We start from the raw sequence: 115343 nt of genomic DNA on the forward strand, positions 1-115343 counted from the left end.
TGTTGTAGAGCCGATGGTGGGGCCGATCGGCTTCAATCAGCAGTGCCACTGCCTCGGCCGCATCCGGCGCGTAGATCCAGTCCCTCATGCCCGCTTCGGGCATGATCGCCGCCTCCCCGCGGGCGAACGCAGCCAAGATCTGGAACTGGAGGCTTGGCGTGTCGCGCACCGAACTCGGTCGCTCCCACGGTCCGAACAGGGCGCTCAGCCGTACGCTCAGGAAATCGCCGCCGAAGAGTTCGGCATGGCGCGCGACAGATCGCTCCGACGTGAACTTGCTGATGGCATAGAACGAGACTGGATCGCAGGGCGTTTCCTCGTCGAGAATCTCGACCCGCGCGCCCGCGGCGCCGTAAGCCGATGCCGACGAGAGATTGACGACCCGGCGCACGCCGTGACGGATGGCGGAGAGCAGGATCGGGATCTGCGCCATCACGTTGATCTCGATAACGCGCGCGGTCGACACTCTCTCCAGTTCATCACCGGCGGTAATCGCCGCGCCGAGCACGATCGCATCAACGCCTTCGGCGATGAGGGCATCGATGGCATCTGCGTCGGTGATATCGCCCTGCACGGCTTTGAGCCGGGCGCCGTAGTCGGCAAGAGATCGCCGTGCCGAACCGGGCAACTCTGCACGGTCATACAGCGTCACGTCATGCCCGCGCGCGAGCAGCGCCTCCGCAATGTTGAGGCCGACAAACCCCGTGCCGCCGAAGATGACAATCTTCATCGCGCGCGATCCGCGGTCACAGTAGCTTCGCTCCGAAATTGCGTTCGGGGTCCAGGTCGGCGACGAGCCGGCCGGTGGGCTTGGCCGCCTCGCCGCCGCTGCGTGCCAGGAACTGGCCGCTGCCAGCGCTCGCGAGGCACTTGTTGCCGTCGATGATCACCCGACCACGCGACAGCACCGACACCGGCCAGCCCTTCAGTTTGCGTCCCGCAAACGGCGTATAGCCGGCGAGGTCGTGCATCATCTCGTCGGCGATCACGGTCTCGCGATTGGGATCCCAGATCGCGATATCGGCATCGGCGCCGATTGCGATCGAGCCCTTGCGCGGATGCAGATTGTAGATCTTGGCCGGCGCGGTCGAAGTCAGTTCGACGAACTTTTCCAGGCCCAACCGTCCCTTCGACACCATTGCGTCGAACAGTAGCGGCAGCCGCAACTCCAGCCCCGGAAGGCCATTGGCGACCTGCTTGAAATTGGGATTTGGACCGGCACGCAGCTTGCCGGTCTCGTCGTAACGATACGGCGCGTGATCCGACGAGATGGTCTGAAGATCGCCGAGCGACAGCGCCTGCCACAACGCCTCCTGATCCGAGTGCGTGCGGGGCGGTGGGCTGCACATCCACTTGGCGCCTTCCGCCCCCGGCTTGTCGAGATCGGCAGCGGTCAGGAACAGATACTGCGGACAGGTTTCGGCAAACACCTTCAAGCCCTGCCCACGCGCGTCGCGGATGACCTTGGCGCCTTCGGCAGTCGAGACATGGAAGATCATGATGGGCTGGTCAATCAACGCCGCCATGCCGATCAGCCGGGTAAAGGCTTCCGCCTCCGACACCCGGGCGTGGCTGACGGCGTGGTATTTCGGCATGGTGTAGCCGCGCGCGAGCAGGCGCTTCACCATCCAGGCGATGATACCGTGGTTTTCGGCATGGGCGCACAACATCGCGCCGGACTGGCGCGCGGCAAGAAGGATGTCCAGCAACGGCTCGTCGTCCACCTTGAGCCGGTCATAGGTCATGAAAATCTTGATCGAGGCATGGCCCTGCTTCACCAGCGCCGGAATATGCTCCTCGACCGTTTCCTTGGTCGCATCGGCGATGATCATGTGAAAGGCGTAATCGATCACGGCGCCCTTCTTGGCGAGGGCGTGATAATCCTCCACCACCTGCGGCAGCTTCGTGCCGACATGCTGGGCGGCAAAGGGGATCACCGTGGTCGTACCGCCGAAAGCGGCCGAGACGGTCGCGCTCTCAAAGGTGTCGGCGTTCATGATGCCGGCAGCGGACAATTGCTCGATATGGGCGTGGCTGTCGACGCCGCCGGGCAGAACGAGCTTGCCGCGCGCGTCGATCTCGCGCTTCGCAGGCGGAAGCCCGCGCCCCATAGCGGCGATGGTCTCGCCGGAGATGGCGACATCCGCTTCAAAGACGTCCGTTGTCGTCGCGACGCGCCCACCGCGAATGATCAGGTCGTAAGCGGGTTCAGTCATGAGGCACTCCATGATAGGCTCAAGCCAAGTGATCGAAATTTTGCAGGAAGACCAGCATGTCCCGACCGCGCATTCTCGTCATCAATCCAAATTCCAACCCTGCGGTGACGCAGGGGCTGGAGGACGCGCTGAAGCCGCTCGGCTTCGAGGGTGGCCCCGAACTGGTCTGCCAGACGCTGGCCGAGGGGCCGTTCGGCATTGAAAGCCAGGCCGATGTCGATGGCGTTGCCATGCCGCTGCGCCGGCTGGTCGAGGGCGACAACAGCTCGGCTGCCTTTGTCATCGCCTGTTACAGCGATCCCGGGCTTCAGGTCTGCCGCGAAGGCACCGACCGCCCCGTGTTCGGCATCGCCGAGTGCGGCGTGCTGACGGCGCTCGCCCGCGCGGAAACGTTTGGCGTCATCGCGATCGCCCAGCGCTCGATCCCGCGTCACATGCGCTATCTCAGGCAGATGGGACTGACCGACCGCCTTGCCGGCGAGCGGCCGCTCAACATGAGCGTCGCGGAAACCGCCTCGGGCGAAGGCACGCTGGCCACGATGATCGAAATCGGCCGCGCGCTGCGCGACGAGGACGGCGCCCGCGCCATCGTGATGGGCTGCGCCGGCATGGCGCGCCATCGCCGTCCCCTCGAAGACGCGCTCGGCATTGCCGTGATCGACCCGACACAGGCGGCCGTCACGATGGCGCTCGGTACGGTGCAGTTCTCGAATCACTAGGCGTCCTTCAGCTCTTTGGCGTCCTGCCGCGCGAGCCATTGCGCGTGGCTCTCGCGGACAAGCGCGAACGTGTCCCGCTGCGTCGTATAGAGATTGCCGAACATGCGACCGATCGGCCGGTAGGCGTCGAGGTCGACATACATGTTGGCCTCGTTGACGAGGCCCTCGCGGGCGTGAATCCGGAGCACCTCGCCGACCAGCAGTTCCCGATCGGGCGAGAAGGTCAGCGCGACATGGCGCCGGCATTCGAGCGCGAAGGGTGCTGCGGCGAGGCGCGGCACCTTCACGTCGATTGAGGGAAGGATCGCGAGCCCTGCCGCAGCGACCTCGCTGTCACCGGACGGAAAATCCACCGCGCAGTCGTTCATCGCCCCCGACAGCGCCTCGTCCACCATGTGAACGACGAATTCGCCGTCGCGATGGATGTTGCGGGTGGTGTCCTTCGGGCTGTGATCCGGCTTGTGCTGGAGACCGAGCACGATCAGCGCGGGGCTCTCCGAAAACACGTTGAAGAAACTGAAGGGCGCGGCGTTGACCGCCCCGTTCGCATCCAGCGTCGTCACCAGCGCAATCGGCCGCGGCACCACCACGCCGCAGAGCAGCTTGTAGCGGTCGCGCGGATCGAGCTCGCGCAGGGGAATACCTGATGTGCCCTTGTCCGCCATCGACATCACTTCTCCGGCGGCGGCACCGCGCCGGTCTGGCTCGTGATCAGACCGTAATGCTCGATGCGGCGATGCTGCGCGAAATTAAAGATCGTGGTCTTGCCGAATGTGGTGGCATCGAGATCGCAAGGATGGACCAGCAGCTCGTCCTCTTCAGTCCTGGCCTCTGCGACGATCTCGCCGTTGGGATCGACGATCAGGCTGCCGCCGAACAGCGGGTGTCCGTCCTCGTTACCGGCCTTGGCCACCGCGACCACCCAGGTCGCGTTCTGATAGGCGCCGGCCTGCGCCGAGAGGCGGTTGTGGAACAGGCGTTTCTCGACCCCCTCATCGCTCCTCTCCGCATTCACGGACGGCGTGTTGTAGCCGATCAGCACCATCTCGACGCCCTGCAAGCCCATTACGCGATAGGTCTCGGGCCAGCGGCGGTCATTGCAGATGGCCATGCCGATGATCCCGCCCAGCTCGCGCCAGACGTTGAAACCGAGATCGCCCGGTTCGAAATAGCGCTTCTCCAGATGCTGGTGCGAGCGCTTGGTGTCGTATTCCACATGGCCTGGCAGATGGATCTTGCGATATTTTCCGACGATCTTGCCGGATTTGTCGGTGAGAACAGCAGTGTTGAAATGATGACCATCAGGCGTCAGCTCCGCATAGCCGAAATTCATCGCCATCTGGTGCTGCGCCGCGCGCTCGAACAACGGCCGGGTCGCCGCATTGGGCATCTCGCGCTCGAACCAATTGTCGAACTCGGCCCGGTCCTCCACGTACCAGCGCGGGAAGAAGGTCGTGAGCGCCAGTTCCGGATAGACGATCAGGTCTGCGCCCTTGCTCTTGGCCTCATCCATCAGCGCAATCATGCGCTTGACCACGGCCTCGCGGCTGTCGGCTTTCTGGATTGGACCCATCTGGGCGGCGGCAACATTGACGATACGCATCAGCGATTTCCTGGTGATGTCTTGAGCTAAGCTACAGTTTCAACAATGTGCCGGCGCGCGGCAGCATAACGCAGCATCGCCCGGACTTGCCAGCCCGTGTCTGCCGATCGGCATGGTGTGCGTTGCACGCTCATTTCTGTTCCGCATCGGCAAGATCGAGGCCATGGTCGAGTGCATCAAGAAGCTGCCCGGCCTCATGCTCGGAGATCACGAGCGGCGGCGCCAGGAACAGCGAAGTCTGCTCGCCGCTGGTCCCGATCACGGCACCGGCCTCCAGCGCCCGCTCGGCGACGCGCGAGGCGATCGGCACCTCAGTGGTGTCGGCATGCCAGGAGCGCCAGTCCGGCCCGTGCAGCTCCACCGTCCAGTGCAGCCCCTGCCCCGCCACGCGCTGCACGCTTGGATGTTTCTGCGCGATGGCGAGCAGGCGCCGGGCGAACAGCTTTTCGAGGCTCTTCACGTGCTCCAAGATTTTCTCTTCGCTCACAACCTTCAGATAGGCGCTGACGGCGGCCATGCTGATCGGATGGCCGCGCAGCGTGCCGTAGTTCTGCCAGCTCGCGCCCTTGAGCCGTTCGACGATATCTTTCGACACGACGACCGCGGCTACCGCCGCCGCGCCGCCACCGAGCGATTTTCCCAGCGTCACGATGTCAGGACGGCTCTCGGCGCCCTGGAACGCGAACCAGCGCCCGGCGCGGCCCGCACCAGTCACCACTTCGTCGGCGATCCAGTAGGAGCCAGCCTGCCGCGCGCACCGCGCCACCTCGTCCTGATAGGCGCCGTCGTAATAGATGCCGCCCTGCGTGTAGTCGATGATCGTCGCCGCCGTGTCCGAAAGCAGGCGCGTGGCATCGGCCAGATATTCGCTGGGCGGGGTGTTGTTGGCCGGCGCGCCGTAGATCGCGCCATCCGGGGCCGGCAATATCCGCACCGGCGCCATCGGTGCCGGCAGCTTCGAGCCGCCCGAGTGCACCGCGAGGCCGCCATGCCATTGCGGCTGCACCGTCATGCTGCGCGACAGGCCGGTGATGCCGTGATAGGCGCGCTCGCGCGTTGCCAGCGCGGACCGCTGCGTCAGCGCCTGACAAAGCGACAGCGCCATATCGTTGGCCTCGCTGCCGCTGATGCAGAAGCGCACCGCACCGACCCAATCCTCCTCACCCTTGAACGCGATGGCCATTAAATCGTCCGCAGCCTGCTCGCGGCCGACCCAGGTCCACCCCTCGTTCACGACGGGCGTATCCGCGGCGCGGCGGATCGCCTCCACCATCGCGGGATGACGATGTCCGAGGCCGCCGCCGGTGTTGCTGCCGTCGATGAGCTTGCGACCATCCGACAGATGAAAATAGACGCCCTCGCCGCCGACCACGGCCATGGGCGCACTGTCGCCCGCGTTGAGCCCGGTTCGCAACAATCTGCTCATCGCAATCCCTTCATTGCGCAGCCTCTACGCCGTAGCCACCGCCGCCGCACGTCTCGATCGTGACGAGATCGCCTTGCTGAAGCACCAGGTTCGACTTGCCGTCGATCGCGACGTTGGCGCCCTGCCGGATCAGCGAGATGCGGCAGGCCTTGCCGGGCTCGCCGCCCTGCATGCCGAACGGCGCCATCACCATGCGCTCGATGCAGGTGGTCAGATGCATCGACGGCGCCAGGATGCGATAGGTGCGCACGACTCCGTCCCCACCGCGATGCGCGCCGGCGCCGCCGGACTGCCGGCGAATGGCCTGCTGCTCGATTTGGATCGCGTAATTCGCCTCGATCACCTCGACCGGCGTATTCGAAGTGTTGGACAGATGCACCCGCGTCGCCGAGATGCCGGCCCGATCGTGTCGCGCGCCCTCGCCACCACCGTGGACCTCGTAGAGCATCTTCCATGAACCGTTCTGTCGCGGCTCGGCGAAGAAGAGGACGCCCGCCGTGGTCGCCCCGCCGGCCGACAGACGTTCGGGGATGGTATCCTGCATGGCGCGGAAAATCGCATCGACGATGCGCATCGAGGTCTCGTGATTGCCGGCCGCAACCGAGGCACTCCACCCCGGCTCCAGGATGGAGCCTGGGCGCGTGATGATGGTCAGCGGCCGCAGCGCGCCCGCGTTCTGGTTCATGTCGCGCCCGCTCATGATGCGCGCGGCATAGGCCACCGCAGAGCGCGCCATGAATGGCGTCGTGTTGCAGAAATTCGAGACGCGGTCGCAGCTTCCCGAAAGGTCGAAGGTTGCTTCGTCGCCCGCAATGGTGATCTTGACATGAATGCGCGCGGGAGCGTCGTCGACGCCGCCGTCGTCCAGATAATCCTCGCCCTCGTAGACGCCATCAGGCAGATGCCGTAACGCCTCGCGCATCTCGATTTCGGAGAGATCGTGCAGGCGCGCCTGCGCCGCCGTGAAGACCGCCTTGCCGTGCTCGCGGCAGAGCTCGACGATGCGCTTCTCACCGGCTTTCGTTGCGGCGATCTGGGCGAGAAGATCGCCCTCGCAAGACTCGGAATCCCGAACATTGGCCTTGAGCAGCTGCACGATCGGCGTGTTGATGCCGGCTGCGGTGGCGATCAGCACCGGTGGAATGCGCATCGCCTCCTGGAAGGTATCGATCGCCTTGGCAAAATAGCTGCCGGGCCAGGTGCCGCCGATATCGGGCCAGTGCGCGAGGCTGACTGCGAACGCCACGATCTCGCCGTCGACGAAGACGGGGCGCACGACCTTGACGTCGTTGAGATGATTGCCGCCGAGCGGGCCGACATTGTAGATCAGTGCGTCGCCGTCGTTCAGGCTGTCGCGCGGCACCACCTTCAGCAATTCGAGAACCGTATAGGCCATCGCGCCGAGATGGATCGGGATGTCCCGACCCTGCCCGACCAGATCGCCGCGGCCGTCCGTGATCGCCGACGACAGGTCGCCGGCTTCACGCAGCAGCGGCGAGCGCGCCGAGCGCGTCATCACCAGGCTCATCTCCTCGGCCGCGGCCGAGAGCCCGTGCCTGATGACCTCGACGACGAACGGATCGAGCTTCATGCGGCCCCCCGAGTCAGGAACAAATTGCCTGAAACATCCGGCCGCGCCTGCCAGCCGGGCGGGACCACCACGGTCGACCATGCGTCTTCAATGATGGCCGGGCTGCTGACGATTTCGGTCAGCGAGGCGCGATCGATGATGCTTGTCGCGACGTCGTGAAAGCCGTCGAACGAGCAGCTGCGCTCGCCGGTGGATACCGTCCTGACCGCGGTGGCCGGCCGGCTCACGACGGTGCTCGAGGGACGGCGTGCCTGCACCCGCACGGATTCGATGACGCAGCTCTCGCTCGTCGCATAGCCGAACAGCTCATGGTGCCGGGCCAGAAAATCCTTCTTCAGCCTGATAACATCGAGCGGTCGCGCGAACGGCACCGGAATAGCGTCGTTCTGCGCCGCGTAGCGCATCAAGGCCACCAGCTCGATCTGAATCTCGGTCGCGGCAACGCCGGTGGCGATGAGCGGCGCCGACGCATCGTCGATCAGCACCCCGATCCGCTCGGACACGCGGGCGAGATCGATGCCGTCAAGCGCAGCGCGTAGGGTTTGCTGCTGGAGGAAGCTGAAGTCGGCAGTGAGACAACCCAGCGCCGAAAACGCACTCGATGCGCTGGGAACGACGACCTCGGCGATCCCGTAGAGATCGGCAAGACCCGCGGCGTGCATCGGGCCACCACCGCCGAAAGCGAGAAGCGTGCAGTCGCGTCCGTCGATGCCGCGCTCGACTGTGACGCGGCGGAGCGCACGCGCCATTGTCGCATTCGCGACCTTGATGATGCCGAGCGCGGTTTCGGTCAGGCTCAGCCCCAACGCGCGCGCGATCGGCGCGATGACGTCATTAGCTGCCCTGATGTCGATTCCGATCCGGTCGCCAAGCCTGGTTTCGGGATTGAGATAGCCGAGCACGGCGTTGGCGTCGGTGATGGTCGGCTCGGTACCTCCGCGGCCGTAGCAGGCCGGTCCCGGCTCGGAGCCGGCGCTTTCCGGCCCGACGGTCAGGCCACCGGGACCATTGCGCACGATCGAGCCGCCGCCCGCGCCGATCGAGTGAACCGCAAGCATCGGCTGGCGCAGCGGCTTGTCGCCGAGCATGCGGCCGTCTGTCATCTCGGCCTGGCCATCGACGATCAGGCAGACGTCGGTCGTTGTCCCGCCCATGTCGAACGTCAGCATACGCGACGTGCCGAGCTGACGCGCGATGCTGACCGATGCGGAGACGCCGGCCGCGGGGCCCGACATGGCCATCACCAGCGGCCGCCGCTTCACGGCCGAGATCGGGACCATGGCACCGGCCGAATGAAACACCTGCAGGCCGGGGCCGATCGGCAGCCGCTGCTCCAGCTCGCTCAGATATTCCACCGCGATCGGCATGGCGGCGGCGTTGAACACGGTCGCCGAAGTCCGCTCATATTCACGCGCCTCGGGATTGACCTCGTGCGACAGCGAAACGTGGGCAACGACGCCCTTGAGGCGCTCGCCGAGCATCTTCTCGTGGACGGGATTGGCATAGGCGTGAAGCAGTGCGACCGCGACGCTCTGAACGCCGGTTGCTTTCAGCCAGGCGACCAGGCGCTCGATCTCCGCTTCATCCAGCGCCTTCAGCACCGTTCCCTCGTGGTCGAGGCGCTCGGCAAGGCCAAAACATCGTTCCGGCGGCACCAGCGGCGGCGATTTCGGCGGGACATCGAGACGATAAAGATCGCGGCGGCGATAGCGCGCGATCTCCAGCACGTCGGCAAAGCCTTCGGTCGCCACCAGCGCCACTTTCGGCAGCCGTCCCTCGACGATGGCGTTGGTCACACGCGTGGTGCCGTGGACGAAGCGCTTGACCTCGCTCTTGCGCAGGCCGACCGCCTCAATGGCCTCCAGCATCGCCTGAACCGGAGCCTGAGGTCGCGACGGCACTTTCGCGATCCGCGCCTCCGCGGGGGAGTGCCGGATTGCGATGATGTCGGTGAAGGTGCCGCCGATATCGGTGCCGACCTCCCAGTGATTTTCGTCAGTGCTCATGTGTAGGTCAGCTGCGAACGACGTTCGAACCGGACGCCGGGTCCTTCCCGTCCATCGCCAGGTTCAATCGCAAACCGAGAGCGCTCATCATCATCCCCTGTCATGCCACCGCTTGCGAGCGTGCGACAGAGCGATGGGCTCGGGATAGGGCCAGAGTTGTCGCAACGCATTGGACCAGCCCGCGACGGGCAGGACGCGCGGAGGCACATTTTAGTGCAGCGCTGCCCGCAGGGAGTGCACGCCGGTGTGGATCGTTCCACGCGAGAAAAGTGCGGCGCACCACGCATTTTCGCGGACGAAACGCCACATCCGCTGCAGTGCAATCCACGCGCCGCGCACGGACTGTCTAATTTGCAGGCGATAGACCGGCGCTAAGGGCCCTGCGAGTGCTCATGAGCTATGCATGCCAGTCGGCTCAGCCTCTCTTTATTGGACGATCAGTAAGCGGTGGTTTTGCCCGCTCAACGCATCGCGACCTCACTCCAGGCCTCAGGCTGCAAACGAGGGACGCAGGCGGCGCCAGCCGATGACAATGCCCGTGATGGAGAACAGAAAGCCGAGGGCGCAGAGCCCGACGACCAAGCCGTCACGCAGCAACGGATGCGCGACCAGGACCGGAAAATCCAGCGTGTGCAGTGCGCCGTAGAACCAGCGATAGACCCGCCGCGACGAATCCAGCCTTTGCAGCAAATTGCCGTCCGCGCCGTCGATGTCGAACCAGAGGTCGCCGCAGCAGGAGCGGTAGACCGGGGCACCCGGGACGGTGGACTGCGCGGGATAGTTGTCGTTGTCGGCAAGCACGGACGGTACTGCGCAGCCGGCTGCGAGGCGCGTTGTCAGCCTCTCGACCTCGTGCACATCCAGAGATCCCGTTGGTCGATCGCGGGGCGCATCCCCTGCCTTGATCAAGGTCTGAGCGGCAAGGCCCGTCCGATCCCGCCGATAGAGAGTGCCGTTGAATGCAAACCATTCGGTCTCACGGGCCGACGGCGCTCCAGGCTGCCGATCGATCGATGGGGCAGCCGTCCAGTTCGGTGCGGCGTTCATCACGCTGGATTCGGCCGAGGTCAATTGCCCACGCGAGAATAGTCGCCCGTGATCCATGGAGAGCCAGCCGCTGAAAATCCAGGTCAGCACGAAGACCATCGCCGCGAGGCCGATGAGATGATGCAGCGCATGCCAGCCACGATAGGGCGAGCCGATCTGGCCACCTCGAGGTTTGATCCGCGCAAGCCCGAGCACGGCGCCCAGCAATGCTGCGATCAGGGCCAGCAGCGACAAGGTCCAGACCACGCGATCCCACAGTGGCCAGTTGCTTCGCAGCACCGTTGGATAGATCCAGTGCAGCACGCTCCCGACGAGATTCCAGGTCCGCTCGCTGCGCGTCGTATCCAGGACGATCTCGCCGGTGAGCGAGGAGACATAGACCTCCGTTCCGGCGGCGTCGCCGAGGGCAACCCGAAACAAGGGACGATGGCGGTCAAAGCCGTTCGGCACGCTCCATTGGTCATAGTCCGAGCGCGCAACGATCGTGGCCCGCGCAGCATCGAGCCCACGGCTGCGGGCGTGATCTCGCGCGATGGCCAGCACGACGTCGAATGATTTGACCGACGCGTCGGCCCCATCGGAGGCGCGGACTGCACCCGCGCGCGACGGCCCCGCGACGATATAGACCGGTCCGTCGCTGCGCTGGATCAGGCGAACGCGCGTCGCATCCGCGATGCCGCTTGCGGCCACGGCATCGGCGACCGCAATCCTCGTCTCAGCGCTAGCCAGCGGCACGAGCCCGGCAAAACGTTCCGTTTCCGTCAGAGATGGGAACGGAACGAAGTGCATCACGATTCCCGTCGCGAACCACATCGCGAACAGCAGGCAGAACGCGATCCCGAGCCATCGATGCAGCAGGACGAGCGCGCGCATCATTGATCAGCGTCCTACCATTTGAACGCAGCCGAGATCTCATAGGTGCGCGGCGTGCCCAGCAGGATCTGGTCAGGATAGAACGGATCGCCCCAGATCGCGTAGCGCTTGTCGGTGATGTTGCGCACCCGGAAGGTCAGGCGGGCCTGGTCGACCGCATTGAATACGGCCTTGGGGACGTCGACGAAAGCATAGACGTCCGCGACGGTGTAGGCCTTCAGCGTCACGGTGTTGGCATCGGTGTTGTAGCGGTCGCCGACATGGCGACCGGTGATGCCGAGCTCGACCGTCCAGGGCGTGAAGAACCGGTAGGACGCGCCGGCATTGGCGACGACGCGCGGCACGTTCGGCGGCGTGTTGCCGGAAAACGAGCCGCCGACAAAATCGTAGTCGGCGTAGCGCGCATCGACATAGGCGATGTTGCCCCAGAGGCGCAGAGGCTCGATCGGACGCACGGACGCGGCAAGCTCGACGCCCTTCGACTCCTGCCGTCCGGCAAGGTTGAGCTGCATGCCGCCGGCCGCGGCATAGACGTTCTTGCGCAGGATGTCATAGGCCGAGAACGACCACTCCGCCCGGTTGTCCCAGAACAGGTGCTTGACGCCGGTTTCGTAGGTGCGCGCGGTGGTCAGGTTGAGCGGATCGGTCGGATTGAGCAGGAAGATGTTGTTGGCTGCGATGTCGGCGCCGGTCGCATATTGGCTGAAGAAGGTCAGGCCCGGAACGGCTTCCCATGTGTAACCGATGCGCCCCGTTGTCGGGACCCAGGATTGCGAGAACGGGAAGTTCGCCTTCTCCAGACCGAACTTGTCGGTCGAATTGCGGTCGAGCCCGATATGCTCGACGCGCAGGCCGCCAACCAGCGCGAAGCTGCGCGTGAGCTTCAGCCGGTCCTCGAATGACAGCGCCTCGTTGTCGATCCGCGCGGTCTGCTGCTGAATGGTGAGCAGGCCGCAATAGCCGCGAGGCGGATCGACCAGCGGAACGGAATCGCCGGGAAAATTTGCGGCGCCCGGCCTCACGAAATCAAGGTAGCTCGAGGACAACGTCGTGACCAAGCGGTTGTCAAAGCCGGCGATATTCGTATCCCAGATCAGGTCGGTGATGTTGCCGACCAGGCGTTGGCCGTGCGCAACATAGAAGCGCTCACGGTCAACCATGTTGGTACCGGAATTGAACGCCTCGACCTCATTATTGAACCACGTGCGCTCTGCGCCATAACCATAGGCCTGGCTCTTCAGCGTCAGGTCGGGCGCGAGCTTCAGCTCGAAGCCGCCGCGCAGCCAGACCTCCTGTGCGACGTTGCGATTGTCGAGGACGTTGTAGTTGGTGTTGAAGGTGCGATCATCGATCGTGACCGGGCCGAGATTGGTTTTATTGTAGTTCGAGACGTAATTGCCGGACACGATCCCCGTCGTCGCATGCGAGCCGCTGAACGCGATCGGCACCAGCGGCGCACCCCAATAGGCTTTCGAGCGATCTTCCCGATACTCGATCGCACCCCAGACCTTGAGGCTGTCGGAGAAGCGGTAGTTGAGCTGGCCCGACACGTCGAGCGTCTTGGTGTTGGTGTCGTCGGCAAAGCCGTTGAGCGAGGAACGGCTGACGTCGAAGCGGTAGTCCAGCCCCTGCACATTGGTGCTGCCGCCCGAGCCGTAATGCGCCCGGAACGAGTTCAGCGAATCCCAGGAGAAATCCGCCTCGTTCCGGATCGGACCGGTGTGCGGCTGCTTGGTGACGAAGTTGATCGCACCGCCGGCGGCGCCCTCGCCCGAGATCAGCGACGCCGGGCCTTTCAGGAATTCGACGGCCTCCAGATTGGCCGTGTCGGTGATCCGCGAGGTCATGTTCTGCGGACCGATCTTGATGCCGTTGTAGAGCGTGTTGATCTGGCTGTTGGTGAAGCCGCGCATGGAGAACGCCGAGGGCTCGGCCGGATTGTCGCCGGATGTGACGCCCACCGCTCCCTGCGCGACGTCGGACACGGTGCGATAGCCCTGCTCACGCATGGTTGCGGCCGAGATCACCTCCACGGTCGCGGGCGTTTCGCGCACGGTCAGGCCGAGGCGCGAGGCGCTTTCGGCGACTACGTTGGTGTTGAGCGGCGTTTGCGCCGCTGCGATCGGCACGACAGGCTTGGGCACTGCGGATGCAGTCACCGGCCGGCGCGCTGCTGCGCGACGTGGGCCCTGCGCCTCCCGCGCGGCGGGCTTGGCCTGCTTGCGGGATTGGGCGGGCGTTACCTCGACCGGCGGCAGAGGTTCCGGGGCCTGCTGGGCCAGTGCGGCGGGAGCATCAAGGATGACAAAGGATGTGAGCGCCGCGGATGCGAGCAGGAATGCACGCGGTCGTACAATGCGAACAGGAGACACCGTCTTGGACCTCGGAGTGACGTCAGTGGCACGTCACAGCGAACCAAGGTCCCATCTTCCGGCTTCCAGCCTTCCGATGAAGCCGAATGTCTGTACTCCCCGACCGACATCTTCGCGTGTGACCACGGCTGACGGCAGGTCTCCTGGCTCGCGGGTCAGTACCTTGCATCGCCTTCCCGGGACCGAGATACCCAGTGGCACGTGACGCAAGATTCGCCGCTACAGTTGCGGGGGCAGCCACGGCATTGGGGACAACGTCCCCGCACCGCATTCCCTTTTCATCCCCTCTCGGGGAAACCGTCGCGAGCATCTAGGATTACGATCCAGACAGAGTCAATGTGCCAGTTGCGGCGTTATTGCCACAACGACCAGTTTCCTTGGAGATAAGCATGGAAGGCGAGACCTTCCTCTGGCTGATACGGCACGCGCCCGTCGATGGCGTCCCAGGGACGATCCACGCAGCCGACGCGCCGGCCGATCTCGGCGCTCGAGCGCAGCTCGAGGCTCTGCGACACCGCCTGCCGCGGGACGCCACGAGCTATGCGAGCCCGTCGCGGCGCACGGTTGAAACGGCCCGCGCGCTGGGGCTCGAGCCGCTGCAGCTGGACGGATTCCGCGAGCAAGATTTTGGTGACTGGACCGGCCGTCGGCATGACGAACTCGCCGCGACCGGTGGCGAGGCCTATGCACGGTTCTGGAGCGATGCGGCGCGCGGACGGCCGCCGGGCGGCGAAAGCTTCGAGGAACAGGTCGCGCGCGTCCGGTTAGGTCTGTCAAAGATCGGCGCCGGCGCCGCAACGCTCGTCGTGCATTCCGGCACGATCCGCGCGGCGCTTTGCATCGCGCTGGATCTGACGCCACAAGCGGCGCTCCGCTTTGTGATCGATCCGCTGTCGCTGACCCGGATCGACCGGCTCGCGACCGGCTGGCGCGTCGTCTCGGTCAATCAGCCGATGATTTAATCAGGCCGGACGATCCGGCACATTGGCCTGCGCAAAGGTCGCCATGCCGTTGTGGAGCGCGCAAGCCGACCGCACCAGCGGCAGCGCGATGGCCGCGCCCGATCCTTCGCCGAGCCTGAGATCGAGGCTGATCAGCGGTTGCACATTCAGCGCGCGCAGCACCAGCCGATGTCCCTGCTCGGCGGATTGATGCGAGGCCAGCAAGAAAGGCTGGCACGAGGGGTTGAGCCGCGCCGCCGCCAACGCCGCGACCGACACGATAAAGCCGTCGATCAACACGGGGATGCGGCGCTGTGCAGCGGCGATAAGGGCACCGCAGATGGCCGCGATCTCGAGACCGCCGACGGCGCACAGGATCTTTTCGGGCGAAGCGCCCGCAACGCCACGGCGTGCGATCGCAGTGTCGATCACCCGCGCCTTATGCGTACGGCCGGCCGCGTCGATCCCGGTGCCGCTGCCCGCGATCTCCCCGGCGCTCACGCCCAGCAAGCCGGCCGCGATCGCCGCCGATGTCGTGGTGTTGCCGATGCCCATCTCGCCGAAGATCAGAAGATCGGGCTGTCCGGCCTGCGCGCGCGCCACCGCACGTCGGCCGGCTTCGAGCGCAAATGCCAGCTCTGTGGAGGTGAGCGCAGCTTCGACGCTGAAATCGCGCGTGCCGCTGCGCGGCTTGTCGGTCACGATTCCGGCCATCTCCTGCTGCGCCAGCGTGCCGGCGTCGACAACCTCCAGGTTGGACCCCAGCTCACGCGCGAGCACCGAGATCGCGGCTCCGCCGGAGGCGAAGTTCGCCAGCATCGCGATGGTCACTTCTTGCGGATAGGCCGAGACGCCCTGCGCGACGATGCCGTGATCGCCGGCGAAGATGATGATCGGCACCCGCGCCGCGCGCGGTTGCTCGGTTGCTTGCAGGCCCGCAAGCTCGATCGCGAGCTGCTCAAGCCGGCCGAGCGCGCCGGTCGGTTTCGTCAGTTGCGCCTGCCGCGCCACCGCCGCCTCGCGGTGGACTGCGGAGATATCCGGGCATTGTTGGGTGACCCATTCGGGGAGCATGCTGCCTCGCTTGCCTCACGGCCTGCGCTTGAGGATGTAATTGTCCATGATCCAGCCGTGCCGTTCGCGCGCCTCTTGCCGCACCGCGACGATACGCGGGCCGATCTCGGCCAGCGCGCCGGACATGATAATCTGATCGGCCATGCCGAGATAGGCGCCCCACCAGATGTGCAGGCCCGCCGGATCGAGCGACTGGAATGCCGTGCCGCCGTCGAGCATCACCACCACGGTATCGACACCTGCCGGCCAGCCGCCATCGCGCAAGCGGCGTCCGGTTGTAACCAGAAACGGCTCGCCGATGTCGTTGAGCGGAATCGCATGCGCCGCGCACAGCGCCTGGATCGAGGTGATGCCGGGAACAACCTCGATTTTCGGCGAGGGATTGAGCCGCCGCGCGATGCGCAGCGAGGAATCATAAAGCGAGGGATCGCCCCAGATCAGCAGCGCGACCTTGCCCTCGCCTTTGAGATGATCTGCGATCGTCTGCGACCAAGCCGCAGCCACGGCATCGTGCCAATCGTCCACGCCCTTGCGGTAGTCCGCTTCAGCGGCGTCGCGCACGGGCAGATCGAACTCGGCAACGCGCGTCTTATCGTTGGTGAGCACATCCGCGCAGATCGTCCGCCTGAGATCGGCGAGGTCGGACTTGGCCGTCCCCTTGCGCGGGATCAGGACGAGATCGGCCGCGTTGATGGCAGTGATCGCGGCGCGCGTGAGCCGCTCGGGATCGCCGCAACCGATGCCTATCAGGGAGAGCGTGAGCATCGTGCCCGCGAAGGGCGGCCATGACGGCCGCCCTTTCGCTTGTCTCTAGGCCGCGTTGTGCAAACGCGGTGTGACGAGGCCGGACGCGGTGACGCCGCGCAACGACTTCGCCAGCGCCAGCACGCCGAGATCGGCGAGCGGCTCGATCACGATGACCAGCGCATAGGACGCCGCGAAGGTCGCGATGTTGGCGAGGTTGGTCGCGCCGAAGCCCGATCCATAAATCGCCCAGAACGCCACCCAGGCGATGACACCCGCCTGATAGGTCGTCGAAAGCGCCAGCGCCTGGCGGTACTTCAGATCGACATAGGCCGTGTTGCGCGAAATGATCCGCGTGGCGATCGCCTGGATCCCGAACAGCGGCACCAGCAGCGTGGTGACGTTCATGCCATATTGCGGCAGGTCGGGCGGCTCGAAGAAGATGCCCTGGAACAGCAGGCCGAACGCGAGGCCGAACGCCGCGGGCGCCGCTCCAAACAGCAGGAACAAGGTCGAGCCGAGGATGAAGTGCACTTCGGACACGCCGACCGGGAAGTGCGGCAGGATCTCGAAGAAGACAAATACAAGTCCCGTAGTGGCGAGCGTGCGCGCCGCGAACGACGTGATACCCTGCTCGCGCACGGTCTCGACCGCGAGCTTCAAGGCAACGCCGCCGACGGCGATGCCGGTTGCGTAACTCAGCACGAGCTTGGCGTCCGAGACTAGTCCGGGTTCGATATGCATGGCTCAGATCCTTCTTGCCGTCACACCCGACGGCCTTGGCCTCAAAACGTGCACGGCCGGTCTCCTGGCTCGCGGTTCACTGGGAGTCTCCGGCCTTCCCGAACCTTGCGGCCCAGTGGCTGATCGAAGTCCCTCACCGCTTACAGTCGCGGGGGCGGCTGGGGTTTTGGGCGCCGCAACTGGGTCCGCCCATCCCCATTCCCGATTATGCTCCGGCGCTTTGCGCCGCGTCGAGCACCATGCCTCTCCTGTGTGCCCCTTTCGCCAGCCGGGCGTCAAGGGGTGAAGGGCGGCCGAGAGCGTCATGACGGATAATCCCCCGCCAGCGCGCCGAACAGGATGACGGCCGCCGTGGAGGCCGCTCCGCCCCGCGCAAGCTGCTCGGCAAGTTCCGAAATGGTGGTGCGAACCAACCGCTCGTCGGGACGGCCGAGCGATTCGGCAAACAGCGCCGGCGTGGTTGGGGCGAGGCCGTGCTCGATCAATTTGGCGACCAACGCCGGAAACGTCCGCCGGCCCATATAGACCACGGTCGTCGCCTCGGGATCGGCCAGCGCTGCCCAATTGAGGTCTGGCGGCAGCTCGCCGGTGACGTCCGCGCCCGTGATGAACTGCACCCGCCGCGAGGTATGGCGCCGGGTCAGGGGAATGCCGGCCTGGGCCGCAGCGACACAGGCCGTGGTGACGCCCGGAATGATCTCGTAGCCGATGCCCGCTTCACGCAGCGTCTCGAGCTCCTCCTCGAGCCGGCCAAAGATGCCGGCATCGCCCGACTTCAATCGCACCACGCGCGCGCCTGTTACGGCATAGTCGACCAGCAGGCGGTTGACATGGTGCTGCTTGGTCGAGGCCCGTCCCGCCCGCTTTCCCACTGCAACAAGATTGGCGCCCGGCCGGGCCAGATCGAGGATCGCGCCCGAAGCAAGATCGTCATAGAGCACGACGTCGGCCTCGCGCAGCCGCGCGGCACCCTTGAGCGTGAGGAGCTCGGGATCGCCGGGGCCGGCGGAGACGAAGGACACAAAACCGCTCACCGGTCCTCCGCGATCAGATGGAAGAACGTGCCAGTGGCTTGTCCCCGCCGCGAGCCGGTCTCGGCGATGACCGCGCCTGTCGCGTCGTGCACGACCGCCAGCGGCGTGTCGGGCTGCGCGAGGATCGTCGAATAGTGGAATTCGTGGCCACGCAGGCGTGCACCGGCCTGATGACCCGGCATCGGCGTGGCGAGTTCGGCTAGACGATAGCCCAGATGCATGCGGCGCTTGGCAAAGCTCGTCTCCAGGCCGAGCAGACCCGTCATCTCGTGGCGGATGCCGTCGGCGTCGGTCAAAGCGGTGCCCAGCACCATATAGCCTCCGCATTCGCCGTGCACCGGGCGCGTTTCGGCGAAGCCGCGCAATCCGGTGTGGAAGCGCGCATTGGCCGCGATCTTGCCGGCCTGCAGCTCGGGATAGCCGCCGGGCAGCCAGCACACATCGGCACTCGGATCAGGGCCTTCATCGGCAAGCGGCGAGAATGTCGATATCTCCGCACCCGCCGCGCGCCACGCTTCCAGCATATGCGGATAGACGAAGGAGAACGCGGCGTCACGGGCCAACGCAATGCGCTGGCCGGGCGGCGTCACGTTGATGCCGCTCGCGACGGGTTGTGGCAACCAGGTGGCAGCCGAACGCAGCACTGCGTCGAGATCGACGTGCTCGGCGACGAAGCGCGCGGCCTCGTCGATCAGCTTGCCGATCTCCGCCTGCTCCTCGGCCTGCACCAGCCCGAGATGCCGTTTCGGCAGGCTGATCTCGGCATGGCGCGGCAGCGCGCCGAACACGGCGATGCCGGCATCCAGCAGCGCATGCCGCACGAGAGCTTCGTGGCGGGGGCTCGCAACGCGATTGAGCACGACGCCTGCGAGCCGCACGCCGGGACGATAGTCGCGAAGGCCCGCGGCGATCGCCGCCGCCGTTTGCGCCTGTCCCGAGGGATCGATCACCAGCAGCACCGGCCAGTCCAGCATCTCTGCAATGTCGGCGGTCGCCCCGGTGCCGCAGACGCCTCGCGCGGCCACGCCGTCGAACAAGCCCATCGAGCCTTCAGCCAGCACGACATCGGCGTCAATGCCGCGACTGACGAGATGCGAGATTGTCCCGCGATCCATCGCCCAGCTGTCGAGGTTGACCGAAGCGCGTCCTGTCGCGGCTGCATGAAACGCGGGATCGATGTAATCGGGGCCGCTCTTGAAGCACTGCACCCGCAATCCGCTGTTGCGCCAGGCGCGGGCAAGCGCCAGCGTCAGCGTCGTCTTGCCGACGCCGGAGGCCGGCGCGGAGATGACGAGCCCTGCCGCCATCAGGACACCTCCGGAAAGCGCGGCTCGGCGCCGACCGGCCGATAGCGGCGATCATAGTCGGCAGCATAGAGACGGCTCTCGGAAAAATCCGCCGCGCCCAGAGTCTTGCCGACCAGGATAAGCGCGGTACGCTCCATCTCGGCTCCGACAGCAGCGTCGAGTGTTGCGAGCGTGGCGCGGACGATGCGCTGGTCGGGCCAGCTCGCACGCCAAACGATCGCGACCGGGCAATCCGCGCCATAGTGCGGCGTCAGCTCGGCGACAACCTTGTCGAGCAGATGGATCGACAGATGGATCGCGAGCACCGCGCCGGTGGTGGCGAACGCGGCGAGCTTCTCGCCTTCCGGCATCGCGCTGGCGCGGCCAGGCGTGCGCGTCAGCACCACCGTCTGGGCAAGGCCGGGCAGCGTCAGCTCGGCCTCCAGCGCAGCCGCGGCGGCCGAGAAGGAGGGAACGCCGGGCGTGACCGTGTAGGGAATGTCGAGCGTGCGCAGGCGGCGGAGCTGCTCGCCCATCGCCGACCAGATCGAGAGGTCGCCCGAATGCAGCCGCGCTACGTCCTTGCCGTCCGCATGCGCGGCGGCGATCTCCGCGATGATGTCGTCGAGTGACAGCGGCGCGGTGTTGACGATCCGCGCACCGGGCGGGCAATGCGCCAGCACGCCTTCGGGCACCAGTGAGCCGGCATAGAGACAGACCGGACAGGCGGCGATGAGGTCGCGGCCGCGCAACGTCAGCAAGTCAGGGGCACCCGGCCCCGCACCGATGAAGTGCACCGTCATGCGCCGTCCCCTTCCGCAATTGCCGCGGTCGCGGTGCGATCCTGCGAGACCACCCGCGTCGCAATCAATCGCGCGCGCGGACCAGCTGCCGCGAGGGCCGCCGCTTCGGCGACCGATCCCGTCCCGAATTTTTCGGCGACGAGTTTTGACCGCGTTGGCGTGTCGATGCCAGCCAACATTTCGGCGGGGACCGCCTTGATCGGCACGCCGCATTCGCGCGCAAGCTGCTTCAGCACTTCCGCGTCCGCCTTGTCGCTGACCGTTGCCACCGCTGCGAGGCCTTCGGGACCGCCGGCCGCCAGAAGCGCCTCACGCAGCGAAGCCAGCGTGACGTCCCGCTTGAATCCGAGCCCGGCCACCTTCATCGGACCGCACTCCATTGCACCACCGGCCGCACCGCCTGCCAGGAGCGGTAGCGGCCGAGCGGAGCGGCATGCGCAATCTCAACCCGCATCAGTTCGCCGCCATCGCGCTGGTGCAGCTCACCCAACAGCGCTTCCGTCTCCAGCGTCACTGCATGCGCGACGAGTCGCGTTCCGGATGCGAGCCGCGACCAGACTGCGTCGAACGTCGCGATGTCGAGACCGCCGCCGATGAAGACGGCGTCAGGCCCGTCCAGGGCAGCAAGCGCCTCAGGCGCCTTTCCCGTGATGACTGTGATTCGATGCGCCAATCCGAACGCCGCCGCATTGTTGCGGATGTTCGCAACGCGATCCTCGCGCGCTTCGATGGCGATCGCCGTCCCGCCGCACAGCGCCCACTCAACCGAGATCGAACCGGAGCCGGCGCCGATGTCCCACAGCCGTTCGCCGGGACGCGGCGCCAGCGCCGAGAGCGCGAGCGCACGGACTGGACGCTTGGTGATCTGGCCGTCATGGACGAAGAGTTCGTCCGATAGTCCCGAGCTGCGGGGAAGACCCTGCGTTCCTCTCGCCTCCACGGCCACCGCGACCAGACTTCCGGCAAGATCGCCTGCGAAGCTGTCGGCGCGATGCTCGTCGATACTTTCGCGCGGCCCGGCAAGCGCGGTGAGCGTCCAGAATGCCGAGGCACCCCATCCGCGTTGCGTCAGCCATTTCGCAAGATCGCCTGCCGCCTTGCCATCGCGCACAAGGCAAATGATGCGTGCACCTCGCGCCAGATGCGGCACCAGACGCTCGAATGGCGCAGCGTGGAGGCCGAGACAGGCAATCGCTTCGAGGCGCCAGCCTAGTCGCGCGGCGGCGAGCGAGAAGGTCGACGGCGCGGAATGCGCAATCCACTCGCCGGCGTCCAGCTTCTCGGCGAGGCTCGCGCCGGCGCCAAACCAGAACGGATCTCCGGAGGCGAGCACCGCCGTTGGGCGGCCACGGCGGCTCAGCACGACCTCTGCATCGAACGGCACCGGCCATGGACGGCCGCGCCCGGTGACGCCGGCCAGTGCAAGATGCCGTTCACCGCCAAACACAGTTTCAGCATTATCGAGCGCCTTTCGGCTTGCCTCGGACAGCCCGGCAAGGCCATCTTCGCCGATACCAATGATGGTCAGCCAGGGATCAGCCATGACGCGCGCCCTCATTCTGGGCGGAACGGCCGACGCGAGCCTGCTTGCGGCGGAGATCGCGCGTGCCGGCATTGACGCAATCTATTCCTATGGCGGCCGCACCCGCGCGCCCGCCGGTCAGCCGTTGCCGACGCGGATCGGCGGTTTTGGCGGCGTCAGCGGCCTTGCCGATTACATCCGCCGCGAAGAGATCACCCATGTGATCGATGCGACGCATCCCTTTGCCGCCGAGATGAGCCGCAATGCGGTCGCGGCATGCGCGGAAACCGGCACGCCACTGATCGCTCTTGAGCGTGCGCCCTGGACTAAAGCGCCCGGCGATAACTGGATCGAAATACCAGACGTCAACGCCGCGGTCGCCGCACTGCCTGAGGCGGCGGCCAATGTGTTCCTCGCCATCGGCCGCCAGCACGTCGCACCGTTCGCGACCAAGCCGCAGCACGCCTACACGCTGAGATTCGTCGATCCGCCCGAAGCGACGCTGCCCTTCGCCGCGGACGTGATCGTGTCGCGCGGGCCGTTCACGCTTGAGAGCGAACTGGAGATGATGCGCGCGCGAGGCATCACCCGGATCGTCGCCCGCAATTCGGGCGGCGACGGCGCCCGCGCCAAGATAGACGCAGCCCGCAGGCTCGGCCTGCCTGTGGTCATGATCGCGCGACCGCAACTGCCGGAACGATTGCGGGTCGAGAGCGCGGCCGAGATCATGCAGTGGCTGGGTCATCGGGCCTGCCTCGGCGCATAGACCCAGCGGCCGACCCGGCGTGTCTGCGAGTTGCCGACGATCACCAGCGTGCGCATGTCGGCCATCTCGGGCGTCGCCTCGTTCAGCCTGACGGTTTCGATCTTTTCATCAGCGGCGCTGATCGCGCGCGCGAAGATCACGAGGCGCTCGCCGCAGCCGGCCTCGTTCAGCACTGCGAGCGCACGGCCAAATCCTTCCGGCCGGCTCGCCGAACGCGGATTATACATCGCAATGGCAAAATCGGCTTCCGCGGCGAGCCGCAGGCGCTTCTCGATCACCGCCCACGGCTTGAGATTGTCGGAGAGATTGATCGCACAGAAATCATGGCCGAGCGGCGCGCCGGCGCGCGCGGCAGCCGCCAGCATCGCAGTGACGCCAGGCAGCACACGGATCGGCAGCTCCTGCCATCGCGGCGCCCGTTCGAGCGCCTCGAACACGGCGGACGCCATCGCGAACACGCCGGGGTCGCCGGAGGACACGATGACGACTTGCCCGCCTTCGGCCGCGAGCCGCAGCGCCTCGCTGGCGCGCTGTAATTCTTCGCGATTGTCGGACGGATGCAAAGTGAGCCCTGCCCGCGCTGGCACGCGCGCGACATAGGGCGCGTAGCCCAGAATGTCGGTCGCGGCGGCAAGCGCGGCGGAGACTTCGGGCGTCACCAGCGCATCGCTGCCCGGTCCGAGGCCCGCAATGGTCAGCGTGCCCCTCATTCGGCGGCGTCCGGATGCCGGCCCTTGCCGTGCACGAGTACGATCGCGAAATAGGGGCAGTCGGCGGCATCGATCTCCGCGAGCCGCACCACGCGCTCGCCGGGCATGGTGCCGCGCTCGACCAGCCACGCGTCGTCCAGCCGTCCGGCGGACGCGAGCGCGCGGCGCACCTTGGCGAGATTGCGCCCGGTCTTCATGACCACGAGCGCATCGGAATCGCGCATGCGGCGTTCGAGCTCTGCTTCGGCGAGCGTGCCCATGAGCACCGTCGTCACGTCATCACCGAGCGCGATCGGCTGTCCGACGCCATTCCAGCAGCCGACCATGCCGGGAATCCCGGCGATCACCTCGATCTCGACACGGCCTTGCAGGCGCGTGTGCAGATGCATGAACGAGCCGTAGAAGTATGGATCGCCCTCGCAGAGCACGACGACATCGACCGCGCGCGCCAGCCGCGCCAGACGTTCCGCCCATTCGTCATGGAAGCCGGCCAGCAGCTGGATGTATTCGGGCGTGTCGAAGGCGATTTCCGTGGTGACCGGATATTCCATCGGATATTCGGTGACGTCGGCAGCCAACATGCCCTCGACGATACGGCGCGCCTGTCCGGGCCGGCCCTTTTTGCGGAAATAGGCGACATGCTTCGCCCCGCGCACCATGCGATCGGCGCGCACGCTCATCATATCAGGATCACCAGGGCCGAGACCGCAGCAGATGATGCGTCCCATCGCTATTCGCTCCGGCTCGCCAGTGCGTTCACGGCGGCGACCGTGATCGGGGAACCGCCGAGGCGGCCCTCGACCGTCAGCGCCGGCACCGGGGGATTGGCCATCAGCGCAGCCTTGGATTCGGCCGCGCCGACAAAGCCGACGGGACAGCCGATGATCGCCGCGGGCCGCGGACAGTCTCGGTCCTCCAGCATGTTGAGGAGATGAAACAACGCAGTCGGCGCATTGCCGATCGCCACGATCGCGCCGTCGAGATGCGGGCGCCATAGCTCCAAAGCCGCAGCCGAACGGGTGTTGCGCATGGACTGCGCGAGCGCGGGAACGGTCTCGTCGCCCAAGGTGCAGATGACGGCGTTGGCGACGGGAAGCCGCGCGCGCGTAATTCCTTCGGAGACCATGCGCGCGTCGCACAGGATCGGCGCGCCCTTCTGCAAGGCCGCGCGCGCAGCCACCGCCATGCCTGATGTGAAGCGGATATGCGCCTCCAGGCCGACCATGCCGGCGGCATGGATCATCCGCACCACCACCTGCTCCTCATCCCGCGTGAAGCGCGCAAGATCGGCTTCGGCCCGGATGGTCGCAAAGGACTGCCGGTAGATCGCCGCGCCGTCGGTCTCGTACGTGTGCGGCATCAGTGCCCTCCCATCAGGATGGAGGGATCCTTGACGATGTCTTCGCGGTTCAGTCCCCGCAGGATGGGCTCATCGCGTGTCGACCCACCGCGCACGAGATCGAAGCCTGCGCCGGTCGCGACCAGAGTGATGGCCGCGGGACCGGAATGGGCGCAACCCTTGGCACAGCCGGAGACGTGGAGCCGTGCGGCCGCGCCGATGTTCGGCGCCAGGGCTGCGGCAAGGCCGCGGGTATCGGCATGCGCCTCGCGACAGCGTGGCGCACCGCTACACGCGATCACGCGCAGCGCAGGGTCGTAGGCCTCGGTGATAAGACCGGGCGCGCTCGGCATCGCGCGCTTGCCTTCGCTCAAAACCATCCGCCATGGCGTCATGCGTAGCGCATGTCCGCAACCGGCGAACTGGTCGAGCGTCGCATGCGCCATCTGTCCGAAGGCGACCCCGACCATCGCACCTTGCGAATAGAGGCCGGGACGCGCCGCGGCCATGATCGGCGCCGGCTCGGCCTCGCCGCGCAAGGCCGCCGGCAAGATTGCACCGGCTGAAAGATGCGCCGCCATCCGCCCCCGCCCGCCCCTGGCGCCGCCTGAGATCACGAACCAATCGGCGAATGCGAGAGCGGTGGTCACGGCCTCGCCACGCGCGACGGCGCGGCCGAGTTTGTCGCCATCAGCCCGCACCAGCAGTCCGCCGGAACGATCGCGTTCGATCCGCACGTCGGCGGAATCGCCCGCAAGCACGCGTGAAGTGCCGTCATCGATGGCGAAGCCGAACTTGGTTGGAAGTTCGAGCGTGCTATCGGCGAGCGCCTCCTCGAGTTCGGCAGCGAGCGATTGTGTTGCGTCTCCGGCACGCCAGAACGGCGTCACAAGGATGTTGCGACGGGATTCGGTGTCGGCGTCGGGGTCGAGCAGCGCCAGTTGCGCAAGGCCGTCGAGCAGCAGCCTGTGGCTGGTCTCGTTGACGCCCCTGATCTGGAGATTGGCTCTGCTGGTCACGTCGATCAGGCCGTTGCCATGGCGTTCGGCGAGATGGGCCAATCCGGAGATTTGTGCCGCTTCGAGCCGTCCGCCGAAAGGACGCACGCGGACCACGAGCCCGTCACCCGATTGCATCGGGCGCAGCGCGCCGGGACACCAGCCCTTGACCACGGAAGCGCTCATGACGCCTCCCGCAGCGCAGCCGCGATCGAATTGCGGCGCGTTCGCCAGAGCGAAGCTTCATACAGGCGCTTGAAACACGTCTCCATCGCCGCCAGCGCCGCCGGATTTTCACGGGCCATGAAGGCGCGGACGTCGTCATGGCCGAGCGTGGCATCGTAGTAGAGGTCGAACAGATGCGGCGGCACGGCGCCGGCCAGATGCGCGAAGGCGGCCATGTGCTCGAGCGTCGCGGTGATCTCGGCCGCCCCGCGAAAACCGTGGCGCATCATGCCGGCGATCCAGGCCGGGTTGGCCGCGCGCGCGCGGACGACACGGGAGATTTCCTCGGTCAGCGTACGCGCATGCGGCTGCTCGGGACGCGTCGCATCGAGATGATAGAGCGATGGTCCTGCCGCGCCGAGATGGGCTGCAGCGGCCGCAATGCCGGCCTCATGCGCGGCATAGTCGGCCGCGAGCAGAAGATCGGTTTCCGGCAAATCCTGCACGTGCACGAAAGCATCGGCGGATGCGAGCCGCTTCTCGATACCGGCACGATCAAGCCTGATCTCGCCATCGGCCGAGAACGCCCATGACGATGCCGAGAGCCACGCTTCGCCGGCGGCGTCGCGCGTCTCGGGCGTGAAGGCGTCCGGGATTGCCGAGAGGCCGACGCCGTATTGTCCGGGACGCGGCGCGAACACGCGCGATGTGCGGTGGCGATATGGATTTTCGTCGCCCTCGTCCTCGCGGCCCGACAGCGCCTCGGCTGCCGCCTCGAACAATTGCGCGAGGCCTGAGAAGACGTCGCGAAACAGGCCCGAGACACGCAGCGTGACGTCGATGCGGGGCCGGCCAAGCTCGGCCGGCGCGATGATGTCGTAGCCGGTCACACGGCCGGATGCGTGATCCCAGCGCGGTGCGAGGCCGGCCAGATGTAGCGCCATGGCAAACTCTTCGCCCGCGGTCCGCATCGTCGCCGAGCCCCAGAGATCGACGACAAGGCCCTTTGGCCAGTCGCCGTGATCCTGCAGATGGCGGCGGAGCAATTCTTCCGCGAGCTTGATGCCTTGCGCATGCGCCGACGGCGTCGGCACCGCGCGCGGATCGACGGCGAACAGATTACGTCCCGTGGGCAGCACGTCCTGGCGGCCGCGATAGGGCGAGCCCGACGGCCCCGGCGCGACGCAGCGTCCCGCAAGCGCGGCACGTAGCGCGTCACGTTCAGCGTCGCCGCAGGCGCCGCGGCCGAACACGTGCAGGCCGTCACCGAACTGGCTTTCCTTGAGATCGCAGACGAAACGGTCGATCCGCGGGATCGCTTCGGCCGGCGCGGCCGCTGCATCGAGGCCGAGATCGTCTTCGAGGCCAGCCGCGCGCGCCTCGTCGCGGATCGCGGCGATCAGACGCTGGCGACGGGCGGGATCGAGGCCATCGGCCGTCGAGTACTCGTCGAGGAGCTGTTCAAGCCTGCGCAGCCCGTCCGGCACCGCTGATGCTGCGAGCTGCGGCGGCAGATGGCCGATCGTGACGGCACCCACGCGCCGCTTGGCCTGCGCGGCCTCGCCGGGATCGTTGACAATGAAGGGATAGATGACGGGCAATTCGTCGATCAGGGCTTCCGGCCAGCACGCCTGCGACAGCGCCACGGATTTTCCGGGCAGCCATTCCAGCGTGCCGTGCGCGCCCATGTGCACGACCGCATCACAGCCCTGCTCGCGGAGCCAGAGATAGAACGCGACATAGGCATGGCGCGGCGTGCGGGCGAGATCGTGATAGTCGGCATCGCGCGTGGTCGCATCGCCACGCTCCGGCTGAACCGCGATGATCGACCGGCCACATGGAATCGCTGCGAAATGGAACGCGCCGTCGCGACACCCCGGATCGGTTTCCGGCGTGCCCCAGGCTTGCGCGAGGTCATCCTGCAACACTTGCGGAAGGTGCGAGAGCGCAGCGCGGTAATCGGCAACGCTCCAGCTCAAGGTCCGCTTGAGCAGCGTCTCGCCAAGCGCATGGACCGGATCGACATCGAAGCCAGCTTTCGCGAGGTCGGACACCAGGGCCTCGACCGAGGCCAGTGCATCGAGACCCACCGCATGCGCGATCTGATGCGGGCGGCCCGGATAGTTGGAGAGCACGACTGCCATGCGCTTGTCGGCGGCCGGCTTCTCGGCGAGGCGACGCCAGGCCGCTACGCGCGCGGCGACGGCCTTCACGCGCTCCTCATCGGGCCTGTGTGCCAGATGCGAAAATTGCAAATCGGGATCGCGCATCGCCGCCGATTTGAAGCTCACCACGCCCGCAAACAGGCGGCCGTCGACCTCGGGCAGCACCACATGCATCGCAAGGTCGCCGGGCGACAGGCCGCGGAGCGAGCTCGCCCAATCCTCGCGCTGTGCCGTGGAGAGCGCGACCTGGAACACCGGGCAGGATGCGGCATCGAACGGCGTCGTGCCGTCGTCGCCCATCGCCGAGAACGCCGTCGCATTGACGATCGCGGCCGGAGGATTTTGCGCGAAATACCCGCGCAACCAATCCGCAACGCCCGGGGCCTTCAGCGAGGTGACGAACACACCATGCGCGTCAAAGCCGCGCTCGCGCAGCGTCGCGATCATCGCATCGATGGGGCCGGTATCCGCGGCGGTGAGGTAGGAGCGATAGAAGGTCACGAGCGCTCGCGGCCTGCCCTCACCCGACGCCGGCGCGGCAATGACGCCGCGCGCCGGATCATAAAAGCCCATCTCGGGGACGGTCATCTCGCCGATGACCGGGCCGGCATAAAGGCCAGAGGCCAGCGCAAGCTGCGCGATCGCGGCTTGCGCTGCGACGGGGCCGCCGGTGTCGCAGAGCACCTTGAGCCGCCGCAATGTCGAGACCGGCAGGGTCGAATACGCATCCAGCCGCGTGTCGTCGCGGCCGTCCGCCGGCAGCACGGCCAGCACGATGCCGCGCTCCTTCGCCAGTTGCTGCAGGGCCGCGAGCCCGTACGACCAATAGGATTCGCCGCCGATCAGACGCACGAGGATGCCGCGCGCCTGCGCCAGAGTGCGCTCGATATAGGTGTCGACCGAGAGCGGATGGCGGAGTTCTGCGAGATTGACGAGCCGTAGTGACGGCAGGCTGTCGCGACCACGGCGCCAGCCGGCCGCGAATGCGGCAAGATCGGAATCCGAATACGAGAGCACCACGAGATCGGCCGGATCCTGGCCGATGTCCCTTGGTATCGCGGTCTCCTCGAGACCGCGGCTCTCGCGGAAGACGACGTGCATCAGATTCCAGTTCCTGAAAGACCAAGTCCTGAAATACCAAGTCCTGCCCTGATCGCGGCCTCGTCGATATCGCCATGCTCGCCGATCACGACGAGCTTTGATTGCCTCGCACCTGCGCCCCAGGGCTTGTCGAACTGGTGGCGCACGCGCTCGCCGACCGCTTGCAGCAAGAGGCGCATCGGCTTGCCTTCCACCGCGATGTAACCCTTGACGCGCAGCACATTCTGCTCCCGCGCCAGACGCTGGACGGATGCAACCAGCGTGTCGATATCGGTGACCTCAGGAAGATCAATCACGACGGAGGCAAAATCGTCGTGCTCGTGATCCTCCTCGCCGTCATGATGCGATGGACGCGCGGCGAGATCGTTCTCGGCGGCAGCACCGAGGCCGAGGATGAGGCGCGCGTCGATCGCACCGTCGGTGATCGCCAGCATCGGCACGCGGCGCGACATCTCGGCGGTGATCGCCGCCTTGGCCGCTTCGAGGCCTGCCGCGCCCGCAAGATCCGCCTTCGTCAGCAGCACGATATCCGCGCAGGCAATCTGGTCCTCGAACACTTCCGATAGCGGGGTCTCGTGATCGAGATTTTCATCGGCCGCACGCTGCGCTTCGACGGCGTCAGGATCCGGCGCGAAACGGCCGGCAGCGACAGCTTCGGCGTCGGCCAGCGCGATCACGCCATCGACCGTGATGCGCGAACGGATCTCCGGCCAGTCGAACGCCTTCAGCAGCGGCTTGGGCAGCGCCAGGCCCGAGGTCTCGATCAGGATATGATCGGGCCGCACCGGCCGCGACAGCAGCTTCTCCATGGTCGGAATGAAATCGTCGGCGACGGTGCAGCAGATGCAGCCATTGGCGAGCTCGATGATGTTCTCTTCTGGGCAATTCGCATCGGCGCAGGATTTCAGAATCTCGCCATCGACGCCCTCGCTGCCGAACTCGTTGACGAGCACCGCGAGCTTCTTGCCGTTGGCATTGGCAAGCAGATGCTGGATCAGCGTGGTCTTGCCTGAGCCGAGAAAGCCGGTGACGACCGTGACCGGGACTTTTGCGAGCGAATTCATTCGGCGGCCTCCGGCACGACGGCCAAGGGGAGAATGGGGGGAATGCGGGCAAGCGACTGCTTGCGGAAGATCTCCGGGCGGCTGCGCCAGGGCACGAGGCCGTCGGACGCGGCCGCATAGGCCGCGGCGCCCGCGACCACGTCGCTCGCATTCGCATCCGACAGACGGCCATAGACATAGGACCAGCGGCCGGGCGCGCTGAGCGCGACCGAGCAACCCTGGTTGCATGCAGACAGGCATTCGACGGGAACCACGCTGACACCGTCGGGCACGCCGGCCTCGAGGATCGCACCATGCAGGCGCTTGCCGGGCGTCGTCTCGCCCTCGCCAAGCGTCTGGCCGGCGCGGCAGGTGATGCAGACATGAAGTGTGACGGTCATCGCTTCTTCCAGAATAAACAGCGGGAAGCGAAGAGGCCCACGAACCGTTCTTGCGAAGGCCCGTTTCCCCGTCGCGGAACACCCCGTCCGCCGGTCCAAAATCGTCCGCGTTGGCAGGTCTCCCGGCTTGCGGAGCAGGGTTTCCCCTTCGATCCCCGCCTTCCCGATCCCCAGGGGATCAGTGGCTTCGGGCATCTCTCCGGTCACGGTCGCGGGGGCGGCTGCATTTTGGAACCAAATCTTGCCGATTCGGACCCTATCGCATTCCCTCTTCGCCTGTCGTAGGACAGGAACCAACGCCGGGCCACCATTTGCCCCCGACCGCCTCTTGTCAAGCCGAAGGACCCCGTCCGATGACGTCAGAACCGGATACCCAGACGGCCGACGAAACCGACGCCCGCCACGCCTCCAAAATGGCGAAGAAGAAGGTCGCCCGCGACAAGATCATGGCGACCAAGAGCGGCGAAAAGGGCCTCATCATCGTCCACACCGGCGCCGGCAAGGGCAAGTCCTCCTCAGCCTTCGGCATGATCGTCCGCTGTGTCGCCCACGGCTTCCCCTGCGCCGTCGTGCAGTTCATCAAGGGTGCCTGGGATACCGGCGAGCGCCGCATGCTGACCGGCCATTTCGGCGACCTCTGCCAGTTCCACGCCATGGGCGAAGGCTTTACCTGGGAGACGCAGGACCGCGCCCGCGATATCGCCGCCGCGCGCGCCGGCTGGGAGAAGGCCAAGGAGCTGATCCTCGACCAGAATCTCCGCATGGTCGTGCTCGACGAGATCAACATCGCGCTGCGCTACGACTATCTAGACATCGCGGAGGTCGTCGAATTCCTGACGACCTCGAAGCCGCCGATGACGCATGTCGTGCTCACCGGACGCAACGCCAAGGACGAGCTGATCGAGGTCGCTGATCTCGTCACCGAGATGACGCTGGTCAAGCATCCCTTCCGCTCCGGCATCAAGGCGCAAGCCGGCGTCGAGTTCTAAGAAACTCGCGATGGCGCGCGCATTGATGATCCAGGGGGCCGGCTCGGACGTGGGCAAATCGCTCATCGTCGCCGGCCTCGCGCGCGCCTTTGTGCGTCGCGGCTTGCGCGTGCTCCCGTTCAAGCCGCAGAATATGTCGAACAACGCGGCCGTCACCGTCGACGGCGGCGAGATCGGCCGCGCCCAGGCGCTCCAGGCGCTCGCCGCGCGCGTCGAGCCGCATACCGACATGAACCCGGTGCTGCTGAAGCCGGAGACGGATGTTGGCGCGCAGGTGATCGTGCACGGAAAGCGCATTGCGACCGCGCGTGCGCGTGAATATGCGGCGATGAAGCCGTCATTGATGGCTGCGGTGCTGGAGAGCTTCGAACGGCTGAAGGCGCGTGCCGATCTCGTGCTGGTGGAAGGCGCCGGCAGCCCGGCCGAGGTGAACCTGCGCAAGGCCGACATCGCCAATATGGGGTTTGCGCGCAAAGCCGATGTGCCGGTCGTGCTGGTCGGCGACATCGACCGCGGCGGGGTCATCGCGCAACTCGTCGGCATCCAGACGGTGATCGACCCCGATGATGCCGCGATGATCCAGGGATTTGTCATCAACAAGTTCCGTGGCGATCCCACGCTGTTCGACGACGGCTACAGACTGATCGAAGAGAAGACCGCATGGCGCGGCTTTGGCGTGCTGCCCTGGTTCGGGCGCGCCGGCGAGTTGCCGGCTGAGGATGCGCTGGGCCTGAGCGATGCGCGCAAGCCCGGCCAATGCAAGATCGCCTGTCTCGCGCTGTCGCGGATCGCCAATTTCGACGATCTCGATCCACTCAAACTCGAGCCCGGCATCGATCTCGTGATGGTGCGGCCGGGCGAAGCCATTCCCGGCGACGTGCGCCTCGTCATCATCCCCGGCTCGAAATCCACCCGCGGCGATCTTGCCTTTCTGCGCGCGCAAGGCTGGGACATCGATCTCCTGGCGCATCACCGCAGAGGCGGCCATGTGCTCGGCCTCTGCGGCGGTTATCAGATGCTCGGACGCAGCGTCACGGATCCCGATGGGATCGAGGGCCTCGCGGGCGACACAGCGGGCCTCGGGCTTCTGGACGTCGAGACGGTGATGAGCCCGCAAAAGACGCTGACGCGCGTTGCGGCCGTGCATGCCGCAACAGAACAGCCGATTGAGGCCTATGAAATCCACATCGGCCGCACCGATGGGCCGGATCGCGCGCGGCCATTCGCAAGGCTGAACGGCGAACCGGAAGGCGCGATCTCGCGCGACGGGCGCGTGCAAGGCAGCTATCTGCACGGCCTCTTCACGTCGGATGATTTCCGCAAGGCGTTCTTGGCAAAGCTCGACATTCCCGCGGGCAACGAGCCCTATCACGCAAGGGTCGAGAGCGCTCTCGACGCGCTCGCCGATCACATCGAAACCCATCTCGACGTGGAAGGCCTGCTCGCGCTAGCGCGCTAGCGCCTCGGCCACGCGCGTCCATTCGGATTCGCCGCCCGGAAGCCCGAGGCGCAGCCATGTCGGCTCTCGCGCGAACACGCGCGACCAGATATGGTGACGCGCCAGCTTCTCCTGCGCGGCAAGCGCGTCAGGCGTCTCGTAGAGACGAAACAGCGGCGTCCCGCCAGTGACCGTCCAAGCTTGCGACTGCACCATGCCGTCGAGGCGACCGCAGTCTCGCGCGAGCCGCGCGGACGTGGCCTCGGCCCAGGCATCGTCATGCAGAGCGCGGCAACCGATCGCGATCGCCGCTCCCGAGACCGGCCAAGGCCCCGACATCGAGGCGATCCTGGCGATGTCGGACGAATTGCCGAGCGCGAAACCGAGCCGCAGGCCGGCAAGGCCGTAAAACTTTCCGAAGGAGCGCAGAATCAGCAGCCCCGGCCGGTCCTCGGATGCAAGCGATAGCTGCGGGGCCACATCGGCAAAACTCTCGTCGATGACGAGACGGCCGACGCGTGGCAGAAGCGCCAGCAAATCCCTTGGTGTGTGGCATCGGCCGTCAGGGTTGTTGGGATTGACGACAATCGCGAGGTCGGCGCCCGCCAGCGCGTCGAGCTCCCCGACCTCCTGGACCTCCCAGCCCGCGGCCGAGAGGACCCCGGCATATTCATTGTACGTCGGCGCGAGGATGCGCGCGCGGCCGGGCGGCGCAAGTTGCGGCAGCAGTTGGATCGCGGCTTGTGCGCCGCCGAGCGCGACAACCGCCGCGCTCGTGCGGTAAGCGTGCCGCGCCGCCTGATGCAGCGCCTCGATTTCGCCGCGCGACGGCAACGCGCTCCATGCGCGCGAGCTCACCTCGCCCACGGGATAAGGCAGGCGGTTGATCCCGGTCGACAGATCGATCCAGTCCTCCGCGCGACCGCCGAAGCGCTGCTGGGCCTGATCGAGATTTCCACCGTGCTCGCGCATGCGCTGTTCTTTCACGCGAAGGCCAGGATCGCAAGGACACCGGCGAGCAGCAGCATAGCGCGGCGGTAGACCGTCAATCCTCGATCGATGTCGGCGGCAAGCGGATCGCGCGCAGCTTCATTCAACCATGGCTCGTTGGTGGTGCTCCCGTGATAGAATCGCGGACCGCTGAGCCGCACACCAAGCGCACCCGCCATGGCGGCTTCCGGCCAGCCGGCATTGGGCGATCGATGTCGGCGTGCATCCCGCGTCATGCACGACAGCGCCTCCGATCGTCGTGGCGCCAGCAGTACGAACAGAAATCCGGTCAGCCGCGCCGGAATGAAATTGGCGACATCGTCGATGCGCGCCGCGGTCCAGCCGAAGGCTTCGTGCCGTTCGTTGCGGTGACCGATCATGGAGTCCAGCGTGTTGATCGCCTTGTAGCCCAAAATGCCGGGCAGACCGAACAGCGCGCCCCAGAACACCGGTGCGACGATGCCGTCGGATGCATTCTCGGCGAGGCTCTCGATCGCCGCGCGGGCGATGCCGGCCTCGTCGAGCGCGGCGGGATCGCGGCCGACGATGCGCGAGACCGCGTCGCGCGCGGCGGCGATGTCACCGGCCCGCATGGGATTTGCGACGGCAGCAACGTGGTCGTGCAGCGAACGCAAGGCGACCAGCGGCCAGCCCAGGACGCCGACCAGCACGATCTGGATCCAGCCTAAGGGAAGCAAGGATTGAACTGCCCAGCCGAGCGCGACGGAGAGCACGATCACGACGAGTGCTCCGGCGAGACCAGCGGCGCGGCGAAATGCCGGCGGATCGGACGGTCGATTCCAGGCGTTATCGATGGCAGAGATCAGCCGGCCCAGCCACGTGACGGGATGGCCGATCCGCGCGAACAACCACGACGGCCAGCCCAACAGGACATCCACCGCCATCGCCACCGCCATCGCACCCGCAAAACCCACACCCGCCTCCTGTCTTGCCCCTGTTGCGCAAAGCGAAGGCCGAACGCAAGCCCCCGACTGCCTGATTTCGGCTTTGTCTTTGGCCGCGTTTGGTGATTAGTCAGGCCCACAGGAGACCTTTATGGCCGTCATCTTGATCACGGGCGGAGCGCGATCGGGCAAGAGCGCCCATGCGGAAAAACGCGCACGCAGCTTTCCGGGCCGTCCCGTCTACATCGCGACGGCCGAGGCGCTCGACGCGGAAATGGAAGCACGCATCGAAAAGCATCGCAGACGACGCTCAACCGATTGGATCGAGCGGGAGGTACCGCTCGATCTTCTGCAGGCGCTGATGGAAACCGATGGCGGCGGGCCTAGACTGGTGGACTGCCTGACCCTGTGGCTCTCCAACATGATGCATGCGCAGCGCAACTGGGATCACGAAGTCATGAAGCTCGCCGTCTTCCTGCGCGCCCAGAAGAGCCCCGTCGTCTTCGTCACCAATGAAGTCGGCCTCGGCATCGTCCCCGACAATGCGCTGGCGCGGAGCTTCCGCGACGCGGCCGGATTCATGAACCAGGCCATCGCGGCCGTTGCCGACGAGGTCGAATTCGTCGTCGCCGGCCTGCCGATGAAGCTGAAATGATGCCGCGCGACGAACTCTTGCGAGACGTCATCGCCGATCTCAGGATCGCGACATCGTTCGTGACGATCCTTCCCGTCGCCTCGTCGAAGCCAGCCGGCGACGGGGCCATCGCGCGCGCGGCATGGGCGCTTCCCGTTGCAGGGCTGGCGGTCGGCCTTAGCGGCGCTTTGGTTTATGCGATCGCCAGCCGGTTCGGTCTGGCACCGAATCTTGCCGCCCTGCTCGCGCTGGCCGCGACCGCCCTCATGACCGGCGCGCTGCACGAGGACGGCCTTGCCGATACTGCCGACGGGCTCGGTGGCGGCCGCACGCGCGAGCGCAAGCTCGAGATCATGCGCGACAGCCGGATCGGCACTTATGGCGTCTGCGCGCTGATCCTGTCGTTCGGCCTGCGCTGGAGCGCGCTCGCGGCGATCGCCAATCCGTGGGCCGTCGCGCTCGCGCTGTGCGCTGCGCATACTGCTGCCCGCGCGGGCTTGCCGGCCTTCATGTCGCAGGTTCCACCTGCGCGACCTGACGGCTTGTCGGCGAGTGCGGGATCACCGCCGGGCCGCAGCATTGCGATCGCCTTCGCCGTTGGGATCCTCGCGCTCGTGCTCGCGCTTGGGCCGGGCAAGGCGCTGGTGAGCCTGATCCTGCTCTCGCTCGCCGGCCTGATACTGGCGCGACTTGCCATCCGCCAGATCGGCGGGCAGACCGGCGACATCCTCGGCGCGTTCGAGCAGACGGGCGAGATTCTGATCCTGCTGGTTGCCGCAGCTTTCCAGATCGGACACTGACGTCATGGTCGAGTTCGATGACACCTTCCGCCAGCACTTGCGCGAGCTGTTCGTGTGGCGCCGTGACGTGCGCCGCTTTCGCACCGACCCGTTGCCGGACGGCGCCATCGATCGCCTGATCGAGATAGCCTGTCTCTCACCCTCGGTCGGCCTCAGCCAGCCCTGGCGCTTCGTCATCGTCGATGACGCTGCACGGCGTCGCGCCGTGATCGACGACTTCAAAGCGTGCAACGCCGACGCACTGAATGCCTATGCCGGTGAGCGCGCGGCGCGCTATGCCACGCTGAAACTGTCGGGTCTCGAACTGGCCCCCGGCCACCTCGCCGTTTTCGCCGACAAGGCCAGCGATGTCGGTCACGGCCTCGGCCGCGCGACGATGCCGGAGACGACGGAATATTCCGTGGTCGCGGCGATCACCGCGATGTGGCTGGCCGCGCGCGCCGACGGCATCGGGCTTGGCTGGGTATCGATCCTCCATCCGGATCGCATTCACGCCATTCTCGACGTGCCGGACACCTGGAACTTCATCGCCTATCTCTGCATCGGTTATCCGGAAATCGAATGCGACCGGCCCGAGCTGGAACAGGCGAAGTGGGAGCAGCGCCGCGGCGCGGATGAGTTCACGCTGCGGCGGTAAGCGCGTGCCCCGTACGGCCTACGACCTGCTCCTGCCAGCAACCGCCGCGACAGGCGCAGGGGTTTCCTGCTTCTGGAACATCAACAACGGCCGGAGAATGATACGGCCATAGGCTTCGTAGTGGTGCTGGGTCGAGACCGCCATCTTCAGCGGCGTCGCGTAATTCGCCTCGAAGGTCATGAACGACGCGTAGGTCCAGGAGAAGCCGACGCCGACCGAGCCCAGCTCGGTGATCCCGGGGAACGTCGAATACACCGCGCCCCAGTCGGTGAAGATGTAGGTGTCGAAACCCCTGAGCCATTGCGACCAATTGTAGTGCAGCTCGGCATTGAAGTAGTAGCCGCTGTCACCGGACGCCGAGTTCGAGGGATAACCGCGCACGGTGGTGGGACCGCCGATCGAGAAGATCTGGTCGCCCGGCAGCAGCTTTTCCTGCGTGTACTGCCAGCTCGCCAGCACATTGGTGCTGAAATTCGCCGGGCCCGCGGCGCTGGTCGCGAACATCGAACCGGTATAGGTGTTGAACGTGCGATTATTGCCCAGCACGTGGTCTTGCCATGTGATGTAGTTCACCGCCGGCGAAACCGTGATCGAATAGGTGTTGCCGGAATTGGTCACCGAGAGGCCCGCCGTGGCCTTGTCGTAATGATCATGGGTCACGGCGACCGTGGCGAAGCGGCTGACCGTCTTGCCCTCGGTCTCCGCGGCGTTGAGCAGCACCAGCCAGTTCTGCGTGACCCAGATCGGCTGGCTGAAATTGACCGCGGCCTGGCTCGAGCGTCCGGTGACGTCGAGCGCGACGAACGGCCCCTGGATGATCTTGATCTTGCCTTCGGTATAGCTGACGCCGGCGCGGCCGCCCCAGGGATTGACCGGAATGCTGTAGGCGACGTTGCCGTTGAGATTACCGTCGGAGCGGACGCCGTAGAAGGTCAGGCGGTCGTCGACGCCGAACAGGCCGTGGCGCTTGTAGAAGGCCCCACCCTCCCAACGCCCGGTGTTTTCCGCGCCCTGGTTGTCGGTGAAGAGTTGCAAGGTATCGACCAGCGGCTCGATCACGGCGAACTGGAGATCGGTCAGGCCGAAGCTCGTGCCGGGCTGGAGCAGCGCCTTGATCTGCACGTCGTTGGTTCGGTTGAACCAGATCACGTCGCGATTGAGTTTTGGAACGTCGAGAACCTCGCCTTCAGGCTCCTTCACGCGCTGAAGGATGTATTCGGTGCGGGTCTGCTTGTTGCCCTCGATGGTCGTCTTCTGCAGCCGGCCTTCGGTCAGCTTGACGCGGACGATGCCGCCCTTGGCATCCTGCTCGGGCAGCGTCGCGATGCCCGTGACGATGCCGCGCTCGGTATAGATGGCGTTGATGTCGGCGACGAGCTGCAGCAGCGAGGCGATGTCGACGTTCTTGCCGACATACTTCTTGGCGATCTCGTCGAGCTCGGCCGGGGTGATGAACTTGGAAGCGTCGAATTCGACCTTGCGCAGGCGGAAATTTCGGCCCGCCCGGCTTCAGGAGCTGGGACTTCTCCCGCTCGCCACCAATCACCGCCGGCCCGTTGAGCTTCGGCGGCGCGCTCTGCTGTTCGAGCTGCCTTCGTTGCCGGTCGACGTCGTTCTGGATCACGCCGGGATTGATCGACGGAATCTGCGCCCGCGCGGAAGCGATGCACGACGCTGCGAGCCCAACTCCTAATGCCGCCCCCAGAATCCGCATCCCTGGTCCCGTTACCATGCCTGTGCGAGACGGCCGATAGCCGGCTTCACCGCCTCGATCGCCGCGTCCTTCCAGCCGGCGCGTCCCACGCGCTGGCCCTGCCGGCGCAGCTTGCGCATGTCGCTCAGCCCCTCGACGTTGACGGCGGGACCAGAACCGATGGTCTCGACCGGCCGCGGCATCAGCAGTGCATCGAGCCGCGCCTTGCCGGAGAGACCGAGCAGGTAGAAGGTCCCCCCGTCCTTCTTCGCGAGCCAGGTCTCTATGCTCTCGGTGCCCTCGCCATCGACAGAGATGTTGCGCACCATGCTCGCGCCGGTGAAGTCGTTGCAGCAGGTGTGGGTCGGCCCATAGTTGGTGACCGTCGCGGAGACGTTGCCGGTGTAGAACACCACATAGGCGTTGCTGACATTGGCATTCCCGACCTGGTTCATCGTGAACACGCCACCCGGCTGGTAGAGCTGGAGCGACGGCCAGTTGGACGGGGCCGGCGTACGGTTGTTGAGCAGCACCTGCTGGGTTGCCGTGGTCAGCATCAACTGGCCCGGCACATAGCCGTTCAGGATCGCAACTGCGTGCGCATCGCTCCAGAAGTTGGCGTCCACGACCCTGAACTGGTTGATGATGATGCTGTCCGGATCGATCGAGACGTTGGCCGAGGTTGCGGTGCCGCCGTTGTAGCCGGTGATGTTCATGATCAGCGGAACCGACGGGTTCGAGCGAACCTGCTCGCCCTTGACGTTGATGGTATCGGCGGCGAGGTCGAGCTCCTTGACCACGCTGACCCAATCGATGGTCAGGTCGCCCGATGAAGTCAGCTTGATCACATTGCCGCTGACCCGGTCCAGCGAGACCGATCCGGCCACATCGAAATGCGTATCGCCGCTGGCCGAGATCGATCCGCCGCGGAGCGAGCCGGTGTCGGACTTGACGTTGAGGTCGCCGGCATCGCCCGGGATGCCTGTCGTGGTGAGCTGGCTGAAGACGATGTCGTTGACGGCATGCAGGGTCTGTGTGCCGCCGCTGATCGCGGTGCCAACGGTGATCCCCCCGGCAGTCGCGGTGACGTCGAGCGTGCCGCGGGTCGTGAGATTATCCCAATGAACGACAGTGCCGCTCAAGGCCGCGGTGCCGGTCGTGGCCGTGAGGTTATGACCGGTGTTGCTGCCTGCCGCGATCAGCCTTGCCGAGCCGTTGGCGGAGACCGAGCCGAGCGTCGGCACGCCGCCCGACATCACCGTCTGCGCCAGGATGAAGCCGTTGTCGGCGGTGACGTTGATGTTGCCGACGTCGCCGCTGTAGCCGGTGGCCGCGAGGGACTTGAACGTCACGTTCTGGGTGGCGTGGACCGTCTGCGACCCGCTGCTGTCGGCGGTGCCGATGACGATGCTGCCATTGCTCGCAAGGGCGCTGAAGGTGCCGCTCGCACCCGCCGCCGTACCCGCCAGCACCTGATCGAGCGTCAGCCCACCGGTGCCGAGGATGTCCACGCTGCCCTTCACTGCCGAGAGCAGGCTCGCCTCGGTGTCGGTCAGAGACTTCAGATAGATGTCGCCGGCACTCGTGCTTGCCGACAGCCGCGCGGCGCTGAGGATGAACCGGCTCGTCGCGTTGCCGATGCCGTTGGATGCGCTCAGCGAAACTTCGGCACCCGAGCCGGACGCGACGAATTTGGTCTGGCCGTCGCCATTGTCGATGATGGCTCCGAGCGAGGCGACGCCGCCGGAGGTGACGATGATCGAAGGCGTGTTCGAGGCCGCGGTATAGGAGAGCGATGAATTCAGCTGGCCGATGCTCGCGTCGCCGGTGGTGGTCACGGAGATCGCGCCGGCCGCGTTGATGGCGGAGTAAGCTCCCATCGACAGTGTCGCGGCTACCAGCGTCACCCCGCCGACGCTGCTGGTCGCTGTCACGGGGGCCGTGCCGATGCCGGCCGCGAAGGTCATGCCACGGTTGGCGAGGAGCTGCATCAAGCCGCCGCTGGCGAGGTCGGCATTGATGGTGAGCGCGCCGCGCGCAACGTTCAGCGTCTGTGCGCCGCCGGATGTCAGCGTCCCATAGGCGCCGTTGGTGCCGACCACGAGATCGCCGGTGACCGCGAGGATGCTGAGATCGCCGACCGCCGAGCCGGTCACGGCGCCGGAGATATTCACCTGCACCGGCTGGAAGGTCGAGCCGTTGAAGCCGATGCTGCCGCCGGCGCGCAGATCGAGGTCGGTGCCGAGAATATGGATCGCGGTACGGTCCGTGAAGCCGGACTCGGCGTAGATGCTGCCGGTCGCCGCGAGCTGGATTGCATTGCCGGCGGCGATGTTGCCGAGAATGAGATCGCCGGTGGTCTGCTTCACATAGATGCCCTGCGCCGACGAAACCTGGTCGAGCTGGTCGTTGGCCGGGTCGGCGAAGGCGATCTGGATCGCGTTCGCGTTGGTCGCGGGATTGCTTCCGGCAGCCCCGGGAGCGCCGACATTGCCGTGCTCGGCGATCAGGGTGAGGTTGCCGATATCGCCGGAGATCACCGGCGTACCGGTCACGCCCGCGGCGGCGGTGATGCTGGTGACGGCGTCGAGCTTGACGTCGCCGCGGCCGGTCACCTCGATGCCGTTGGCCTGCGCGGCCGCGATCGGGCCGTAGTTCGCGGTGATGCCGCCGAGCGTGAGGCTGTTCTTGCTGCCGAGATAGACATTGGTCAGCGCCTTGGCCGAGATCGCAATCGGGTTGTCGACAACGACGAGGTTCTGCTGCGACAGGCTGACCGTATAGGTCACGACGTGGGTGGTCGGATCCGTGACCGCGCCGACGGTGAGCTGACCCGGACCGGCCGTCGCGAGCAATCCCCTTTGCGCCGGCGTCAGCGACGAGGAATCGACGCTGGTGAAGGTGAACGTCTGGGGCGCAGCCGAATTGCCGACCGAGCCGTGCGGCGCGTAGAGCATGATCTGGTTGGCGCTGACGTTGGCCACGACGTTCTCGTCGATCGGCGGCGGTGCCGCGCCGACGGCCGACGACGAGACGGTGTAGGCGAGCTGGCTCTGCGTCCACTGCGCGCCCGCGGTGATGATGCCGTAGACCCGCTCGGTCGACGCGAGCGTATAGGCGTAGTTCGCATTGTAGGTGTTCAGCGCCGTTTGCAGCGCCGTATTGCTCGGCAGGCGCTGATTGGCTGTCGTTACGCCGTCGAACAGCTTCGTGAACAGGGTCGACGACAACGAGCTGCCGAACACGGTTCCCAGCGGATCTGCCGGTGCGGTGCCGAGCAATGTCGTCAGTGAGGTCTTGAGCTCATCGGTCGTGATCTTGCCGAGCAGGAACTGGTCCCTCAGGAACCGCGTCGTGGCCTCGACCTTCATGTCCGTCGTCGAGACGTTCGCGGGATCGATGCCGAGCTTGGCCGCCACCTGCGCCCGCAGCACGGTCAATCCCACCGAAGTCGGGTTGTAGGTGCTGCCGTTCGCGAAGGCGATGTTCTTGAGCTGGAAGTAGTCGTTATAGGCCGACGTCACCATCGACTGGTAGCTGTTGACGGCGTTGGTCGCGGCGTTGCCGCTGAGCAGGTCGAGGCTGGTCCAGACGTCCTGGAGATGCTGGCTCTGCGCCTGGGTGAGACCAACCGCCGCCCTTCCGTTCAGGATGCTGGCCTGGTTGCCGTCCGAGCCGGCCGCCTCGAGGAACACCGGGCCGCCGCTCGACTGGACCGTGCCGAGGCGCAGATCGCCCTTGGACTGCACGATGTAGGTGCCGGTCGCCGAGGCGCTGTCAAGAAACCCGCCATCGACATTGCCGCCGGCCTGCGTGGTGCCCGTCGCCTGGATCACGAGCGGATTGATGTTGGTCAGCGTGCTCGCGCCATTGATGACGGCGCTCGTCGCACCGATCGCGCCGGCGGTGGAGTTGATCTCGACGTTCTTGCCGATCACGACGGCGTTGGCGACGTCGTAGGGCGAGGCCGAGTTGATGTCGCCGGTCGCCGAGATAAAGACGCTGCCCTGCGGCGTGCTGCCCGCCGAATTCACCTTCACCTGATTGATCGAAAGCGAGCCGACGGCCGCGATCGCGATGTCGTGGTCGATTGAACTGGCCGTCAGGCTGCCGCCATAGACCTGCACCTGGACGGGAACACCGTTCGCGCCGATCGTGCCGATGCCGCCATCCGCCGAGAGAATGACGCTCCGTCCCGATATCACCGGGTTGTTCGCGTTCGTGCCGCTGGTGATAGCCGAATTGGCCCCCGTGGCGCTGACCGTCGTCGTACCCGAGAGGTTGTTGATCGGACCGTTGACGACGATGCCGGAGTTGGACGTGACCAGAACCGTGCTGTTGCCGCCGCCGCTGAACGAGATGTTGATCGGGTTCGACGCCTTCACCGTATTGGTCAGCGTCAGGGTCAGGTGATCATAGATATTCTGGTACCAGTTGTATTGGTTGTCCGTGCCGCAGCACTTCTCGGGATGGGTGTTGCCGCCACCGGTGTGATAGGAACCGGTCGCGGTGACGACTTCCTGGAAGTTCGATGTCTGTGGGCCAGTGCTGCCGCCGCCGCCCTGGGCCTGTTGCACGTCCGAAACCAGGCTGATGGTGCGGGTCCAGTTCTGCCCGGTGGCCGAGTTGGGCGTATAGTGCCATCCGTAGTCGAACTGCGTCGAGCTCGTCGGACGATCCAGCGTAGCCGTATCGACCCACTGGTAGAACATGTTTGCCTTGGTCGCGTACTGGATACCTGCCGTGCCGCTGAGGCTCGTCAACATCGTGTCTGTGTACTGGCTCGCATTGACGCCGCTCGTCTGATACGTCGACACCTGCTGGCCGCCCGCAGCGGACGGATTGTAGACGTACCACGTCGTCTGCTGCTTGAGCTGATCGACGATCTCGATCACGCTCGGCGCGCTGACGCCGGTATTGATGGTGTTGGTGACGAGCTGCAGGCCGGTTGTGTTGTTGACCGTGATCGAGCCGGCGCCACCTTTGACCGCGATAGTGCCTTGGGAGACACCGTCCTGGGTCGAGGTCGAGATGATCCTGCCGTTCAGATAGACGTAGCCGCCCGAGCCCTGCACCACGCCGTTCACGAGTATCTGGTCGGTGAGAGCGTTGTACTTCACCCCGATCTTGATGTCGCCGGCGGCCTCCGTCGTCGCAGACGCCGTGATGTCGTAATAGCTGCCGTTCCGTGCGTTGACCTGGGCCTGGGCAAAGTCCGCGCCCGCATTGCGGCTCTTGAGGTCGTTGATGGCGGTCAACGTGGAGCCGCCGATGTCGACCGAGTAATCGCTGCTCGTGCCGCTCTGGATGGTGCCGTTGATGTTGATGACCCCCGCCGAGATGATGATCGCCTTGCCGAAGATGAAGGGCGCGTTAGCCGGCGGGTTGGTCCCCGTGCTCGAGTTCGCGGCTGAGTTCGAAGACGCAGTCTTCGGCGTGATCACGTCCGGCTGGATATTGACGACCTGGAAATAGGCAGAGCACCCCGCGCAATTGAATGGCGAGTAATACGTCGCCGTGTGGTTGGTGGTGGTGGTGTTGCCCTGTGCATCTGTCGAGGTCGTGGTGTAGTCGTAGGTCGAGTTGCTGTAGACGCCTTGGCCGGTATAGGTATTTCGCTCCCACGGCGCGGTGGAGATGGTCTGAGCCGTCGGCCCCTCCATGATCGCGAGCGTAGCAGCGTTCGGCACGCTGCCGACGTTCGGGTTACCGTTGCCGGGCGCACCCTGGCCCATCGGCAGGAAGATCGCCGAATAGAGCGACAGGCCGTCGTAATATAGATTCAGCATGCGCGCGGTGAAGATGGTGCTGTTGCTCGCCGTCTGCTGAACGCCGTTATTGCCGTCGACGCAGCAATAGTACGAATACGGGTGGCCCGCTCCCCCTGCAATATGCGGAGCAGTCGCGTAGTCGCCATAGGCGCCAAGATAGGTTGCCGCCGCCATCACCGCCGTCAGCGTGTCGTTGTCACCCGGCTTGAATTGGACACCCGCCCATTGCGAGAGAACATCGTGGTTGGAGGTATAGAAGCTGCCGATGCCGCCGAGGAAGACGAACGAGCCGTTGGGCGCCACCATCTGGACGGTCGCGGCGTTGAGCGACTGCGACGCGACGATGCTGCCGAGATTGTTTGTGATCTTGAGCAGGCCGTTCTCGTTGTTGACGACGCCGTCGAAATAGATGTCGGGCGTGCGGGCCAGCTGGTTGCCGTTCTGGTCGACGCCGAGCCCGCTGGAGGGATCCAGGCGGTTGTAGGTGGCCGAAATGTCGATGATCGGCGTCGCGCTCGGCGTGGCGGTGAAGGTCACATTGGAGTGCGAATCCGGATCGACATGGTCGATCTGGCGATAGGTGATGTTTCCTCCGGTGATATTGGTGACCGTGAGGTTGGCCAGGTCCATGAAGTCGAGACCCCTGTTCTCGATCTTGATCATCGGCGAGCTGCGCGCGATGACCGCCGGCGCAATCGGATTCGTGCCGCTGTTTCCGGTCAGCTTCTGCGCCAGGATCGAGACGTTGCCGGCGGACACCAGCATATCGCCGAATGCGAAGGCATTGCCGGCGGCGTCGGAGGTATACGGCGCCTGCTGGATCAGCGCGTTGATCTGGCGCTGGAAGTCGCCGGTCGGATCGGTGCCGGATGGCGACATCGTGGCGGGGGCCGCGGGCGTCGCCGCCGCGAGCTGTGTGCGGATCTGCGTCGCGGTCAGGCCGGTCAGCGCGGCGAGCTGGTTGACGACGCTCTGATAGGGATTGAAGCCGCCGACGATGGTGTACTGGACCACCTGGTGGTTCCAGCTCATCATCGGGTTGAAGTGATCGACGTCGGCGACATATTCGAGCGTGGGGGTCGACGAACCGCCGGACAGCAGTGACGAGTAAGGACTCGTCGTGCTCGCAGTCGGCGCGCTCGCACCTATGTCGATCGTAATGGTGATGTCGTTGTTAATGCCCGCGACCACCAGGCCATTGAGCGCGACATCGCCGGTTCCGCTGGTGTGGCTGTGGTTGTCGCTGTTCTTGGCGCTGAAGATGTCCAGATACGGATTGTAGTTGCTACCGTTGCCGGAAGCCGTGACCTGCCCCTGGGTCGCTCCCAGGGAAATGTTCTGGACGCCAAGCACGCTCGAGGTGTTGGCGAGCGTCAGGCTCGTGGTGTCATCGGCATTGGCCGTGCCGCGGTAGAGCGTGGAGATCGGAATGGCGGTGTTGTTGTAGACGACCGTCGTCGCGCTTGCCTGCACGCTGCTGAAGATGATGGTGTCGCCCGACATGCCGGCATAGATGTTGATCTGGCCCCAGGCCTCGACCTTGGCGTTGTTGCCGACGGTGACGGCCTGGTTGGCATGAACCCAGCTGTTGGTGCTGGCGCCGACGCCGGCGATCGCGCCGTAGAGACTGGCATTGGCGTTGTTGGCCGCCGCCATCTTCGCAGCCGTGCCGATATAGATCTTGCCGGCGCTGAAGAGTTCGCGGGCATTGATGTTGACCGCGAGCGTGGCGTTCGCCGTCATGTTGGATTCGGCGCCGCCGCCGGCGAAGAAGGCGGCTGTGGCCAGGCTCGCCGTGTCGTTGGTATTGAGCGTGTTGTAGGCCTCGATGTTGATCACCGCCGCCGATGTCCGCGGATCGCCGTTGAGGCTCAGCACCGCCCCGGCGCCGATGTTGGTGGTGACGGTCTGGGTGACATGCGTGTTGCTCAGTGCCGCTGCACCAGCGAACACGCCACCGGAGCCCGACCGCGCGCCGCCACCAGCCTGGTTGACGATGTCGTTGGCGATGACGACCATGTCGCCGCCGGCCGAGTTGATGATCAGATGAGGTCCAATGTCGACGGTCGTGGTGGCGTTGACGTCGTTCTGCGCGCTGCCACCGGAGACGCCGGCCGTGGACGCCTGGTAGGCGTCGCCGCTGGCGGCATAGTTCGTGGTGTGCTTGGCCTGGATGTTGAGGCCGCCAAAGAAGAGCGTGTCATCCGTCGTGCCGCCGTCGAACCGCGCATTGGTCACGGCGGTCGAGCTGGTCGTTGCGACCGCGGCGGCGCCGGCATAAGTGCCGCCCGCGCCGACCGTCGCGTTGGAGACGTTGATGTCCTTGCCGGTTGCGGTGATCTGGAGGATGCCGGTGTAGTCGGTGTGATTCAGATGGGTCGCGTCCATATCGTCGGGGGCACCCAGATAGGCGTAGGTGTGCGCGCTCGAGGACGTCTGGGCGACCGTCGCACCCACTGCCAGGAAGCCGGTCGAAAGTCCGGTGGCCTGGGCGTATTGGCTGCTGTCGTTCTGGGCCGTAATGACCACGTCGGCGTTGGGAAGCGTAATCCCGGTGCCTCCATACGCACTCACCGTCGCGTTCTCGGACGCCCTGGCGTAGCTGCCTTGTGCACCGATCAGCGAACCGCCGCCGCCGGCGAGCGACCAGGCGTAGGTCGTCGTGCCGCTCGTCGGAACCAGCGCCATCGCGGTTACGGCGAGCGCACCGCCCGAGAAGCTGGTGTTGTCGCCGACATCGGCGGTGACAGTGGCCGTCACCAAGGATTCCGCGACGGATACGCCGATGGCGCCGCCGCCGACCGCGACGCCGATCGCTTCGCTCGAAAGATTGGGGGTGAGCGATGCCGACACCAGCGTGCCGACGCCGGCCGCGGAGGTGGTGATCGAGGCGCTGGAACCGATCTCGGCCAGAACAGTCGAATTTTCCTTTGCGGTGGCGACTGCCCCGTCACCGGCGACGATGCCGCCGGCGACCGCGGTCGCGGAGGCCGACATTGCGCCGGCCTCGCCTGCGCCAACCGCAAGGGTCGAGCTGTTCACCGTCGCGTTCGACAGCACCTTTGCCGCGACCGAACTGGATCGTCCCGTAGTGGCGATCGATACCCCGATGGCCGCGAGGCCGCCGGTGCCGCCGCCCGCGGTCACGCTCTGGGTCGAGCTGTCCATCGCCATGACCGCGACGCCGGTGCCGCCCGAGCCGGTCACGGAGCCACCGAGCTGCGCCGTGACCGTGTTGGCGACGTTGCCGACCGCCACGGCGGCATCCGCGCCGAAGTAGAGCGCGGCACCGCCGGCGATCGCCTCGCTGTCGACGGTCTTGCCCGAATAAGGTCCGGTGTCGGCGTCCTTGACCCGCGCGGCGACCGTCACGGAAGGCGCCGCAACGATCGCGCTCAGATTGGCGAGCACGCTGCTGTTGACACTGGTGTAGCCGATGCCGGCACCGATCCCGATATTCTTGCCAAAGCCGGCGCCGAGCAGGAACATCTTGGTCGCGTTGGCGCTGGTGGCGCCGACGTTGACCTGCGTGCCGGTGACATTGCCACCCGCGATCTGAGCGGTGACACCGTCATTGCCGCCGGTCAGCACGGTGCTGACGTCGTAGGTCGAGGTTGCGTTGGCGTTGCTCGGATTGCCCGAGGTGCCGCTCGCGACCGCGTCGCTGCCGTGCGAGGAATTGGTGCCCGCGTTCACCGACGCGATGGTGCCGTTGTTGCCCTGGTTGAGCTGGCCGGTCTGCTCGCCCTGCGTATCCGGATCGGCGGTGTTGGTGCCGATGATGATGACGCCGACGGTCGCGCCGATGCCGATGCTGCCGCCGATGCCGGCGGTGACCGCGTAGGACAGCACTTCCTTGGTGCTGAGCGCGCCGACATTGATCGCACCGGACGAATTGAGGTTGCTGTTGCGGCTTTCCGCAATGGTCTGGCTCTTGAAGACGATGACGTTCGCCGCCGCGCCGACACCGACGCCGGACCCGCTGGCTGCAATCGAAAGTGCGCCGGCGATCTCCTTGATCGCCACGTCCTCGGTGGCGTTGATGGTGACGGCCCCGGCCGCGCCCCCCGTGGGGGACTGCAGCGTAGTGTCGTAAACGCCCGCGATGGTGGTGTTGTTGGCGATCTCGATGTTGGCCATGCCGGCGATCGCCGCCGTGCCGGTCGAAAGCGCCCCGCCGATCGAATAGGCCTGGAAGCGGTTTTTCGTCGTTGCCGTGACGTCGAGCGCGCCGCTCAGATTGACCGCGGTCGTGTGCGCCGCGCCGTTGCCCTGGTAGTGGAACTCGTCGCCGACGTAGGCCTCGGTCCGGTTCGCCGAGACCTGGACCAGGAAGGCCGCACCGATCGCGGCCTGGCTGCCATAGGCGCCCGAGCCGTTCGCCGACGCTATACCGGTGGCGTCGTAGGCATTGACCGTGAGCGAGGACGCCGTGAGGGAACCGCCGTCGACATAGGCTTCGGTGGTTGCGACGAAGACGTTCAACCCGACGGAGCCGGTGCCGAAACCGACCGCGATCGATGACGCGTCCTGCTCGGCATTGGCTTTCACGGTGACGGCGCCCACTGTTGCGCTCGCCGACTGCACACCGCCCACGGTCGCATTGGTGATGTAGGCCTCGGTGTCACGCGACATCGTCGTGCTGAGAATGGTCGCACCGCCGCCCCCGCTCCCGGTTGGCGGTACCACGCCGGCGCCGAACGCGCCGGAATAGGAGAAGCTGCTGGCGGCCACGTCGATCTGCGGGTCGAGCGTCGAACTTGCCAGCCGCGTGTCGATCGCCGCGCCGTCGATATAGGCCTTGGTGGATCCGCTCATCACATTGGTGATCGGATTGATCATGATGGAGATGCCCGAGCCCGCGGACAGCGTTGCGACGTTGGTGACGACAGCCTGGTGCGAACTGGCGACGACGGCGAGGCCGCGTACGCTCTCCTGGGTCTCGCTCAGATCGGGCGTGGTGTCGGTGGGCGCGCTGAAGCCGCCGAGATCGATCGCATGCGCGAGCGTGCCGCTGTTGACCGAAAGCACGTCGCTCGTGCTGGTTCCGAGCGCATCCACCTTCGTCGTCGTCCCGCTGATATAGGCCGCGGTGGTGCCGGTGATCTTGTTCGTGACCATCGAGCCTGCACCGCCGGCCGCGCCCTTGCTGATCGACACGGCGCCGGCGAAAACGCCCGCTTTGTCATTGTTGCCGGCAATCACGGCAACGTTGTTGTTCGCGGTAACGTCGGCCCCGCCGGTGATGCTGGCGGTGACGTTGGTTCCCATCAGGTTGGTGGCGACCGAACCCGCAAGGCCGATCTGCGAAGAAATCGCAATGCCGACGGCAACCGTCGATATGCCAGCGTTCGAGTTCGCGTTGACGGCCACGCTGCCCGAGGCGGTCAGCTTGGAGCCGGTGACGCCTGCACTGACATTGTTGGCGATGCTGCTGTAGACGAGTGCCAGGCCCGCGGCGCTGCCTTGCGTCGAGGCGCCAGCGACTGCGGCGGCTCCGGTGATGCTCGAATTGTCGCTCGCGGTGACGGAGATGTTGGAGGCCGTGACCGTTGATTGTGTCGTGTCGGACTGGCTATTGCCGATCGCCGCCGAAACGGTATTGGCGATCGAGCTGATCGTCATGCCGCCGACGCCGGCAAACTGGCCGCTCGCCAGGCCGAACCCGATCGTGACCGATTGGATCTTCGTGATGTCGACCGCATTCACACTGACACTGCCGAGGGCCGACATCCGGACGTTGGCGATATAGGCCGAATGCGTCGTTGCGATGGTATCGTACACCATCGAGGCGCCGACATTGTTCTTGCCGGCCTGGATGGTGCCCGCAACGGAGATGATGCTGGCACCCGGACCGTTACCCGTGCCACCGTTGAGCGCCGCCGCGCTGAAATCGATGCAGTTCTGCGTGCCATTGCCGGCGGCGGCAGTGCACGTGTCGGACGCGAGATGATTGTTGTTCGACTTCCTGACGAGATTGCCGAGCGCCGTATCGAGGTCCGACACGGCGCCGCTGTCAGCAAGCACTGTCACGCGCCCGACGTTGATGTTCACCGTCGCGCTGCTGCTGATATAGGCCGTGGTCGTGGGCGTAATCTCGTCGACGACGATCGCCCCGGCAAGTCCGTTGGCGTTGCTCCCTGCCCCGCCCGAGGCCGCACCGGCCGCAATCACGCTGGCGCTGTCGGCCAGCACCAGCAGGCTGTCATAGTTCGAGATCGACGTGTTGCGGATATGCGCGTCGGTGGCGTTGCCGCCCGAGGGATCGGCAATCGACGCATAGGTCAGCGCGATGCCGACACCGGCCTTGCCGCCCGACAGATAGAGCGAACCGCCGCCGATTGCGATGTTCGTGGTCTGATAGGCATCCACCTCGATCGCGCGATTGGTCCCCGTCGCGACGCCCGTGATCGTCGAGTTCTCGATATATGCATTGGCACTGTCGGTGACGATGCCGACAGATCCCGACAGAGCGAGCGCATTGGCCGACGTTCCGCCGGCCACGCCGAGTGCGACGACGGTCTCCGACCCGCCATTGAGCGCCTGCACCGTCACAGACATCTGGTTCTGCATCGTGGTGCCGGAGATATAGGCGAGCGTGGCATTGTTGGATATCGCCGCCGCGATGGCGGCGCCGATCGCTGCTCCCTGAGACGACCCGCCGGACATATTGGCCGCGGCGGAGCCGGAGCCGTTGCTGAGGATCGTGTCGTTGAGCGCCTGCACGATCGTATTCGTGTTCACCGCGGTCGCCGTGGTGAATTTGTTGACCGACGTATTCTTTATATAAGCACTGGTCCCGAGCGAGACGTCGCTCACGGACGAGCTGCCCGCAAGGTCCATGGTGAAGCCGCTCGTGCTCGATCCCGAGCCCGAGCTGATCTTGTTTGCAGCCAGCGCGATCCCGGCCGGCCCGCCGGTCGCGGCGGCACCGGCGGCGTTCGCCTTGTCGGCGAAGCTGGACAATGACGGCTCGCTAATCGAAGCCGCGACGGCCGCAGACGTGATCCGGCCAGAGGTGGTGGCGCTGATCGTGAGGTTGTCGGCGTTGACGAAGCCGCTTCCGCCGCCGTTGCCGGCAAACGGATCGTTGCTACTGAACGGCCCCGGCCGGATGTCGGAATGGTTGTCGCCGATATAGGCGGACGTATCCATATTCGCGCCCAGATAGGCAACGGACAATCCAACCGCCGAACCGCCGCCGACATTGACCGCGCCGGCGATCGTCACCACGGACAGATCCTGCTGCGCCAGGACGCCGAGCGTCGGAGAAAAGACGCTGGCCTGGCTGGAGATCGAGGCGTGCGTCGTGTTGTTGAGGAAGCCGAGCGAGGTGATGCCGTTCAGCGCCAGCGCGCCACCGGCCTTTCCGGATGACGGCGCGACCGCGACGAACTGGTCCGAGGTGATCGCATTGACGGCGATATCGTCCGCCGCCCGCAGCGATGCACTCTCCGAAACGCCGGCGATCGTGCTGGTGTTGAACTGGACGAAATTGAGCGAGCCGCCCACCGAGGAGCCGCCGGACGTGTTGCCGGGCAGGAAGCCGAGTGTACCGACATTGCCGGCGGCGTCGATCGACGCCGTCGTCGTCGTTGCCGCGATCTGGATGCTGGCGTCGTAAGTGTGGACGTCGCCGTTGTTCAGCGTCGCGGACCAGCTGCTGCCGCAAGCCGCCGTGCATGTCGCGGTCAGGCTGGCGCTGCTTGCCACCCACGCCGTCGTATCGTTGTTCACGACAAAATGGTTCACCGAGCCGGCCACGGCGGCGGTATCGCCCGCGTCGGCCGTGGCGTTGGCATAGCTGGTCAGGATGTTGCCGCCGACGCCGAGATTGCCGTTGAGGTGGCTGAGAACCTCGGTCAATCCGTCCCACTTCAGCCAGGTATTGGTGATCGGCATCCAGGTGCTGGAGTCGACGGCGATGTTGGCCGCATTGATCACGGTGCCGCCGCCGACATAGGCGTTCGAATTATGATTGAAATTGCCCCATGCGACCGCGGCGCTGATCGCGACTCCCTCGCCGCTCGTGGGGTCCGAGGCAATCGCAGACGCGGTGGCGTTGCTGCGCACACCTCGATCGACGAGGGTGCTGACGACGGCGACGTTGCCACTGACATAGAGGCTCGGTGCGCCGCCGTTCGGATTCTGGCCGATCGACGCGGTGGCGTTTTCGGTGCTGTTGGCCAGCGACAGCGCGGCGGCGGCCTTCAAATTGAAATTCACCGGCATCAGCGGGATCATATGCTGAGCGATGATCGAACCCGGGCTGGCCGTGGAGACCATGAAATCCTGGATCGCGCCGATCACGGCCGGCGTACCGACGATGGTTGAAGCCATGGTCGAGTTGCTCGTGGTGTTCGACGTCGCCTCGACCATCACGGAGCCGTTCATCCGTGACGACGTGCTGGTGCCCAGTGATGCGCCGAGCTTTGCGGTGGCCGACGTGGTGACGTCGCTGATGGCGAGCGCCCCGCCGATGCCGCCGCTCGCGTTCGGTGTGCTCAGCGCGACCGCGGTGGCACTGGTCGAGAACGAATTGTTGTTGATCGCACGCACCGTCAGCGAATTGCCGGATGCAATCACGTTGCCGACGGAGAGGTTCGCGCCGGTCGCGACATTGGCCGTGGTCGAGACCGAGCCGGTAGAATAGGCAACGGTCGCGACGAATTGCGCGCTGGACGTCGCCGCGACCGCAGTCACGTTCAACGTGGCGTCATTGGTGGCGTGGATGTTGAGGTTGCCGCCCGCGCTGATCGTGGCGCCGGAGGCCACGTTGGTGGTGACGTTGCCGTCGAGCTTGCCGACGACGGCGGCGGCGCCGATCGGCGAGCCACCGAGCAAGGTGCTCGCCAGCGCCGGATCCTGCGCCGTTTCCGAGCCGTGCGACTTGATGTCGACGTTGCCGACGCCGTTGATGTTGGCGTGGCCGTTGATGTTGACCGTCGCCGTGGCGCTCGCGGCCACATAGCCGCCGTTGAGGCCGAGCAGCGAGGCCGCAAGCGTGGTGCCGACCAGCGTGAAGAGGCCGGGAACCGAGCTGGTGAAGCTCGATGTCGCCGTCGAGGTCGCACCGATCGAGATGTCGCCGCCAGTGATCTGGCCATCGATCGTGATCCCTGTGGTGGCGGTGGCCTGGCCCGACAGCTTGGTGTCGCTCGCCGTCGCGGTCAGTGTGACACTGCCGCTGGCGTAGTTCGTTCCGCCAATATTGATCGCCTGGGCGAGAATCTTCGCCCCGTTGACCACGCTGATGGTCGGCGCGTCGATCTCGACGTTGATGGCGTTGCCGACGGAATGAGTCTTGGTGGCGTCAAGATTACGGGCATCGATCACCGCATGCGCGGCCAGCGTGATCGAATTGTCGGCCTGAACTACATAGGTGCCACCGGCGCTCAGCGCCGCGATGGCGTTGGCGACGGACGTGTTGCCGAGGGTTACGCCGACGTCGCCCTGGCTGGCGTCGCCGATCACCACATCGGTCGGGTCGATCAGCAGCGTGCCGGCCCGGCCGCTGGGTGCGGCAAGGTTGATCGTAACGCCGCTGCCCACGTCGATGACGCCGTTTCCGCTCAGCTCGACCAGCCCCGCATTGCCGGTTTTCGAGCTGGCATTGATCTTCGCGCCGGTCTTCACGGTCACGTCGTTGCCGGCCTTGACGAGGACGCCGCCGGCATCCGCAGTCCGGCTCGCCGTGCTCAACCGCGCATTCTTGCCGAGTTCGGCCTGGTTGCCGGCCACGACCGTGATGTTGCTCGGCGTCGTGGTCTTGCTTCGCACGCTCAGCCGTCCGTTGACACTGACGTTGTTGACGGCGCCAATGTGGATGGAGCCGTTGCGCACGGAGATCGCGGCGGCGCTGCGCAGCCCCTTGGAATTCACCGAGGCTGCGAACTTCGCGGCGTGATCGAGATTGGCGATGTCTCGCTGGCTGGCACCGCCGACAAGAACGTTCTGCCCGGTCAGGCGCACGCCGTCGATGGCATTGACCCGGCCGTAGATCCGGATGTTGCCGTCCGGCGAGACCGGGAACGAGCCCGCCATCAGATTGGCGACGGCGGAGCCGTTGATCTGCCCCTGCGCGCCGATCAGGCTGTCCGTGAACTCGCGCGTCGGCGTCGAAACGTTGAGGCTACCGACATTGACCGTGCCGCTGCGGCCGACCACGAAGCCCTTGGGATCGGCGAAATAGACGTTACCGCCGATCGCGCCATTCATGTAGGAGTTCAGCGTGCCGTTGACGTAGACCGGTGCGTCGCGAACGATGTTGACGAGATTTTGTGTGCCGGTCGGCAGTTGCAAATTGACGGTGTTGCCCTGCCCGACGCTGAACCGTGAGAACGAGTTGAAGGCACTGTTGCCGGAGACGGTCGACGTCGTGACGTTGGTTACGCTGCCGGACGTCTGAAGGCTGGTCCCGGTGCGGCCGTCCGGCGTAATCACGTTCGCCGTCTGCGCCTGCAGACGGACGCTGAACACCGGCAGGAAGACCATCTGCATCGCGCAGAGCAGTGACATCGAACGGAAACGCGCAAGCCCCCGTAGCGTCAGCTCGTCATTCTCACGCCTTGCAGATGGTCGGCGCATTTCAGATCCTCTTCATCGGCACTGGCGCCGATCCACAACCGGGTGGGAGAATGTCGTCGAAGCGCGGCATCAGAACTGGCCGGGCGGCAGCTTGAAGATGTCGGGGCTCTTGGCGTCGGCCACGTAGAACAACAGCAGGCTGGTCGGCGTCAGCACTCGCTGGTTGTTGTCCTTGTTCTCGAACGTGCCTTGGAGCAGCAGGATGACCGAGCGATCCTTGGCGTCGCTGCCGCGGAACATCACGATGCCGCCGTTGACGGGCATGTTGACCGCGATGGAGTCGGGCTTGAAGCCTTCGCTGAGGAAATGGGCGCGCAGGATGTTGGCGTTGGAGAACAGCTTCTCCGGCGTGATCGCCGTGTCGGTGCCCTTCGACCAGACCGCGCCGATCTGGATCAGCGACTTCGACTTGTAGCCGAACACGTAGGATAGCTCCGCGGTGCCGCCGTTCGGCAGCAGCTCGGGCGCCGAATAGAGCAGGCTGTGCGTCAGCTCGGACGCATTGTCCTGCGCCCTGATAGCGTCGGGCTTTGCGCTGAAATCCTTGGCTATCGCCGCGCGCACGTCGGCCTCGTTCATCCCGAATTTGGCGGAGCGGAAGCCGTCGATCGCCTTGGAGTCGACCGCTTTGGACTTGTCGTCCGGGGCCGCTGTCTCGGCGGCGGCTGCCGACGTCGCGCCAGCGGCGACCGGCGTACCGGCTGCTGCGGGGGCAGCACCGGCGGCTCTCGGTGCCGGCGCAGCTTTCTGCTTTGGTACGGCGCCCTGGGCCGCAAGGGGCCCCGCTGCAACGGTGGTGAGCAGGCCAACGAGGGCCGGAACGAGATAGATTTTGCGCATCGAAAACCTTCGAAAAAATTTGAAACAACGCTTCAAAAATCGGCAGCTACGAAATCGGCCTCCCCGAACCGTCATCACGACCGAGACGGAAAATGTTGCAACGCCGCAGTGCGTTACAAGGCGTCACGGAGGAGGCAAGGTTCGAAACAGCGACTCTTTGGCGGCGTAGGAATACGGTATCGGGCTGCCAAACGCTGCGAATGAGCAGTCACAAACGCATTTTTTCATCAATTGTGGACGCCGGCTGTTCGCGCTAAGCATCGGGTTGGGGCAAACCATCATGCAAAGACATTCATGACCGAACGGCCTTCCGCTCTCGCGGTCGATCGCCGCGGGTTCATTCGCCTTGCGGGCACCACCGCTGCGGGATGGCTGGCGCTCGGCGCAACATCTGATCGCATGCGCGTCGTCGCATCGCTGACCGCATTGCGGCTCGACGACGAATTGACCAGAAGAAGCATGATCGACAGCCCGACCTCTCGCCTGGGTGGTCTCATCGTGGGCTTGAGGCAGCGAGGTTGGGTCGAAGGCGTCAATTTCCGCTTTGAGCTCCGTTCGACCTTCGGCGCGCCGGATAGACTGAAGACCGCGGTTCAGGAATTGCTGGCGCTCAAGCCCGACGTGATCCTGACCGGCTCGACGGTCGAAACCGCGGCGGTCCTGGAAGCCACCAAGACCATCCCGATCGTGTTCGCGACCGCCAACGATCCCGTCGGCAACGGCTTCGTCGAAAGCCTTGCCCATCCCGGCGGCAATGTGACCGGCTTCACCAACAGCACCGCCGAGATGGGCGGCAAATGGCTTCAGCTCATCCGGAGGCCGTGCCGGATCTTGCGCGCGTCGGCATCCTGTTCAATCCGGCGACCACACCTCGCGGCGGCCGCTTCTTCCTCGATTCCATCGAGCAAGAGGCTGCACTGTCCGGCGTGTCCGTGGTCCCCGCCCCGGTCAGCGCGCCAACGGACATCGACGAAGCCGTCAGGCGCTTTACCGAACCGCCCAAGGCGGCGATGATCGCGCTCGTCGACAGCTTTCTGGTGGTCAACCGGCAGGCGATCATCGCGGCGACCGCCAAATATCGCGTGCCCACGATTTACCCCTTCCATTATTTCATGGATGCGGGCGGGCTGATGAGCTACGGGCCGACGCTCGAAGTGCGCTCGGCTGACTATGTCGATCTCATCCTGCGCGGCACCAAGGCCGGCGATCTGCCGGTGCAATCGCCGCGCAAATACGAACTCCTGATCAACCGCACGGTCGCCCGCACGCTGGATTTGACGATACCATTCACGCTGCTCGCGCGCGCCGACGAGATCCGCGAGTGAACGAGACGATCGACCAGGGAGATTTGCGGCCACCTCCCGGCCGGCTGTTCCGCAAATACCTCTACTCGATCGTCGCGCTCGCTTTTGCCGCGCTAGCCATCAACACCAGCTTCGACGTCTGGTTCTCCTATCGCGAGCAGAAACAGCTACTGGCGGCGACCCAGCGCGAGCAGGCAGCAAGCGCCGCCATCCAGATCGGCCAGTTCATTGGCCAGATCGAAAGCCAGATCAGATGGCTCTCGCGCCTGCCCCCGGAGCTGTCCACGAACGAGGACCAGCGTCTGAACGCCATCCGCCTCCTGCGCCTCTCGCCTGCGATCGCCGAAATCGCCGAGCTCGACGCGCAGGGTCGCGAGCAGGTGCGCGTGTCGCGCCGTGTCGCGGACAGGATCGGCAGCAAGGCCGACCTCTCCGCCTCGCAGGCGTTCCGCGGCGCGAATGAAAGCCGCGCCTATTACGGGCCGGTCTACTTCCTCGGCGACACCGAGCCGTTCATGACGCTCGCCACGCGCGGAACCGGCCTGACGCCCGATGTGATTGTCGCCGAGGTCAATCTTCGCTTCATCTGGGATCTCGTCGCCGGGATCAGGGTCGGCAACACCGGCAAGGCCTATGTGGTCGATCGGATGGGGTTGTTGATCGCGCATCCCGATTTGTGGCCGGCGTTGCGTCGCAGCGATCTCTCCGGCCATGCCGACGTCCGCGCCGCGCTCGATGGCGTCGGGCCGCCCTCCGGCGGCCTGGTCAAGGAGGATCTCTCCGGTCAACGCGTGCTGTCGACCTATGCGACGGTCCCCTCGCTGGGCTGGTTGGTGTTCGTCGAGCTGCCGCTCACCGAGGCCTATGCGCCGATCTATGCGTCGATCGGACGCTCGACTTTTCTCCTGGTCATCCTGCTCGCATGTGCGGTGCTGGTCTCTCTGTTTCTAAGCCGGCGCATGACCGTGCCGATCCAGATCCTGACGCAGGGCGCCCGGCGGATCGGCAGCGGCGACCTCGGCCTGCGGCTCGCAATCAAGACCGGTGACGAGCTGGAGGCGCTCGGCGACCAGTTCAACCGGATGGCCGCTCATTTGCGCGAATCCTATGCGACGCTCGAGCGCAAGGTAATCGAGCGCACCTCCGAGCTTGAAAGGACCCGCGACCAGGCCCTTGCCGAGCACGATGCCGCCGAGCGCGCGCGCAGCGCGGCGGTGGCGGCCAATGAGACCAAATCGCGCTTTCTCGCGGTCGTCAGCCACGAGCTGCGCACGCCGCTGAACGGCGTCATGGGCGTGCTGCAACTGCTCGACGACGGCAGCCTCGGCGAAGCGCAGCGGCGCCACCTCACGACCGCGGCCGCGTCCGGCGAAACGCTGATCGCGCTGGTCGACGGCATCCTCGAATATGCGCGCCTGGAGGCCAGCGCCGAGACTCTGGAGACCCGCGATTTCCGCCTCGACCAGCTCATCGAAACGGCCGCCGATCTGATGCGTCCGCAGGCCGTTGGCAAGGGCCTGACCTTCGATCTCGCCTGCGATGAGACGGTCAATATCTCCGTGCACGGCGATCCGGTGCGGCTCAATCGCATTCTGCTCAATCTGATCGGCAACGCGATCAAGTTCACCCCGCGCGGCGGCATCGGCTTGAGCGCGGCCGCCGAGGCACATGACGAACATGTCCTGCTGCGCATCACCGTTCGCGATACCGGCATCGGCATCGCGCCCGACATGCACGAGCGGATTTTCGAGGATTTCGTCCAGGCCGACGACAGCATCGCGCGGCGGTTTGGCGGCACGGGCCTCGGACTGGCGATCGCGCGGCGCCTCACCCGCCTGATGCGCGGCGAGTTGACGGTGGCGAGCACGCCGGGTACGGGCAGCTCGTTCATGCTTGAGATACCGCTTGGCCTCGCCGCGAACGGCATCGCGCAAGGCGCGGACCAGCCGCCATCGCGGCAGCTTCGCGTGCTGCTGGTCGACGACGACCCCGTCAATTGCGAGGTCGGCGAAGCGATGTTGAAGAGGCTCGGCCACCACGCCACCATCGCCACGAACGGCGCGGCGGCCATCGCACTCGCCCGCGATCAGGCCTTCGACATCATCCTGATGGATCTGCACATGCCCGATATGGACGGCGTCGAGGCGGCATCGCGGATTCGAACGCTCGGTGTGCCCACCATGCCGCGCATCATCGCGGTAACCGCCGACATGTCGCGCCGCGCCCGCGAGCGGCTCGCGGGGGCAGGCATTGCCAGGATCGTCAGCAAGCCGATCCTGATCAATGCGCTGCGTGAGGCGATCGAGGACGATGCGCAGAACCAGCCCGCCGCGGCGCAGCTCGCGGCAGGCGCTTTGATCGACCGGCATTTCCTCGATGACCAGAAGGAGCTGCTCGGCGCGGCGCAGATCGCAAAACTCCACCGCCTACTGGAAGAGACGAGCAAAAAGCTGGTCGAGGACATCGCCAAGGCAGCAGTGATTGGCGATCCCACGCAGCTCGCACGCTGCGCGCATCAACTCGGGAGCGCCGCGAGTGCACTCGGCCTCGTCCGCCTGTTCGAATTCTGCCATGAGGTCGAGCTGGCGGCAGTCACGATGTCCCCGCCCGAATCCCACAGCGCCGCCCGCGAGCTCGCCGCGCTTCGGAAGGCCTCGATGAGCGCGCTGGACGATCTGCTTCGGCCGGCCTAAGAGCCTTCGGTCACTGACTGAAATACAAGATGATCGGAGGCGCCGGTGCGCGCAAGATATCTCGCCATTGTTCTCATGCTGCTCGCCCCTGCCGCGCGCGCCGAGGTCGAACAGTTCCCGTCCGGCTTCAAGACCAGAACCATCGCGGCCAACGGCACGCAGATTCATGTTCGCGTCGGCGGTCAGGGGCCTGCCGTGATCCTGATCCACGGTTTCGGTGATACCGGCGACATGTGGGTCAAGCTCGCCGCTGACCTCGTGCGCGACCATACCGTTGTCGTGCCCGATCTGCGTGGTATGGGCCTCTCGAGCAAGCCCGACAATGGCTACGACAAATGGTCCCAGGCGGCCGACATGCGGGCCGTTCTCGCAGCGCTCGGCATCGAAAAGGCCGCCGTTGTCGGCCACGACATCGGAACCATGGTAGCCTATGCCTACGCGGCCCGATATCGCGACCTGACCGAGAAGCTGATCGTCATGGATGCCCCGGTGCCCGGGGTGCCGCCGTGGGACGAGGTCGTTCGCAGCCCGCAGCTCTGGCATTTTGATCTCGGAGGCCCCGACATGGAGCGGCTGGTCAAGGGCCGCGAGCGCATCTACCTCGACCGCTTCTGGAATGACTTCGCGGGCACGCCCTCCAGGATCGCGGAAGCGACACGCCGTCATTACGCAGCGCTCTATGCGCGGCCGGGCGCCATGCGTGCTGCGTTCGCCCAGTTCAGGTCGATCCGAACCGACGCCGAGGACAACAAGAAGGCGATCGCGACCAAGTTGACCATTCCCGTGCTGGCCGTCGGGGGTGAGAAATCCTTTGGTGCGACGGAGGCCGTCGTGATGCGAAACGCCGCGACTGACGTCACCGAATTGGTCATTCCGGACGCCGGTCATTGGCTGATGGAAGAGCAACCGGCGGCGACCGTGAAGGCGATACGCCAATTCCTCGATACCAAAAAATAGAGCAGCGCGCCGCGCGGAGCCGACATATCTCGGCTCGGGCCTTCCGCGCGGGTCATTTTAATCGGCCCGACGCTTCATCCTCCCGGCCGAACCACTCGACCAGAAAATCGATGAACAGCCGCACCTTCACCGACAGATGCCGGGTCGGCGGATAGACCGCATAGAGCGCGAGCGGCGGCGCCGAATACTCGTCCAGCACAGTCCGCAGCTCGCCTGTCCTCAAGGCGCCGGCGGCGATGAACTCCGGGAGCAGCGCGAGCCCCCTGCCCTTGATCGCGACATCACGCAGCACTTCCGCATTGTTGACACAGAGCGACCAAGCCGGCTGGATCCAGTGATCACCGTCGGTGCCGGTGAGCTTCCACTGATTGCCCGTCAGCAGGAAGCCGTAGGTCAGCGAGGTGTGCTCGCGGAGATCCTGCGGATGTTGTGGTGTGCCGTGACGTGCGAGATAATCGGGTGAAGCGCAGATCATGCGCGCCACCGGCATGATTTTTCGCGCGATCAAACTCGACGATTCCAATTCCGCGATCCGCAAGGTCACGTCAAAGCCGTCCTGGACGGGATCGAGCAGATCGTCGCTGAGCACGAGTTGGAGCTGCAGCTCCGGATATCGCGCCATGAAATCGGCAAGCACCGGCCCGAGCCGCAGGGTGCCGAACGACATCGGCGCGTTGACGCGTAACAGGCCGCGCGGCGCCGACTGGGCTTGCGCCACGGCCTGGTCGGCCGCCTCGATCTCCGACAGGATTACGACCGCGCGCTCGAAATAGCGCTGGCCGTTCTCGGTCGGGCTCGCATGGCGCGTGGTCCGGTTCAGGAGCTGCACGCCGAGGCTCTCCTCGAGGTCGGCGATGTATTTGCTGATCGCCGAGCGTGACAGCCGCAACTGACGGCCCGCCTCGGCAAAACTGCCGCTTTCGACCACCTTTACGAAGGCCCGGAGGCTGGCGACCTTATCCAAGCGTCGGCCCCGTGGATTGTTTCCAAATCGTAGACATAGACGTCATATTTGCATGGATTGTCTCCAATTCAAAGCGGAGCGATATTTCCGGCCAGAGCAAGACCGCTCCCCTAGCGTTGGAGGACGACAATGTCTGGACTGCACCATGTGACCGCGATCGCCGGCGACCCGATCAGGAATTTCGGCTTCTACACCCGAGATCTCGGCCTGCGCTTCGTCAAGAAGACGGTCAATTTCGACGATCCCGGCACCTATCACTTCTACTATGGCGACGAGACCGGCCGCCCCGGCACCATCCTGACCTTCTTTCCGTGGGCCGGCGTGCCGGCCGGGCGCCGCGGCGTCGGCGAGACCCACCAGACCGCCTTCCGCGTGCCGCAGCGCTCGCTCGGCTATTGGACGCAGCGCTTCGTCGAGAAGGGCATCGCTTACGAGGCGCTGGAGAAGCGCTTTGGCGAATCCGTTCTGCCGTTCACAGACCCTGATGGCATGGCGCTCGCGCTCGTCGGCATTCCCGGTGCCGAGAGCGAGCCCGCCTGGAGCAACGGCGACGTGCCGGCCGAGCATGCGATCCGCGGCTTCCACGGCGTGACCTTGCTGCTCGACAGCGCGGCAAAGACGGCTGCCGTCCTCACCGACGTGTTCGGCTTCAAAGAGATGGCGCGTGAAGGCTCGGTGATCCGCTTCAAGGCACCGGGCGATGTCGAAGGCAGCGTTGTCGACATCTACGAGGCGAAGGGCTTCCTGCGCGGGCACCAGGGTGGCGGCTCCGTGCATCACATCGCCTTCCGCGCAGCCGACGACGCCGAGCAAGGCAAGATGGCGCAGAGGCTCGTCAGCAATCACGGCCTGCACCCGACCGAACAAAGGGACCGCAACTACTTCCGCTCGATCTACTTCCGCGAGCCCGGCGGCGTGCTGTTCGAGATCGCGACCGATATCCCCGGCTTCGCCGTCGACGAGCCCGTGGCGACGCTGGGACGTGACCTGAAGCTACCTGGCTTCCTCGAAGCGCAGCGCAAGCAGATCGAGGCTGTGTTGCCGAATTTGGCAGAGAGCGTGTCATGACCGAGAGTTCATTCGTCCATCGTTTCGAGCCCGCGACCAGCGCGGGCTCTCCTCCGCTCCTGCTGCTGCACGGCACTGGTGGCGACGAGAACGATCTGCTCGGGCTTGGCAAGATGATCTCGCCTGGCTCGGCCCTGCTCTCGCCGCGCGGCCGCGTGCTCGAGCATGGCATGCCGCGTTTCTTCCGCCGCCTTGCCGAGGGCGTGTTCGACGAGGACGATGTGCGGCGGCGCGCGCGCGAGCTCGGCGACTTCGTCAGCGAGGCACGGCAGCGCTACGGCCTCGCCGCACCGGTCGCGGTCGGCTTCTCCAACGGCGCCAACATCGCGGCCGCGCTGTTGCTGCTGGAGCCGGACGTGTTGGCAGGCGCGATCCTGCTCCGCGCCATGGTGCCGCTGTCGGATCCGCCGAAGGTTGAGCTCGGCGGCAAGCCCGTCCTGCTTCTGTCAGGGCAGGCTGATCCGATCGTTCCGGCGAGCAATTCGGGGAAGCTTGCGTCGCTGTTGTCGGAAGCCGGAGCGCGGGTCGAACACAAGGTGTTGCCGGCGGGCCATCAATTGTCGCAAGCCGATTTGACGCTCGCCCGCGACTGGGTCGGCAAATTCGCCGCCGAAGTCGCCTGATCCCCAAAAGCGGCGCATCGTCTTCGAGCGGTGCGCCGCGGCTTTACTCGAACCAGCCGCGGCGCTTGAACCAGATCAGCGGCAGCACGCCGCTGGCAATGATGGCGAGCCACGCCAGCGGATAGCCGAACGTCCAGTCCAGCTCCGGCATGTGCTTGAAGTTCATGCCCCAGATGCCGACCATGATCGTGGGCGGTACGCCGACGACCGAAACGATTGTCAGGATCTTGAACAGCTCGTTCTGCTGGATGTTGATGAAGCCGAGCACGGCATCGAGCAAAAGCTGGATCTTGTCCGACAATCGCGTCTCGTAGTCGCCGAGCGAAGCGACATCCTTCGAGACGGCCTCGAGGCGCTTCTTCGACGCGGCCGTGATCCATTCACTCCCGACATCGCCGGCAAACGAGGCGACGCGGCCGACACCAAGCAGGACATCGCGCGCCTTGGCGAGCCGATCAGCCAACTCCCCGATGTTCTCCAGCGCCTCGCGCATCCGCCGGCTGGAGCGGACCGGCCGCTGGGTGCGGACGAGCCCGCCTTTGAAGACGCCCCGCGAGAGCCTGTCGACCTTCGCGCCGAGATGCTCAAGAACATCGGCCCCACGGTCGACCATCGCCTCGACCAGACTGGTGAACACGCACATGCCGTTCTCCAGGCTGTCATCGGAACCGATACGCTTGCCGATGTCGTCGAAGATCGGCAGCTGCGCGAAGCGTACCGTCACCAGCACGCGCGGGCCGATGACGAATCCCACCGGCGTGATCTCGGCCTCGTTGTCCTCGTTGAGCCGGACCGCAGGCGAGCTGAGATAGAGCGTGCCCTTGTCGAGGATCAGCCGGCTCGACGCTTCGATCTCGCTGAGCGAATCCTCGGACGGAACGCGGATCCCGAGCAATCGTTCGACGAACTGCTTTTCTTCTGCGGTCGCGTCCAAAAGATCCGCCCAGATGATCTCGGACGGCATCTCCCCGCCGATTTTCTGCCAGTCGTCGGATGGCCACCTGTACAGTTTGAGCAAGAATCGAACTCCGCATACCCTCGCGCCGGATCGCACGGCCTGCGGCCATCCTGCGCCGAGCTAACGCATGAGGGTTCCGAACGTTCACAGTCGGTGAGCATCGGGCCGGCGCAATCAAACCAAGCGGGCGCGCCTCCTTCGATGATGCCATCATGCCAGTGTTTTGCCCGACGGGTCAACGGCATCGCGCAACGCAAACCATTCAATTGCGTGACGCGCAAGTCATTGAAATGACTATCCCCGGCTACTGTGCATGGGGTTGTTTTTCAGGTTTTTGTTTGGACCGGTCTCGTGACGATCTCTCCGTTGGGAGCGATCGTCACCGACATCACGCAATCGACCTCCGCGACCCTACTCCCACGCCCACGTCGAGAAGTCGTTCTCGTACTGGGGCACGTCCTTCCAGACGCCCTTCAGCTTCTTGTTGGTGATGGTGATCAGCTGCGGCTGGTACAGATAGCCCGAGACCGCGTCGGTGGCCAGCATGCGCTGGGCGTCGCCGAGAAGCTTGGCACGGGCAGCTTCATCCGGCGTCGACACGATCTGCTTGTACAGCGCGTTGAACGCCTCGTTGTTGTAGCCGAGATAGTAGTCCTGTTCGGTGATCTTGACGAGATCGAACGGTTCGACATGGCTGACGATGGTGAGGTCGAAATTGTGTGGACCATTGCCGGCGAATACCTGCGACAGCCATTGCGCCCATTCGACGTTCTCGATATTGGCGATGATGCCGACCTTGGCGAGCTGGGCCGCGAGGATCTCGCCGCCCTGCCGCGCATAAGACGGCGGCGGCAGCTTCAGCGAGAGTTCGAGCGGCGTGGTGATGCCGGCCTCGGCGAGCAGCTTTTTTGCCTTCTCGGGATCGAACGGGTTGATGCCGGTCGTGTCGACATACCCGAACGCGCTCGGCACGTAGAAGCTGCCGATCGGCGTGCCGAAACCATCGACCGCGCCGTCGATCATCGCCTTGCGATCGATCGCAGCGAGGATCGCACGGCGCACGCGAACATCGTCGAGCGGCTTCTTGCGATGGTTGATGCCGACGATGGTCTTCGCCCTGGAGCCGCCGACCATAACGTTGAAGCGCGGATCGGCCTTGAACTGAGCGATGGTGCGCTGGGCAGACACGCGAGGAAACGCGTCGACATCGCCCGACAGCAGCGCCGCTGTCTGCGCGGACGGATCGGAGATGAAGCGGATCGTCACCTTCGAGAGCTTGATCGCGGCTGCGTTGCGGTAGTCGGCCCATTTGGTCAGGGTCATCGAGGAGCCCTTGGCCCAGGCGCCCAGCTGATAGGGCCCGGTCCCGACCGGCTGCGTGATATTGGTCGCAGCGCTCTTCGGCTCGACGATCGAGCCGCTCGCCTGCCCCAGCAGGAACGGCAGGTTAGGCTCGGAATTCTTCAAGCTGATCACGACCGTATCGGGATCGGGCGCGTCGACCTTCTCGAAGCTCTGGAACAGGCTCTTGTCCTTGTTGGTGCTGGTGGCGACAGCATTGCGCTCGAACGAGAACTTCACGGCAGCGGAGTCGAACGGCTCGCCGTTGTGGAACTTGACGCCCTTGCGCAGCTTGAACGTATAGGTCTTCAGATCGGGCGATGCAGTCCAGCTTTCGGCGAGCAGCGGCGAAGTGGTGCCGTCCTCGTTGATCTTGGTCAGGGTCTCATAGATGTTGTAGAGCGTGACCTCGGCGATCGCGGCGGCGGCGGCGTTGGTGGGATCGAGCCCCGGCGGCTCCAGCGCCATCGCCATGACGACGCTGTCCTTCTTGGACTGCGCCAGCACCGGCAACGGAGCCACGGCAAGCGCGGCGGCGAATGCGACGATCGATAGTTTCCTGAACATGCGTTACTCCCGGCCTTCTCTCATCCCAGCCTACGCCAATCCCGCTGCAGACGCTAACCTTCCACGGGCAATGGCGGCAACGCCATCACGGCTTCCGCCTTGTGGCAGGCGGCCAGATGCGTCTCGCCCACCTTGCGTAGCTCAGGCAGAACCTCGCGGCAATGCTGGTCGGCGAGAGCGCACCGCGAGACATAGGGACATCCGGTCGCGACCGCCGATTGCGAGGCAATCGCCTGAGCCCCGCGCCGCCGCCGGCCGCCGCCGGCGCGCACCCGCGGCACGGCATCCAGCAGCGCTCGCGTGTAGGGATGGGCGCAGCGCTCGAACAAATCCTCGGGACGGCCCTGCTCGACGATGCGGCCGAGATACATCACCGCGACCTCGTCGCAGAGATAGTCGACGACGGCGAGATCGTGACTGATCAGGACGTAACTGAGGCCGAACTGCTCCTGGAGGTCCTGCATCAGATTCAAGACTTGCGCCTGCACGGAGACGTCGAGCGCGGAGACCGGCTCGTCGGCGACGATCAGTTTCGGTTGGGTGATCAGCGCGCGTGCGATGGCGATGCGCTGGCGCTGGCCGCCGGAGAATTCGTGCGGATACTTCTCCATGTCGGCACTACGCAGGCCCACCTGCTGCAGCACCGCGGAGACGCGCTCGCGGAACGTATTGCGGTCGGCGCCATCAAGCACGGTGAGCGGCTCGGCCACGATGCGCGCGATGGTCTGGCGTGGGTCCAGCGATCCGTAGGGATCCTGGAACACCATCTGGAAATCTCGGCGGGCGCGGCGCAGCTCGTCCGCGGAGATGCGGTTGAGGTCGCGGCCGAGCAGCGCGACCTGGCCCGATGTCGGCCGCTCCAGCGCCATCACCACCCGCGCGAAAGTCGACTTGCCGGAGCCGGATTCGCCGACGATGCCGAGGCTCTTGCCGGCCTCGACCCGCACGCTGACACCATTGAGCGCGCGCACCTGCCCCGGCAGGCGAAATACGCTTTCACGCGGCAGCGTGTAGCGCTGCTCGAGATCCTTCACGTCGAGAAGAGGCGCCGTGCTCATACGGTCAGCGCTCCGACGCGTTCGGCCATGGAGACGTCGGTCCGGATGCAGCGCACGAAATGGCCGGGTCCAACGTCCACCATCGGTGGAAGCGCGGCCCGGCACTGCTCGATCACGAGCGGACACCGGTCGGCGAAGGTGCAACCGGAAGGCAGATCGGCGAGCTCCGGGACCGTGCCCGATATCGTCGTCAGCCGCGTCCCCTTGCGCGCGCCGAGCTTCGGCCGGGCGCGGAACAGGCCCTGCGTGTAGGGATGTCCCATCCGGCGGAACACCTCGTCGGTCGGTCCGCTCTCGATGATCGTGCCGCCGTACATCACCATCATGCGTTGCACGTTCTCGGCGATGACGCCGAGATCGTGCGAGATCAGGATCATCGACATGCCGCGCTCTTCGACGAGATCGGCGATGAGGTCTAGGATCTGGCCCTGAATGGTGACGTCGAGCGCCGTGGTCGGCTCGTCCGCGATCAGCAGGTCGGGCTCGCAGGCGAGCGCCATCGCGATCGTGACGCGCTGACGCTGGCCGCCGGAAAACTGGTGCGGATAGGCATCGACGCGCCGCGCCGGATCAGGCAGCCCGACGCGGTCGAGCAAGGCGATCGCTTCTCGCCGCGCCTGCGATGCCGAATATTTCCTGTGACGCCGCAGCGGCTCGGCGACCTGGTGGCCGATCGTGTGCATCGGGTTGAGCGCGGTCATCGGCTCCTGGAAGATCATGCTGATGCGATTGCCGCGCAGCCGACAATACTCCGCGTCCGACAAACCAGCGAGTTCGCCGCCATCCAGCTTGATGCTGCCGGTGACGACCGCGCTGTCCGGCAGCAGTCCCATCAGCGACAACGCCGTCACCGACTTGCCGCAGCCGGATTCGCCGACGAGCCCGAGCGTCTCGCCGCGCTTCAGGGCAAAGCTGACGCCGCGCACGGCCTGTGCAGGCCCGCGGCTGGTATTGAGGCGCACGCCGAGATTTTCGACCTCGATCAGCGGCATGGTCGAGCGCTCGCCCATCCTCATCGCTCCCGCGCCAGTCGGGGATCGAGCAGATCGCGCAGCCCGTCGCCGAGCAGATTGAGGCCGAGCACCGCGATTGCAATCGCAGCGCCCGGATAGACGGCGAGCATCGGCGACTGGAACAGCAGCGTCTGTGCGTCGTTCAGCATGCGGCCCCAGGACGGTTGCGGCGGCTGCGTGCCGAGCCCGAGATAGGACAAGGCGGCTTCGGCTAGAATCGCAAGCGCGAACTGGATGGTCGCCTGCACGATCAGGATCGAGAGGATGTTGGGCAGCACGTGCTCGATGGTGATGCGAAACTTGCCCTTCCCCGCCGCGCGCGCGGCCAGCACGAATTCACGCGCCCAGATCGCGTTGGCCGAGCCGCGCGTCAGCCGGATCAGCGTGGGAATCTGGAAGATGCCGATGGCGACGATCGAGGTCACCATGCCGGGCCCGACGACCGCAGCGAGCATGATGGCGGAGAGCACGGCCGGAAAGGCGAAGGTGAAATCGGAGAAGCGCATGATGATCTCTTCGGTCCAGCCGCGCTTGGCCGACGCGATCAGGCCGAGACAGACGCCGAAGGTGAGGCCGATGCTGACCGCGATGATGCCGACCATGATGGTGGAGCGGGCGCCGGCGAGCAGCAGCGAGACGATGTCGCGGCCGAAGACGTCGGTGCCGAGCCAGTGCGCGGCCGAGGGCGGCCGGAGCTTTGAGGCAATGTCGATCTCATAAGGCGACCAGGGCGTCCACAGCAGCGACAGCAGCGCCGAGGCGAGCACCAGCAGGCTCAGCGCGCCGCCGAGCACGAAGCTGCGATGACGCAGCGCGCGGCGCCAGAAGGTCCGGGCCGGCAGAGGGCGCGCTAAGGCCGGCGCATCGACGAGGGTGACGAGCGGATCACTCACAGATCGTGCACCTTGATGCGGGGATCGACGAAGGCATAGAGCACGTCGACCACGAAATTGACGATGACCACCATGGTCGCGAGCAGCATCACGCAGTTGCGCACCACGATGAGGTCGCGGTTGGCGATCGACTGGAAGATCAGGCGGCCGAGGCCCGGCAGATAGAACACGTTCTCGATCACGATGGTGCCGGCGAGCAGATTGGCGAATTGCAGCCCCATCACGGTCATCACGGGGATCATGGCGTTGCGCAGCACGTGGCTCCACAGCACCTCGCGCTTGCCGAGGCCTTTTGCGCGCGCCGTGCGGACGAAGTCTTCACGCAGCACTTCCAGCACCGCAGAACGCGTGACGCGCGCGAGGATCGCGGCCTGCACCACCGCGAGCGAGATCGCCGGCAGCAGCAGCGACTTGATGCCGGGCCAGATGCCGTCCTCCCAACCGGGAAAGCCGCCCGCGGACAGCCATTGCAGCCGCACCGAGAACAACAGCACCAGCAGGATCGCGAACCAGAAATTCGGCAGCGCGATGCCCACCTGCGTCAGCGACATCACCCCGACATCGCCGAGCTTGTTGTGGTTGGCGGCGGTGTAGATGCCGGCCGAGAGCGCCAGCGTCACCGTGATCAGCATGGACATCATCGCGAGCGGAATGGTCAGCACCAGCCGCTCCGCGATCAAGGCAGCAACCGGGGTGCCGTAGACATAGGAGTTGCCGAGATCGCCGACGAGCAGCCCCTTGATCCATCGCAAATAGCGAACCGCCAGCGGCTGATCGAGCCCGAGCTTGACGGTGAGCGCGCGGACCGCATCTGGCGAGGCATCGGCGCCCATCAGCATCTGCGCGGCGTTGCCCGGAAGAGCATCCAGCACCAGGAAAATGATCACGGAAGCGCCGACCAGCGTCGCCAGCAAGGTCAGCACACGTCGGAGGACAAATACACTCATGCGCTCACGAGCTCCGACGTCGTCCTGGCGAAGGCCAGGACCCATACCCCCAGGGAGCAGTTTGGCTAAGACTCGTCGTTCGGTACTGGCACTGCCCGTCACCGATCAATTCCGCGGTATGGGTCCTGGCTTTCGCCAGGACGACACCGAGGCGGATGCGGGCGTCATGCCGCACGGGGACAAATAGGCTCATGGGCGTTCGGATTCAGGGGGCATCCGCGGCACGATCAACATGTCCGAGGGCCGGAGGCAAGTGCTTTGCTGCATGCCCATCTGCTCAAGCCGGCCAGCGGGACAGGAGGTCATGCGAGGCCTCGAACAGCGCGCTTACGCGCAGCAAGTCCGCATCGGCGCGGAAGCGGCCCACGAGTTGCAATCCGATCGGCAGGCCATCGCGGCCGAAGCCGCAGGGCAGACTGATCGCGGGGTGTCCGGTCATGTTGAACGGCATGGTCCAGGGGAACCAGTGCGGCCGGACGCTGTCAAAGTGCTTGCCGTCGATCTCGATGGTGCCGAACAGGTCCTGATCGATGTGCAGCGCGGTGCGGGTGATGGTCGGCATCGCCAGCAGATGCCCGCGCGCAAGCAGGGATTGCACCCGGCGGAACAGCGCCGCGCGCGCGAACATCGCCTCTTGATAGGCGACGCCGCTGACGTCGGTGGCAAGCGCAAGCTGCTTGAGGAAGGCCTCGCTCAGCGCGTGCCCATACTCGGCTGCGAGTTTTGCAAAGCGCGTCCGCCAGACCGTGTGATTGATGGCGCGCCAGATCGGCTCGATGTCGAACCCCTCGCCCGAAAACTCCTCGAGCTCGGCACCCAGGCCCGCGAGCCGATCGAGGCTCGCCTTGAAGCCGGCCTCGACATCGGCAGAGACGGGGCGTCCGGGCGGCGAGAGGCAGTACAGGATTTTCTGCCCACGCAGATCGCCGCGCGGGGTGGCCGTGCCGACGAAGTCGGTCACGGGAATGCCGATCGACCAGGGATCGCAGGAATCCTCGCCGGCCATCGCCTGCATCATCAGTGCGGTGTCGGCGACGGTCCGAGTCATCGGCGTGACATAGGTCTGGTTGCCGAACGCGTCCAGCGCCTGGCTGTGTGGGATGACGCCGTTGCTCTGCTTCAGCCCGACCACGCCGTTGCAGGCGGCGGGAATCCGCGTCGAGCCGCCGCCATCGGTCGCGATCGCAAGTGGCGCGATGCCGCTCGCCACCGCCACCGCTGCGCCGCCGCTGGAGCCGCCGGAGGAGCGCTCGGCGCTCCACGCATTGAGGGTGCGGCCGAACAGCGGCGAATCGGTCAGGCACTTGCTGCCGAATTCGGGCGTCGTGGTCTTGCCGATCAGGATCGCGCCTTGCGCGCGGAGCCGCGCGACCGCGACGGCGTCCTCGGCCGGCACGTTGTCCTTGTAGGGAACGGCACCGAAGGTGGTCTTGACGCCCTTGGTGTTGACGATGTCCTTGACGGTGACGGGAATGCCGTGCAGCAGGCCGAGCGGCTCGCCGGCCATCACCTTGCGCTCGGCCTCGCGCGCAGCCGCAAGCGCCTCGTCGCCGCAGATCGTGATGAAGCAGTTCAGCTCGGGCTGGAGCGCCTCGGCACGGGCGAGCACCGCGCGGGTGAGCTCGACGGGCGATATCTGCTTTGTCGCGATGAGGCCGCGCAGCACGGTTGCGGATAGCTGGCAAGGATCGCCGTTCATCGTCACATCGCTCCGAAGCCGGCCGCCGGTGGCCGATAGCATTGACAGCCAGGATGACAGTTTTGTTAACTCGCCGCCAATACGATTTTGAACACCAACCCATACATTTTCGGTATGCCAATGGATCTTCGCCGGCTCCGCTATTTCGTCGCCGTCGCCGAGGCGCGCAGTGTCGGCAAGGCTGCCGAGCGGCTGCGGATGGCGCAGCCGCCGCTCTCGGTCCAGATCCGCAAGCTGGAGGCCGAGGTCGGTGCACCGCTGTTCCGCCGCGGCACGCGCGGCATGGATTTGACCGACGCGGGCCAGGCACTGCTGGCGCGCGCCGGCGAGGCGCTGGCGCTGGCGGCGGACGGCATCGAAGCCGCACGCGCGGTCGCGGCCGGCAGCCGTGGTCGGCTGTCCGTCGGTTACATGTTCGTGCTGGCGAACGCGATGCTGCCGCGCCTCATCCCCGAACTGCGGCGATCCATTCCCGGCGTCGATCTTGATTTCGCCGAGCTCAGTGCCTCGACGCGCGAGGCCCGGCTGCTCGATCGCAGCGTCACGGTCGCGTTGTGCATGCCGGTGATCCACCATCCCGAGATCCAGGTGACCCGGATCGGCGCGCAGCCGTTCATGCTGGCGGTGCCAAACCGTTCGCCGCTTGCGCGCCTGAGCGCGGTGCCAATGATACGACTCCAGGGCCGTCCGCTGATCGCGCTGCCGCCGCCGGAGCGGGACCCCTCCTCCTCCGCGGTCGCGGCCCTGCTGCGGCGGCACCAGATCGTAATGCCGATTGCGAGCCGGGTGGAGACGGTGCATTCGGCGATGAGCCTGGTTCTCGCCGGTGAAGGCCTCGCCATCCTGCCCGCCTGCGCGCAGCTCGGGGCGCCGCGCGGGGTCGTGTTCCGGCCGCTGCGGGACGCCACCGACTCCATCGATATCGCGGTCTGTTGGCGGCGGGACTCCCAGAGTCCGCTGATCCGCACCTTCCTGAAATGCGCCGAGAAGGCGGTCGCGCGGCTGTGAGGCGGCCTACGAGCTCCAACTGATCTCGTGACTCCAGGGCGGATCGGCGCCCGGACGGGTGCAGGTTAGCCCGGCGCAATTGGCGGCAAAGGACAGTGCACGGCGAAGCTCGTCCGCGCCGATATCCTTCAGTTGCTGTCGGGCGAGCCGTCCCTGCTTGTGCAGGGCGAACAACAACGCCGCCTGAAAACTGTCACCCGCGCCGATGGTGTCGGCGACCACGACCTTGGGGGCGGCGACCTCGATCTGCCCTGCCCCCGCATGCCACGCGATCGCACCGTTGTCACCACGGGTGATGACGACGAGGCTCGCGCCGCGTGCGAGCAGCGTGCTCGCACGCTGGTGATACGGCTCGTCGGCGAACAGATAGGTAAAATCGACGTCCGACATCTTGATGAGATCGGCGCTGGTCGCAAACTCGGCCATGCGCGCGAGATAAGCCGGCTTGTCCTTCACGAGGTTGGGCCGGCAGTTCGGATCAAAGGAGATTGTCGAGGACGCCCGTGCGTCCGCGATCAGGGCCTTGGTCTCGGTCGCGCCTTGGTCGTTAACGAGTGTGGTCGAGCCGACATGGAGGGCTTCAACCGTATAGAACGCAATGGAGCCGCGCCGGTAGGTCCAGTTCCGCGTGGCGGTCTCGGCATCGTAGAAAGCATAATGCGACTCGCCGGCGACGATGCGAACGAAGGCAAGCGTGGTCTGGTGATCGCTGTTTGTGGCGAGGGCGAGCTCGACATTGGATGCAGCGGCGTGGTCGGCGATCATGCGCCCGAACATGTCCGTCGAGATGCCGCCGACAAAGCCGGTCGGCGCGCCGAGCCGCGCCATGCCGATTGCGACGTTGAGGCAGGAGCCGCCGACCGCCGGCATCACCGCTTCGCGCCCGTCGGTGTTTCGCGTCGGGACGAAATCGATCAGCGCATCGCCGCAGGAAATCAACATCCGTTTCAACCCCCGGCCATTCCACGCATCGCGGCGCGGCTGCCGCGATCGACCTCGCGCAGCAACTTGTAGACCTCGCGCTTGCGGGCGTGAAAGGCGGCGATGTCGGGCGTGGTCGCCTCGCTCTTCCGTCCCAGCGCCGACATCTTTGCCATGGTCTCCCCGATCGAGCCATAGGCGCCGCCGGCAACCGCGCCGAGCATGGCAGCCCCGAGCAGCACCGGCTCCCTGGTCTGCGGCAGCGCCACGGTGAGGCCAGTCGTGTCGGCCATGATCTGCCGCACCAGCGGACTGCGGCTGGCGCCGCCGCCCATAATCATGATGCTGGAGTGGACGCCATGCGCGGCAAAAGCCTCGATCACCTCGGCAAGTCCATAGGCGAGCCCGCACAGACCGGCGACGAACAGCCGTTCCATCGAGGCGATGTCGGTGTCGAGATCGAGGCCCGCGATCACCGCGCGCGTGTCAGGATCGGCGTAGGGCGAGCGGTTGCCAATGAACTCGGGCAGCACATGGACGTCGCGGGCCAGCAGCGCGACACGGCTGGCGCCGCCTGTGCGTGCGATGATGCGGCGCTCGAGAAACTCGATAAGGTCGAGGCCCTCGCTGCGCGCCGCCGCGCTCGCCTCGGCGTGGCCGGGATGCGACTTGAGAAGATGGTCGATCGCAGCGCCCGCAGCCGACTGCCCGCCCTCGTTGAGCCAGAAATTCGGCACCATGCCGGAGTAATAAGGACCCCACACGCCCGGCACGAAGCACGGTTCTTTCGTCGTCGCCATGATGCAGGCCGACGTTCCCATGATGTAGGCGAGACGATCGCCAACATCGCTCATCCCGCCCGACCCGTCGCGCCCGCCGATCGCGCCGATGCCGCCGGCATGGGCATCGATCAGGGACGCTCCGACCGGCGTGCCCGGTGGCAAGCCAAGATCGGCAGCTGCCGTACCGGTTAGACCGGCGCCGAGCCGCGTGCCGGGCGCGACGATTTCGGTGCCGATGCGTGCGTATTTCTCGTTGACGAAGTCCGACAGGCCGATGCGCTTGAAGAATGGCGCGCTCCAGCCACCGCCGTCATGCGCGAGGTAGTTCCATTTGCAGGTGACGGTGCAGGTCGAGCGCTGCAACGAGCCGGTGGCGCGCCAGGTCAGGTAATCCGCCAGATCGAAGAAGTGCCCTGCAGCGTCGAAGCTCGCGCGCAGATGCCGCTTCAACCATAGCAGTTTCGGCATCTCCATCTCCGGCGAGATCGAGCCGCCGACATAACGCAGCACGGGGTCACCGGTCTCGTTGATCAGCCGCGCCTCGGCCGTGGCGCGGTGATCCATCCAGACGATGACGTTGCGCTGCCTGTCACCGGAAGCGCTGACGGTGAGCGGCTCGCCTTGCCGGTCGAGCACCACGAGAGAGCAAGTGGCGTCGAAACCGATACCGCCGACGCTATCGGGCGCGATTGCAGCTTCCGCCATCGCGGCCCGCACCGACGCCGTGCAAGCGTCCCAGATATCCTGGGACGACTGTTCGACGATGTCACCGGCCTCGTGCCATATCCTGATCGGATGCCGTGCGATCGCCAGCAAGGTGCCCGCCTCGTCGAACACCCCTGCTCGCGTGCTCGTGGTCCCTACATCGACGCCGATATACGCTCGCGGCATTGTCGCCCCCGGAAGCTCTCGTCAGTTTTGACGCAAGCCTACCAGCAAGTGTAGCCGCCATCCACCACCACGACACTGCCGGTCATCAGGCTCGCGGCCTCGGACGAGAGGAACAACACCACGGAGGCGATCTCCTCGACCTGCCCCATCCGCGCCATCGGGGTTCCACCGATCCAGGCGTCGTACATTCTCGGATTGCTCTTCACGAAGGCGTTGAGCGGCGTCTCGATATAGGTCGGCGCCACCGCGTTGACGCGGATGCCGCGCGCGCCCCATTCGGCGGCGAGCGATTTCGTGAGATGGTGCACGCCGGCCTTGGAGGCATTGTAGAAGCACTGCTCCTGCGGCTTGTTGACGATGAAGCCGGACATCGATCCGACATTGACGATGGCGCCGCTCTTCGCTTTCAGCATGTGCTTGCCGAATTCGCGGCAGCACCAGAAGGTGCCGTTGAGATTGACGTCGATGACGTTGAGCCAGTGCTCGTCGGTCACGGTCTCCGCCGGCGTCTCGCTGCGCGCAATGCCGGCGTTGTTGACGAGGATGTCGACCTTGCCGTGGCGCGCGACGAGGTCGTTCGCGACCTCCGCCACGCGCTTGGTGTCGGTGACGTCCATGATCGCCGTCTCGGCGTCGAAGCCCTTGCCCTTCAGGCTGGCTTTCGCACTGTCGGCGACCTTGCTGTCACGATCGCCGATGACGACCCTGGCGCCGGCTTCAGCAAGCGCTTCGGCGCAGGCGAGCCCGATGCCTTGCCCGCCGCCGGTGATGAACGCGGTCTTGCCGTTCAGTTTGAATTTTTCCAGGTACATGTTGCTGTTTCCGATTCTTGCCGTTTCTTGCCGTTTCTTGTCAGGCCCTGATGGCGTTGCCGCTTGCGTCGAAGCGATGGATGCGCGCGGGCTCCGGCACCAGCGACACATGGTCGCCGGCGTGCAGGCTCAATTCACCGATGTAGCGCGCCGTCAGCATGCCGAGCGGACCGGCATCGACATAGAGGAAGGTGTCGCTGCCGAGATGCTCGGCCACTGCGATCGTTCCCTGCCAACCGCCGGAGCCGTCGCGTTCGATCTTGAGATGCTCCGGCCGTACGCCGATCGTGGCCGCGCCCTTCTGCAAGGCGTGCTCACCGGTCACGAAGTTCATCTTGGGCGAACCGATGAAGCCGGCGACGAACAGGTTGGCCGGCTTCTCGTAGAGATCCAGCGGCGAGCCGTATTGCTCGATCTTGCCGCCGTTGAGCACGACGATCTTGTCGGCCATGGTCATGGCCTCGACCTGGTCGTGGGTGACATAGATCGCGGTGGTGCCGAGCTGCTTCTGGAGCCGCGTCACTTCGATCCGCATCTGCACACGCAGCGCCGCATCGAGGTTGGAGAGCGGCTCGTCGAACAAAAATGCCTTGGGCTCGCGGACGATGGCACGGCCGATCGCGACGCGCTGGCGCTGGCCGCCGGAGAGCTCGCGCGGCTTGCGATCGAGATAGGGCGTGAGGTTCAGCGTTGCGGCGGCGGCCTCGACCTTGCGGTTGATCTCGTCCTTGGCCAGCCCCGCCATCTTCAGGCCGAAGCCGATGTTGCCGCGCACGCTCATATGCGGATAGAGCGCGTAGGACTGGAACACCATCGAGAGCCCGCGCTTGGCCGGCGGCGTGTCGACCACGTTCTTGCCGTCGATCAGGATCTTGCCCCCGGAGACGTCCTCGAGCCCCGCGATCAGCCGCAAGAGCGTGGTCTTGCCGCAGCCCGATGGCCCCACGAACACCACGAACGACCCGTCGGAAATCTCCAGGTCCGCGCCCTTGATGATGTGCACGGGGCCGAAGGATTTCTGCACGTCCTGAAGTGTGATCTGTCCCATGATCCGGCAGCCCTTCCTACTTTACCGCGCCAAAGGTGAGCCCGCGCACGAGCTGCTTCTGGCTGAACCAACCAAGGACGAGAATGGGCGCGATCGCCAACGTGGAAGCCGCCGACAACTTTGCCCAGAACAGCCCTTCCGGGCTCGAATAGGACGCGATGAAGGTGGTGAGCGGCGCAGCGTTCGAGGTCGACAGATTGAGCGTCCAGAACGCCTCGTTCCAGGCCAGGATCAGGTTCAGCAGCATGGTCGATGCGAGCCCCGGGATCGCCATCGGCGTCAGCACATAGACCAGCTCGCGACCAATGGTGGCGCCGTCCATGCGCGCGGCTTCGAGGATGTCCCGCGGGATCTCCTTGAAATAGGTGAAGAGCATCCAGATCACGATCGGCAAGTTTCCCAGGCAAAGGATGAAGACGAGCCCGATGCGGGAATCGAGCAGGCCGAAGGACTTGTAGATCAGGTAGATCGGCACCAGCACGCCGACCGGTGGCATCATCTTGGTCGAGAGCATCCAGAGCAGGATGTCCTTGGTGCGTTTGGTCGGCGAGAACGCCATCGACCAGGCGGCGGGGATCGCGATCAGCAGCGCGATGAGCGTCGAACCGCCGGCGATGATGATCGAGTTCAGCGCGTGGTGGAAATAGTCGCTACGCTCCTGCACCGTTGCGTAGTTCTCGGTGGTCCAGTGGAAGAACAGGAAGGACGGAGGAATCGCGAAGGCCTCGAGTTCGGTCTTGAAGCTCGCCAATACCATCCAGAGGATCGGGAAGAAGATCAGGAAGCCGAAGATCCATGCCCCGATGGTCGAGACCACCACCCGCTGCCTCGTCGCCATACGCGCCATGTCTCATGCCTCCAGGTTGCGGCCGACGATACGGACGAGGAAAAACGCAACAATGTTGGCGATCACGACGGCGACGAGGCCGCCCGCCGAGGCGGTGCCGACGTCGTATTGGATCAGTGCCTGCGAATAGATCAGGAAGGCGATGTTGGTGGTCGACAGTCCCGGGCCGCCGCCCGTGGTAACGTAGATTTCGGCGAAGACGGTGAGCAGAAAGATCGTCTCGATCAGGATCACCACCGTGATGGGGCGCGCGAGGTGCGGGAGCGTAATGTAGATGAAGGTCGAGACCGCGCTGGCGCCGTCCATTTCGGCGGCTTCCTTCTGCTCCTCATCGAGCGACTGCATCGCAGTGAGCAAAATCAACGTCGCAAACGGCAGCCATTGCCAGGACACGATCAGGATCACGGCGAGCAGCGGCGCGTCGGTGAACCAGTCGATCGGCGTCAACCCGAACACCGACGCGATCCAGGCAAACAGCCCGGACACCGGATGCATCAACAGGTTCTTCCAGACCAGCGCGCTCACTGTCGGCATGACGAAGAACGGCGCGATCACCATCAGCCGCACGATGTTGAGGCCGATCACGGGCTGGTCGAGCAACAGCGCCAGCGGAATTCCGAGCAGGACGGTCAGCGCCAGCACCGAGCCGACCAGCACCAGCGTATTCTGGAGCGACGCGAGGAACGCGGGATCGGTGAGGAAGTAGCGGAAATTTTCCAGCCCAACGAACGCTTCCGAGCCGGGATCCAGCAGACTGTAATGCAGCGTCGAGAAATAGAGCGTCAGCGCGAGCGGGACGATCATCCAGATGAACAGCAGTCCGACGGCCGGCGTCAGGAGCGTCCGTGCGAGAAGCTGCGTCTGCCGGGTTGCCATTCTTGACTTGTCCGCTTGCGGGAAGAAGGCGGCCATCCATCTGGAGCGGTGGATGGCCGCAAGTCCGAACTCAGGAGGGGGAGCTCGCGTTCACTTGATGTAACCCGCGCGCTTCATCTCGCGCTCGGTTGAAGATTGCGCCGCGGTGAGCGCGGCATCGACCGTCATCGATCCCGCAAGCGCGGCCGAGAACTGCTGGCCCACCTGCGTGCCGATGCCCTGGAATTCGGGGATCGCCGCATATTGCACGCCGACGTAGGGCACCGGCTTCACCGTCGGCTTGTTCGGATCGGCGGCATCGATCGAGGCCAGCGTCAGCTTCGCAAACGGGGCGACCTTCAGATATTCAGGGTTCTGGTAGAGCGAGGTTCGGGTGCCCGGCGGCACGTTGGCCCAACCCTCCTTCGCGGCGACGGTCTTGGTGTAGTCCTTGCTCGTTGCCCATGCGATGAACTTCTCGGCCGCCTCCGTCTTCTTGGAGCCGGCGGGGATCGCGAGATTCCAGGCCCACAGCCAGTTGGCGTTTTTGCCGAGCCCGGTGTTGGGCGCCAGCGCGAAGCCGACCTTGTCGGCGACCTTGGAGTCCTTCGGATTGGTGACGAAGGACGCCGCGACGGTAGCATCGATCCACATCGCGCACTTGCCGGCATTGAACAGTGCGAGGTTTTCGTTGAAGCCGTTCGAGCTCGCACCGGGAGGTCCGGCCTGCTTCATCAGGTCGACATACGTCGTGAGCGTCGCCTTCCATTCCGGCGTGTTGAACTGCGGCTGCCACTTCTCGTCGAACCAGCGTGCGCCATAGGAGTTGGCCATGGCCGAGAGGAACGCCATGTTCTCGCCCCAGCCGGCCTTGCCGCGCAGGCAGATGCCGTAGACGCCGGCGCTCTTGTCGGTGAGCTTCTTGGCGGCGTCGACGACGAAATCCCAGGTCGGCTTTTCCGGCATCTTGAGGCCGGCCTTGTCGAACAGGTCGGTGCGGTACATCACCATGGAGCTCTCGCCGTAGAACGGCGCGGCGTAGAGCTTGCCGTCGACGGAGACCGCATCCTTGATCTTGGGCAGGAGGTCGGCGACGTCGTAGTCGGCGCCGAGATTGGCGAGCGGCACCAGCCAGCCCTTCTTGGCCCAGATCGGCACCTCGTAGGTGCCGATGGTGAGGACGTCAAACTGGCCGCCCTTGGTGGCGATGTCGGTGGTGACGCGCTGGCGCAGCACATTCTCCTCAAGCGTCACCCATTTGACCGATATATCGGGGTTCTTCTTTGTGAATTCGGCCGTCAGCCCCTGCATGCGGATCATGTCGCCGTTGTTCACGGTGGCGATCGTCAGGGTCGTTTCGGCCATCGCGGGGACGGCCAGCAACAGGCAAGACGCGCCGCAGACGGCGCCGAGGACGTGTTTCACGGTGACCTCCCTAGGATCGCGCTTTTGAGCATATGCCCACGCGTTGGGCGTATGTTCGACCGAGGGCGGGCCGTTGTCAAGCAGGCGCGCGGGCGTTTCGGCAACTTATGAGTGCTGCGATGCAGGGAGCTGGTGCGTCGCCCTCCCCGTCATGCCCCCGCGCAGGCGGGGCATCCAGTACTCCGTGCCGTCTGTTGGTTTGCCTCAAGCGGCGCCGCGGCGTACTGGATCATCCGCCTTCGTGGATGATGACAGCAGTGCGAGGGGCGAGATCGCCGCCCTACCGCTCCAGAATCGCCCTCGCGGTCGCCTCGTCCGTAATCAGCCCGTTGATCAACCGTCCATTCAACGCGGCCGCGATCGCCGGCACCTTGGCCGCACCGACCGCGGCGCCGATCGTGGTGGTCTTCGCCGGGACCTCCGGCGGGATGCTGGTCAGGCGCCTGTTGGTTCCGGCCTTCAGCAGCCGGCCCTTGGAATCATAGGCCCATCCGGTGATCTCGCCGATCGCCCCTTGCCGCATCATCTCGAACAATTCGTCGCGGGTGACGAAGCCGTCGACATGGACCTGCGCCTTCTGGTCCATCTGGCCGATGCCGACGAGACGTAAATCCGCCTTGGCCGCGACCGCCTTCACCTTCGCGATCGGCTCGATCCGGACCATCTTGTTGCGCTCGTCCTCGGACGACATCAGGAACGGCAGCGGCATCGGATAGTGCCGCGCGCCGGTGCGGTCGGCGAGCCGGCCGACGGTGTCGTAGAAGCTCGCGGAACCGTCGGCGGAGATATTGCCGACCAGCGACACGATCTGGTGGTTGGGCCGGTCGATCGGCGTGACGCGCTCGACCGCGGCGCGCACGGCGCGTCCCGTCCCCAGCGCGACAATGACGGGGGTCTCCGAACGCAGCGTGGAATCGAGCAGATTGGCGCAGCGTTCGGCTATGCCCGCTGTGGCCTGCGGCGCGGCGGAATCTGCCGGCACCACCTCGCAATGGGCAAGGTCGAAACGCTCCTTCAGACGCGCCGCCAATTCCATGCATGCGGCGATGGGATGTTCGAGCCGGAAGGTGATGAGCCGTTCCGCGAGACACAGCGACACCAGCCGCTGCGCCGAGGCGCGCGAGACCTGGAGCATCTTCGCTATCTCATCCTGGGTGTGACCGGCAATGAAATAGAGCCAGCCAGCACGCGCGGCGTCATCGAGCCTGGACTTTTCGTTTTCGGCGGCCATGGCAGGCGTCAGGCGTCCTTCCAGAAATCGATCATGCGCGCGAAGACCCGGTCGGCCCCTGCACCCGACAGTATAGCTTGCCCGTCGCGTCCGCGATAATGGCTGCCGCCGGCAAATCCCCAGACCGTCATGCCGGCCGCCTTGCCCGCCTGCACGCCGCTCGCACTGTCCTCGATCACCAGCGTGCGCGCGGGTTGCGCGCCCATCTGCTCGGCCGCATGGAGAAAGAGATCCGGCGCCGGCTTGCCGTGCCTGACCATCTGCGCGGTGTAGATCCGGTCCCCGAAATGTGGCGCGAGGCCGGTGACGTCAAGGGAGAGCGCGACACGGTCGATGTCGCTGGACGAAGCCACGCAAAACGGCACGCGTAATTCGGAGATCACATCGGCGACGCCGGAAATTGGCTGAAGCGTGCCTGCGAACGTGCTCAACACATGCGACTTCAAGCGCGGCAGAAAGCCGTCCGGCACGACCTGTCCGAGATCCCGATAATGCTGCTCGACCGCTTTGGTGCTGCGTCCGAGAAAGAGTTCGAGCGCCTGCTCCGGGCTCAGCGAGATGCCACATTCGGCCAGCGCGTCGGACAGGCACCGACAGCTCAACAGCTCACTGTCCACCAGCACGCCGTCGCAGTCGAAGATGATCAGATCGGGTTTCAGCCGGCCCTGGTCCATCCCGCCATTCGATCATATACCCACCCCATGGGCAATAGCTCACCCGAGAACGGGACGCCGCACCTTTTCCTGATTCAATGCGCCACCTGCCGGTAAATCGCCGGCAGCGCCGCAGGCAGTCGGCGGATATTGCCGACGATGGCGTAGCCGCCACGCCCGAACAGCGTCGGGAAATAGGATTGCGCGGTTGCGTCCACCGTCACGCCGAAGGCGGCAATGCCGAGCCGGCGCGCCTCCTGCACCGATTTGCGGGTGTCCTCGACCGCAAAGCGGCCTTCGTAATGATCGACATCGTTCGGCTTGCCGTCGGTGAGGACGAGAAGCAGCTTCTTGCGCTGCGGCTGACGGGCGAGTGCGGCCGAGGCGTGGCGCACCGCCGCGCCGATCCGCGTGTAATAGCCGGGCCTCAGCGCTCCGATACGACGCTCCACTGCCCCGCTCATCGGCTCGCCGAAGGCCTTGACGGTTTCGAGCCGCACCCAGGACCGCCGGCGCGAGGTGAAGGTCAGGATGCTGTGATGGTCGCCGCAGGCCGACAGGCCATGCGCGAGTACCAGCAGCGCCTCCTTCTCGACGTCGAGCACGCGATGGCCGTCGACCCAGGCGTCCGTCGAGAGCGAGACGTCGACAAGCAACGTGACGGCGAGATCGTGCCCCTGCGGGCGCATCGCGACATGGATGCGATCGAGACCGCCGCCGCTGCCGGCGCGAAGATCGCAGCGGGCGCGCACGAGCGCGTCGAGGTCGAGGTCGTGCCCGTCGGCCTGGGCGCGCATCAATTCGTGGCGCGGCCGCAAGATCTCGAAGCGCCGCCGCACCTGACGGATATGCCGGCGCATGGACTCGTCGGGCGACCAGGTCTCGCCGGTCTCGGATGCGGCGCCCGCGAGCACGCGGCAGTGATCGGGCAGGTAGGAGCTGCTGCGGTAGTCCCATTCGGGATAGGTGAGGTCTGCGTTCAGCGGCGACGCATCGAGGGCTTCCGGCGGCAGGTCGAGATCGAATTTGAGCCGGCTCGCCGGCTTGCCGCTGCGCCGGCTCAGCGTCATCTCCTCGAGATCGTCGGCGGCCTTCTGCGCATCCTCGTCCTCGCTGTCGTCAGCCGGACGGTCGACATTGACCATCTCGGCCATTGCGAGAATCTTTTCGAAGCGGTTGAGCACGAAGGGATCGCGGCGGTTGGCGTTGTCCTCGCGCTCGCGCACGGCAAAGCGCTTGCGACTGTCCTCGGCGGCGGCCCCCGCGCCCGGTGCGCACGCGTCGTCGCCCGCATGCACCGGCGAGAGTTCGCGCGTCCAGCAATCGCCCCAGAGCGGACACGGCAGGACCGAGCGATAGCCCGGCGGCGCCTTGTCCGGCAGCGGACCTGTCCCCATCATCGCCGGCCACAGCTGACCTGCGGGCGCCTTTCCGGTCCCGAGCAAGGCCAGCACGATCCGCTCGATCTCCTGCTCAAGACGCGGCAACGGACGTCGCGGCCGGGCTTCGGCAGTTGCGGCGGCGAGCCGCGCGTAATCAGCAGCGAGCCCGGGAAACTGCGTGAGCACGAAGACCGCCGTCTCGCTCGCCCGGCGCAAGACCAGAAGGTCCCGCCGCAGCGGATCATGCTCCGTGATCGTCTCGATCGGCGCGACCGCGAACCACGCCGCAAGCCAGCGATAGAGGCATGCGTTGAGATCGCGGTCGGAAAATATCGCAATGCGGTCGGGGAGGAAGATGGTCGTAGCGCCGCGGCCCGGCTGTTCGAGACGTTCGTCTCCAAGGCCGATGCGTTGCCGCCAGCCGAGCCGATGGCCCGCCCTGCGTGCGCCTGCGCTCGCGATCTGAACGCCCGTCTCACCGCCAAGCGCACGGAACATCACCGCGAGCCGGCCTCTCACCTCCGCAAGCGCGACCGCGTGATCATCGTGAACCGGATAGCTCGCGGTGCCGCCGACCATCCGGTGCCAGGCGCGGCCGACCGTCTCCTCCAGTTCGAGGAAGTCAAGCATGGGATCTGGCTCAGGCAATCACGGCGCGCGCGACGTCCAGCAGCGCCGCCTTGACCTCGGAATCGTCGGTCAGCGGCTCGATCATGCCGGCGAGCACCGCATCGGCGATCGAGACTCCCGCCGCAATCAAGGTCGCGCAATACACCACGAGCCGGGTCGAGACGCCCTCCTCCAGATCATGCCCCTTCAGCGCCCGCAGACGTCCGGCAAGCGCGACCAGCGGCCGTACGCGATCCGGCGGCAGCCCACTCTCGGCCGACACCACCGCAATCTCCTGCTCGGCCGGCAGGAAGCCGAACTCGATGGCGACGAAGCGCTGCCGCGTCGACGGCTTCAGCGCCTTGAGCAGGGTCTGGTAACCGGGATTGTAGGAGACAACGAGCATGAAGCTCGCGGGAGCAACGAGCTCCTCGCCGGTTCGCTCCAGCGGCAGGATACGGCGGTCGTCAGTGAGCGGATGCAGCACGACGGTGACGTCCTTGCGGGCTTCCACCACCTCGTCGAGATAGCAGATGCCGCCCTCGCGGACCGCGCGCGTCAACGGACCGTCGGTCCACACGGTGTCGCCGCCTCTCAGCAGATGGCGCCCCGTGAGATCGGCGGCGGTGAGATCGTCGTGGCAGGCGACGGTGTGGAGCGGCAAGCCCAGCCGTGCCGCCATATGCGCGACGAAACGCGTCTTGCCGCAACCGGTCGGTCCTTTCAGCAGGACCGGAAGCCGGTGCCGACAGGCATGCTCGAACAGCGCGCATTCGTTGCCGCTTGCGACATAGGCTGGTAGCGCGGGTGCCGGCGCGGCCAAGGCGTGAAGAGCTACTTTCATGATCTCTCTCCGAAAATGTCTGAAGCGGCGGCCGCGATGAAACGCGGCCGCCGTCACGCTTACTCGGCCGGCTGCAGCGCGGCGGGAATGGTCGCCTGCTTTTCGCGGCCGGGCACCAGCACCGCCCAGACGAACATCAGCGCCGAGATGGCGACGAACACGCCGGAGCCGAGCCGCACCCAGTAGAAGAAGGCGAGCTGGTCCTGCACGTCCATGTAGCTCTGGCCGAGCACGCGCTGGAGATGGACCTGGACCACGCCGGCAAAGGTTAGCGCGAACGTCATGGTCATCATGGCCGTGCACATGATCCAGAAGCTCGTCATACTGAGCCACTGGTTATAGGGCGCGCGTCCCTTGATCTGCGGGATGGCGTAAGCCATCACGGCAAGATTGAGCATCACATAGGCGCCGAAGAAGGCGAGATGGCCGTGCGCAGCGGTGACCTGGGTGCCGTGGGTGTAGTAGTTCACCGAGGAAAGCGTGTGCAGGAAACCCCAGACGCCGGCGCCCAGGAACGCCATCACCGAACAGCCGACCGACCACAGCAGCGCGGCGCGGTTCGGATGCTTGCGGCCGGCCTTCCAGGTCATCTGCACCGTGAAGATCACCATCGTGAAGAACGGCGCGACCTCGAGCGTCGAGAACAGCGAGCCGATCCACTGCCAGTAGCCGGGCGCGCCGATCCAGTAGAAATGATGGCCGGTGCCGAGAATTCCCGAGAATAGCGCAAGGCCGATGATGACGTAGAGCCACTTCTCGACCACCTCGCGATCGATCCCATTGAGCTTGATCATGAGATAGGCGAGCACGGAGGCCATAATCAGCTCCCAGACGCCCTCGACCCAGAGATGGACGACGTACCACCAGTACATCTTGTCGACGGCGAGGTTTGCCGGATTGTAGAAAGCGAACAGGAAGAAGATCGCAACGCCCCACAGGCCAAACAGCAGGATGTTGGTGACCGTGGTCTTGCGCCCTTTGAGCGCGGTCATGGTCACGTTGAACAGGAACATCAGGCAGACGACGACGATGCCGACCTTGATGATGAAGGGCTGCTCGAGGAACTCGCGACCCTCGTGGTAGTGGAAGAGATAGCCGACCACCGCTACGCCAGCTGCGCCGAAGAACATCCAGAACTGGATCTTTGCGAGCAGCGGGCTGTACAGCTCGGTCTCGGTTTCCTCAGGCAGCAGGAAGTAGGTCGCGCCCATGAAGCCGATCAACGACCACACGATCAGCGCATTGGTGTGGATCATCCTGACGATATTGAACGGCAGCAGCACCGACAGCGTGTTGGGCAGAACGTAGATTGTCCCGGCGAGGAGACCGAACAGGACCTGAGCCAGGAACAGGGTCAGCGCGCCGTAGAAATATAGCATCGCGACTTTCTGGGTTTGATATTTCATCTCGGATTCTCTCTGTCTGGAAAGAGGAAAGCGGCGGGCTCAGCCGGCCTTGTTTGGCGGCCAATCCTGGCGCTTGATCGTGCTCACCCATTGCAGGAAATCGGCGAGATCATTGAGCTCTTGGTCGGTGAGGTTGAACTGCGGCATCTGCCGCCGGCCCTCCGCGCCCGAGGGCTGCGACTGCATCCAGGCCTTCAGTGTCTCTCGCGCGCCGGCCGGATCATCCTTGCCGCCCCATCGATCCCAGACGTTGCCGACTTCGGGCGCGAAATAGGCGCCTTCGCCGAGCAACGTGTGGCAGTTGATGCAGGAGTTCTTCTCCCAGACATGCTTGCCGCGGGCGACCGACGACGTCAGCGTCGCCGCGTCCGTCGAGGTTGTGGCCATGTAGTAGTGGCTGTGCGCCGTCAGCCCGATGAAGATGGCGAAGAAAAAGGCCGAGCCGCCGTAGAAGATATTTCGAGCGGCCGACTTGGTCAGGCGTTCAGCCATTGCCAATCCTTTCAATTGAGTCCTGTCGCGTAAATCGGTGATGCGATTTATTGCCGATTGGCCCGGCCCGTTCTTTGTCAGGGCGCAAGGAACGAGTCAGATCAGGGCGATGACTGCGGATGTGAGCCAGGCAAACAGCACCACGACGAGGATCCAGGCGCTGACGAGGCCGCGCCAGAGCGCGGGCACTGCGCGAAGATCGAGGAAATCGAGCGCTATCCGGCGCCCCTTGACGGCGGCGAGGGCCAGCAGCAGGGCGTTGCCGAGCAGCGGCCGCGGCACCAGCGGCGGCACCAGGACGGTCGCGAGTGCGAGGCCGATCAGCGCGAGCCAGGTGAAGTCCAGGCGATCCGGCATCGTCACCGCACCAGATAAAGAATCGGGAACATGACGATCCAGACCAGATCGACCATGTGCCAGAAGGCCGTTCCCGTCTCGACACCGAACGCCTCGGCGCGGCGGCAGACCACGGCTAGGATGATGATACCAAGGCAGACATGCAGGAGATGGAAGCCGGTCAAGAGGAAGTAGAGTGTAAAGAACGGGCTGGTCTCAAGTCCAATGCCGCGTCCGATCTCTTCGGCATATTCGCCGAGCTTGATCGCCACGAACAGGCCGCCAAGCGCCATGGCTGTGAGGAGCCAGTATCGTGCCGCCCGCCTCTCGCTGGCCCGCGCGGCCTTCGTCGCCCGGGCCGCGGCCCAACCGCTCGTCACCAGCACGATAGTGTTCAGTCCTGCCAGACCCGGATCGAGCGCCGCCTGCCCCGCCGCAAACACGGCCGGGTGGATCGCGCGGGCGACCGTAAACGTACCGAGAAACAGACCGAAGGCGGCGAGCTCGCTGAAGATCAGCACCCAGATCATGGGATCGCCGGGAAGATCGTCCAGAATTCCCCAGCCGTTTCCCTGTGGTTCGCAATCGGCTGCCGACATCTGCTCTTCCGGATCAGGACACCGGCCAGACTTAGCTCAGCCGCGCCGATCCGAGTTTGTTGCCGGACAAACTTGGGGAATGCCGATCTATTTGTTTGCGCCGTCGCAACGTCCGATCGGCCGGGTCGCGGTACGAGCACTCCAAGGTTCCATGGAGCTGCGAGCGCTGACATGAGCGATGCACAAATCGGGCTGATGACCGCGACGCCCATCATCATTGTCTTCGCCGTCGCACTCCGGCGAATGGGCGTGCTATCGACCGTGGCAACCGTCTCGGCGGTGAGCCTCTCCGTCGCGATAGCGGCGGTGCTCTTCACGACGCAGTAACGGCTGCCGTAGCCGCATGGAGCGGAGCGGAATGCGGGTAAGTGGCCCCGGATTGCGCTTCGCTACGCAGCCTCATCTCCGCTGATTATACACGTCGATGCACACCGCCCCGAGCAGGACCAGGCCCTTGATGACCTGCTGATAGTCGATGCCGATGCCGAGGATGGACATGCCGTTGTTCATCACACCCATGATCATGGCGCCGACCACGGCGCCGCCGACGCGGCCGACACCGCCATAGGCTGAGGCGCCGCCGATGAAGCAGGCGGCGATGACGTCGAGCTCGAAGCCGAGACCCGCCTTCGGCGTTGCGGTGTTGAGGCGCGCAGCGAAGACGAGGCCGGCGAGCGCAGCGAGCACGCCCATATTCACGAAGGTGAGGAAGGTCAACCGTTCCGTCTTGATGCCCGACAGGCTTGCGGCTTTGGCGTTGCCGCCGACCGCATAGATTTGCCGGCCGATCACGGTGCGGCGGGTGACGAAGCCGTAGAGTGCGATCAACGCACCCATGATCACCAGCACGTTCGGCAGGCCGCGATGCGAGGCGATCAGATAGGTGAAATAGAGCACGGCGCAGGCGAGCAGGATGCACTTGCCGAGGAAGAACGCGTAGGGTTCGACCTCGATGCCGTGCAACTGCTCGCGCGACCTTCCCCTGGCGCTGGCGTATACGAGGCCAAGCGCGAGCACCGCACCGATCAGCATGGATGTCGGATGCAGGGTGCCGGCCTCCGGCAAGAGCTCGGGAATGAAGCCGGAGGACAGTTTCTGGAAGGTCACCGGGAACGGCCCGAGCGACTGGCCCTGCAATACCGCGAGTGCGAGGCCCTTGAACACCAGCATGCCGGCCAGCGTCACGATGAAGGACGGAATCTTGAAATAGGCCACCCAATAGCCCTGCGCGGCTCCGATCGCCGCGCCCAGCAGCAGACAGGCGATGAAGGCGAGCGTGTAGTCGACCTTGTATGTCACCATCAGCACGGCGGCCACCGCGCCGACGAAGCCCGCGACCGAGCCGACCGAGAGGTCGATATGGCCGGTGACGATGACAAGCAGCATGCCAAGCGCCATGATGACGATATAGCTGTTCTGGAGCACCAGATTGGTCAGGTTGAGCGGCTGCAGCAGTGTGCCACCGGTCATGACCTGGAAGAACAGCATGATCGCGATCAGCGACATTAGCATGCCGTAGTTGCGGAGATTGTTCTTGATGAAGCTGCCGTTCCGGCGCTCCTCGGGCAGCGAAACCGTCTTGTCGGTCATGGCTGCGATCCTCCCATCTCGGCACCCGCCAGGGCGCGGCTTCCATAATTTCTGTCGTTGCGCATGATGGCGCGCATGATCTTTTCCTGCGTCGCTTCGGTGCCGGGGAACTCGCCGACGAAGGCGCCGTCGTTCATGACACAGATGCGGTCGCAGATGCCGAGCAGCTCGGGCATCTCCGAGGAGATCACCACCACGCCGCGGCCGGCTTCCGCAAGCTCGTTGATGATACAGTAGATCTCGTATTTGGCACCGACGTCGATGCCCCGGGTCGGCTCGTCCAGGATCAAGACCTTGGGGTCGGTCATCAGCCATTTCGACAGCACGACCTTTTGCTGGTTGCCGCCGGAGAGCTGGCCGGTCTCCTGATAGACGTCGGAGCAGCGGATGCGCATCCGGTTGCGGTAGTCGCTGGCGACCTTCAGCTCGGCGATGTCGTCGATGACGCGGTTCGGCGCGACCTGGTCGAGGCTTGCGAGCGTGATGTTCTTGCGGACGTCGTCGGCGAGGATAAGTCCGAGCTGCTTGCGGTCCTCGGTGACATAGGCAAGGCCGGCGTCGATCGCGGCCGCGACGTTCGGCAGCACGACCTCATGGCCCTCGAGCCGGATACGGCCGCTGATCGTGGTGCCCCAGGAACGGCCGAACAGGCTCATGGCGAATTCGGTGCGGCCAGCGCCCATCAATCCGGCAATGCCGACGACCTCGCCGCGTTTCACGCTGAAATCAACGTTCTTGATCACCTGCCGCTCGGGATGGATGGGATGGTAGACCGACCAGTTCTCGACGGTGAGGACGGGCTCGCCGATCTTTGCGCTGCGCTCCGGAAAGCGATGGGCGAGATCGCGGTTGACCATGCTGCGGATGATGCGGTCTTCCTGGATCGGCTCGGCGTGGCAATCAATGCTGTCCACGGTGCGGCCGTCGCGCAGCACGGTGATGTGGTCGGCGACCTTGGCGACCTCGTTGAGCTTGTGCGAGATCAGGATCGAGCCGATGCCCTGCGCGCGGAAGGCCATGAGGCGCTCGAGCAGCGCGGCACTGTCGGCCTCGTTGAGGCTGGCGGTCGGCTCGTCCAGGATCAGCATCCGCACCCGCTTGGACAGCGCCTTGGCGATCTCGACCAGCTGTTGCTTGCCGACGCCGAGATCGGTGATCAGCGTATCCGGCGATTCCTTGAGGCCGACCTGCGCCAGGAGTTCCCGCGTGCGCCGATAAACCTCGTCGCGATCGATCACGCCGAGCCTGGACGGCGGATGCGACAGGAAGATGTTCTCGGCAATCGACATCAGCGGGATCAGCGCCAGCTCCTGATGGATGATGATGATACCGAGCGCCTCGGAATCGTTGATATCGCGGAAGCGGCGCTCCTCGCCATCGAAGATGATGGTGCCCTCATAGCTACCGGCGGGATAGACGCCGCTGAGCACCTTCATCAACGTGGACTTGCCGGCACCGTTCTCGCCGACGAGGGCGTGGATCTGCCCGGCTTCAACCGAGAAGTTGACGTCGCGCAGCGCCTGCACGCCGGAAAAGCTCTTGCTGACGTTGCGCATCTCCAGCATTGCGGTCATCGGATCATTCTCCCGGGTGCCTCCACAATCGTCATGGCCGGGCTTGTCCCGGCCATCCACGTGCAGCCGCTTGCGAAGAGGGACGTGGATGCCCGGGACAAGCCCGGGCATGACGAGTTCATAAACATGCGCTTCGCCCTAACCCTAAAGAACTCCCTCTCCGCAGGTTGGGAGAGGGAGTAGACCTCTTACTGGAACTGCGACTTCTTGTAGTAGCCGCTCTCGACCAGGACCTTCTCCCAATTGTCCTTGTAGACCACGACCGGCTTGAGCAGATAGGACGGCACGGTCTTGGCGCCGTTCTCGTAGGTCTTGGTGTCGTTGACGGTGACCTGCTTGCCGGCAAGCGCAGCGTCGACCATGTCGGCGGTCACCTTGGCGAGATCGCGGGTGTCCTTGAAGATGGTCGAATACTGATCGCCGCGCAGCATCGCCTTGATCGAGGGCACCTCGGCATCCTGGCCCGAGATGACAGGCATCGGCTGGCCGGCGCTGCCATAACCGACGCCTTTCAGCGAGGAGATGATGCCGATCGACAGGCCGTCATAGGGCGACAGGACTGCGTTGACCTTCTTGTTGCCGTAGTAGGCGCTGAGCAGATTGTCCATGCGGGCCTGCGCGGTGGCGCCGTCCCAGCGCAAGGTCGCGACCTTGTCCATGCCCATCTGGCCGGAGACGACGACGAGCTTGCCGCTGTCGATGTACGGCTTCAGCACGCTCATCGCGCCGTTGTAGAAGAAGTAGGCATTGTTGTCGTCGGGCGAGCCGCCGAACAGCTCGATGTTGAACGGACCCTTGCCATCCTTGAGGCCGAGGCCCTGCACGATCGACTCGGCCTGGAGCACGCCGACCTGGAAATTGTCGAAGGTCGCGTAATAGTCCACGTTGGGCGTGCCGCGGATCAGGCGGTCATAGGCGATCACGGTGATGCCCTTTGCTTTCGCCTGCTTGAGCACGTCGGAGAGCGTGGTGCCGTCGATCGCGGCGATCACCAGCGCTTTCGCGCCCTTGGTCACCATGTTCTCGACCTGCGAGAGCTGGTTCGGAATGTCGTCCTCGGCATATTGCAGGTCGGTATTGTAGCCGCGCTCCTTCAGCACCTTAACCATGTTGTTGCCGTCGTCGATCCAGCGCGCCGACGATTTGGTCGGCATGGCGATGCCGACTGTTGCTTTATCCTGGGCTGAGGCGGTGACGCCCGCGGCCATCGTCGCAGCGCCGGCCAGCGCCAGCGCGAGGAATGTCGTCTTCAGTTTCAACATGTTTCGCTCCCTTGGATGTCAGACTGTTTTTTCGTGTCGTCGAGAAATTTGGGGGTGTGTGGCTTCGAGCCTCCTATGCGAGCTTGACGTCAGGCTCCGCGCGACCGCGCGCGGAGGCCTCCAACAGGAAGGTGTGGCCTGCTTGCGGATCGGCGGCACGTGCCGCCGCATCCATGTCCTGCCAGGCCGAGGTGACGAGAAGACGCGACAGATCGGGGCCGACAAAAGCGGGGCAGCTCGCCTGCTTTGCCGGCACGCTCATCGAGCGCAGGCGCTCGCCTTGCGGAGAGTAGACGTCGATACGGCTCGCGCCCCAGCAGGCGTTCCAGATGTTTCCGTCGGCGTCGCACACCGAACCATCGAGGCCGCCGCTACCGGTGTGGCGCAGCAGCACTTCCGGCTCGCCGCGCGGCAGGCCGGTCGTGGGATTGAGCGGCACCGCGTAGAGCACCGCGCGCGCGGTGTCGGCGAAGTAGCCGGTGCCGCCATCGGGCGAGAAACAGATCGAATTGGGAATGCTGATGCGCGGAAACAGCATCGATATCTCGCCGCGATGGAACGCGTAGATCGCGCCTGCCCCTGCTTCGGCCTTCCGGCCCATGGTGCCGATCCAGAACGTGCCGGAGGGATGCACGCGGGCATCGTTGGAGCGGGTCGCGTAATTGTCGGCTTCGAGCGGACAGAACAGCGTCATCGCGCCGTCGGCGATTTTGCGGATATAGAGGCCGTCTTCCGCGACGATCAACTGCCGCTCGGCGTCGATCCGCCCAAGTGCGCTCGCCATCCGGCCGAGCGCATGAACGCGGATGCTGCCGCTGCCGAGCTGCGCCTCGAACAGTCGCCCCTCGCGGATATCGAACCACCAGGCGGTATCCGTGCTCACGTCATAAGTCGGCCCCTCGCCGAGATGGCAAGAATCGTCCGAAAGAACCGAGGTCGGCACCTGTTCCATCATCACCTCCTCACCGCAAAGCGATAGACCGTGTGATGGCGGTAGACCTCGCCGGGCGCTAGGCGCGGGCTCGGGAAATCCGGCCGGTTCGGTGCATCCGGCCAGATATGCGGCTCCAGGCACATGGCGTCCGACTGCCGGTAGAGCTTGCCGCCCTTGCCCGAAATCGTGCCGTCGAGATAATTACCCGAATAGACCTGCAGACCGGGCTGATCGGTGAACAGCTCCATGATGCGCCCCGAGCGCGGCGCCTCCAGCCGCGCCGCGAGCGCAAGCTTGCCGTCACGCGCGAGACAATAGGTGTGATCGTAGCCCCTGCCGTTGCGCAATTGCCGGTCGCTCTCTCGGATGCGCTCGCCGATCGCCCGCGGCTCGCGGAAGTCGAACGGCGTGCCGGCAACGCTGCGCGGCGGCTCGGGCAACGGAATGGCCGTGGGATCGATCGCGAGGAAATGTCCGGCGGCGACCGTCAGCTTGTGATCGAGAATGGGGGTCCCTGATGTCGCGCCTTCCAGATTGAAGAAGCTGTGGTTGGTCAGGTTGACGATGGTCGGCCGGTCGGTCCGTGCCTCCATGGTCAGGGATAGCTCGGCCGGGCCGGTAACGCGATAAGTCAGGCGCACATCGAGCCGGCCGGGATAGTTCTCCTCGCCATGCGGGCTCGTGTAGGTCAGCGTAACCGCGGGCTCGGCGCCATCGTCGATCTCCGCAATGTCCCAGAGCTTGCGGTCGAATCCGTCGAGGCCGCCATGCAGCGCATTCGGACCGTTGTTGACGGGAAGCTGCACTGTCTCGCCATCGAGCGAAAATTGTCCGTTGGCGATGCGATTGGCGTAGCGGCCGACGGTGGCACCGAAGAACTTTCGCTCGGCGAGATAGCCGGCGAATGTGTCATGGCCGAGCACGATGTCGTCGTAGCTCCCCTTGGCATCCGGCGCGATCAGCGCCTGGATCACCGCGCCATGGGTGATGATGCGCGCCTCGAACCCGCCCTCTCCGCGCAGCACTATGCGCTCCACCTTGCGGCCGTCCGGCAGCGTTCCGAAGATGTCTTTTTCTGTTTTCGTTCCAGCCATGATCAATCCACAAACGGTTCGACGATCGTGCGCCTGCCGAGCAGGAAGGCGTCCGCAACGAGACGAAGCGGCGCCAGATCGACGTCGCTCGCGCCTGTCGCGGCGAGCGTGACGAAGCGCCGGTAGAGCTCCCGATATTCCTCATCGGGCGCCTCGGCAACGGTCTTGCCGTCGATCGCCATGATCCGGCCGCCGCGGGATAGCGTCATCCGGCCCTGGTCGGTTTCGACGAGGATATCCCAGCTCTGCGGCCCGGTCTGGCGGAAATCGAACTCGGCGGTCACAGGCAGGCCGCCAAGGTCGGTCAGCGTCAGCTTCGCGGCGATCGGCGCCTGGCAATTGGCGGGGAAGGCGAGCTCGGCCGCGGTGACGAACACGGGCTTCGGCAGGATCCTGGTCAAAATCGACAGCGCATTGATACCGGGATCGAACACCCCGAGCCCGCCGGGCTCCCAGATCCACGCCTGCCCGGGATGCCAGACGCGCACGTCCTCTTTCCAATTGATGTGGACGGAGGTGATCCGCCGCGCCGCAAGCCACTCGCGCGCCGGCTCGACTGCCGGCGCATGGCGCGAATGCCAGGTCGCGAACAACGTTCGCTTGGCCTCACCCGCCATCGCGATCAACGGATCGAGCTCGGCAACGCCGGCGCCGGGCGGCTTCTCCAGCATCACATGCTTGCCGGCCCTAAGCGCTGCGACGGCCTGGGCGCGGCGCACTTGAGGCGGCGTGCAGAGCGACACCGCGTCGATCGGCGGACCTTTTTCCAGCAGCTCTTCGATGGTCGCGAAATGCGGCGGATCCGGCAGCGAGGCATTGCGGCTGGCGACGGCCGCCAGCGTCGCGCCGGGAACCGCTGCGATGGCGCCCACATGCTGGTCCCGTGCGATCTTGCCGAAGCCGACGATGGCGATGCGAAGTTCAGTCACGATCTTTCTCCAGCTTCCGCGGACGGTAGCGCTTCGGCCGGTACAGTCTCGATCACTGTCCCCTCGTGGCGGCGCATGCCGTTGTGAATGACGTAGACCATTGCCTCCGACGCGGTCGCGGCATCGCCGGCCGCGATGGCATCGACGATCTTCTGATGCCAGAGCAGCACGGTATCGCGGTCCTCCGGTTCGACCGGTGCGCTGAGCAGGAATGAGGCACGCAACGCAGCCTCGATGACGTGCCCGATCGAGCGCATGAACAGATTGCCGGACGCCCGCGCTACACCGACATGAAGCGCTAGGTCGGCATCGGCAAAGCCGACGGAGTCGGAAGCTTCAAGTCGCATCCGCTCCATGCAGCGGTGCAACTCGGCGACGTCCTGCTCCGACCGCTGCGCGGCCGCCAGCATCGCCGCGCGCGGTTCGACCGCAAGGCGGATCTCGGCGAGGTCGTTGAGGAAGCGCTTGTCGATACCGGCGTCCAGGTGCCAGGCCAGCACGTCGGCGTCGAACATGTTCCAGGCAGCGCGCTCGCGCACCACGGTGCCGACCCGCGCCTTGGTGGTGAGCAAGCCCTTGGCCACCAGTGTCTTCACGCTCTCGCGCAGCACCGGCCGCGACACGCCGAACATCGCGATCATCTCGGCATCGCCGGGCAGCCGCGTCCCCTCCGCGTAACGGCCGGCGATGATGTCGACGCCGATCGATCGGGCCACCTCCGCGTGATTGGAGTGCGCCCGGCGCGTCGGGATGACGAGGATGCGCGAGGTGGTCATGAGACTGCTCCCGCGCGCTTTGCCACGGGCCGGCGCGCGAGCGCGACCAACCCCTGTTGCAAGGCGATGAAGGCGAACAGCAGCACGCCGGTCGCGATCTTGGTCCACCAGCTCGACAGCGTCCCGTCGAAATTGATGTAGGTCTGAATCATGCCCTGGATCAGCACGCCGAGGAAGGTGCCGATCACCGAGCCCTGCCCGCCCGTGAGCAGCGTGCCGCCGATCACGACGGCCGCGATGGTGTCGAGCTCGACGCCGACGGCGGAGAGCGAGTAGCCGGCGCTGGTGTAGAAGGAGAAGACGATGCCGGCGATGCCAGCGAGCAGGCTCGACAGCATGTAGATTTTCACCGTCATCCTGCCGACGGCTACGCCCATCAGGCTCGCGGTCGCCCGGCTGCCGCCGAGCGCATAGACATTGGCGCCGAACCGGGTGAGCTGCAGCAGCAATGCACCGCCGATCACGATCGCAAGCATGATGATCGCGACCGCCGTCAGCCGTCCACCGCCGGGCAATCGCAGTGCGAAGTCCGATACGGTGGAATAGACCGGTGCCGTGATCGGCACCGATTCCGTCGAGAGCAGGAAGCTTGCACCCCGGGCCAGGAACATGCCGGCGAGCGTCACGATGAAAGGCGGCAGATCGAAGACATGGATCACCGCGCCCATCGCCGTGCCGAAGGCTGCCGAGAGCGCGAGAATGGCGACGAAGGCGACCGGGGGCGGCATTCCCCAGCGCTCGATCGCCAGCGCGACGAACACCGTGGTGAAGCCGATCACCGAGCCGACCGAGAGATCGATGCCGCCGGAAATGATGACGAAGGTCATGCCGGTCGCGACGATGCCGAGGAAGGCGTTGTCGGTGAGGAGATTGCCGACCACGCGGGTGGACGCGATGTTGGGAAACTGCATCGCGCAGAGCGCGAACCCCGCGACGAGCACGATCGCCGTGATGAGGACGGGCGGCAGACCTTTCATGCCTTGGTCCTCCGCAGCCGCGTCACCACGTTGGCAAAGCCGGACAGCTTCGGCGATTGCAGCAGCAGCACGGCGAGCACCACCACCGCCTTGACCAGCAAATTGAACTCCGGCGGATAGCCCGACAGCAGAATGCCGGTGTTCATGGTCTGGATAATCAGCGCGCCGAGTACGGCCAGCACGAGGCTGAAGCGGCCGCCGAACAGCGAGGTGCCGCCGATCACCACCGCGAGGATGGCGTCGAGCTCGAGCCAGAGGCCGGCATTGTTGGCATCCGCGCCCATGATGTCGGCCGCCGCGATCACGCCGGCGAGCGCAGCGCAAACGCCGCACCAGACATAGACCGCCAAGATCATCGCGCGCGTACCGACGCCGGCAAGTTCGCTCGCCCGCGCATTGCCGCCGGTTGCCTCGATCAGCAATCCGAGTGCCGAGCCGCGCACCACCGCGCCGGTGAGGATCAACATGCCCAGCGCAATCGCGACCGGCACCGGCAGGCCGAGAATAGAGCCATTGCCGAACCAGACCAGATCGGGCGAGGAGAAGGTCACGATGCGGCCTTCGGTAATGAGCTGGGCGATGCCGCGCCCCGCCACCATCAGGATCAGGGTCGCCACGATCGGCTGCATGCCGAGCACCGCGACCAGAAATCCATTCCATAATCCGCAGATCAGGCCCGCGCCGAGCGCAGCCGCCAGCACCACGGCCAGACTGTGGCTGTCGGCGAGGCTCGCCGCGATCGCGCCTGAGATCGCCATGACCGCACCGACCGACAGATCGATGCCACGCGTCGCGATCACCAGCACCATGCCGAGCGAGAGCAGCGCCACCGGCGTGCCGCGGTTGAGCACGTCGATCAGGCTGCCGAACAGCCGGCCGTCCTGGAGGCGCAGATCGAAGAATTGCGGCGACACCACGCGATCGACCGCCAGGATGACGATCAACGCGAGGATCTGGGCAAGGCCGCGGCGCGGCAACAGCGCGGTCATGCACGGCCCTCATGCGCGACACTGGCGCTATCGGCGGCGATGGCGGCGAGAATGCTGCCGACGTCGATGGCCTCGCCGGCGAGCTCCTCGACATGAGCGCGATCACGCAGCACCACCACACGATCGGAATACGTCACGATCTCGTCGAGTTCGGAGGAGATCACGAGCAGCGCAAGTCCGTCGTCGCAGAGCTCGCGTATCAGGCGGATGATCTCGGCGTGCGCGCCGACGTCGATGCCACGGGTCGGCTCGTCCAGCACGAGGAGCCGCGGCGAGGTCGCAAGCCACCGTGCCAGCAGCACCTTCTGCTGATTGCCGCCGGACAGCAGGCCGACAGGACGCTCCGGATCGGGCGGGCGAATGTCGAGCATCTTGACGTAACGGCTTGCGATCTCGTCCTGCTCGCGTCGCGACAGCGGCCGATGCAGACCGCGCTTGGCCTGGAGCGCCAGCACGATGTTTTCGCGCACGGTGAGCTCGGCGACGATGCCGTCGGTCTTGCGCTCCTCCGGGCAATAGCCAAAGCCGTGGCGCACGCCGTCGCGCGGCGACTGAAGCCGGACAGGCGCGCCTTCCACCCTCGCCTGTCCGCGATCGGCGCGCTCGGCGCCGAACACCAGCCGCGCCGTCTCGGTCCGGCCCGAGCCGAGCAAGCCGGCGAGACCGACGACCTCGCCATGGCGCAGCTCGAGATTGAACGGCGCGACATAGCCGGCCTTGCCGTAACCCTCGAAGCTCGCACAGACTTCACGCGCCATCTGTGCACCTGCCGATGCCCGCGCGCTGGTGGTCTCGGCCAACTCGCGGCCGAGCATCATCCGGATCAGCTCGAGCCGCGACAGCGACGCGGTCTCGCGCTCGCCGACCAGGCGACCATTTCGCAAAACGGTGATGCGATCGGATATCTCGTAGACCTGGTCGAGGAAATGGCTGACGAAGACGATGCCAATGCCGCGCTTGGCGAGCTGGCGCATGATACCGAAGAGGATCTCGACCTCATGGCGATCGAGGCTCGCGGTCGGCTCGTCCAGGATCAGCACGCGCGCCGAGAGATCGACGGCGCGCGCAATGGCGGTGACGTGCTGGATCGCCACCGAATAATTGCCAAGCGGCGCTGATACGTCGATGTCGAGGCCGAAATCCGCGAGCAGCGCTTTGGCGCGGCGGCGCATCTCGCCCTCCCGCACGACGCCGAGGCGCATCGGTTGCCGGTCAAGGAACAGGTTCTGGGCCACCGAGAGATTCGGCAGCAGATTGACCTCCTGGTAGACCGTGGCGATGCCGGCCTGAAGCGCCGCCTTGGCCGAGCGCGGCGCGACCTCTTCGCCGCCGATCCTGACGATGCCGGCATCGCGCTGGAACACGCCGGTGATCACCTTGATCAGCGTGGACTTGCCGGCGCCGTTCTCACCGAGCAGCGCATGGATCTCGCCGGCGCGAAGCGTGAAGTCGACCTCCTGCAACGCACGCACAGCACCAAAGCTCTTGCTGATCCCGCGCACCTCCAGCAGGGAAGCAGCGGAATCCGGGCTGTTCTCCATGACAAATTCACTCCCAGCGGCGCCCGCTGACGATGCGGACACGGAGCCTGTTCGTTTGTAGCGGTTTCGAAGGGGATCGCCGGACTGCCGAAACCCGGCCGCCCGGCGACGTCCTCGCCTCAGTAACCGAGGCCCTTCTTGCTGTCGTAGATCGTCTGCGGATCATCGGTGGCGGTGTAGAGCTTGGATTCCGTCTGGATCCATTTCGGCGGAACGGTGCCCTTGTCCTTGAAGGCCGCGATGGCATCGAGCGCGGGACCCGCCATGTTCGGCGTCAGCTCGACGGTGGCATTGGCTTCGCCGGCCACCATCGCCTTGAAGATGTCGGGGACCGCATCGATCGAGACGGTGAGGATCTCCTTGCCGGGCTTAAGGCCGGCTTCCTTCATCGCCTGGATCGCGCCGACCATCATGTCGTCATTGTGCGCATAGACCGCGCAGATCGACTTGCCGCCGCCTTCGGCCTTGATGAAGCTTTCCATCACTTCCTTGCCCTTGGCGCGGGTGAAGTCGCCGGTCTGGCTGCGCACCACCTTCAGGTTCGCATGCTTGGCGATGGCAGTGTCAAAACCCTTCTTGCGGTTGGCGGCGACGCTCGCGCCGACCGTGCCCTGCAATTCGACGATGTTGCAGGCCTTGGCTCCGACGGTCTTCGCCAGCCAGTCGCCGGCGACCTCGCCTTCGTGGACGCTGTCGGAGGTCACGGCGGTGAGATAGAGCTCCTTGCCGGAGGGATCGATGTCGCGGTCGAGCAGCACGACCGGGATCTTGGCCTCCTTGGCTTCCTTCAGCACCGAGTCCCAGCCGGTCGAGACGACGGGCGCGAGGAAGATCGCATCGACATTCTGCGCAATGAAGGAGCGGATCGCCTTGATCTGGTTCTCCTGCTTCTGCTGCGCGTCGGCGATCTTGAGATTGACCTTGCGCTTGGTGGCCTCCTGCTTGGAGACCGAGGTCTCGGCCGCGCGCCAGCCGGATTCCGATCCGATCTGCGAGAAGCCGATGGTGAGCTCGGCGGCGTTCGCCGGCAGCGCGAGCAGCAACGCGGCCGTGGCGCTGGCCGCAAAGAGGGCTTTGAGGATCATCAGGCGTATCTCCCAAAATGTTATCCGGGGCGCCAGTTGGTAGCATCGCACCCGCAGGCCGACCTTTGAGCGGCGGGAGGGACTATTTCACGGAAGTTTGGTTCCGACTAGTCATATTATCTGACTATTCGCTTGGGACATCGCAGTTGGCAGGGCGGTAATCGTATGACACGCCAAGCGCGATTTTGTTCCGCAGATGCAACGGGAAGATGAACGAAATGATGTGGCTTCGCCAGCGCCACATCGTCATGGCCGGGCTTGTCCCGGCCATCCACGGCTTTGCCATGCAGGACCAAGAACGTCGATGCCCGGGACAAGCCCGGGCATGACGACCTTCTCCTGATTTCGATGTGCAATCGCCCGCTGTCGGCGGGGCAACATGCTGGCCGCTAGATCAGCTTCCGCTGCGCCAGATTCTTCATCAGCGCACCGATGCCGAACGTCCAGGGCTCGCACTCGTCGCTGGTCCGCATGCGGTTGACGAGTTTACCGAGCTGGGGCGCCGCAATGGTGACGATGTCGTCGCGCTTGTGGGTGAACCCCTGCCCCGGCGCGTCGCGATCCTTGACCGGCGCGAACATCGTGCCAAGGAACAGCACGAAGCCGTCGGGATATTGATGCACCTTGCCGATGGTCTGCTCGACCAGATCGGTCGGATCGCGGCTGATCATGCTGATCGAGGAATGGCCGTCGAGGACGAAACCGTCCTGCCCCCTCACGTTCAGGCTGATGTCGAGCTTGCGGGCGTCGTCGAGGGTAAAGCTGTCGTCGAACAAACGCAGCAGCGGACCGATCGAGCACGAGGCGTTGTTGTCCTTGGCCTTCGACAACAGCAGTGCCGAACGGCCCTCGAAGTCGCGCAGATTGACGTCGTTGCCGAGCGCGCCGCCGACGATCTTGCCGCGGCTCGAGACGAACAGCACCAGCTCCGGCTCGGGGTTGTTCCAGGTCGACTTCGGATGCAGCCCCGCATCCATGCCGGTGCCGACCGACGACAAGGTCGGCGCCTTGGTGAAGACCTCGGCATCGGGGCCAATGCCGACCTCCAGATACTGGCTCCAGGCGTTCTGGTCGATCAGCACCTGCTTCAGGTGCATCGCCTGGTCCGAACCGGGCTTGAGCTTCGACAGATCGTCGCCGATCAGCCGCGTCACCTCTTTCCGGATCGCTTCGGCCGAGGCCGGATTGCCTTTCGCCCGCTCCTCGATCACGCGCTCCAGCATCGAGATGGCGAAGGTCACCCCGGCGGCCTTCAGCGTCTGGAGATCGACCGGCGCGAGCAGCCACGGCTTTTTCGCATCGCGCTGATCGGGCGGCGTGTTGGCGACGATGGCTTCGAGATCGCCGATGCGCTCGCCCTCGGTCGCGGCAAGCGCCTTCGCCGGATTGTCTTCCTCGCAGAGCGTGCTGACGGTCGGGAATTTTGCGGTGACGTCGAACACACCATCGCCGCGCACGGCGACCACGGCCGGGCCATTCGCCTGCGGCAGCCAGACGCGGCCAACGAGCGTTCCGCGCGTGCCGTCCTCGGGGAGAAGGTCCTTAACCGTCAATGTCGTCATGGGCGCATCCTCGCTCTTTTCGGATCGACCTCGCTCGCGGAGGCCTATCACATTGGCGAAGACCAATAAACGTCTGGGACGGGAAGTCCAGCGCGGCAGGCGGCTGCGCTTCTATGCCCCCGCCCGCGCTTTTCGGGCTGCGATCTGCTGAAGCGCCCAGCGCGCGTTCTTGCGCACCTCGGGATCGGGATCGTCGGCGATGACGGCAAGGAACGCTTCGCCGTCATGGTGGGCGATCTCGCCGAGCGCAGCAGCGGCTTCCTTCCGCAAATTCGCCTGCTCATGGTTGACGCAATTGCCGATCGGGCGCACCGCGCGCTCGATCTTCATCCGGCCAAGGCTGCGGATTGCCTTCAGCCGCACCTGCCAGAACTCGTCACTGAGCGAAGCGATGAGCTGGTCGGCGGCGATCGAGCCGTTGACGTTGAGGCCCAGCGTTTCCGCGGCCATCTCCCGCACCATCCAGTCCGAATCCTTCAACGCGCGCGTGATCATCTCGGCCGCGGGCTTCATCTGCGAGAAGGCGAGCGCGCTGACGGCGGCACGGCGCACATGCGCGTCCGGATCGTTGATCAGCGCGGTCAGCGCCGGAATTGATTCCTCCAGCTTGAGGAACCCGATCACGCCGATCGCCTGCACCCGCACGGCGGCATCGGAATCCTGGAGCGCTTCCAGTGCGGGTTTCAAGGTGTCCTTGCAACGCAGTTCCTTAAGCGCACGCAACGCGCCCATGCGGACGAAGGCGTGGGCATGCTTGACCAGCGGCAGGATGATTTCGGCGCAAGCCGGATCCTTGAACTCCGCCATGCTGTCGGCCGCGGCGGACGCAACGATTCTCTCGGGATCGACGAGCAGCTTCACCAGCGCGCTGGCGGCGTCCGGCCCGTCAAACTCGCCGAGCGCCATCGCGACCTGCTGGCGCACGCCGGCATCGGGATCGGCGACCATTTTGGCGAGATGGCCGACCGCTGCGGGATCGCCGGAATGGCCGAGCGCGATGATCGCGACGCGGCGCTCCCCTGGATCGGCGGCCTGGAGCCGCTCGTCGGCATCTTCGAGATCGTCGTAGGATTCGAACGGGCTCGACATGGCTACCTCAGCAGATAGGGAATGTTGACGGTGACGGCGCCGGTCGGGCAATCCGCCTCGCAGGGCATGCAGTACCAGCATTCGTCATAGGCCATGTAGGCCTTGTTGGTCATATCGCTGATACGCAGTACGTCGAGCGGGCAGACGTCGACGCATACGGTGCAGCCCTTGTCCGCGATGCATTTGGCGTCGTCGACGACCACCGGAACCGATGTCTGATAGGAAGCGAGAGGCATCGTATGTCTCCTGTTATTTGTGCGGCGGGTCAGGCTGTCGCGCGGATGCGCTGCTTGTCGTAGAGATCCTTCTCGTCGTCGGCGATCGGCACGATATAGGGCTCCACGGCACGCTTCTCGCTGGTCATCTTGCCGTCCTGCTTGCTGAGCAGCGTGTGGCAGAACCAATTCTCGTTGTCCTTCTCCGGGAAATCCGTCCGCCAGTGATAGAGGCCCCAGCGGCTTTCCTCGCGGTAGAGCGAGGCATGCACCGCCATGTCCGCGCAGTCCATGATCGACTGTACTTCGAGCGCGCGGAGCAGTTCGTGCGCATTGCGCGCGATCATCCGCTCCTGCATGTCTTCCCTCGCTTCGGCGAGCCGACGCATGCCGAGCTCGTATTTGCGCGTGACTTTCGGCGGCTGGAGATAGTCATTAACGAGACGCCGGGTTTTGTACTCGATCTGGTTCGGCGGAATGCCGTCCTCGCGTTTGGTCGGCGCCATCACGCGGTCACGTTCGCTGGCGACATCGGCCGCATCGAATTCCGCGAAGTCGTGATTGTCCGCGAACTCCATCGCGTCGATGCCGGCGACCGAACCGTTGGTGAAGGCGCCGAGCATGTAATTGTGCGGCACGCTCGCCATGTCGCCGGCGGCATAGAGGCCCGGCACGGTGGTGCGCGCATTGTCGTCGACGAACACGCCTGACGCACTGTGACCGGAGCAGAAGCCGATCTCGGAAATATGCATCTCGATCGACTCGCTGCGATAGTCGACGCCGCGCCCCTGCTGGAACAGGCCGCGTGTGGGACGCTCGACCTTGTGCAGCGTCGATTCGATCTCGGAAATCGTGTCGGGATGGAGATGCTTGAGCTGGAGGAACACCGGGCCCTTGCCGGACAACAGCTCATTGTAAAACTCCAGCATCATCTGGCCGGACCAGTAATCGCATTCGATGAAGCGCGATCCCTCGTTGTTGGCGGTGAAGGCGCCGAAGGGACCGGCGACATAGGCGCAGGCCGGCCCATTATAGTCCTTGATCAGCGGATTGATCTGGTAACATTCGAGGTTCGCCAGAGCCGCTCCGGCGTGATAGGCCATGGAATAGCCGTCACCGGAATTGGCCGCATTCTCGTAGGTGCCGAACATGTAGCCGGAGGTCGGCAGGCCGAGACGGCCGGCGGCGCCCATGCACAGGATGACGGCCTTGGCCTTGATCACCAGCATCTCGGCGGTACGGGTATTAACGCTGATCGCGCCGGCAACGCGGCCGTCGGCGGATTTGAGCAGCCGCGTCGCCATGTAGCGGTTGGAGATCAGGATGCGGGCGCGGCGGAGCTGGCGATACAGGGCCTTCTTCACGGTCTCGCCGTTCGGCATCGGCAGCACGTAGGTGCCGATGTGATGCACCTTCTTGACGGCGTAGTCGCCGTTCTCGTTCTTCAGGAAGCGGATGCCGAAACTGTCGAGCTCCTCGATGATCGAGTAGCAGTTCTGCGCGTATTTGTAGACCGCCTTCTGATCGACGATGCCGTCATTGGCGATGGTGATTTCCTTGGTGTACTGCTCCGGCGTCGCGTAGCCGGGAATGACGGCGTTGTTCAAGCCGTCCATGCCCATCGAGATCGCTCCGGAGCGCTTGACGTTGGCCTTCTCGAGCAGGACGACATTGGCCTTCGGATTCTTCAGCTTCGCCTTCAACGCCGCCATCGGGCCGGCCGTGCCGCCGCCGATGACGAGCACGTCGCAGGAAACCTCCGAAAGTCCGTCGACGATCTGATCTAGTGACATCGCTTGCTCCTGGTTCGCCGGCAGGTCCGGCGCCTTTGCATCAGATTTGTTCAGCAGGCGTCCCGGCGATAGCAATTAGTTGTCGCCGAGGTGCGATTTGCGCCTCAGCGCTCGACAAAGGCTTTTTCGATCACGAAATGGCCGGGGCGGCTGTGATTGCCCTCGACAAAGCCACGCGCGGAAAGCATCGCGGGAAGTTCCTCCAGCATCGCAGGGCTGCCGCACAGCATGATGCGGTCGGTCTCGATATCGAGTCCCGACTGCCCGATATCGTCGAACAGCTGGTTCGACGCGATCAGGTCGGAGATGCGGCCGCGATTCCTGAACGGCTCGCGGGTAACGGTCGGGTAGTAGACGAGCTTGTCGCGGATCGGCGGCCCGAAGAACTCGTGATCGCGCAGGCCTTCGACGAGGTGCTCGCCATAGGAGAGCTCGGAGACCTGGCGGCAACCGTGGGCGAGCACGATGGTCTCGTAATTCTCGTAGACGTCGGGGTCCTTGATCAGGCTGGCGAACGGCGCGAGCCCCGTTCCGGTCGAGAGCAGCAACAGGCGTTTACCGGGAATGAGATTGCCCGTGATCAGCGTGCCCGTGGCCTTGCGGCCGACCAGGATGACGTCCCCCTCCCTGATTTTCTGAAGGCGTGAGGTCAGCGGACCGTCCTGCACCTTGATCGAGAAGAACTCGAGCGCCTCCTCGTGATTGGCGCTCGCCATGCTGTAGGCCCGCAGCAACGGCTTGCCCTCGACTTCCAGCCCGATCATCGCGAACTGGCCGTTCTGGAAGCGGAAGCCCGGATCGCGCGTCGCGGTGAAGCTGAACAGGCTATCGGTCCAGTGCCTGACCGACAGGACTGTTTCCTTTTGAAATGCGCTCATCGTCTCTCCTGATCTCGATTGCGCACAAGGTTTCGGAGAGACAGGAATCCGGCAACGCCGAACTGAAATTCCCGGTCGATTAGTTTCACATTTCGTGGGCGATGATCGAGGAGCAGGCAGCAAAGATCAGCGCCTCGCACCTGCGCCTGGCAATTAGTTGCTATCGCGGCAGCGCTGCGGCAACGTAGAGAAGGGTCGGAGACACGTCATGACCTTGGTGGCCCCGACCGTGGCAGATTACGAAGCAAGCGCCGACCTCGCGACGCTCCGCGTCCGCACCGCTCAGGATGACACGCTGGACTTGCCGGCGGAAACGCTTCGCCTCTCCTGCAAATGCGCCCACTGCACCCGTGCCCGCTTCGACGGCCGCTTCCCCGAGCGGTTTCCAGGCATCGCGATCACCGAGATCGGCGATCTCGGTTACGGGCTGAACATCTCGTTTTCGGATGGGCACAACCGGGGGATTTACCCGAAGCCGTATTTGCTGAGCCTGGCCGGGCGCTAGGGACAGGATTCCTTCCCGCGTTCCGCTGTCATTCCCCGCGCAGGCGGGAAATCCAGTACGCCGCGGCCCCTCCGTATCCCATTGCTTTCCCTGGAATACTGGATCGCCCGGTCTTCGCAGGGCGACAACAGGTGAGTGATTGGCACGGACATTGCTCCTCTTTAGAACGGTTTGAACGTTCCGGAGGCAGATGATGTTGCAGGCGGCCAATGTGGTTCGCGGGACCGGCCCCGCAACGGTCCGGCCTGCTGGCGGTTCCTCGCTGCTGCTGACCGAGAACCAGCAATGGATCGGCGGACCGCCGGCGTTGATGGACAAGCTCAGCCAGCGCGAGCGGGAGCTGGTGCTGAAGCAGGGCCGCCGAAAAGTGCTCAACCGTGGCCAGACGCTGTTCAGCCAGGGCGGCAAGCATGACGGTATCTGGCTGATCGAGAGCGGCCGTATCCGGGTGTTCTACACCTCCCCGCTCGGCCGCGAGATCACGCTGGCCTATTGGCATGTCGGCAATTTCGTCGGCGGGCCGGAAGTGTTCGAAGGCACCGTGCATCAATGGTCCGGCGTTGCATCCAGCAATTGCAGCGTGGTGCATCTGCCCGGAAAGGAACTGCGATCCCTTGCCGTCGAGATTCCGAACCTCGCGATCGGCCTGATCGAAGGCCTGACCTTTAAGGGCAAGTGCTATTCGGCGCTGGCCCAGATGTTGGGGACGCGCTCGATCACGCAGCGCCTTGCGCATCTGTTGCTGCATCTCGTCGACCTCTATGGCGTCGATGACGCCGACGGCCGGGTGATCGCGGCCGCCTTCACCCATGCCGATATTGCCCACATGGTCGGCGCCACCAGGCAATGGGTCACGATCAGCCTGAAGCGCATGCAGGAGAAGGGAATCGTGCTGACCAAGCGCTCCCAGATCGTGGTCTGCCGGCCCGACGTGCTGGAAGAAATGCGAGGGCAAGCGTCTGACTAGGGCTGGTGCCCACGCAAGCGGCTTTATATTGCAGGACTGCCCAAGGACTATGCAATCAACTTTTCCCGGCAACTAATCGACTGTGGCGCTCATTCCGGATTTGCCCTGCCCACGCCCTCACCCAATCATGGCAACCACAGCACATCCAACCGAATGAGGATGAGAATGGTCCGCCATCTTCCCACGCTCTCGATCGCGATGTCGGTGACGTCGCTGGCGCTTCTCCTCGCCCAGCCGGCCGCGGCGGAAACCGTTACGCTCGGCATCGGAACGCAGGACACCACGACCAACACGGTGACCGCCGGCGTCGTCATCCGCCAGCTCCATCTCCTCGAAAAATATCTGCCGAAGGAGGGCAAATACGCCAACATCAAGTTCGAGCTGGAGTGGCAGAACTTCACATCCGGTCCGCCCGTCACCAATGCGATGATGGCGAACAAGCTGCAGATCGGCATGATGGGCGACTATCCGCTGATCGTGAACGGCTTCACTTTCGACAGCAATCCGGAGAGCAAGAGCCGGCTGATCGGCATCGCCGCCTACAGCCTGTCGGGCTCCGGCAACGGCATCGTCGTGCACAAGGATTCGCCCTACTACGATCTCGCCGATCTCAAGGGCAAGCTCGTGAGCGTGCCGTTCGGCTCTGCCGCGCACGGCATGGTGCTGAAGGCGATGCAGGACCGCGGCTACGCGTCGGATTTCTTCCAGCTGGTCAGCCAGAGCCCGGAGGTCGGGTCGACCAATCTCCAGGAGAAGAAGATCGACGCGCATGCCGACTTCGTCCCGTTCGCCGAGCTGCTGCCGTTTCGCGGCTTTGCACGAAAGATCTTTGACGGTGTCGAGACCAATCTCCCGACTTTCCACGGCATCGTCGTGCGCACCGATTTCGCCGAGAAATACCCCGAAGTCGTCGTCGCCTACTTCAAGGCGCTGATCGCCGCCAATCAGTGGCTGCGCGACGATCCCAAGCTCGCCGCCGAGAAGATCCAGGAATGGACCGGCATCAACAAGGAGGTCGTCTACATCTTCCTTGGCCCCAGCGGCAACATGACCACCGATCCCTCGATCAAGCCGGCATTGATCGACGCCGCCACGGCCGACGTCAAGGTGCTGCAGAACCTCGGCCGGATGAAGGAGTTCGATCCCACGAAATGGGTCGACGACAGCTACATCCGCAAGGCCTATGCCGAGATGAAGCTCGACTATGACGCGCGGCTCGCTAGCGCCAGCAACTACGAGATCTCCGGCGAAGATTCATTCTGCAAGAAGCCGATCGCAGATCCGCGCAAGGCCGGCGAGGTCTGGGTCGACCAGGCAGGCATCATGCCCTTCTCGTCGGCGAGTTGCACGCTCGGCGCCTATGCCGACTACAAGGCCAAGGGCAAGAAGATCAACGTCACCTACGTGTTCGATACCACGCGCGGCATCAAGCTGTTCGCCGACCAGGCCTCCTTCGCGGTCGGCAATGGCGAGGTTGCGCCGTTCCTGTTGAAGAAGGACGCTGAAGCCTATGCCGCCAAGATCAGCGGCAAGGTGCTCGGCTTCGACGACGCGGTGAAGGCGGCGGTCGGCGGGGGCAAGACGTGAGCAGTCCCGCCCTCCTCAGACATTCCGAGGACAGCATGCCGGCAAGCGCAATCGCGGAGGCCAGCGCCATGCCCGCCTCCACTTCACCCGCATCACCGCCCTCCTTCGGCACGCTGGCACTGCGCTGGTACCGGCTCAACCGGGGCGGACTGCGTGCGACCGCGATCGGCATTATCTCGCTGCTCGCCTTCCTGCTGGTCTGGCACCTGCTAACGACCTATCGCGTCGTGTTCTTCGTGCGCTTCACCAACGTGCCCTCGCCGCTCGCGGTCTATGCGAGCTTCACCAAGGCGATCCACGATCCGAAATTCCTGCTGCACGTCCTCCTGAGCTGCCGGCGCATCTTCTTCGGCTTCTCGCTCGCGGCGATCGTCGCCGTGCCGCTCGGCCTGATCATGGGCCGCTTCAAGCTCGTCCACGAGATCATCTTCCCCGTGGCGGAGGTGCTGCGGCCGATCCCGGCGATCGCCTGGGTGCCAATGGCCATCATGCTGTGGCCGACCAACGAGCAGAGCATCGTCTACATCACGTTCCTCGGCTCGTTCTTCCCGATCCTGGTCAACACGCTGCACGGCATGTCGCTGGTCGATCCCGTGCTGGTGCGCGCCGCGCAATGTCTCGGCGCGCGGGAGCGCTCGATTTTCCGCGATGTGTATTTTCCGGCCTCGCTCCCGCACATCTTCACCGGCCTCACCGTCGGCATGGGCGTGGCCTGGGTGTCGCTGATCGCCGCCGAGATGATCTCGGGGCAGTACGGCATTGGCTATTTCACCTGGGAGGCCTATTCGCTGGTTCAGTATGCCGACATCGCGCTCGGCATGATCGCGATCGGCGTGCTCGGCCTCGGATCCAGCATGCTGATCCGGGGGGCCGGACAATTGGTGATGCCGTGGAGGCTGAAATGAGCGAGGTCGTTGTCAAGGCACCGCAGGGCCATATCGAGGTCAAAAACTTCTCCCTCAGCTACGACAGCATCGAGGGGCCGGTCGAAGCCGTCACCGATACGCAGATACATGTGAAGCCTGGCGAGTTCGTCTCGATCGTCGGTCCCTCCGGGTGCGGAAAGTCGACGCTGCTCAACGCGGTCGCCGGCTTCCTCAAGCCGACGACGGGCATCGTCACCGTCGACGGCGAGAAGGTGAACGGCCCCAGCGCCGAGCGCGGCATGGTGTTCCAGCAATATTCGCTGTTTCCCTGGAAGACGGTGCGAGAGAACGTCGAGTTCGGCCTGAAGATGCGCGGCATGCCGCGCTCGCAGCGCGAGCGCGCCGCGCGCACGCTGCTGGGACTCGCGGGCCTCGAAGCCTTCGAAAAGCATTATCCCGAGAAACTCTCAGGTGGCATGAAGCAGCGCGTGGGCATCGTGCGTGCGCTCGCGACGGGACCCAAAGTGTTGTTGCTGGACGAGCCCTTCGGCGCGCTCGATGCGCAGACCCGGGTCATCATGCAGCAGATCCTCACCAACATGTGGCAGCGGCTGAAGATCTCGGTGCTGTTCGTCACCCACGACATCGACGAGGCGATCTTCCTCTCCGACCGCGTCTACTGCATGACCGCACGCCCCGGCTCGATCAAGGCGGAGATTCCGATCCCGCTGGAGCGGCCGCGGCAGCAGTCGATGATGATGTCGTCGGAGTTCCTGGGGTTGCGCCGGGGACTGATGTCGCTGATCCGCGAGGAAAGCATCAAGGCGATGGGCGGCGAGCTCAACGACATGGGTATGCAGGGGCTGAACATCGAGCTGCACGGGCATTCGCTCGCGGATGTGATTTGATTTCATCGCTCCCGCTTACGGGATGACGGTCTCGTAGGGTGGGCAAAGCGAAGCGTGCCCACCACTTTTGTACGCGCGACGAGATGGTGGGCACGGCGCTTCTCGCCTTTGCCCACCCTACGGCACCTAGCTTCGATCACTTGAACCAGTGCACCAGTGCGATGCTGATGCCGAGCAGCAGCAGCAGCGACAGCGTCACGGCCGCCGTCACCCGTCCGCCGACATTGGCAAGCACCTTCACATCGACGCCGAGGCCAAGCGCGGCCATCGACACCACTGTGAGAAAACCCGTGATCCGCGTGATCGGGGCAACCACCGTGGACGGCACGATCTCGAGCGAGCGCAGAGTCGCCAGCGCAAGGAAGCCGAGGATAAACCACGGGACCAGGCGAAAGAAGCCGACATTGGTCTTCTTGGCTTCGCTGTGCCAGCGCGAGGCCGTCAGCGAGAGGCCGACGACCACCGGCCCGAGCATCAGCACGCGCATCAGCTTGACCAGCGTGCCGATCTGCGTCGAGACGAGCCCAGCCGGCACCGTCGCGGCCAGCACCTGAGGCACGGCATAGACGGTGAGGCCTGCGAGGATGCCGTACTGCGTAGCCGATAGCTGCAGCAACGGAATCAGCAGCGGCAGGCCGAGCACCATCATCACGCCGAGGATCGCGGTGAAGGAGATCGAGGATGCGATCTCGTCATTGTTGGCGCCGATGATCGGCGCCACCGCCGCAATCGCCGAATTACCGCAGATCGAGTTGCCGCAGGCGATCAGGATCGAAAGCCGCGTCGAAAGACCAAGCAGGCGGCTGATGCCGAAGGAGACGCTGAGCGCGATCACGACGACCGCTGCGATCGAGGCCAACAGCGCGACGCCGGACGCCGCGATCGCGGCAAAGCTGATCGAGGCCCCCAGCAGCATGACGGCGACTTCGAGCAGCTGCTTGGCGCTGAAGGCGATGCCGGACTGCCAGCGCGGCGCGGGTTTCCAGAAGCTGCGCACGGCCATGCCAAGCAAGATAGCCATCACCAGCGCCTCGACATAGGGATGTTCGAAGACGCCCAATTCCGCCCGTTCGAGCAGGGCCGAAACGCCGGCCACGGCGATGCAGAGGAGGATGCCGGGAATCAGCGCGACGATGCGGCTGGTGGCCGTGGTCGGCTTAGCGTCGGCGGGGCTGGATACTTGATTCTGCGACACAAATCTCTCCCAGAGGAGAAGGATTTATACGCAGCGCCAGCCGATTGGGAAATAAGTTTTCGACATATCAGGGCCGAGGGAAGTTCTATCCTCAGCCCGGAATAATCCGGCTCGGAAGGTCAGACGCCCTTTAGAAGATCAGGCGCGCCTTAGAAGATCAAGCTCTTGGCCAGTGACGCGACGCGGCTAAAGCCGTCATAGACGCCGGGCTCGAAGAAGGCCGCGCGCGCCAGCACGATACCGGCGACCAGCGACCAGAACAGGCCGGTGCCGACCCGCAGCAGCAGCTTCGACCCGCGCGAGCGCGGCTGCGTGTCCGTTGCGGACACCAATTGCTCGCCGAAAGGCTCAAACCTGGTGCGTTCCATAGCAGTCAATCCATCAAATTGTGAATGGAATGTCGTCGTTTCAGCCCGAAACGGCAATGGAAGCGATTGGCGTATTTGCCCCTCGACGGGGAAACTCCTTCCGTCCATTAGACCTGGGGCAACAGTTTTCTTCTTTTGGCCTATTTGGACACTGGCGGCTCCGCCTAGAGGGCCAGATAACGTCGCCGGATCGTCTCGTTGGCCTTCAGCTCGTCGATCGCGGCGGCATAGACGATCTGGCCCTTGTCGATGACAGTGGCATGGCTCGCCAGCCCCAGGCAGAGATGCATGTTCTGCTCGGCGATCAGCACGGTCGATCCGAGCTGACGGAGCTGCCGCAACAACTCGCCGATCCGCTGCACGATGATCGGCGCGAGACCCTCGCTCGGCTCGTCCAGCAGCAGCAGCGCAGGATTGCCCATCAGCGTACGCGCGATCGCGAGCATCTGCTGCTCGCCGCCTGACAGGCGCCCGGCGATGCGGTGGCGTAGCGGCTCCAGCAGCGGGAAGACTTCGTAGATGCGCTTGATGGGCCATTCGTCCTGGCCCTCCGGTCCGCGCTTCCGGCCGATGACGAGGTTGTCCTCAACCGTATGCTCCGGAAAGATCTGGCGGTCCTCCGGCACGAAGCCGAGGCCGGCGCGCGCGATATGGTGCGGCTTGCGGCCGGAGATCACCGCGCCGCGCAGGCTGATTTGACCCCGTCGCGGTGGCGCCAAGCCCATGATCGCCTTCATGGTCGTCGACTTGCCTGCGCCGTTGCGGCCGAGCAGTGCCATGGTCTCGCCCTGCCGCACCGCGAGCGTGACGCCGAACAGGATCTGGCTCGTGCCGTAGTAGACATCGAGATCGGCGACTTCGATCACAGCGCTCATGCGGCGGCTCCCGCATGGTCGGTGCCGAGATAGGCCTCGATCACGGCACTGTCATTGCGGATCTCGTCGGGCGTACCGTTCGCGAGAATGCGGCCGTAGCAGAGCACCACGATTTTCGGTGCGATCTTGAACACGATGTCCATGTCGTGCTCGATGAAGACCACGGTGATCTTTTGCGTCTCCCAGAGCTCACGCACCTTGTCAATCATGCGCCAGCGCTCTTCCGGGCCCATGCCGGCGGTCGGCTCGTCCAGCAGCAGCACTTTCGGTTCGAGCACCAGCGCCAGCGCGATGTCGAGCAGCTTCTGGTCGCCATGCGACAAGGTCGCGGCGGTGCGATTGCGTTTGCCGGCGAGACCCAGCAGCTCCATCACGTGCTCGGCGCGATCGCGCGTCTCGGGCAACGGAAAGCGCTTGTGCAGCACCGCGGAGGTGCGCTGGTCGGCGCTGACCGCGGCGAGCATGGTCTCCTGCACCGTCAGCGATTTAAAGATGCTGGCGACCTGAAACGCCCGGCCGATGCCATGGCGGACGATCTCCGGCGGCGAGCGGCCGGCGAGATCAACGCCATCGAGCAGCACCTCTCCGGAATCCGGCTTCAGCGCCCCGGTGATCAAGTTGAAGAACGTGCTCTTGCCCGCGCCGTTCGGGCCGATCACGGCCGTGAGCGAGCCGTCGGGGAAGTCGAGAGAGACGTCGTTGGTCGCTTTCACACCGCCAAAGGATTTTGCGAGGTTGCGGATTTCAAGCATGGCTAGCGCCCCTCGCCCGCATCGCGCCGGTGCGTGTACCATTCGGCGACGAAATCCAGCAGGCCTTTGCGCAGGCCCAGCGCGAAGAACAGGATGACGACGCCGAGCACGATGCCGTGGTATTCGGTGAATCGCGTGACTGTGTCGTTGAGCAGCAGCAGCAGTACGGTCCCGACCATCGGCCCGAGGAAGGTCGAGACGCCGCCGAGCATGTTGATGAAAATGCCCTCGCCCGAGATGGTCCAATAGGCGAATTCGGGATAGGCGCCGGAGACGAACAGCGCCATCACCATGCCGCCCATCGAGGCAAACAGCGCCGCCAGCACGAACACGGTGAGCTTTGCGCGCCAGACGTCGATGCCGAGGAAGCTCGCGCGCGCAGCGTTGTCCCGGATCATGCGCAGCGTGTAGCCGAAGGGCGATTGCGCGATCTGGCGCATTGCCAGCAGGCCGAGGATGAGAAGCGCGCAGCTCGCGATGTAGAGATGGACATGATTGGCGAGATTGACGCCGAGAAATGTGGGCCGCGGAATGCCGCCGCGCAGGCCCTGGTCGCCGCCGGTGAAGGAGGCCCAGGACAGGATGGTCGAGTGGATCAGCATCTGGAACGCCAGCGTGACGAAGGCGAAGTAGATCTCCTTCAGCCGCACGCAGATGGCGCCGATAACAGCTGCGACGAACGCAGTGATCGCCAGCGTCGCGACGAACGCGACCGGAATGGGCACGCCGAGCTTCTGCATGATCAGGCCGAAACTGTAGGCCCCGAGGCCGAAGAACATGCCGTGGCCGAACGAGGTCAGCCCGGTGTAGCCGACCAGCAGGTTGAGCGAGGT

Annotated in this window: 92 protein-coding genes, 2 pseudogenes and 3 riboswitches (2 of these 97 running past the window's edge); of the genes and pseudogenes, 20 read left to right on the forward strand and 74 right to left on the reverse strand. The window is 65.2% G+C overall.

The genetic code is table 11. The annotated features are described in order from the left end of the window. Nucleotides 1-730 carry the 5' portion of an NAD-dependent epimerase/dehydratase family protein gene (locus tag AC0L27_RS00270; protein WP_354206520.1) on the reverse strand. It extends 245 nt beyond the left edge of the window, so 730 of the gene's 975 nt are visible here — the first part of the coding sequence; its start codon is at nucleotides 728-730; its stop codon lies beyond the left edge, outside the window. Nucleotides 731-746: 16 nt separating this feature from the next. Continuing rightward, the gene (gene hydA / locus AC0L27_RS00275) at nucleotides 747-2216 is read right to left on the reverse strand and encodes a dihydropyrimidinase (protein WP_473317813.1); all 1470 of its coding nucleotides are present in this window, start codon (nucleotides 2214-2216) and stop codon (nucleotides 747-749) included. Nucleotides 2217-2272: 56 nt separating this feature from the next. Here hydA and AC0L27_RS00280 point away from each other — a divergent pair, with 56 nt between their 5' ends. Further along, nucleotides 2273-2935, forward strand: a complete 663-nt coding sequence (locus AC0L27_RS00280; RefSeq protein WP_354206524.1) for an aspartate/glutamate racemase family protein — start codon at nucleotides 2273-2275, stop codon at nucleotides 2933-2935. Here the strand turns inward: AC0L27_RS00280 and AC0L27_RS00285 are convergent. The 7 genes from AC0L27_RS00285 to AC0L27_RS00315 all read right to left on the reverse strand — a co-directional run bounded on the left by AC0L27_RS00285 (nucleotide 2932) and on the right by AC0L27_RS00315 (nucleotide 13853). After that, nucleotides 2932-3600 carry a flavin reductase family protein gene (locus AC0L27_RS00285; RefSeq protein ID WP_354207329.1) on the reverse strand — a complete coding sequence of 223 codons (669 nt, stop codon included), beginning with the start codon at nucleotides 3598-3600 and terminating at the stop codon, nucleotides 2932-2934. The two genes, AC0L27_RS00280 and AC0L27_RS00285, sit on opposite strands and share 4 nt — an antisense overlap. A 5-nt stretch (nucleotides 3601-3605) precedes the next feature. Continuing rightward, the gene (locus AC0L27_RS00290) at nucleotides 3606-4538 is read right to left on the reverse strand and encodes an N-carbamoyl-D-amino-acid hydrolase (protein ID WP_354254126.1); all 933 of its coding nucleotides are present in this window, start codon (nucleotides 4536-4538) and stop codon (nucleotides 3606-3608) included. Nucleotides 4539-4668: 130 nt separating this feature from the next. Beyond that, nucleotides 4669-5964, reverse strand: coding sequence for a class-III pyridoxal-phosphate-dependent aminotransferase (locus AC0L27_RS00295; protein WP_354206528.1), 1296 nt, complete (start codon nucleotides 5962-5964; stop codon nucleotides 4669-4671). A 10-nt stretch (nucleotides 5965-5974) separates the two neighbouring features. Next, on the reverse strand, nucleotides 5975-7555 hold the full coding sequence (locus tag AC0L27_RS00300; RefSeq protein WP_354254124.1) for a hydantoinase B/oxoprolinase family protein: 1581 nt from the start codon (nucleotides 7553-7555) through the stop codon (nucleotides 5975-5977). Continuing rightward, complete coding sequence (locus AC0L27_RS00305) at nucleotides 7552-9561, reverse strand: hydantoinase/oxoprolinase family protein (protein ID WP_354206531.1); 2010 nt, start codon at nucleotides 9559-9561, stop codon at nucleotides 7552-7554. Before AC0L27_RS00305 ends, AC0L27_RS00300 begins: the two co-directional genes overlap by 4 nt. Before the next feature lie 489 nt (nucleotides 9562-10050). Next, on the reverse strand, nucleotides 10051-11484 hold the full coding sequence (locus tag AC0L27_RS00310) for a PepSY domain-containing protein (protein ID WP_354206532.1): 1434 nt from the start codon (nucleotides 11482-11484) through the stop codon (nucleotides 10051-10053). 11 nt (nucleotides 11485-11495) lie between these two features. Next, on the reverse strand, nucleotides 11496-13853 hold the full coding sequence (locus AC0L27_RS00315) for a TonB-dependent receptor (protein ID WP_354206534.1): 2358 nt from the start codon (nucleotides 13851-13853) through the stop codon (nucleotides 11496-11498). A 116-nt stretch (nucleotides 13854-13969) separates the two neighbouring features. Further along, nucleotides 13970-14170, reverse strand: a riboswitch (cobalamin riboswitch). A gap of 72 nt (nucleotides 14171-14242) precedes the next feature. Between AC0L27_RS00315 and AC0L27_RS00320 the strand changes: the two genes are divergently transcribed. Continuing rightward, the gene (locus AC0L27_RS00320; RefSeq protein WP_354206535.1) at nucleotides 14243-14815 is read left to right on the forward strand and encodes a histidine phosphatase family protein; all 573 of its coding nucleotides are present in this window, start codon (nucleotides 14243-14245) and stop codon (nucleotides 14813-14815) included. Here AC0L27_RS00320 and cobT read toward each other — a convergent pair whose 3' ends face one another. From cobT to cbiT, 8 genes are all read right to left on the reverse strand, one after another. Continuing rightward, entirely contained in the window at nucleotides 14816-15868 is a 1053-nt protein-coding gene (gene cobT / locus AC0L27_RS00325) for a nicotinate-nucleotide--dimethylbenzimidazole phosphoribosyltransferase (protein ID WP_354206537.1), read from the reverse strand. A gap of 15 nt (nucleotides 15869-15883) precedes the next feature. Continuing rightward, nucleotides 15884-16633, reverse strand: a complete 750-nt coding sequence (gene cobF, locus AC0L27_RS00330) for a precorrin-6A synthase (deacetylating) (RefSeq protein ID WP_354206539.1) — start codon at nucleotides 16631-16633, stop codon at nucleotides 15884-15886. Nucleotides 16634-16678: 45 nt separating this feature from the next. After that, nucleotides 16679-17356: an energy-coupling factor ABC transporter permease gene (locus tag AC0L27_RS00335; RefSeq protein ID WP_027517095.1), complete on the reverse strand. Its 678-nt coding sequence runs from the start codon at nucleotides 17354-17356 to the stop codon at nucleotides 16679-16681. Between the two features lie 37 nt (nucleotides 17357-17393). Then, nucleotides 17394-17613: riboswitch (cobalamin riboswitch) on the reverse strand. Nucleotides 17614-17658: 45 nt separating this feature from the next. Further along, complete coding sequence (gene cobA, locus AC0L27_RS00340; RefSeq protein WP_275167599.1) at nucleotides 17659-18390, reverse strand: uroporphyrinogen-III C-methyltransferase; 732 nt, start codon at nucleotides 18388-18390, stop codon at nucleotides 17659-17661. Continuing rightward, the gene (locus AC0L27_RS00345; RefSeq protein WP_354206542.1) at nucleotides 18387-19697 is read right to left on the reverse strand and encodes a cobyrinate a,c-diamide synthase; all 1311 of its coding nucleotides are present in this window, start codon (nucleotides 19695-19697) and stop codon (nucleotides 18387-18389) included. The genes cobA and AC0L27_RS00345 overlap by 4 nt, the downstream gene beginning before the upstream one ends. Then, on the reverse strand, nucleotides 19697-20479 hold the full coding sequence (cobM, locus tag AC0L27_RS00350) for a precorrin-4 C(11)-methyltransferase (protein WP_354206544.1): 783 nt from the start codon (nucleotides 20477-20479) through the stop codon (nucleotides 19697-19699). The genes AC0L27_RS00345 and cobM overlap by 1 nt, the downstream gene beginning before the upstream one ends. Next, nucleotides 20476-20844, reverse strand: a complete 369-nt coding sequence (locus AC0L27_RS00355; RefSeq protein WP_354206546.1) for a cobalamin biosynthesis protein — start codon at nucleotides 20842-20844, stop codon at nucleotides 20476-20478. Before AC0L27_RS00355 ends, cobM begins: the two co-directional genes overlap by 4 nt. Then, entirely contained in the window at nucleotides 20841-22022 is a 1182-nt protein-coding gene (gene cbiT / locus AC0L27_RS00360) for a precorrin-6Y C5,15-methyltransferase (decarboxylating) subunit CbiT (RefSeq protein ID WP_354206548.1), read from the reverse strand. Before cbiT ends, AC0L27_RS00355 begins: the two co-directional genes overlap by 4 nt. On the opposite strand from cbiT, the gene AC0L27_RS00365 reads away from it, so the two are divergent. Continuing rightward, nucleotides 22021-22767 carry a cobalt-precorrin-6A reductase gene (locus tag AC0L27_RS00365; RefSeq protein WP_354206550.1) on the forward strand — a complete coding sequence of 249 codons (747 nt, stop codon included), beginning with the start codon at nucleotides 22021-22023 and terminating at the stop codon, nucleotides 22765-22767. The two genes, cbiT and AC0L27_RS00365, sit on opposite strands and share 2 nt — an antisense overlap. On the opposite strand, the gene cobJ is transcribed toward AC0L27_RS00365, so the two are convergent. Genes cobJ through AC0L27_RS00400 form a run of 7 tightly spaced genes read right to left on the reverse strand, consistent with a single transcriptional unit; the run spans nucleotide 22743 to nucleotide 30689 of the window. Further along, nucleotides 22743-23477, reverse strand: coding sequence for a precorrin-3B C(17)-methyltransferase (gene cobJ, locus AC0L27_RS00370; RefSeq protein WP_354206552.1), 735 nt, complete (start codon nucleotides 23475-23477; stop codon nucleotides 22743-22745). The two genes, AC0L27_RS00365 and cobJ, sit on opposite strands and share 25 nt — an antisense overlap. Continuing rightward, entirely contained in the window at nucleotides 23474-24205 is a 732-nt protein-coding gene (locus AC0L27_RS00375; protein WP_354206554.1) for a precorrin-2 C(20)-methyltransferase, read from the reverse strand. Before AC0L27_RS00375 ends, cobJ begins: the two co-directional genes overlap by 4 nt. Before the next feature lie 2 nt (nucleotides 24206-24207). Beyond that, nucleotides 24208-24837 carry a precorrin-8X methylmutase gene (locus tag AC0L27_RS00380; RefSeq protein WP_354206556.1) on the reverse strand — a complete coding sequence of 210 codons (630 nt, stop codon included), beginning with the start codon at nucleotides 24835-24837 and terminating at the stop codon, nucleotides 24208-24210. After that, nucleotides 24837-26000, reverse strand: a complete 1164-nt coding sequence (cobG, locus tag AC0L27_RS00385) for a precorrin-3B synthase (RefSeq protein WP_354206558.1) — start codon at nucleotides 25998-26000, stop codon at nucleotides 24837-24839. The genes AC0L27_RS00380 and cobG overlap by 1 nt, the downstream gene beginning before the upstream one ends. Beyond that, nucleotides 25997-29245 (reverse strand): cobaltochelatase subunit CobN, encoded by a 3249-nt coding sequence (cobN, locus tag AC0L27_RS00390; RefSeq protein WP_473317817.1) that lies wholly within the window; start codon nucleotides 29243-29245, stop codon nucleotides 25997-25999. The genes cobG and cobN overlap by 4 nt, the downstream gene beginning before the upstream one ends. Next, nucleotides 29245-30309 (reverse strand): cobalamin biosynthesis protein CobW, encoded by a 1065-nt coding sequence (gene cobW / locus AC0L27_RS00395; RefSeq protein ID WP_354206562.1) that lies wholly within the window; start codon nucleotides 30307-30309, stop codon nucleotides 29245-29247. Before cobW ends, cobN begins: the two co-directional genes overlap by 1 nt. After that, complete coding sequence (locus AC0L27_RS00400; RefSeq protein WP_275167611.1) at nucleotides 30306-30689, reverse strand: DUF1636 domain-containing protein; 384 nt, start codon at nucleotides 30687-30689, stop codon at nucleotides 30306-30308. Before AC0L27_RS00400 ends, cobW begins: the two co-directional genes overlap by 4 nt. Nucleotides 30690-30784: 95 nt before the next feature. Continuing rightward, nucleotides 30785-31002, reverse strand: a riboswitch (cobalamin riboswitch). 40 nt (nucleotides 31003-31042) lie between these two features. Here AC0L27_RS00400 and cobO point away from each other — a divergent pair. Together cobO and AC0L27_RS00410 are read left to right on the forward strand one after the other, a co-directional pair. Beyond that, nucleotides 31043-31678, forward strand: a complete 636-nt coding sequence (gene cobO / locus AC0L27_RS00405; protein ID WP_354206565.1) for a cob(I)yrinic acid a,c-diamide adenosyltransferase — start codon at nucleotides 31043-31045, stop codon at nucleotides 31676-31678. A 10-nt stretch (nucleotides 31679-31688) separates the two neighbouring features. After that, complete coding sequence (locus AC0L27_RS00410) at nucleotides 31689-33137, forward strand: cobyric acid synthase (RefSeq protein ID WP_354206567.1); 1449 nt, start codon at nucleotides 31689-31691, stop codon at nucleotides 33135-33137. On the opposite strand, the gene cobD is transcribed toward AC0L27_RS00410, so the two are convergent. Next, nucleotides 33126-34088 (reverse strand): threonine-phosphate decarboxylase CobD, encoded by a 963-nt coding sequence (cobD, locus tag AC0L27_RS00415; protein WP_473317818.1) that lies wholly within the window; start codon nucleotides 34086-34088, stop codon nucleotides 33126-33128. The genes AC0L27_RS00410 and cobD overlap by 12 nt on opposite strands. 11 nt (nucleotides 34089-34099) lie before the next feature. Further along, complete coding sequence (cbiB, locus tag AC0L27_RS00420) at nucleotides 34100-35041, reverse strand: adenosylcobinamide-phosphate synthase CbiB (RefSeq protein ID WP_354254114.1); 942 nt, start codon at nucleotides 35039-35041, stop codon at nucleotides 34100-34102. A 121-nt stretch (nucleotides 35042-35162) separates the two neighbouring features. On the opposite strand from cbiB, the gene cobU reads away from it, so the two are divergent. The 3 genes from cobU to bluB are packed head-to-tail and all read left to right on the forward strand — an operon-like array spanning nucleotide 35163 to nucleotide 37082. Next, nucleotides 35163-35666: a bifunctional adenosylcobinamide kinase/adenosylcobinamide-phosphate guanylyltransferase gene (cobU, locus tag AC0L27_RS00425; protein ID WP_354206573.1), complete on the forward strand. Its 504-nt coding sequence runs from the start codon at nucleotides 35163-35165 to the stop codon at nucleotides 35664-35666. Next, nucleotides 35663-36445 carry an adenosylcobinamide-GDP ribazoletransferase gene (gene cobS, locus AC0L27_RS00430; protein ID WP_354206575.1) on the forward strand — a complete coding sequence of 261 codons (783 nt, stop codon included), beginning with the start codon at nucleotides 35663-35665 and terminating at the stop codon, nucleotides 36443-36445. The genes cobU and cobS overlap by 4 nt, the downstream gene beginning before the upstream one ends. A gap of 4 nt (nucleotides 36446-36449) precedes the next feature. Next, complete coding sequence (gene bluB / locus AC0L27_RS00435; protein ID WP_473317820.1) at nucleotides 36450-37082, forward strand: 5,6-dimethylbenzimidazole synthase; 633 nt, start codon at nucleotides 36450-36452, stop codon at nucleotides 37080-37082. An 18-nt stretch (nucleotides 37083-37100) separates the two neighbouring features. On the opposite strand, the gene AC0L27_RS00440 is transcribed toward bluB, so the two are convergent. From AC0L27_RS00440 to AC0L27_RS00455, 4 genes and pseudogenes are all read right to left on the reverse strand, one after another. Then, nucleotides 37101-38141 (reverse strand): ShlB/FhaC/HecB family hemolysin secretion/activation protein, encoded by a 1041-nt coding sequence (locus AC0L27_RS00440; protein ID WP_473317821.1) that lies wholly within the window; start codon nucleotides 38139-38141, stop codon nucleotides 37101-37103. Nucleotides 38142-38405: 264 nt separating this feature from the next. Next, nucleotides 38406-38567: pseudogene (locus AC0L27_RS00445) on the reverse strand (POTRA domain-containing protein); the annotation flags it as partial. Nucleotides 38568-38807: 240 nt separating this feature from the next. After that, on the reverse strand, nucleotides 38808-55133 hold the full coding sequence (locus AC0L27_RS00450) for a leukotoxin LktA family filamentous adhesin (protein WP_473317822.1): 16326 nt from the start codon (nucleotides 55131-55133) through the stop codon (nucleotides 38808-38810). 69 nt (nucleotides 55134-55202) lie between these two features. Then, entirely contained in the window at nucleotides 55203-55973 is a 771-nt protein-coding gene (locus AC0L27_RS00455; RefSeq protein ID WP_275167621.1) for a hypothetical protein, read from the reverse strand. Nucleotides 55974-56267: 294 nt separating this feature from the next. Here AC0L27_RS00455 and AC0L27_RS00460 point away from each other — a divergent pair. The 3 genes and pseudogenes from AC0L27_RS00460 (at nucleotide 56268) to AC0L27_RS00470 (ending at nucleotide 60927) form a co-directional block, all read left to right on the forward strand. Continuing rightward, nucleotides 56268-57298: pseudogene (locus AC0L27_RS00460) on the forward strand (ABC transporter substrate-binding protein). Continuing rightward, entirely contained in the window at nucleotides 57295-59970 is a 2676-nt protein-coding gene (locus AC0L27_RS00465; protein ID WP_354206586.1) for a hybrid sensor histidine kinase/response regulator, read from the forward strand. The pseudogene AC0L27_RS00460 and the gene AC0L27_RS00465 overlap by 4 nt, the downstream one beginning before the upstream one ends. A 75-nt stretch (nucleotides 59971-60045) precedes the next feature. Continuing rightward, on the forward strand, nucleotides 60046-60927 hold the full coding sequence (locus AC0L27_RS00470; RefSeq protein ID WP_354207331.1) for an alpha/beta fold hydrolase: 882 nt from the start codon (nucleotides 60046-60048) through the stop codon (nucleotides 60925-60927). A 52-nt stretch (nucleotides 60928-60979) separates the two neighbouring features. Here the strand turns inward: AC0L27_RS00470 and AC0L27_RS00475 are convergent, their stop codons facing one another. Beyond that, nucleotides 60980-61891: a LysR family transcriptional regulator gene (locus AC0L27_RS00475; protein ID WP_354206588.1), complete on the reverse strand. Its 912-nt coding sequence runs from the start codon at nucleotides 61889-61891 to the stop codon at nucleotides 60980-60982. A 129-nt stretch (nucleotides 61892-62020) separates the two neighbouring features. Between AC0L27_RS00475 and AC0L27_RS00480 the strand changes: the two genes are divergently transcribed. Together AC0L27_RS00480 and AC0L27_RS00485 are read left to right on the forward strand one after the other, a co-directional pair. Continuing rightward, on the forward strand, nucleotides 62021-62959 hold the full coding sequence (locus AC0L27_RS00480; RefSeq protein WP_354254110.1) for a ring-cleaving dioxygenase: 939 nt from the start codon (nucleotides 62021-62023) through the stop codon (nucleotides 62957-62959). After that, nucleotides 62956-63582, forward strand: coding sequence for an alpha/beta hydrolase (locus AC0L27_RS00485; RefSeq protein ID WP_354206592.1), 627 nt, complete (start codon nucleotides 62956-62958; stop codon nucleotides 63580-63582). The genes AC0L27_RS00480 and AC0L27_RS00485 overlap by 4 nt, the downstream gene beginning before the upstream one ends. Nucleotides 63583-63625: 43 nt before the next feature. On the opposite strand, the gene AC0L27_RS00490 is transcribed toward AC0L27_RS00485, so the two are convergent. The 7 genes from AC0L27_RS00490 to AC0L27_RS00520 all read right to left on the reverse strand — a co-directional run bounded on the left by AC0L27_RS00490 (nucleotide 63626) and on the right by AC0L27_RS00520 (nucleotide 72058). Then, a complete protein-coding gene (locus tag AC0L27_RS00490) occupies nucleotides 63626-64600 on the reverse strand; it encodes a magnesium transporter CorA family protein (protein ID WP_354206594.1) in 975 nt (324 codons plus the stop codon). A gap of 351 nt (nucleotides 64601-64951) precedes the next feature. Beyond that, nucleotides 64952-66448, reverse strand: a complete 1497-nt coding sequence (locus AC0L27_RS00495; protein ID WP_354206596.1) for an ABC transporter substrate-binding protein — start codon at nucleotides 66446-66448, stop codon at nucleotides 64952-64954. Nucleotides 66449-66501: 53 nt separating this feature from the next. Continuing rightward, nucleotides 66502-67506 carry an ABC transporter ATP-binding protein gene (locus AC0L27_RS00500; RefSeq protein WP_354206598.1) on the reverse strand — a complete coding sequence of 335 codons (1005 nt, stop codon included), beginning with the start codon at nucleotides 67504-67506 and terminating at the stop codon, nucleotides 66502-66504. Further along, nucleotides 67503-68516: an ABC transporter ATP-binding protein gene (locus AC0L27_RS00505; RefSeq protein WP_354206600.1), complete on the reverse strand. Its 1014-nt coding sequence runs from the start codon at nucleotides 68514-68516 to the stop codon at nucleotides 67503-67505. Before AC0L27_RS00505 ends, AC0L27_RS00500 begins: the two co-directional genes overlap by 4 nt. Nucleotides 68517-68518: 2 nt before the next feature. Further along, the gene (locus AC0L27_RS00510) at nucleotides 68519-69412 is read right to left on the reverse strand and encodes an ABC transporter permease (RefSeq protein WP_354206602.1); all 894 of its coding nucleotides are present in this window, start codon (nucleotides 69410-69412) and stop codon (nucleotides 68519-68521) included. Then, nucleotides 69409-70359 carry an ABC transporter permease gene (locus AC0L27_RS00515; RefSeq protein ID WP_354206604.1) on the reverse strand — a complete coding sequence of 317 codons (951 nt, stop codon included), beginning with the start codon at nucleotides 70357-70359 and terminating at the stop codon, nucleotides 69409-69411. The genes AC0L27_RS00510 and AC0L27_RS00515 overlap by 4 nt, the downstream gene beginning before the upstream one ends. Nucleotides 70360-70636: 277 nt before the next feature. Further along, a complete protein-coding gene (locus tag AC0L27_RS00520; protein ID WP_354206606.1) occupies nucleotides 70637-72058 on the reverse strand; it encodes an amidase in 1422 nt (473 codons plus the stop codon). Between the two features lie 120 nt (nucleotides 72059-72178). On the opposite strand from AC0L27_RS00520, the gene AC0L27_RS00525 reads away from it, so the two are divergent. Further along, on the forward strand, nucleotides 72179-73066 hold the full coding sequence (locus AC0L27_RS00525; protein WP_354206608.1) for a LysR family transcriptional regulator: 888 nt from the start codon (nucleotides 72179-72181) through the stop codon (nucleotides 73064-73066). A gap of 6 nt (nucleotides 73067-73072) precedes the next feature. On the opposite strand, the gene AC0L27_RS00530 is transcribed toward AC0L27_RS00525, so the two are convergent. The 15 genes from AC0L27_RS00530 to AC0L27_RS00600 form a co-directional block, all read right to left on the reverse strand. Continuing rightward, on the reverse strand, nucleotides 73073-74008 hold the full coding sequence (locus AC0L27_RS00530) for a carbohydrate kinase family protein (protein WP_354206610.1): 936 nt from the start codon (nucleotides 74006-74008) through the stop codon (nucleotides 73073-73075). A gap of 5 nt (nucleotides 74009-74013) precedes the next feature. Next, nucleotides 74014-75660, reverse strand: a complete 1647-nt coding sequence (locus tag AC0L27_RS00535; RefSeq protein ID WP_354206612.1) for an FGGY-family carbohydrate kinase — start codon at nucleotides 75658-75660, stop codon at nucleotides 74014-74016. Nucleotides 75661-75698: 38 nt separating this feature from the next. Further along, nucleotides 75699-76472 (reverse strand): SDR family NAD(P)-dependent oxidoreductase, encoded by a 774-nt coding sequence (locus tag AC0L27_RS00540; RefSeq protein ID WP_354206614.1) that lies wholly within the window; start codon nucleotides 76470-76472, stop codon nucleotides 75699-75701. Between the two features lie 40 nt (nucleotides 76473-76512). Further along, nucleotides 76513-77520, reverse strand: coding sequence for an ABC transporter ATP-binding protein (locus AC0L27_RS00545; RefSeq protein WP_354206616.1), 1008 nt, complete (start codon nucleotides 77518-77520; stop codon nucleotides 76513-76515). A gap of 16 nt (nucleotides 77521-77536) precedes the next feature. Next, on the reverse strand, nucleotides 77537-78367 hold the full coding sequence (locus AC0L27_RS00550; protein WP_354206618.1) for a carbohydrate ABC transporter permease: 831 nt from the start codon (nucleotides 78365-78367) through the stop codon (nucleotides 77537-77539). Between the two features lie 3 nt (nucleotides 78368-78370). After that, entirely contained in the window at nucleotides 78371-79243 is an 873-nt protein-coding gene (locus tag AC0L27_RS00555) for a carbohydrate ABC transporter permease (protein WP_354056006.1), read from the reverse strand. Nucleotides 79244-79333: 90 nt separating this feature from the next. Next, entirely contained in the window at nucleotides 79334-80647 is a 1314-nt protein-coding gene (locus AC0L27_RS00560; protein ID WP_275167642.1) for an ABC transporter substrate-binding protein, read from the reverse strand. Nucleotides 80648-80927: 280 nt separating this feature from the next. Next, nucleotides 80928-81878 carry a sugar-binding transcriptional regulator gene (locus AC0L27_RS00565; protein WP_007608456.1) on the reverse strand — a complete coding sequence of 317 codons (951 nt, stop codon included), beginning with the start codon at nucleotides 81876-81878 and terminating at the stop codon, nucleotides 80928-80930. 8 nt (nucleotides 81879-81886) lie between these two features. Further along, nucleotides 81887-82552, reverse strand: a complete 666-nt coding sequence (locus AC0L27_RS00570; protein ID WP_354206621.1) for an HAD family hydrolase — start codon at nucleotides 82550-82552, stop codon at nucleotides 81887-81889. A gap of 74 nt (nucleotides 82553-82626) precedes the next feature. Further along, nucleotides 82627-84543, reverse strand: a complete 1917-nt coding sequence (locus AC0L27_RS00575) for a nitric oxide reductase activation protein NorD (protein WP_354206623.1) — start codon at nucleotides 84541-84543, stop codon at nucleotides 82627-82629. 10 nt (nucleotides 84544-84553) lie between these two features. Continuing rightward, on the reverse strand, nucleotides 84554-85366 hold the full coding sequence (locus AC0L27_RS00580) for a CbbQ/NirQ/NorQ/GpvN family protein (protein WP_354206625.1): 813 nt from the start codon (nucleotides 85364-85366) through the stop codon (nucleotides 84554-84556). 59 nt (nucleotides 85367-85425) lie between these two features. Continuing rightward, nucleotides 85426-86772, reverse strand: coding sequence for a cbb3-type cytochrome c oxidase subunit I (locus AC0L27_RS00585; RefSeq protein WP_473317827.1), 1347 nt, complete (start codon nucleotides 86770-86772; stop codon nucleotides 85426-85428). Between the two features lie 39 nt (nucleotides 86773-86811). Further along, nucleotides 86812-87264, reverse strand: coding sequence for a c-type cytochrome (locus AC0L27_RS00590; protein ID WP_473317828.1), 453 nt, complete (start codon nucleotides 87262-87264; stop codon nucleotides 86812-86814). A gap of 96 nt (nucleotides 87265-87360) precedes the next feature. Continuing rightward, nucleotides 87361-87621, reverse strand: a complete 261-nt coding sequence (locus AC0L27_RS00595) for a cytochrome C oxidase subunit IV family protein (RefSeq protein ID WP_354056019.1) — start codon at nucleotides 87619-87621, stop codon at nucleotides 87361-87363. Nucleotides 87622-87623: 2 nt separating this feature from the next. After that, nucleotides 87624-88199, reverse strand: a complete 576-nt coding sequence (locus AC0L27_RS00600) for a cytochrome c oxidase subunit 3 family protein (RefSeq protein ID WP_354206633.1) — start codon at nucleotides 88197-88199, stop codon at nucleotides 87624-87626. 171 nt (nucleotides 88200-88370) lie between these two features. Here AC0L27_RS00600 and AC0L27_RS00605 point away from each other — a divergent pair, with 171 nt between their 5' ends. Further along, complete coding sequence (locus AC0L27_RS00605; RefSeq protein WP_275167650.1) at nucleotides 88371-88526, forward strand: hypothetical protein; 156 nt, start codon at nucleotides 88371-88373, stop codon at nucleotides 88524-88526. A 72-nt stretch (nucleotides 88527-88598) separates the two neighbouring features. Here the strand turns inward: AC0L27_RS00605 and mmsB are convergent, their stop codons facing one another. The 16 genes from mmsB to AC0L27_RS00685 form a co-directional block, all read right to left on the reverse strand. Then, nucleotides 88599-89789, reverse strand: a complete 1191-nt coding sequence (gene mmsB, locus AC0L27_RS00610; protein WP_354206636.1) for a multiple monosaccharide ABC transporter permease — start codon at nucleotides 89787-89789, stop codon at nucleotides 88599-88601. After that, nucleotides 89786-91363, reverse strand: coding sequence for a multiple monosaccharide ABC transporter ATP-binding protein (gene mmsA, locus AC0L27_RS00615; protein ID WP_275167652.1), 1578 nt, complete (start codon nucleotides 91361-91363; stop codon nucleotides 89786-89788). The genes mmsB and mmsA overlap by 4 nt, the downstream gene beginning before the upstream one ends. Before the next feature lie 188 nt (nucleotides 91364-91551). Continuing rightward, nucleotides 91552-92625, reverse strand: a complete 1074-nt coding sequence (gene chvE, locus AC0L27_RS00620) for a multiple monosaccharide ABC transporter substrate-binding protein (RefSeq protein ID WP_275167653.1) — start codon at nucleotides 92623-92625, stop codon at nucleotides 91552-91554. A gap of 73 nt (nucleotides 92626-92698) precedes the next feature. Beyond that, entirely contained in the window at nucleotides 92699-93577 is an 879-nt protein-coding gene (locus AC0L27_RS00625; RefSeq protein ID WP_354206640.1) for an SMP-30/gluconolactonase/LRE family protein, read from the reverse strand. A 2-nt stretch (nucleotides 93578-93579) separates the two neighbouring features. Continuing rightward, nucleotides 93580-94653, reverse strand: coding sequence for an aldose epimerase family protein (locus AC0L27_RS00630; protein WP_354206642.1), 1074 nt, complete (start codon nucleotides 94651-94653; stop codon nucleotides 93580-93582). A 2-nt stretch (nucleotides 94654-94655) separates the two neighbouring features. Beyond that, on the reverse strand, nucleotides 94656-95582 hold the full coding sequence (locus tag AC0L27_RS00635) for a Gfo/Idh/MocA family protein (RefSeq protein WP_354206644.1): 927 nt from the start codon (nucleotides 95580-95582) through the stop codon (nucleotides 94656-94658). Further along, complete coding sequence (locus AC0L27_RS00640; protein WP_354206646.1) at nucleotides 95579-96358, reverse strand: FadR/GntR family transcriptional regulator; 780 nt, start codon at nucleotides 96356-96358, stop codon at nucleotides 95579-95581. The genes AC0L27_RS00635 and AC0L27_RS00640 overlap by 4 nt, the downstream gene beginning before the upstream one ends. After that, nucleotides 96355-97335, reverse strand: a complete 981-nt coding sequence (gene yjfF, locus AC0L27_RS00645) for a galactofuranose ABC transporter, permease protein YjfF (RefSeq protein ID WP_354206648.1) — start codon at nucleotides 97333-97335, stop codon at nucleotides 96355-96357. The genes AC0L27_RS00640 and yjfF overlap by 4 nt, the downstream gene beginning before the upstream one ends. After that, on the reverse strand, nucleotides 97332-98324 hold the full coding sequence (locus AC0L27_RS00650) for an ABC transporter permease (RefSeq protein WP_354206650.1): 993 nt from the start codon (nucleotides 98322-98324) through the stop codon (nucleotides 97332-97334). Before AC0L27_RS00650 ends, yjfF begins: the two co-directional genes overlap by 4 nt. Then, the gene (locus tag AC0L27_RS00655; RefSeq protein ID WP_473317829.1) at nucleotides 98321-99865 is read right to left on the reverse strand and encodes a sugar ABC transporter ATP-binding protein; all 1545 of its coding nucleotides are present in this window, start codon (nucleotides 99863-99865) and stop codon (nucleotides 98321-98323) included. The genes AC0L27_RS00650 and AC0L27_RS00655 overlap by 4 nt, the downstream gene beginning before the upstream one ends. 119 nt (nucleotides 99866-99984) lie before the next feature. Next, complete coding sequence (gene ytfQ, locus AC0L27_RS00660) at nucleotides 99985-100950, reverse strand: galactofuranose ABC transporter, galactofuranose-binding protein YtfQ (protein WP_354206654.1); 966 nt, start codon at nucleotides 100948-100950, stop codon at nucleotides 99985-99987. 389 nt (nucleotides 100951-101339) lie between these two features. After that, complete coding sequence (locus AC0L27_RS00665; RefSeq protein ID WP_354206656.1) at nucleotides 101340-102512, reverse strand: fumarylacetoacetate hydrolase family protein; 1173 nt, start codon at nucleotides 102510-102512, stop codon at nucleotides 101340-101342. A gap of 111 nt (nucleotides 102513-102623) precedes the next feature. Continuing rightward, complete coding sequence (locus tag AC0L27_RS00670) at nucleotides 102624-103601, reverse strand: HEAT repeat domain-containing protein (RefSeq protein WP_354206658.1); 978 nt, start codon at nucleotides 103599-103601, stop codon at nucleotides 102624-102626. A 2-nt stretch (nucleotides 103602-103603) separates the two neighbouring features. After that, complete coding sequence (locus AC0L27_RS00675) at nucleotides 103604-103837, reverse strand: 4Fe-4S dicluster domain-containing protein (protein WP_007593252.1); 234 nt, start codon at nucleotides 103835-103837, stop codon at nucleotides 103604-103606. A 29-nt stretch (nucleotides 103838-103866) separates the two neighbouring features. After that, nucleotides 103867-105609 carry a fumarate reductase/succinate dehydrogenase flavoprotein subunit gene (locus tag AC0L27_RS00680; protein WP_354206660.1) on the reverse strand — a complete coding sequence of 581 codons (1743 nt, stop codon included), beginning with the start codon at nucleotides 105607-105609 and terminating at the stop codon, nucleotides 103867-103869. 104 nt (nucleotides 105610-105713) lie between these two features. Continuing rightward, nucleotides 105714-106487 carry a ferredoxin--NADP reductase gene (locus tag AC0L27_RS00685; protein ID WP_354206662.1) on the reverse strand — a complete coding sequence of 258 codons (774 nt, stop codon included), beginning with the start codon at nucleotides 106485-106487 and terminating at the stop codon, nucleotides 105714-105716. Between the two features lie 208 nt (nucleotides 106488-106695). On the opposite strand from AC0L27_RS00685, the gene AC0L27_RS00690 reads away from it, so the two are divergent. The 5 genes from AC0L27_RS00690 to AC0L27_RS00710 all read left to right on the forward strand — a co-directional run bounded on the left by AC0L27_RS00690 (nucleotide 106696) and on the right by AC0L27_RS00710 (nucleotide 111320). Next, nucleotides 106696-106992, forward strand: coding sequence for a gamma-butyrobetaine hydroxylase-like domain-containing protein (locus tag AC0L27_RS00690; protein WP_247288899.1), 297 nt, complete (start codon nucleotides 106696-106698; stop codon nucleotides 106990-106992). Between the two features lie 190 nt (nucleotides 106993-107182). Beyond that, nucleotides 107183-107959 (forward strand): Crp/Fnr family transcriptional regulator, encoded by a 777-nt coding sequence (locus AC0L27_RS00695; RefSeq protein ID WP_354206665.1) that lies wholly within the window; start codon nucleotides 107183-107185, stop codon nucleotides 107957-107959. A 165-nt stretch (nucleotides 107960-108124) separates the two neighbouring features. Next, nucleotides 108125-109546 (forward strand): ABC transporter substrate-binding protein, encoded by a 1422-nt coding sequence (locus AC0L27_RS00700; RefSeq protein ID WP_473317831.1) that lies wholly within the window; start codon nucleotides 108125-108127, stop codon nucleotides 109544-109546. Next, on the forward strand, nucleotides 109543-110451 hold the full coding sequence (locus tag AC0L27_RS00705; RefSeq protein WP_473301099.1) for an ABC transporter permease: 909 nt from the start codon (nucleotides 109543-109545) through the stop codon (nucleotides 110449-110451). Before AC0L27_RS00700 ends, AC0L27_RS00705 begins: the two co-directional genes overlap by 4 nt. Next, on the forward strand, nucleotides 110448-111320 hold the full coding sequence (locus AC0L27_RS00710) for an ABC transporter ATP-binding protein (RefSeq protein WP_275167669.1): 873 nt from the start codon (nucleotides 110448-110450) through the stop codon (nucleotides 111318-111320). Before AC0L27_RS00705 ends, AC0L27_RS00710 begins: the two co-directional genes overlap by 4 nt. Nucleotides 111321-111456: 136 nt before the next feature. On the opposite strand, the gene AC0L27_RS00715 is transcribed toward AC0L27_RS00710, so the two are convergent. From AC0L27_RS00715 to AC0L27_RS00735, 5 genes are all read right to left on the reverse strand, one after another. Beyond that, complete coding sequence (locus AC0L27_RS00715; RefSeq protein ID WP_473317832.1) at nucleotides 111457-112515, reverse strand: YeiH family protein; 1059 nt, start codon at nucleotides 112513-112515, stop codon at nucleotides 111457-111459. A gap of 149 nt (nucleotides 112516-112664) precedes the next feature. Then, nucleotides 112665-112844, reverse strand: a complete 180-nt coding sequence (locus tag AC0L27_RS00720; protein WP_231171117.1) for a hypothetical protein — start codon at nucleotides 112842-112844, stop codon at nucleotides 112665-112667. Between the two features lie 203 nt (nucleotides 112845-113047). Further along, complete coding sequence (locus AC0L27_RS00725; RefSeq protein WP_473317834.1) at nucleotides 113048-113758, reverse strand: ABC transporter ATP-binding protein; 711 nt, start codon at nucleotides 113756-113758, stop codon at nucleotides 113048-113050. Next, nucleotides 113755-114510 (reverse strand): ABC transporter ATP-binding protein, encoded by a 756-nt coding sequence (locus tag AC0L27_RS00730; RefSeq protein WP_354206674.1) that lies wholly within the window; start codon nucleotides 114508-114510, stop codon nucleotides 113755-113757. Before AC0L27_RS00730 ends, AC0L27_RS00725 begins: the two co-directional genes overlap by 4 nt. A 2-nt stretch (nucleotides 114511-114512) precedes the next feature. Continuing rightward, nucleotides 114513-115343: the 3' portion of a branched-chain amino acid ABC transporter permease gene (locus tag AC0L27_RS00735; RefSeq protein WP_354206676.1), read on the reverse strand. Its footprint extends 189 nt past the window's final position; the window shows 831 of its 1020 coding nt (coding positions 190-1020); its start codon lies beyond the right edge, outside the window; its stop codon occupies nucleotides 114513-114515.

The organism is Bradyrhizobium sp. Ken51 (genome assembly GCF_055807435.1).

Coding starts and splice junctions, on each gene's coding strand:
- hydA (WP_473317813.1), bottom strand. CDS start 2,216: ATGACTGAACCCGCTTACGACCTGATCATTCGCGGTGGGCGCGTCGCG.
- AC0L27_RS00280 (WP_354206524.1), top strand. CDS start 2,273: ATGTCCCGACCGCGCATTCTCGTCATCAATCCAAATTCCAACCCTGCG.
- AC0L27_RS00285 (WP_354207329.1), bottom strand. CDS start 3,600: ATGGCGGACAAGGGCACATCAGGTATTCCCCTGCGCGAGCTCGATCCG.
- AC0L27_RS00290 (WP_354254126.1), bottom strand. CDS start 4,538: ATGCGTATCGTCAATGTTGCCGCCGCCCAGATGGGTCCAATCCAGAAA.
- AC0L27_RS00295 (WP_354206528.1), bottom strand. CDS start 5,964: ATGAGCAGATTGTTGCGAACCGGGCTCAACGCGGGCGACAGTGCGCCC.
- AC0L27_RS00300 (WP_354254124.1), bottom strand. CDS start 7,555: ATGAAGCTCGATCCGTTCGTCGTCGAGGTCATCAGGCACGGGCTCTCG.
- AC0L27_RS00305 (WP_354206531.1), bottom strand. CDS start 9,561: ATGAGCACTGACGAAAATCACTGGGAGGTCGGCACCGATATCGGCGGC.
- AC0L27_RS00310 (WP_354206532.1), bottom strand. CDS start 11,484: ATGATGCGCGCGCTCGTCCTGCTGCATCGATGGCTCGGGATCGCGTTC.
- AC0L27_RS00320 (WP_354206535.1), top strand. CDS start 14,243: ATGGAAGGCGAGACCTTCCTCTGGCTGATACGGCACGCGCCCGTCGAT.
- cobT (WP_354206537.1), bottom strand. CDS start 15,868: ATGCTCCCCGAATGGGTCACCCAACAATGCCCGGATATCTCCGCAGTC.
- cobF (WP_354206539.1), bottom strand. CDS start 16,633: ATGCTCACGCTCTCCCTGATAGGCATCGGTTGCGGCGATCCCGAGCGG.
- AC0L27_RS00335 (WP_027517095.1), bottom strand. CDS start 17,356: ATGCATATCGAACCCGGACTAGTCTCGGACGCCAAGCTCGTGCTGAGT.
- AC0L27_RS00345 (WP_354206542.1), bottom strand. CDS start 19,697: ATGGCGGCAGGGCTCGTCATCTCCGCGCCGGCCTCCGGCGTCGGCAAG.
- cobM (WP_354206544.1), bottom strand. CDS start 20,479: ATGACGGTGCACTTCATCGGTGCGGGGCCGGGTGCCCCTGACTTGCTG.
- AC0L27_RS00355 (WP_354206546.1), bottom strand. CDS start 20,844: ATGAAGGTGGCCGGGCTCGGATTCAAGCGGGACGTCACGCTGGCTTCG.
- AC0L27_RS00365 (WP_354206550.1), top strand. CDS start 22,021: ATGACGCGCGCCCTCATTCTGGGCGGAACGGCCGACGCGAGCCTGCTT.
- cbiT (WP_354206548.1), bottom strand. CDS start 22,022: ATGGCTGATCCCTGGCTGACCATCATTGGTATCGGCGAAGATGGCCTT.
- cobJ (WP_354206552.1), bottom strand. CDS start 23,477: ATGAGGGGCACGCTGACCATTGCGGGCCTCGGACCGGGCAGCGATGCG.
- AC0L27_RS00375 (WP_354206554.1), bottom strand. CDS start 24,205: ATGGGACGCATCATCTGCTGCGGTCTCGGCCCTGGTGATCCTGATATG.
- AC0L27_RS00380 (WP_354206556.1), bottom strand. CDS start 24,837: ATGCCGCACACGTACGAGACCGACGGCGCGGCGATCTACCGGCAGTCC.
- cobG (WP_354206558.1), bottom strand. CDS start 26,000: ATGAGCGCTTCCGTGGTCAAGGGCTGGTGTCCCGGCGCGCTGCGCCCG.
- cobN (WP_473317817.1), bottom strand. CDS start 29,245: ATGCACGTCGTCTTCCGCGAGAGCCGCGGTCTCGAGGAGACCGCGATA.
- cobW (WP_354206562.1), bottom strand. CDS start 30,309: ATGAATTCGCTCGCAAAAGTCCCGGTCACGGTCGTCACCGGCTTTCTC.
- AC0L27_RS00400 (WP_275167611.1), bottom strand. CDS start 30,689: ATGACCGTCACACTTCATGTCTGCATCACCTGCCGCGCCGGCCAGACG.
- cobO (WP_354206565.1), top strand. CDS start 31,043: ATGACGTCAGAACCGGATACCCAGACGGCCGACGAAACCGACGCCCGC.
- AC0L27_RS00410 (WP_354206567.1), top strand. CDS start 31,689: ATGGCGCGCGCATTGATGATCCAGGGGGCCGGCTCGGACGTGGGCAAA.
- cobD (WP_473317818.1), bottom strand. CDS start 34,088: ATGCGCGAGCACGGTGGAAATCTCGATCAGGCCCAGCAGCGCTTCGGC.
- cobU (WP_354206573.1), top strand. CDS start 35,163: ATGGCCGTCATCTTGATCACGGGCGGAGCGCGATCGGGCAAGAGCGCC.
- cobS (WP_354206575.1), top strand. CDS start 35,663: ATGATGCCGCGCGACGAACTCTTGCGAGACGTCATCGCCGATCTCAGG.
- bluB (WP_473317820.1), top strand. CDS start 36,450: ATGGTCGAGTTCGATGACACCTTCCGCCAGCACTTGCGCGAGCTGTTC.
- AC0L27_RS00450 (WP_473317822.1), bottom strand. CDS start 55,133: ATGCGCCGACCATCTGCAAGGCGTGAGAATGACGAGCTGACGCTACGG.
- AC0L27_RS00455 (WP_275167621.1), bottom strand. CDS start 55,973: ATGCGCAAAATCTATCTCGTTCCGGCCCTCGTTGGCCTGCTCACCACC.
- AC0L27_RS00470 (WP_354207331.1), top strand. CDS start 60,046: ATGCTGCTCGCCCCTGCCGCGCGCGCCGAGGTCGAACAGTTCCCGTCC.
- AC0L27_RS00480 (WP_354254110.1), top strand. CDS start 62,021: ATGTCTGGACTGCACCATGTGACCGCGATCGCCGGCGACCCGATCAGG.
- AC0L27_RS00485 (WP_354206592.1), top strand. CDS start 62,956: ATGACCGAGAGTTCATTCGTCCATCGTTTCGAGCCCGCGACCAGCGCG.
- AC0L27_RS00495 (WP_354206596.1), bottom strand. CDS start 66,448: ATGTTCAGGAAACTATCGATCGTCGCATTCGCCGCCGCGCTTGCCGTG.
- AC0L27_RS00500 (WP_354206598.1), bottom strand. CDS start 67,506: ATGAGCACGGCGCCTCTTCTCGACGTGAAGGATCTCGAGCAGCGCTAC.
- AC0L27_RS00505 (WP_354206600.1), bottom strand. CDS start 68,516: ATGGGCGAGCGCTCGACCATGCCGCTGATCGAGGTCGAAAATCTCGGC.
- AC0L27_RS00515 (WP_354206604.1), bottom strand. CDS start 70,359: ATGAGTGTATTTGTCCTCCGACGTGTGCTGACCTTGCTGGCGACGCTG.
- AC0L27_RS00520 (WP_354206606.1), bottom strand. CDS start 72,058: ATGAACGGCGATCCTTGCCAGCTATCCGCAACCGTGCTGCGCGGCCTC.
- AC0L27_RS00525 (WP_354206608.1), top strand. CDS start 72,179: ATGGATCTTCGCCGGCTCCGCTATTTCGTCGCCGTCGCCGAGGCGCGC.
- AC0L27_RS00530 (WP_354206610.1), bottom strand. CDS start 74,008: ATGTTGATTTCCTGCGGCGATGCGCTGATCGATTTCGTCCCGACGCGA.
- AC0L27_RS00535 (WP_354206612.1), bottom strand. CDS start 75,660: ATGCCGCGAGCGTATATCGGCGTCGATGTAGGGACCACGAGCACGCGA.
- AC0L27_RS00540 (WP_354206614.1), bottom strand. CDS start 76,472: ATGTACCTGGAAAAATTCAAACTGAACGGCAAGACCGCGTTCATCACC.
- AC0L27_RS00545 (WP_354206616.1), bottom strand. CDS start 77,520: ATGGGACAGATCACACTTCAGGACGTGCAGAAATCCTTCGGCCCCGTG.
- AC0L27_RS00550 (WP_354206618.1), bottom strand. CDS start 78,367: ATGGCGCGTATGGCGACGAGGCAGCGGGTGGTGGTCTCGACCATCGGG.
- AC0L27_RS00555 (WP_354056006.1), bottom strand. CDS start 79,243: ATGGCAACCCGGCAGACGCAGCTTCTCGCACGGACGCTCCTGACGCCG.
- AC0L27_RS00565 (WP_007608456.1), bottom strand. CDS start 81,878: ATGGCCGCCGAAAACGAAAAGTCCAGGCTCGATGACGCCGCGCGTGCT.
- AC0L27_RS00570 (WP_354206621.1), bottom strand. CDS start 82,552: ATGGACCAGGGCCGGCTGAAACCCGATCTGATCATCTTCGACTGCGAC.
- AC0L27_RS00575 (WP_354206623.1), bottom strand. CDS start 84,543: ATGCTTGACTTCCTCGAACTGGAGGAGACGGTCGGCCGCGCCTGGCAC.
- AC0L27_RS00580 (WP_354206625.1), bottom strand. CDS start 85,366: ATGAAAGTAGCTCTTCACGCCTTGGCCGCGCCGGCACCCGCGCTACCA.
- AC0L27_RS00585 (WP_473317827.1), bottom strand. CDS start 86,772: ATGAAATATCAAACCCAGAAAGTCGCGATGCTATATTTCTACGGCGCG.
- AC0L27_RS00590 (WP_473317828.1), bottom strand. CDS start 87,264: ATGGCTGAACGCCTGACCAAGTCGGCCGCTCGAAATATCTTCTACGGC.
- AC0L27_RS00595 (WP_354056019.1), bottom strand. CDS start 87,621: ATGCCGGATCGCCTGGACTTCACCTGGCTCGCGCTGATCGGCCTCGCA.
- AC0L27_RS00600 (WP_354206633.1), bottom strand. CDS start 88,199: ATGTCGGCAGCCGATTGCGAACCACAGGGAAACGGCTGGGGAATTCTG.
- AC0L27_RS00605 (WP_275167650.1), top strand. CDS start 88,371: ATGAGCGATGCACAAATCGGGCTGATGACCGCGACGCCCATCATCATT.
- mmsB (WP_354206636.1), bottom strand. CDS start 89,789: ATGACCGACAAGACGGTTTCGCTGCCCGAGGAGCGCCGGAACGGCAGC.
- mmsA (WP_275167652.1), bottom strand. CDS start 91,363: ATGACCGCAATGCTGGAGATGCGCAACGTCAGCAAGAGCTTTTCCGGC.
- chvE (WP_275167653.1), bottom strand. CDS start 92,625: ATGTTGAAACTGAAGACGACATTCCTCGCGCTGGCGCTGGCCGGCGCT.
- AC0L27_RS00625 (WP_354206640.1), bottom strand. CDS start 93,577: ATGGAACAGGTGCCGACCTCGGTTCTTTCGGACGATTCTTGCCATCTC.
- AC0L27_RS00630 (WP_354206642.1), bottom strand. CDS start 94,653: ATGGCTGGAACGAAAACAGAAAAAGACATCTTCGGAACGCTGCCGGAC.
- AC0L27_RS00640 (WP_354206646.1), bottom strand. CDS start 96,358: ATGACCACCTCGCGCATCCTCGTCATCCCGACGCGCCGGGCGCACTCC.
- yjfF (WP_354206648.1), bottom strand. CDS start 97,335: ATGAAAGGTCTGCCGCCCGTCCTCATCACGGCGATCGTGCTCGTCGCG.
- AC0L27_RS00650 (WP_354206650.1), bottom strand. CDS start 98,324: ATGACCGCGCTGTTGCCGCGCCGCGGCCTTGCCCAGATCCTCGCGTTG.
- AC0L27_RS00655 (WP_473317829.1), bottom strand. CDS start 99,865: ATGGAGAACAGCCCGGATTCCGCTGCTTCCCTGCTGGAGGTGCGCGGG.
- ytfQ (WP_354206654.1), bottom strand. CDS start 100,950: ATGATCCTCAAAGCCCTCTTTGCGGCCAGCGCCACGGCCGCGTTGCTG.
- AC0L27_RS00665 (WP_354206656.1), bottom strand. CDS start 102,512: ATGACGACATTGACGGTTAAGGACCTTCTCCCCGAGGACGGCACGCGC.
- AC0L27_RS00670 (WP_354206658.1), bottom strand. CDS start 103,601: ATGTCGAGCCCGTTCGAATCCTACGACGATCTCGAAGATGCCGACGAG.
- AC0L27_RS00675 (WP_007593252.1), bottom strand. CDS start 103,837: ATGCCTCTCGCTTCCTATCAGACATCGGTTCCGGTGGTCGTCGACGAC.
- AC0L27_RS00680 (WP_354206660.1), bottom strand. CDS start 105,609: ATGTCACTAGATCAGATCGTCGACGGACTTTCGGAGGTTTCCTGCGAC.
- AC0L27_RS00685 (WP_354206662.1), bottom strand. CDS start 106,487: ATGAGCGCATTTCAAAAGGAAACAGTCCTGTCGGTCAGGCACTGGACC.
- AC0L27_RS00690 (WP_247288899.1), top strand. CDS start 106,696: ATGACCTTGGTGGCCCCGACCGTGGCAGATTACGAAGCAAGCGCCGAC.
- AC0L27_RS00695 (WP_354206665.1), top strand. CDS start 107,183: ATGATGTTGCAGGCGGCCAATGTGGTTCGCGGGACCGGCCCCGCAACG.
- AC0L27_RS00700 (WP_473317831.1), top strand. CDS start 108,125: ATGGTCCGCCATCTTCCCACGCTCTCGATCGCGATGTCGGTGACGTCG.
- AC0L27_RS00710 (WP_275167669.1), top strand. CDS start 110,448: ATGAGCGAGGTCGTTGTCAAGGCACCGCAGGGCCATATCGAGGTCAAA.
- AC0L27_RS00725 (WP_473317834.1), bottom strand. CDS start 113,758: ATGAGCGCTGTGATCGAAGTCGCCGATCTCGATGTCTACTACGGCACG.
- AC0L27_RS00730 (WP_354206674.1), bottom strand. CDS start 114,510: ATGCTTGAAATCCGCAACCTCGCAAAATCCTTTGGCGGTGTGAAAGCG.